Below are 91,360 nucleotides of genomic sequence, written 5' to 3' on the forward strand. Positions count from 1 at the left end.
GCGTGCTGAAGCGCGGCGTGCCGGAGGAGATCGCCCATCTTCTCACCGAGCGCCACCGCGCCGAAGGCGTCGAGATCCGCTGCGGCGTCTCGATCGAGGCGCTGACCGAGGAAAGTGGCAAGGCGCTGATCAGACTGTCGACCGGTGAGGCGATAACAGCCGATCTCGTCCTGGTCGGCATCGGCGCCCGGCCGAATGTCGAGATCGCCGAAAGGGCAGGGCTCACGATCGATAACGGCATTGCCGTCGATGCATATCTCCAGACCTCGGCACCGGATGTTTTTGCCGCCGGCGACTGCTGCTCCTTTCCGCTGTCGATCTATGGCGGCCGGCGGGTGCGGCTCGAATCCTGGCGCAATGCCCAGGAGCAGGGCACATTGGCCGCGGCCAACATGCTCGACCTCGAGGACGCCGTTTCATCCGTGCCGTGGTTCTGGTCTGACCAATACGACATGACGCTGCAGATATCAGGCCTTGCCGAAGGGGCCGTCACGCATCAGCGCCGCGATCTCGGCGCAGGCGCCTTCATTCTCTTCCATCTCGATGCCGGCGGACGATTGATCGCCGCAAGCGGCATCGGGCCGGGCAATGCGGTGGCACGCGACATCAGGCTCGCCGAAATGCTGATCGCAGCACGCGCCCATCCGAACCCGGCAGCGCTCGCAGCCAGCGACATCAAGCTGAAATCCCTGCTGGCCGCGTGAGCTGCCCGATATTTTCACCCGATTTTTTCAAAGGAATTTGACGATGAAGAAACATAGACGCGCAACCGTCGCCGATCTGCTTGCGGAAAAAGGCAAGCGTCAGCTCACCATGCTGCGCGTCACCACGCTGGAGGAGGCAGAAGCCGCCGAAAAGGCGGGGATCGACATCGTCTCCGTGCCGCCCTCGCTGCTCGGACCGGTTTTTCGTGAGGCCGCGCCCACTCCCTTTGCCATTCCAGGGCTCGAATATGGCGACCATGTCTCGGCCGAGGACTATTTGCGTGCGGCCTTCGTGGCGCTGAAGGCGGGCGGCGATGCGGTCTATTGCGCCGCAAGCCTGCAGACGATCCGGCGCCTGCGCGACGAGGGCATTCCCGTCTGCGGCCATCTCGGACTGATCCCCTCCAAGGCGACCTGGACCGGCGGCTTCCGCGCCGTCGGCAAGACGGCGGCGAGTGCGGCCGAGATCTGGCGGCAGACCAAGGCGCTGGAAGAGGCCGGCGCCTTCGCCGCCGAAATCGAAGTCGTGCCGGGGGATGTCGCTGCCGCCATCAGCAGCAACACTTCGATGCTGATGATCTCCATGGGCGCAGGCAGTGGCTGCGACGCCCAATATCTCTTCGCCGACGATGTGCTCGGCGCCAATCGCGACCACTATCCCCGCCATGCCAAGGTCTATCGCAATTTCGCCGCCGAACACGACCGGCTGCAGCGCGAGCGCATCGCCGCCTTCACCGAATTCGCCGAGGATGTCAGGACCGGCGCCTACCCAGAAAAGCGCCATCTCGTCGGTATCGACGAGGCGGAACTGGAGATGTTTCTGGACCGGCTGAGGAGTGAGACGAGCCATAGCTGAGGGCAAACGCGCTCTATTGCCTTCATCATGTGGGAAGCGCCGCAAAGGCGCCTCCTCTCCATTGGCTTCCGTCCCGGCCTGTGTCAGGAATTATCCGTTCGATTCATTCGGAACGGAGTATTCGGTCCCCTGTGACGATCGGCTTTGCGCATGCGGAATTGATTGCGGTGCTCGTCGCGGTGACGGGGGACGAACCGCGCGTGATGACCATCCGTTCTGGCAATGCGCTGCCGTCGGGGCCTTTCGAGATGGGGCATCGCACCCTGCAATCGGGGCTGCGCGAATGGGTGCAGGAGCAGACGGAACATCCCGTCGGCTATCTCGAACAGCTGTATACCTTCGCCGACCGCGACCGGAACAACGACATCCCGGGCGGGCGGACGATCTCGATCAGCTATCTCGGCCTGGTCAACGAGCAGTCGGGCGCCGGCCGGCCGGGATGGCACGGCTGGTACGAATATTTCCCCTGGGAAGACCACCGGCAGGGCCGGCCAGCCGTGCTTAACGAGATCATGGCGCGCCTGAGGAGCTGGGCCGATGCCGATCCGGCAAGGCGCGACCATCGCCATCGCCGGGCAGATTTCACTTTCGGCCTCGACGGCGGCGGCTGGAACGAGGATCTGGCGCTGCAGCGCTATGAACTGCTTTACGAAGCAAGGCTCGTCGCGGAAGCCGGATGCGACGCAGAGGCCAATCTCGGCCGCGCAATGTTTGCCGATCACCGCCGTATTCTCGCAACCGGTATCGCCCGGCTGCGTGCCAAGATCAAATACCGCCCCGTCGTCTTCGAGCTGATGCCGGAGAGTTTTACGCTGTTGAGGCTGCAGCGCACCATCGAGGCCTTGGCGGGACTGACGCTGCACAAGCAGAATTTCCGCCGCCTCATCGAACAGCAGGAACTGGTCGAGGAAACCGGCGGCACGGAAAGCGAAACCGGCGGCCGGCCGGCCAAGCTCTTCCGCTTTCGCCATACCGTTCTCGAAGAACGGGCGCTGGCCGGAACGAAATTACCGCTCTCCCGCAATTGACATATGCTCACTGTGAGAATATCTCTGCGCCTATGATATGCTCAAAGAGAGCATAATTAGGAGCCGGTCATGAATTATCCTGTTTCCGCATCCTCGCTCTACGAGCGCGTCAGCCGCGTCATTCCCAAAGCCGAATGGCTGACGTTCGAAAATGACGTCGACGCGATCCTCGAACTCAAGCGCCGCCGCAACGCCGTCATTCTCGCGCATAACTATCAGACACCGGAGATCTTCCACGGCGTCGCCGATATCGTCGGCGACAGTCTGGCGCTCGCCCGCAAGGCAATCGAGGTCGATGCCGATGTCATCGTACTTGCCGGCGTGCATTTCATGGCCGAGACCGCCAAGCTGCTGAACCCCGAGAAGACCGTGCTGATCCCGGATCTTGGCGCCGGCTGTTCGCTGGCGGATTCGATCACGCCCGAGGATATTGCGTTGCTGCGCCAGGCCCATCCCGGCGTGCCCATCGTCACCTATGTCAACACCTCTGCCGCAGTGAAGGCTGCCTCCGACATCTGCTGCACCTCGGGCAATGCCAAGCAGGTGGTGGAGTCGCTCGGCGTGCCGAAGGTGCTGATGATCCCGGACGAATATCTGGCGCGCAACGTCGCCCGCGAAACTGATGTCGAGATCATCGCCTGGCATGGCCATTGCGAGGTGCATGAACTCTTCACCGCCGAAGACGTGCGCCAGTTGCGCGAAAACCATCCGGGCGTCACGGTGCTCGCCCATCCCGAATGCCCGCCCGACGTCGTGGCCGAAGCCGATTTCGCCGGCTCCACCGCTGTCATGTCGGACTATGTCGGCAGGCAGAAGCCGGCGCGCGTCGTGCTGCTCACCGAATGCTCGATGAGCGACAATGTCGCCGTACACCATCCCGATGTCGAATTCATTCGCCCCTGCAATCTCTGCCCGCATATGAAGCGCATCACGCTGGGCAATATCCGCGCCGCCCTCGAGGAAAACCGCCATGAGGTGACTGTTGATCCGGCGATCGCGGTGGCCGCGCGCCGCGCCGTCGAGAGGATGTTGGCGATATGACCGAGATTCTCGAGGAGCTATCAGGACGCACGGTGATCGTCGGCAGCGGGCTTGCGGGGTTGATGACCGCGCTGACACTGGCGCCAGAACCTTCCGTGATCGTCACTCGCGCGGCCCTTGGCGCGGAGACGTCGAGCGCCTGGGCGCAGGGCGGCATCGCCGCCAGCGTCGGCGCCGACGACAGTGCGGCGCTACATCTTGCCGATACGCTTGCCGCCGGCGACGGGCTCTGCGATCCGGCCATTGCCGCCGGCATCATCGCCGAGGCGCCGGCGGCGATCGCCGCGCTGGAGCAGGCCGGCGTACGCTTCGACCGGAATGCCGCAGGAGACCTCTCGCTCGGGCTCGAGGCGGCCCATAATCGCCGCCGTATCGTCCATGCCGAAGGCGACGGCTCGGGTGCGGCGATCATCGCCGCGCTGATCAAGGCGGTGATGGAAGCGCCATCCATATCAGTGCTCGAAGGCTTCGAGGCGCGGCGGATTGTGATGGACGGCGAAAAGGTCGCCGGCCTGCTTTGCGCGACCGCGAAAGGCGCCGCCATCCTGCCGACATCGCGGCTGGTGCTCGCCGCCGGCGGCATCGGCGGGCTTTACGACGCGACCACCAATCCAATGGGCAATTTTGGCCAGGGGATCGCGCTTGCGGCAAGAGCCGGTGCAGCGCTCGCCGATATGGAATTCGTCCAGTTCCATCCGACCGCGCTCGATTCACGCCGCCGGCCGCTGGCGTTGGTCAGCGAGGCGGTGCGCGGGGAGGGGGCTTTGCTCCTCAACGAACGCGGCGAACGGTTCATGGCCCGCACTCCAGGCGCCGAACTTGCGCCGCGCGACGTGGTGGCCCGGGCGATCAGCGCCGAAATTGCCCGTGGCGGCAGGGTCTTCCTCGATGCCCGCGCTGCTCTCGGCAGCCGCTTTGCCGCCCGCTTTCCTGTCATCTCCGCCCTTTGCGGCGAGGCCGACATCGATCCGGCGAAAGACCTCATTCCGGTTCGCCCGGCCGTTCACTATCACATGGGCGGTGTGGCCACCGATGCAAATGGCCGCAGTTCGGTTCCCGGTCTCTGGGTTGCCGGTGAGGCGGCGTCAACCGGCCTGCACGGCGCGAACCGGCTTGCCAGCAATTCGCTGCTGGAAGCGGCTGTCATGGGCATGCGGGCGGCGCGTGACATTTCAGGCATGCCGGTGAGAGGTACCGGCACCATCTTCCCCGAGAGACTGCCGGCGCCGGCCGATGCATCGCTCGTCCGGCCGATCGTTTCGCGCCATCTCGGCGTGCTGCGCAATGCCGGCGCCATTCATGGCGCGATCGCCGCCCTGCTGCCGCTTGTCGAAAGCAACGGCCCAGCCGCCGATCCGGCCATCGTGGCGCTCTCGATCGCCGTCTTTGCCAGCCTGCGGATGGAATCGCGCGGCGCTCATGCCCGCACCGACTTTCCGCTGAAGCTCACCAATGTCAAACGGCGCCAGATGTGCCTTTCCGACGTTCTGGAAATCGCCCACGCGACACCGCCCTATGCCCTTGCAAGGAGTGCCTGAGATGAGCCTCGTTTCCCTTCCGCGCCTGAGCGTCGAACCTTTGGTGCGGGCCGCCCTGCTCGAAGATCTCGGCCTTGCCGGCGACATCACCTCGGCATCGGTCATCCCCCATGATCACCGCTCGACGGTGGCGATGGCGGCCCGCCAGCCGGGCGTGATCGCCGGTCTCGATGCCGCCGAACTCGCCTTTTCCCTCGTCGATCCGGAGATCGTCATGCGCCGCCGTCTTCAGGACGGCGACGCGGTAAAGCCCGGCGACGTGATCGCCACCATCGAAGGCCCGTCACGCGGCCTGCTGAGCGCCGAGCGTACCGCGCTGAATTTCCTCGGCCATCTCTCAGGCATCGCCACAGTGACGGCGGGGATCGCCGCCGCCATTCGCGGCACCAAGGCATCAGTTGCCTGCACGCGCAAGACGACGCCGGGGCTGAGGGCGCTGGAGAAATATGCGGTGCGGGCTGGGGGCGGCATGAACCACCGCTTCGCGCTTTACGACGCGGTGCTGATCAAGGACAATCACGTCGCCATCGCCGGTGGGGTCGCTGAAGCGATCCGTCGGGCGCGGGCCGGCGTCGGCCATATGGTGAAGATCGAGGTCGAAGTGGATACCCTCGATCAGCTGCGTGAAGCGATGGGGACCGGCGTCGACGCCGTTCTGCTCGACAATATGACACCGGATCAGCTGCGCGAAGCCGTCGCCATCGTCGCCGGCCGAGCCATCACCGAGGCGTCCGGCCGGGTCACGCCGATAACGGCTGCCGCAATCGCCGCCTCCGGCGTCGACCTCATTTCGGTCGGCTGGCTGACGCACAGCGCGCCGGTGCTGGACATCGGGCTCGATTTCCTCGAAGCCGCGATCGCAACGGACACAAGCTCGAAACGGTTCGCACAGATTCTGTGATCCCTAGGCCCGCTTCGGCTGGGCTTCCTTGTCGCTGTCGAATTCCAGCAGCTCGATTATGACGCCGAGATCGGCACCGTCGTCATAGGCATGACGTCCGTGGCCGCCATCGACCCGATTATTCAAGCCCTTGTGAGAGCGATGTTCAACACCGGGGATGATCTCACGCTTTGCAGCGCCGCAGGATCGAAGCTTGTCGGCGATCATCACTCGCGGCGCGTGCCATTGGAAACCGTCCAGATGTGGGTCGATCACAAGAAAAATTCGCCGGAAAATGCAGATGCAAGCTGAAAGTGCGACAAGAAAATTACGAGCTAAGCGCTCTAAATATTAGAACGCTTATTTCTTCAGCCGCCGCCCCACTCGACTGCAGAGGAGTTTCTCCTTTTATTTCAATCATCTTGCTGACGATCCTGCTCACTTCAACCTCAATTCCGTCAATTTCGCCTCTTTTTTCAGCACAAGAATTGAAGCGTTTAAAATCTTGCAGAACGCCGGATATTCATGAGACAAAAGACCTGCGAGTAGAAGCGGTCTGAGCTTCGGTTCTGGACATTGCTCGACGGATAAATCTGTCGAGGAGGTGTCCTAAATGCAGGGAAAAACCAGTCATTTCGCCCCGACATCCGCAGAGATCGACGCTGGAGCTGATCACCTTCGCGCGCAGCGTTGCTTTGCATGCCTGAGCAGCAAGCGTCCTGAAAAACGCGATTGCGCAATTGTCAGGCTCGTCGCGGATGGCTTCGACCCGGAGCGCGTCGCCAATCACTATCCGTCCTTAAAAACCGAACACCAATTGCGAAAGGTCGACCCATGTCCCGCACCAAGCTTGCCTTCTATGCACTTGCCGCAACCCTTTCTGCCGGCGCCGCCTCCGCCGCCGACAAGGTGATCTTTCAGCTCGATTGGCTGCCGGGTGGCGACAAGGCACCGATCTACGTCTGCATCCAGGAAGGTTTCTGTTCGGACGCCGGCCTTGAGGTGGAGATCGCCTCCGGTCGCGGCTCGACCGACGCTATCTCGCGCCTTGCCTCCGCGTCCTCCGACATCGGTATTTCCGATATCGGCGCCCTGATGGCCGCCCGCGCCAATGAAGGCGTGAAGGTGACCGCGGTCATGTCGCTGTTCAACAAGGGGCCGCATGCCTTCTACGTCGCCAAGGGCGGTTCGATCGCAAGCGTCGCTGACGTCAAGGGCAAGACGATCGCGACGTCGCCCTTCACGTCGTCGAATGTCTACCTGCCACTGGTGCTCAAGGATGCCGGCATCGACATGGCGGATATCAAGCTCATCAAGGCCGATCCCGGCGCACTCGGCCCGCTGCTGATGACCGGCAATGCCGACGGCATCATCGCCTGGATGACCGACCTGACGCGCTACAGCAACCAAGGCAAGGAAGCTGGCAAGGAGATCGTTGCCCTGCCATGGTCGGCAGCCGGGCTCGAGCTTTATTCCGCATCTCTCATTGCCAGCGACGATTTCCTCGCCAACCGTCCGCAGGTCGCCGCCCGCTTTATCGCCGCCTACAAGAAATCCGTCGAATTCGCCAAGGAGAATCCGGAGAAGGCTGCCGCTGCTGTCACCGCCATCGTACCGGAACTCGGCTCGGAAGATGTCCAGGGTTCGCTCAAGGACACGCTGCCGTTGATCTTCAACGAGGTGACGGAGAAGGACGGCCTCGGTGCCTTCGAAACCACCCGCCTCGCCGAAACCTGGCGCCGTGTCTCTGAAGCGCAGGACATCGATCCGGCCAAACTCGATCCGGAAACCATGGTCAACCGCACCTTCGCCGTAACCGAGTAACCGCCATGGCGATGCCCGCTATCCGTTTCGACAGGTTGGGACAGGTTTTCGAAACCCGGTCCGGGCGCACGGAAGCCCTGCGCGACGTCAGTTTCGATGTGGCCCGGCATGAGTTTGTCTCGATCCTTGGCCCTTCAGGCTGTGGGAAATCGACCCTGCTGCGCATGATCGCCGGCCTGTTGAAGCCGACGTCCGGCTCGGTAGACGTCTTCGGTCTGCCGGTGACGGCCCCGCGTGACGACATCGGGATCGTCTTCCAGAAACCAACGCTGCTTCCCTGGGCGACTGTCGAGGACAATGTCGTGTTTCCCGCCCGCCACAAGACCGGCCGGGTAACGGCAGAGGAGCGCGGGCGGGCGGGTGAATTGCTGAGCATGGTCGGGCTTGCCGGCTTCGAGAAACGCCTGCCGGACGAACTGTCTGGCGGCATGCAGCAGCGTGTCGGCATCGCCCGCGCGCTGCTCATGGACCCGGACATCCTGCTGATGGACGAACCCTTCTCGGCGCTGGATGCCCTGACGCGCGAGGTGATGGGCTTCGATCTGCTGCGCATCTTTTCCGAACGTGCGAAGACCGTGGTCTTCATCACCCACTCCGTCAGCGAGGCGGCGCTTCTGTCCGACCGCGTTTTGGTAATGACCGGACGGCCGGGCTCGATCCTGACCGAAGTCACCGTTCCCGTCGGCCGGCCACGCGGCCCCGAAACTGCAAAGGACAAGGCGATCCATGACCTCTCCGATTACCTCCGCGATCTCCTCCTCACCCGTCACGCGGCGTGAGGCCATGCAGAGCCGTACACCGGTCGCGCTCCTCAAGCGGGTGCTGGCGTTGCCGGGCATCACGACCGCCGCGGCCCTGATCGGCACGGTGCTGCTATGGGAAGCGGCGGCGCGGCTCCTGTCGATCCCGACCTATCTGCTGCCGCCGCCAAGCGCGATCCTCGGCTCGTTCTCCGCCATCGGCTTCGAGCGCTGGATCGGTCACATCGCCGCGACGTTGCGGGTGGCGCTGATTGGTTATGCGATGTCCATCGTTATCGCCATTCCGCTCGCGGTGGTCATGATGCGCTCGCCATTCCTGTCGCGAACGCTCTATCCGCTGCTCGTCGTCGTGCAGTCGACGCCGGTGGTGGCGATTGCGCCGATCATCATCGTCGTGCTCGGGGCCGGCGATGCGCCACGCATCGTTATCACTTGTCTCATCACCTTCTTTCCGCTCGTCGTCTCTACCGCAACGGGCCTTGCGGCAACCCCGCCGGAGCTGATCGAGCTGTCGCGAAGCCTGCGCGCCTCGGGCTTCCGCGAGATCACCCAGATACGCCTGCCGTTTGCGGTGCCCTACATCTTCTCGGCGTTGAAAATCTCGATCACGCTTGCCGTCATCGGCGCCGTGGTTGCGGAGTTCTGCGCATCCGAAGCCGGCGTCGGCTATTTCATCCAGCTGTCGACCTCCCTGTTCAAGCTGCCACAGGCCTGGGCCGGCTTGCTGCTGCTCGCCGCCATGTCGCTCTTGCTATTTCAGGCCGTGGTCCTGACGCAGAAGCTCCTCTTTCCCTGGAGCCTGCCGAAAAACGGCTGAACCCATCCGGAGTAGAAGCAGTCGGGCCCTGCCCGGACATTGCTCCTCAACCGCCGGTTCGCCGGCATTCACGTAAGGAGAATAGTATGAATATCCAGACAGACACCCTCGCGGAACTCGCCAAGGAAGCGACCATCGGCGGCATGGGCACGACCGTTGACCGGGAAATCCCCGTCATCGACCTTTCTGACTTCGACAACCGCAAGCACGAGATCGCCGATGCACTCTGGCAGGCCTCGGTCGATATCGGTTTCTTCCAGGTCTACAATCACGGCATCGCCCAGGACGATATTGACGCGGCCTTCGACACGGCCTGGACATTCTTCGAACTGCCGGTGGAGGTCAAGGCGAAAACCCCGATGCCGAAGGGCATCAATGCCGGCTGGGAATTCAGGGCACAGGTCCGCCCCTCCACCGGTACGCCGGATAACAAGGAGAGCTTCCAGCTCACCCGGCCGGACATGATCCGCCTCAACTTGTGGCCGAGCGAAGACGATCTTCCGGGCTTCCGGGAAAAGATGCTCCGCTTCGAGCGACAGAACTGGGAACTCGGCATGCGCATCCTCTCCTGCTTCGCGCTGAAGATGGGCTTTGCCGAGGATTTCTTCACCAAGGCGCATGACCCCTCTTCGGACCAGTATCAATCGACCCTGCGCCTCATCCATTACATGTCGATGGAAGGCGCCAAGCCGGAAGACTTCACGTCGTGGCGTGCCGGCGCGCATTCGGACTTCGATTGCTTGACCATCCTTCACCAGAAGGAAGGCGAAGGCGGGCTCCAGGTGTGCCCGGGCAAGGATGCAGCCTTGAAGGAATGGACGGATGTTCCGCCGCACAAGGGCTACATCACCTGCAACATCGGCGACATGCTGATGCGCTGGTCGGACGACCAGTTGCAGTCGACGCTGCACCGGGTGCGTATGCCGCGCGAGAATGAGTACATGGGCCGCCGACTGTCCCTGCCCTTCTTCTGCCAGGCAAACCGCGATGCCGTCATTGAGGGTCCGCTCGGCAAATACGAGGCGATCACCGCCGGCGAATACCTGACCCGGCGCATCAACGCCAATTTCGCCAAGAAGTGACGTTGTAGATGGTCCGTTGCGGTGACATCGTGGAACAGTCAATCCGACTCCCGTCAGGCAACGGACCCATCATGCTTCATGGACGCGCGCTGCGTTATATTGACGAGGTGGCCCGACAGGGCTCCATCCGCAAGGCGGCAAAGACATTGCATGTCGCCGCCTCTGCGGTGAACCGCTATATTCTGGAGCTTGAGGAAGAGTTGCAGGCACCCATTTTCGAGCGCCTGCCGCGCGGCCTGAAACTCACGAGTTCCGGCGAGATCCTCATCCAGCACATTCGCGAGACACTGCAGGCGCATCAGCGGATGCGGGCGCAGATCCAGTCCCTCAAGGGGCTCAATCGCGGCGAGGTAGTGCTGGCGACCATGGCAACGCTCGCGGCGGGCCGGATTGCCGAGATCGTTGCAGCTTACCGAGAAAAACATCCGCAGGTTAGTCTGCGGATCATGGTCGGCGACCGGACGACTGTTGCGGAAATGGTTGCGCTCGGCCAGGCCGATCTCGCCATTGCCTACAACCTGCCGGACGATAGCCGGCTGCAACGCGCCGCCGAATTCCGCCATGCGCTGGGAGCCGTCGTCGCGCCCGCCCATCCCCTCGCAAATCGCAAGACCGTGCGCATGTCCGATTGCCTGCTCTATCCGCTGGTTCTGGCGGATCGATCGCTGTCGCTGCGCGAGGTCGTCGAGGCGGCTGCCCCGGCGCGTGCCACCCTTGTTCCCGTCGTCGAGACCAATTCGATGGAACTAATGAAGCGCCTTGCCCGGACAACGCCTCACATCACCTTCCTCAACCGGCTCGACGTCGACCGCGAAATGGCGACCGGCGACCTGGTCTTCATTCCGCTGACGGGAACCGGCTCGCTGCAACGGCTCAATATCCTCCACCGCGCCCGCGGCTCGCTTTCGCCCGCCGGCAGCCATTTCATGCAATTCGCGCAGGAGCGTCTGCTCGCCTCGTTTGACGAGAGCTGACCGCTCGGCAACCCATCCAATCGAGACCCATCATGAACGATCTTTCCCTGTTTCCCAGCCTTGCCGCCCGTCTGGCGAGACCGGAGCGCATTCGTCTTGCGAAGGCGCGCGTTCCGGTCGCGCTGCTTGCAGATGACTCGCCTGGTGGTGCGGAGATGGATCGGGACGGTTCCGCCCTCGTCGATATTCTGGTCGAGAACGGCAGGATCGCTGCGATAACGCCGGCCCTTGCCGATGGTGGCGAAGATACAGTCGCGCTCGACGGCCGCCATGTCTGGCCGCTTCTGATCGACGCGCACGCCCATCTCGACAAGGGCCACACCATGGGACGTGCGCCCGATTCCGGCGGCACTCATCCCGGCGCGCGCGCTGCGACGACGGCCGACCGCCTTGCCCACTGGAATGCCGACGACCTCCTGCGACGGATGGAATTCGGTCTTGCAACGGCCGACGCCCATGGCGTGGCCGCCATCCGCACCCATCTCGACAGTCACGAGGGGCAGGCGGAAATCACCTGGAGCGCGTTTGCCGAAATGCGCGAACGTTGGAAAGGCTGCATCACCTTGCAGGCTGCCGGCCTCGTGCCGCTCGATGCCTATCGCGACGACTATGGCGCCCGCCTTGCCGATATCGTTGCCGTCCACGGCGGCTTGCTCGGCGGCGTCACCCGCGCCTCCGGGGGCACCCATGGGTCAGGCCTCGGCGATATCGACCTGCTGCTCGACCGGTTGTTTGCGCTGGCGAAGGAACGGGAACTGGATGTCGATCTACATGTCGACGAGGCGGCACAGGCCGATGCCCTGCCGCATGTGGCACGTGCCGCCATCCGCCACGGTTACGAGGGGCGCGTGACATGCGGCCACTGCTGCTCGCTTGCACTTCTGGGCGAGCAAGAATTGCGCAACACGATCGCGCTGATCGCCGATGCCGGCCTCTCGATCATCACGCTGCCAACCGTCAACATGTATCTCCAGGATCGCGAAGACGGCCGCACGCCACGCTGGCGCGGGGTCACGCCCGTGCAGGAATTGCAGGCGGCTGGCATTCCGGTCGCCGCGGCCGGCGACAATTGCCGCGATCCGTTCTTTGCCTATGGCGATCACGACATGCTGGACACCTGGCGTCAAGCGGTGCGCATCCTGCATCTCGACCACCCTTACGCGGATGCGCCCGCTCTTGCCGGCCCGGCACCCGCCTGCATCATGGGCATCGACGCCGGTACGATCGGCGTCGATCGTCCGGCAGACCTGATGATCCTGGAAGCCTGGAGCCTCGACCAGGTTATCGCCCGTCCGCACTCCGACCGCGTCCTCCTCCGCAAGGGGATTTTCGCCAACAGGACATTGCCCTCCTACAGTATGCTCACAGATTTCCAGACCGCTTGAGCCGCTCTCCAGGAAACAAAAAAGGGGACCGCCGAAGCCCACATCAAGGCGCTTGGCCTGTAGCGCAGCGGCGATTTTGGTCGGGGACAGCCTGTGATATGGGCCGTCGATAGCTTAATAACCTGCTGCCAGGGAACGCAAAAAAGCCTGCCATCCAAAATATCGGCAAAGCATCTTCTCGGCGAGCGACATGCGAAAATGCAAATAATCGCTGAAATTTCTTCTTTTTATAGCAAAGCCGCTATGCGCAGCGGCTTTATAGCTTTAACATGATCTCTTGACCGCCGGTGCGCTTGTGCGCCTTGGCTTTCAGAGGTGAGAACCGAGATGCGACGGACATCCGGCAGATGCTGACGAACAGGCTCTGCCTGCTCGGAAGACCGCGATTGATGGCGGCGGGGAAGGAACTCCCCTTGCCGGAGAAGTCTTATTTTCTCCTCGCCATGCTCGCCGCCGAACCCAATTTCGAACTCGACCGCGAAACCGTCAGGCGACAGCTCTGGCAATCGGAACTGCCGGAAAAACGGGCCGGCAGCCTGCGCCAGCTGCTGGCGCGCATCGAACAGAGCGTTCCCGCCGGCCTTCCACAGCTGCTTGCCCCGACCCGAACCCATATCGGCCTTGCCGATGGCTGGGAGGTCGACGTTCATATCCTGAAACAGAAAGGGCCGCTCGCTCCCGAAGACGGCGACCTCCTGAACGGCGAATTGCTCGAAGGCGTCAAATCGCCGACACAGGGCGCCGAGGACTGGCTGACCTTTGAGCGCCAGCGTGTCGACGAATTGCGCTCCGCCCATCTCACCCGGCTGGTCGAGACCTCAGACGACAGATCTGATGAAGAGCAGGTCAAGCTTGCCAGGCGCCTGCTGGAACTCGACCCTGCCAGCGAGACGGCCTATCGCGCCTTGATGCGCACCTATGTCAGGATGAACGATTCGGCAGCGGCGCGTCAGGCCTATTTGAAGTGCAAGAGCCAGCTGAAGGACGACTTCGACACCGAGCCGGAAGAAAGCACCACCGCTCTTGCCCGCGAACTAAACCTGGCGCCGGCAGCACAGGCGACGTCGGGACATCCTCAGTCGGCGCTTAACCTTTCCGTCAGCCCGCTTGGTCAGCCGCGTATCATCATCCTGCCGCCGGAAAGCATCTTCACAGATCCGCTGATGGAGCGCGTCGGCAGGGCCCTTCTGGAAGACGTCACCATCGGCCTCAGCCAGCAGCGCGGCTTCAAGGTGATCGCCGCGCATACCAGCCTGGAAATCCTCAGCCGTTCGATCGATCCGTCGCGTGCCGTGCCCGGTCCGCTCGACCTCAGCTTCGACTATGCGGTCTACGTCACCATCCAGGGCCGCGACGAGGATGTCTTTGCGACTTGCCGGCTGACGCGGACGACGACATCGGAGGTGATCTGGGCCATCGAACTTCCACTGGTCATGCAGAAGATCAGCGAATCCTTCGCGCATCTGACGCGCCGGATCGTTTCCTCGCTCGCCGACACGATCGAGCGTCACGAACTGGCGATGCCGATCGGCGACGCGCCGCCGTCCGCCTACCGCCTCTACCTGGAAGGCAAGCGGCTGATCGCCCAGACCGATCTGCAGCATCTGCGCCAGGCGCGCAAATGGTTCAAATCCTCACTCAATCGTTATGAACATTTCTCTGCCGCCCATGCCGGCATGTCGCGCGCGCTCGGCATGGAATGGCTGATCCGCGGCATGCGGGACAAGGAACTGCTCGACGAGGCGAACGGCGCTGCCCGGCAGGCGCAGCAGTCCGACCCGAACAGCGGCCGGGCCTATCGCGAGCTCGGCTTCGTTGCGCTTTATCGCCGCCGCTTCGACGAAAGCCTGGAATACTTCCAGCAGGCCCAGGATCTCAATCCCAATGATGCCGATATCCTGGCCGACTATGCCGATGCGCTGTGCCACTATGGCGACTTCGACAGAGCGCTGGAGCTGAATAAGGCCGCCTTCAGGCTCAATCCCCTGCCGCCTGACTATTACTACTGGAATCTCGGCGGCATTCACTTCGATCGCGAAGAATACGAAAAGACGATCGAGGCGCTTGAGCCAGTGAGATCCAAGCAGGCGACGGCCCGCTTGCTCGCCGCCGCCCATGCTATGGCAGGCGACATGAAGAAGGCCCATACATATGCCAAGGTCGTTTTGGAAAATTTCCCGGATTTCCGTAGCGAGGATATCCGCCATTTCGTTCCTGATCGCGACCCCCGCTATACGGAATCGCTGATTCATGGCCTGCATCTGGCCGGACTTCCCTGATCCATCGCTTTTTAAATAAGCCTGTAACGCTTAAATGACGCAGGCAATGTTCCTCTCCGGCGGTTAACGGCGGCCTCCCGCTGCCTTCCCTATCGGAGATGGAAAATGAAAACCAATGTTGAAACCAATGCCGCAATTCTCTCCCAGCCGCGTTTCTCGGCCGCAGCCAAGGCCGCGATGAAGCAGGACGAACTCAACATCGCTCCGAACGGTCTCGAAAACCTCACACATGCCCTGAAGTTCCGCTAAGGAACAGATCGGCATGTCCGTTTTCGCCGACCTTGAAACGCTTGCCGGTGACCTTAAACGATCATCGGCCAGTGTCAGCGATTATCATGACCGCGCCGTCACGCCGGCTCAGACGCTTGCAGCCATCCGGCCGCATCTGCGCGAATTCGGTATCACGCGCATCGGTCTGCTGACGGCACTCGACGTTCTGAACATCCCCGTCGCCTTTGCAACGAGGCCGAACAGCCATACGCTCTCGGTGTTTCAGGGCAAGGGGATCGACAATGATGCCGCCATGGCCTCAGCGGCCATGGAGGCGGTCGAGACACGAATCGCCGAAATTGCCCCCGCCGACCTGACGCAGGCGACGGTCGAGAGCATGCGGGCGGAGCGTGCCGCGATGATCGATCTCGACAATGTCGCACGCTGTGCCCCCGACGAAATCGGCAGCAGTCCTATTCCGTGGTGCTCAGGGCTCGACATTCTTTCCGGCAGCAGCGTCTTCGTGCCCTGGTGGCTCGTCGGTCTCGACCATCGCGGCGAGAGGCCTCCGGGCTTCGAGCAGTCGAGCGATGGGCTTGCCTCCGGCAACACGCCGTCCGAAGCGGTGCTGCATGGGCTTTGCGAACTGGTGGAGCGCGACGCCTGGGCCTTGACCCAGCTGAAATCGCCCGAGCGCCTGAAGGAGAGCCGCATCGACCCCGCCTCCTTCGGCGATGCGGTCATCGACGTCATGACCGACCGGATCACCCGCGCCGGCATGAAACTGCTGCTGCTCGACATGACGACGGATATCGGCGTTCCCGCTTTCCTGGCCGTCATCATGCCGGGTAATCTTTCCGACCGCGTCGACGCGCGCTGGTCTCATGTCTGCGGTGGCTGCGGCTGTCACCCCGATCCCGTGCGCGCCGCGCTGCGCGCCATCACCGAAGCGGCGCAGAGCCGGCTGACCGCGATTGCCGGCAGCCGCGACGATTTTTCGCCGCGCATCTATCAGCGGCTCGACAGGAGTGCGGCGATGCAGCAGGTGGTCGAACTCTGCGAGGGCGACGGCCGGATGCGGTCGTTCCAGGCCCGCGATCGCCGCCCGGCGACGATCCAGGACACCATCGGTCATATTGCCGGCCGGCTGGCGGCGACCGGCATCGAGCAGATCGTCGTCGTGCCGTTTCCGCACCCGGCCCGGCCGGCCTCCGTCGTCAGGGTGATTGTGCCGGGACTGGAGGTCGATATCTCAGGCCAATACGTCCAGCTCGGCCTGCGCGCGGTCAACACCATGAGAGGAGCCGAATCATGAAGGTGCTGTTCGTCGGCCCGAGCCTTGGCAGCGATCTTGCCGCGGCAAGAGCCATGTCCCCTCGCATCGATTTCCGGCCGCCGGCCGCCTGCGGCGACATCTTGAAGGCCGTTCAGGACGGCGCCACCGCGATCGGCCTCGTCGATGGCTATTTCGGCGATCTGCCCTCGGTCTGGCACAAGGAAATACTTTACGCACTCGAACACGATGTCGCCGTTGCCGGCGGCGCCAGCATGGGCGCGTTGCGGGCAGCCGAATGCGCCCCCTTCGGCATGGTCGGGCTCGGCTCCATCTTTGAAGATTACGAGTCCGGTCGGCTGCTCGACGACGAGGCCGTCGCGCTGGTGCATGCGCCGCAGGAACTTGGCTGGCTGCCGCTTTCCGTACCCTGGGTCGATTTCGAGCCGACGGTCGATGCGCTTTACGCCAAAGGCGAGATTTCGCCCGGCGAGCGCAAGAAACTGCTGCTTGCCGGCCGTTTCCTGCATTTCTCCGAGCGCACCTATGCCAAGGTGGCCGACGAGTGCCATTTCCGCAAGCCGCGCCGCGACCACATCCTCGCCGCCATTCGCAAGAACCGCGTCGAGCGCAAGCGCAACGACGCGCGACTGGTACTGGAATGGCTGCGCCGGGACAGATTCCTCCCCGTCAACCGTGACTGGCACTTTGCCGCAACCTCGCACTGGGAGCTCCTGCACGCTGAAGTCACGCGCAATGCGGTTGCTGTAACGCTTGAATAACGGTCGCGGCGGAAAGATGCGCTGGTGATGGAATCGTAGGGTTCCACGGCCAAAGAGGGCGGGAACGATGTTTGAACAACACAACGAAGGTACAGGCAGCGAATACGCAAGGATCTTCCGGCTGCTGTCGGCAGCCAAGGAGGAGGCTGAAAAGCTTCAGCTGCGCAATCTGATGCACCTGACGAACATGGCGCTGCTGCAGGTCGTCATCGATTGGGACGGCATAGATCCCGACAGGGAGCTTGACGTCAATCTCGAGAAGCTGCTCGGCAGCAAAGCCAAGATCGCAATGAAGGATGCCAGCGAGAATCTAATCCTGATCGATCGCCATTGAGCCCGATCGATTCTGATTAAACCTGATTGATCCTCATGCGGTCCGTTGGGATCGTGAAGGACAACCGGTCTATTCGGCCGCTTCAGTATCCAACTGTTCGGTGTTGGCAATCGCCTGGACGAGCTTCAGGATCTTTTTACGAAGCGCTTCGTTCTTGATCGAAAAGAACGCCGCATTGAGAAGGACGCCTTCGCGCGAAATAACGAATTCCTCGCTGGGAGCGGGGTTGTCGTTGGCATTATCAGGGGTCGACAGGTCGTCGAAAAATGTCCTGACATCGACCTTCAGCGCGCCGGCGATTTCGACCAGCATGCTGGCGGAAACGCGGTTGGAGCCCTTTTCGTATTTCTGGATCTGCTGGAACGTTACGCCCACACGATCGCCCAGTTCCGTCTGAGAAACTTTCCTCAACAAACGCTGGATACGGATCGTCTTTCCGACGTGAACATCGACGGAATGCGGTTCTTCTTTCATCTCATTTCCCTTCTGAAGGCAGCGGACAAGGGGTTATTCGCCATATCCGTGTCAACAACTTTTAGCCGAGATAAATAAGGCTAGCAATTGGTTGCATGTAGATAGAGTTAAGCCCGAAAATCGGGCCCTTTTTGTGCCGGAATGGCGCAAAAAACATCCCGAAATGGCACGTCGAGGAGACCGGTCGCTTTATTTTGTGACGTCAGAGCGACCAGAGGCGCTGTGCGTTAACGAAAAGCAACTTGGAACGCTCCTCCTCGCTCACGCCGGAAAGCATCGCATGGGTCGCCGCAACCCAGGTAGAGAGGCCGCCACCGAGCGTGCAGACCGGCCAGTCGCTGCCCCAGACGACGCGGTCCCAGCCGAAACTTGCGGTCACATGGTCGATATAGGGCTGCAGCGTTTGCGCCGTCCATGTCTTCGCATCAGTATAGGCGACGACGCCGGAGATCTTGCAGACAACGTTCGGCCGCCGGGCAATCTCCGATATGCCGGCCTTCCATGGCTCAAAGGCGTCCGAGCGGATATCCGGCACGCCGCAATGGTCGAGCACGAACTGCACGTCGGGCGCAAGATCGATGAGGGTGGTCACACGGCTCGCCTGATGCGGCAAGGTGCAAAGGTCGAAGGTCAGGCCGCTGCCGCCGATGCGCCTGATGTTTTCGCGGAACAGGGCGCCTTCGGAGATATCATCGGGCACGACATGCAGCACGCGGCGGAACCCCTTGACGAAGGGATCGGCCTTTTGCCGCTCGAGATAGGCGGCAAAGCCTTCCGCTTCCGGCCGGCAGGAGACGATGGCGCCGGCAATCAGACTGCCTTCCTTTTTGGCGATCGTGGCGACGTGATCGGTCTCGGCCTGCATAGCGGCAGGATCGACATCGACCTCCATATGCAGCACGGTGGTGATGCCGCAGCGCCGGGCCTCGGTCGCATAGGTCTCGTAGAGGAAATCATGATCGAGAGCGGGCGCGTCGGAAAGCCAGGGATAGGGCAGGGCCGATCGATCGATGATGTGCAGATGGGTGTCGATGAACACGCTCTTCTCCTCCCAGAGTGATTGCGGCAAACCTATTCCCGGTGAATGGATTGTTCAAATAGAAATTCTTAGGCCTCAGGCCGGGTTGACGACATCGGCGCCGGCAAGCAGCGAAAGCTGGGCGGCGGTCTTCTGCACCAGTGTGATCGCCTGCGTGATATCGGGAGCGGACGGCGCATTGACGAGCGCGATAAAGGGGCAGGTGAGGGCGGCGATGCAGCGGCGATCCGGGCCGAGAACGGGAGCGGAAAGATTGTAGACGCCTGATGTCTGGGCGCTCGCCATCATCTCGTAACCGCGCTCGCGGATCTGGTGGAGACGATCGTAGAATTCTGGCCCGAGTTCGACGTCCGCGCGGCTGCGCACGTGTTCCGAGATCATCATCTCCCGCTCCTCCTCGCTGCGGAAGGCGAGCAGCACATGCCCGGACCCGGTGTCGAAGAGGCTGATATGGGCGCCGATGCGGATCGAAAATCCCCAATAGTCCGGCGCCTCCTGCTGGGCGATGACGACGGCAGCTCCGCGATCGAAGACGGCAAGATGATTGGCCTGGCGCGTGCGCTGAGCAAGATCGCGCATCAGCGGCGTGGCGTAAGAGGCGAGCCGGCGCACCGGTGCGTGCAGCTGCGCAAGGCCGAAGAGCTTCAGTGTCAGCGAATAGCGGTCGCCATCCAGTCGGGTGACGTAACCGCGGCGCACTAAGCGATCGAGCATTCGGTAGAACTCGTTGGGGCTGCGGTCGAGCCGTTTGGCGATTTCGGCCTGGGTGAGACCGCTGTCGACGCCGGCGAGCAGCTCCAGGATATCGAGGCCCTTGTCGAGGGCAGGAGCGCGGTAGCGGTCGGACTCGTCGGTCTCCATTCTTTCCCCCTGTGAATATCATTCTGCATATACGCAGAACCGCAGCCGGAAAAGGAAAACTTCGCACTTGACCCTTGGCCAATCGTCTGTTTGTCTATAAACAGACAAATTACCACTGAAGAGCACGCCGGGAGACAGGGAGGAAGACCATGCAGCGCATGGGAATGGTCATCGGCCCTGGAGCCGGCGAAGGTCGCCGAAGTCAAGCGTCCGCATGCAGCCGATCGATAGGATCCGGCGCTGATCTGCCTTTGCAACAGTGGCAACTCCTCCATTTAAGACACAGGAGCCGCGCGCATCTTGCCAGAACCCGGTCGAAGCGCGCAAAGAGGGCGAATGGCGGACGATGATGGACGAGGCGTTCCATCACGACCGAGCTTCGCCAAGACATCAACCGCACTCCATCGTCCAGCGTAGACATCCCAGAAAAGGCCCGTGACATGACAAACAGACTTTCCGGCAAGACCGTTCTCATCACCGCCGCCGGCCAGGGCATCGGCAGGGCGACGGCGGCAGCCTTTGCCGCGATCGGCGCCAAGGTTCACGCGACCGACATCAACACCGAGGCCTTAGCGACACTTGCCGCCGAAACCGGCGTCTCCACCCATAAGCTGAACGTGCTCGAAGAGGATGCGGTCAAGGCTCTGGTCGCCGAGATCGGCGCCGTCGACGTGCTGTTCAACTGCGCCGGTTTCGTCCATGCCGGCTCGATCCTCGAGATGACGGATTCCGATCTCGAATTCGCCTTCGACCTCAACGTCAAGGCGATGATCCGTACCATCCGCGCCGTGCTGCCCGGCATGATCGAGCGCAAGGACGGGGCGATCATCAACATGGCCTCGGTCGCCTCCAGCATCAAGGGCGTGCCGAACCGCTTCGCCTATGGCGTCACCAAGGCGGCGGTAATCGGGCTCACCAAAGCCGTCGCCGCCGATTATGTCGGTCAGGGCATCCGCTGCAACGCCATCTGCCCCGGCACTGTGGAAAGCCCGTCGCTGCAGGACCGTATGCGGGCGCAGGGCGATTACGACGCGGCGCGCGCCGCCTTCATCGCCCGCCAGCCGATGGGCCGGCTGGGCTCACCGGAAGAGATCGCCGATCTCGCCGTCTATCTCGCCGGCGCGACCTACACGTCGGGCCAGGCGATCGCGATCGACGGCGGCTGGACGATCTGATTTCAGCGGATGCGGCCGGCCCGGCAGTCTTGCCGGCCGGCCCGGCCACCGCGATCGGCTCTCTATAATAGGCCCATTATAATCGGGAGAAACACCATGACCCGCATCACTGACCTTCGTGTCTTCGATCTCCGCTTTCCCACCTCGCAAAGCCTGGATGGATCCGATGCGATGAACCCCGATCCGGATTATTCGGCGGCCTATGTCATTCTCGATACGGATGCGCCTGATCTTGCCGGCCACGGCCTGACCTTCACCATCGGCCGCGGCAACGACATTTGCTGCATGGCGATCGAAGCGATGCGCCACCTCGTCGTCGGCGCCGACCTTACAGAAGTTCTCGCCCATCCCGGCGCCTTCTGGCGGCATCTGACCAGCGACAGCCAGCTGCGCTGGATCGGCCCGGAAAAGGGCGCCATCCACCTGGCGACGGGCGCCGTCGTCAATGCCGTCTGGGATCTGCTCGCCAAGCAGGCCGGTAAGCCCGTCTGGCGGCTCGTCGCCGAAATATCGCCGGAAGAGATCGCCGATATCGTCGACTACCGCTATCTCACCGACGTGCTGACGCGCGCCGAGGCGATCGAGATCCTGAAACGCGCCGAGGCGGGCAAGGCGGAACGCATCGCCATCCTCGAAAAGGAAGGCTACGCCTGCTACACGACCTCGGCCGGCTGGCTGGGCTATGGCGACGAGAAGCTGCGGCGCCTCTGCCAGGAGGCGATCGATGCCGGCTTCAACCATATCAAGATGAAGGTCGGCCGCGACCTGGAAGACGATATCCGCCGCCTCAGGATCGCCCGCGAGGTGATCGGCCCCGACCGTTACCTGATGATCGACGCCAACCAGGTCTGGGACGTCGGCCAGGCGATCGACTGGGTGAAGGCGCTTTCCTTCGCCAAGCCCTTCTTCATCGAGGAGCCAACCAGCCCCGACGATGTCGCCGGCCACCGCAAGATCCGCCAGGCGATCGGCCCGGTGAAGGTCGCAACCGGCGAGATGTGCCAGAACCGCATCATGTTCAAGCAGTTCATCGCCGAAGGCGCTATCGACATCGTGCAGATCGATTCCTGCCGCATGGGCGGGCTGAACGAGGTTCTCTCCGTGCTCTTGATCGCCGCCAAGTTCGACCTGCCGGTCTGGCCGCATGCGGGCGGCGTCGGCCTTTGCGAATATGTCCAGCATCTGTCGATGATCGATTACGTCGCAGTGTCGGGGACCAAGGAAGGTCGCGTCATCGAATATGTCGATCACCTGCACGAACACTTCCTCGACCCCTGCCTGATCGAGAACGCCGCCTACATGCCGCCCGCCCTGCCGGGCTTCTCCATCGAGATGAAACCAACCTCGATCAGCAACTATACGTTTCGAGGCTAAGGAAACTTCGCCGACCGCATGTTGAATTCCTGATTTTTACAGTCTTTCCTGCCGCCGATGGGCTTCCAATCTGACGGGACTGCTCCAATTCACTTGGAGGCGGCGAAGCTTGCTTTTTAGAGCGCCGAGGAATAGTTTTGAACAGTGAATGCGGAGGGGGCCCAGCACCAGCAGGCCAGCAAATTTTATTGAACTTAGACAATAGAATGTTTGCGATCGAGCCATGCCCAAGTTTCACTGCGTCAAGAGACTATGCGCTTTTCTGCTGATCGTCGCGGCAATGCTGCTATCGATCGGCACGGTACATGCAGCCGTCACCGAGGAGAGCGGACGCCGCGTCGCCCTCGTCATCGGCAACTCGGTCTACAAGACGCTGCCCTCGCTTCCCAATCCTGCCAATGATGTCGAAGAGGTCGCGACCACGTTGCGCGCGGCCGGTTTCGACGTGACGATCGGCGTCAATGTCGACCGCATCGGGCTCGAAGATACGGTGCGCCGCTTCCTGCGTTCGACCAGCAATGCCGAGGCCGGCCTGATCTACTATTCGGGCCACGGTATCCAGGTGGGCGGCCAGAATTTCATCGTGCCTGTCGATGCGACGCTGGAGACGCCCTATGACGTCGAAACGCAGACCATGCCGCTTGACCTTATCCTGAACCATCTCAAGCAGAATTCGCGGGTGCAGCTGATCTTCCTCGATGCCTGCCGCAACAATCCCTTCAATGCCCAGAAATTCTGGATGGCGGAAAAACTGGAACCGGTCGGCGCCACACGCGGGCTTGCGCGCATCGACAGCGATCTCGGCAGCCTGATTGCCTTTTCCACAGAACCCGGCCAGGTGGCGCTCGATGGCGAGGGCGCGCTCAGCCCCTATTCCGAATCCTTCATCAAGCGCGCCAGCGAACCCAACAAGGAGATCCGCCAGGTTCTGACGGATGTGCGCCGCGACGTGATCGCCATGACCGACGGCAAGCAGGTTCCCTGGGAAAACTCCTCGCTGATGGACAGCTTCTATTTCATCCCGGCGCCGCCGCCGCCAAGCGTCGAACCGATGCAGCAGGTGAGCGTGCCGGAGGGTGCGGCCACGACCAAATTGCCGATCGCCCCGCCGCATGACGAGACCGGCTCGGCGCTGCTCGTCACCCTCAACCAGCTTCCCAAGACCGGCAAACTCAGCTTCGACGGCAAGCCGGTCGAGCAGGGCGCGAAGATGCCAGCCGCGGCACTGACGGCGCTGACCTATGATTCATCGGGTGTTGCCGCCGGAACCGTCGGCCTGATCGGCTATACCGTGAGCGACCCTTACGGCCAGGCGACGCAGGGTGTCGTGGCGATCACCGTCTCGGCGGATGCCGGCGCCAAGCTCGCCCAGCTCGAACAGGAAAAGCAGGTACGGCTGGCCGATGCCGAAGCCTATCTGAAGACATTGCCACGCGACGTCGACATGACGATCGGCGTCGGCCCCGTCAAGGCCGGCCTGCCTGAAGTACCGGCATCGGCTGCGGAAATGACCTTCAAGGTCGCGGCCCTGCCCGACAAGGGCACGCTGCGCGCCGGAGACCGAGTGATCGGGCTCGGCCATGTGCTTGAAGCTGCCGATATCCCGGCGCTTGCCTACGAGCCGCAGATCGGCACCGAAAACCAGCCTTTCGCCCTGACGCTGCAGGCCGCCAACGACGACTTGCCCCCGGCGACCATCACGTTCAAGCCAACGCTCGACGCCTGTGACACATCAGCCGCAGCTCCGCTCGACCTGCAGGGCGTGACGACAGGCAAGCTTCCAAACGAGATCGTCGCTGATGAAGCACTGCCCGCCTGCATGGACTCAGTGAAGGCCTATCCCGAGGTGGCGCGCTTCATCTATCAGCTCGGCCGTGCCCAGCTTGCCAACCGCGATACCAAAACGGCGTTCGCCACGATCAAGAAGGCAATGGATGCCGGGCATGTCCGGGCGATCCAGGAACTATCAAGGCTTTACGAGTTCGGTGCCTCCGTCCCGCGCGACGCAGCCAAGGCAAGTGAGATCGCCAAGGATGGTGCGGCCAAGGGCGATCCTTTTGCCCTGCACAGCTACGGCAAAGCCCTCTATCACGGCCGCGGCACCAAGGCCGATCAGCAGCTCGGGTTGCGCCTGATGCTGCAGGCCGCCGATCTCGGCCATACCTATGCGATGAACGAGCTCGGCTATATCTTCCTGAACGGCATCAACGTTCCGGCCGACCCCGATCGCGGTATCCGCTTCTACGAAGCCGGCGTCCAGCGCAACGACATCTATTCGCTGAACAATCTTGCGCTCGTCTACCGTTTCGGAAAAGGCGCTCCGGAGGACCTCCCGAAAGCGCTCGATCTTTTCACGCGGGCGGCAGAAGGCGGCCAGCCCCATGCTCCGACAAATCTCGGACGCATGTACCGCGACGGTATCGGCGTTGCCGCGGACAAGGCGGAAGCGGTGAAGTGGCTGGAGATGGGCGCGGAACGCGGCGACTATTGGGGCGCACTCGACCGCGCGATACTGGCTAAGGAAGACGGTGGCGACGCCGACAGCCTTGCAATCGCGGCGCGTTATTTCGCGCTGGCGACCGCCATCAACATGCCGGGCAGCGGCGATCCCAAGAACCACGCGCTGGCGGAACTCAAGAGGATGCCTGGCGCTGCGAAGAAGAAAGCGGAGGCCGCCTTTGCCGCCGAGCTGACCGCTCAGGAAAAAAAGGCAATTCCGAAGACCAAGTCGCTCGATGAAAGGCTCGTCAAGCTCGCAAAGGCGACATGGGTCAAGCGAAATCCGAGGTACGATCTCTTCTGAAACGGCGGTCCGGGGGCGCCCTACATGAACAGCAAGCTAATCATCCGCATCCTATTGTGCTCGACATTCATCACAGGTTCCGGCGCAATCCTGCAGAGTTGCATCTTCGATCCTGGCGCCAGGACGCTGTTTGCCAGCGAAGAGCCAGCGGCCAGGAGCGCCACGCCCACCAGGAGAACCACGCCCACTATTAGAAGAGTGGCCGCACAGAACAATCAACCGGCTTTCGCCCGCTCAGAGAACAGTTCCGGTGGGAATTCCGGCGGCGGTGGTTCTGGCGGCGGCATGGGCGGTGGCTCTAGCTCTAGCGGGTCGTCGAGCTCCGGCAACTCTTCGAGCGGCGGTCCTTCCTGGTAAAGGTAGGGTCCTTCATGATCCAAGCTGCGACGTTCATCGGAGCAGCAACGGGCATTGCGCTCTCAACCTATCTGCAGCTTGAACCCGGCAAGGCAATGGCGCTTGCCGTGTTCTGCCTTCTCCTGGTGTGGATCGCCGTCGACGGCATATTCGCTGCTCGTTCGACCTGGATATCGCGAAAGAGACGAAACGAGGCTGCCGCCATCGTGTGGCGTCGCATCGGAACGAAGCTTGTCGGCCTCGCCGCGCTGCTTGGCGTGGTCGTCATCGCCTGTTCGGTCTTTCCGTTTTTCACTCAGTCGTCGGCGGTCCGGTGGATCATCGAGGCTGGGCACACCACTATTCCCATTTCCATCGCACTTGCCGGCGCCACCATTCTCTACGTCGCGGTCACCGATCTGGTCGCGGAGGAGCCCGACGATTATCTCAATCAGGTCGGGCGCGCGGTGTTGATGCAGGATTTTCGTGAGGAGGACGTGCTGTTCGCATTGCGCCTGCTCGCGATCAAATGCTTCTTTCTCGTCCTGATGTTCTCGGGCGGCATGGCGGCTCTTTCCGATATTGCCGAGAAGCCGGCCTGGGCGTTTCCGCCGCTCTCGGCCGCCTGGTTCGAAGGCCTATTGCAGCTTGCCTTTCTTCTCGACATCGTGCTTGCCGCCGGCGGCTATGTCGCGACTTTCAAGCTTTTCGGATGGCATGTCAGGGCAACGGAGACGACCGCACTCGGCTGGCTCGTCTGCCTCATCTGCTACGAGCCGTTCTTCCCTGCGATCTCGCATGCCTTCGTGCCCTATGGCGAGGGGCCGGGCTGGGAGACCGTGATCCAGGAAGGGTCGGCCGTCTTCATCCTCTGGAGCGTCGCGACGGTGTTCTGTACCGTCATCTATGTCTGGGCGACCGTCGCTTTCGGGCCGCGATTTTCAAACCTCACGCATCGCGGCATCATCACATCGGGCCCCTACCGCTTCATGAAACATCCGGCCTATGTCTCAAAGAACATCGCCTGGTGGCTGGTTGCGATCCCAGGCTTCCTTGCCAGCGGACTTGCGGAAGGGCTTGCCCGGGCCGGCATGCTGGCGATCGTCAGTCTTATCTACGTCATGCGCGCCCGCGCCGAAGAGCGCATGCTGAGCCGGGATCCCGCCTATCGGGCCTATGCCGAGAGCGTCGCGGCGCATGGGCTTCTGGCGATGGCGAAGCGGCGGCTGGCATCAAGACCGGCGGCGTAGGTTCCGACCATTCAGCCGTCGAGCCCCTTGAAACGCACCGGCTGGTAGCCGCGCATCAACAGGCTGCCGAGCGAATAGGTATTGCGGCAGACGCGGCCCTTGCAGGCATTCGGCGAGGCCTCCATCACCTCCACCTTCTTATCGGCCGTGAAGCGCATGAACAGCAGCACATGCGAGCCCGGCTTGTTCAGCGCATCGCCCGGCCGCATCGACCAGGGGTCGGAGAGGCGCTTGGTGATCCCGGGGATGGCGCGCGTCGAAACGTGCATCTTCAGGCCCCAGGCGTCGCTGACGAAACCGGAGCAGTCGACGCCGAGGATGTTGGATTGCGGCGCGCTCTTGGTGCAGACGTTGCCGGCGGTCTGGCCCTTTTCGACGCCGCCGATGAAATTTTCGAGCGGCGTCTTGCAGCCCCAGCAGTAGGGAACACCCTTGACCGTCTGACCGCGCTTGCCGATCAGGTAGATCGGTCGGCGCAGCCGGTTCATGTTGACGCAGCCCGGGCCGGGATCCTTGCCATAGGCGGTTGATGTCACCATCCAATTCAGCGTCTCGAAGCCGATTGCCCGCTCGATGACGTCGTTGCGCGATTTCGGCACGATCGCCACCTTCGGCATCTTGCCGGGCTTGCCGGCAGTCGGCTGCTTGGCCGGGCGGGCGACGGCAAGCTTGCGGCCGGGCTCCCGGCCGTCGAGCCGCAGCACCTGCGCCCGGCTTTCCAGCGATCTCAAATAGAGCACGTCGCCGCGCGGGCCGATCGCCATGAAGCGCCTGGAGAATACCGTGCCCGGTTCGATCGGCAGGTCGTAGACCCGGTCCATCACCCCGTTCGGCGTGAAGCGCACCACCAGCATGCCGGTGCGCTCGGGCCGGTCTGCGGGCACAAGCTCGACCAGCGCATAGGGCCTGCCTGTCGTGTCGATGTCGAGAAGTTCGACGGTGCCGATCCGCCCTTCCGAGGCGAGCTGCAGCGAGAGAAAATTCTCCTCCGAGCTGCTTCGCCGCAGCAGGATTTCCGCCTTGTCGTTTGCGGCCGCCCGGACCTCCGCAACGATATCGCCGAGCCCGCGGCTCGGCACATATTGAATGATCGGCGGGCGGGCCTCGGGCCGGCTGGTGCTGCGGCCGATCTCGTCGATGATGCTGTTCAGCGGCCCCGGCGATACCGAGCCCATCGAGGCGAAGACCGAGCGGGTGTAGTCGTCGGCATCACCGCCGCCGTCGACGGCGCGCAGCGTCTGCGATCGGCCGTCGGCATCGGTGGAGCGCTCGAGCGGCACGACGCCGTCCGACCAGAGGTAAAGTTCGTTGTGAACGACGGCGAGATCCTCCGGCGTGGCATTTTTCGGCAGCGGCAGGATCTCAGGCTCGGCTTGCGAACGTTCGGCGTCGACGGCGAGCACGCGGCCGTTGTTCTGGTCGAGGATGTAGATCGTGCCGTCGTCGCCGACGGTGATCGCCGCCGGCCCGGATGCCTCCGCTTCCTCGTTGGAAGAGATGATGCCGACCGAACGCGCGCCGTCGCCGCCGCGAAGCTCGATGATTGTCGTATCTTTGGCCAAAACCGGCGAGGCGACCGCAAGTGCCGCGGCAAACAAAATATGCGACCCAAAACCACGCATTGCCTCGACCCCCGGCATCATGCTCTGTGACCGTCAAGTCTTTAAAATGGTAGGCTAGATATGACCTCTCAGCAAGCCGTTGCTTTCCAAACGATTTGGAGATCTGCGCCCGCGATAGTACAAGAACATCGTCTCGAAGATTTGTCGGCAGGAAATGCTTATGCTGGAATGGAACGGTGACGAACTGGCGCTCGACATAAGCTTGCTGGAGCAGGTTCGCGCGGCAAGAATAAACTTCTCAGATCGCGTCTGCGCCGCCTCGGCCGGCAAGGACGACAAGCATCTGGCGCAGTTGCGCTCGGAGCCAACCTATCTGATGGCCGAGTTCCTCTATTCGATGAAGGTCTTCGGCATCAGCACCGCCGAAGATATCGAACGCTTCGCCGATCTGCACAATGATTACGTGGTTTCGCTGACCCGCGATCCGGCCAAGCTGCAGCGTCTGGGGCTCTCGCAGGATCGTGCGCTCGCATCGATGTTCACCGCCGACACCAAGCCGCGGCTGATCCAGAACTGGGCAGAAAAAGCCGGCGCGATCGACCAATCCAATCTTGCCCGTTTTCTTGTCGCGGTGATGTCGAGCGAGACCTGTCGCAAGACGTTGATCGATTTCGAGACGGCGGGCTTCATGCAGCGCAAGCGCTCGCCCTACGGCACCATGGTCGTCTGGTCGACCGGAATGATCGAGGAGATTTTCGGGGAGATGCTGCGTGATCTGCGCCTTAGCCTGCAGCAATTGAAGATCCTGTAATGCATGTCGCCCGGAAGTGTGCAAGCGGGGGCTCAGCGCAGTTGCCAGCCGATTTCAACCCTCCCAATCGATTGGCACTGAGCGCCGTTGCCTTCCTTCCGGCCTCTCCCTATTGTCGCTCTGCTTGCGCTCTTGCGGCGCGCATCAGGTTGATAACGGATTTGACGACGATGACGAAATCCTGGCTCATGACCTTGTCGATCAGCCTTCTGCTGGCGCTGCAGATACCGGAGCTCGCGCATTCCGGCCCGGCCGAAGACGCGCTTGCGGCGCGAAACCCCTCGCTGGCAGCGCTGCGTCAACATGACGAGAAGGCCTTTGCTGCAGCAACTGCGATCATCGCCGAACACGAACGCGCCAAGGGGTTGACGCCCGGCGAGGCGAAGCTGCCCGATGCGACCTCGCCCGGCCGCGACATGGGCTCAGGCCCCGGCAAGGAATTCACGGTCGACAATCCGGATATCCTCTGGCTCTACAATTCCTCGCCCGAGGGAATGAGCGACCTGATCTCGATTTTGAAATCAGCCGGGCAGAAACCTAAGAACTAACCGCCTCCTCGCAGTTGGAATTGACTATAACAGGCACCGGATATTCCAGAGCGTGAGTCTTGCTCACGTCTTGCCTTGGCGGATTCTTCCAGGCTCCAAATAATTTGTAACCCTCCCTCAAGCAAGACAGGCGAAGCCATCCCAATTTCGCCAGTCAGTGCTATTCTCATCTTCAACACAGTGTGAGATGTTCGAAGAGGAGGTTTTCCAATGCCGAACCGCAAAGCCATCCTGGCAGCAGCCACCTTCCTTTCGTTTTTTTCGGTGGTTCCCGCCGTCGAGGCGCAGAACGAACGCACATTGACCGAAGCGCCGGCGCAGACTGGGCCTGTCAGCATCACCTTCGACCGCGCGGAAGCCAAATACGCCATCGGCGAAGTTGTCGGCCTCTTCATCCAGTCGACCGAGAACGCTTATGTCACGGTGCTGAACGTCTCGCCGAACGGCGCGGTCGTGAAGCTTTTCCCGAACAAATACCAGACCGACGCCCTTGTCAGCGCCGGCAAGCGCGTGCAGGTGCCGGATCCGGCAAGCGGCGCCAGGCTGCAAGTTTCTGGCCCGGTGGGCCAGGAGCAGATCAAAGTCTTCTATTCCTCCAAGCCGCTCAACATCTTCGCCGATCTCGGCGGCAGCGGTGGCGGCATGTTCCGCTCGATCGACGGTGGCATGGATGCCGTTTCCCGCAGCCTTGAAGAAGCCCGCAGCCTCGGCACCAAGATCAGCAGCAAGACGCTGATGCTGACGACGGTCGATAGCCTGGCTGCCATCCCCCCCGTCGCAGCCGCCCCCGCAGCCAAACCGGTCGAGCAGGCTGCAAAGCCGCCCGTTGCGCCGAAACCTGCGGCCGCTCCGAAACCGAAGCCGGTAACGAAACAGGAAGTCGCCAAGAAGCCGGAAACGGTCGTGGAAAAGCCGAAGCCGGCAGCCCCGAAAAAGGTCGCGCCGAAGCCCGTCGAGCAGGCAACACAACAGCCGCCGAAGAAATACAAGATCGTCACCAATCTGGCGCCCGGCCAGGAGCTTGCCGCCGACGAACTGGAGCTGATCGGTCCGGCCGATACCACCTCATCCACCCGGCCGACCCAGTATAAACAGCCGACGCAGTACAAGCAGCCGAGCCAGTCTTCGCAGACGAAGATGCCGAAACTGCCGATGCCGCAGATCAAGATGCCGCAGTTCAAGCTTCCCGGCGGTTTCAGTATCAAGATGCCGCAGCTGAACCTCGGCCGTTCGGCCGAACCTGATCAAGCCGGCGAGGAGATCGAGGTAGCAAACGCCGATACACCTGTTTGCACCGCGCTTCTCGACAAGCTGAACACCGCCGTTGCCGCCAAGGATATCAGCGCTGCCGCAGCTGAAGCCGATGCGATCGCCGTCAGCGCCGATTGCGGCCAGTTCCAGATAAATGCCCAGCGCCGCGTCGCAGCCCTCAGGCTTTCCGCAGCCCAGGAGATGATGGCCGCCAACCAGCCGGTCGCCAATTATGAGCCGCTGCTTGTCGCCGCCGACAGCCCGCAGGTGCTCTGGCAGGCCTCCGCCACGCTCGGCGAGATCTATTTCTCCGCCCGCCGCTTCGCCGATGCCGCCGCCGATTACCAGCAGGCGATCGAGATCATCAAGAACGAGACCCGCACGCCGAAGGCACCGCCCGCCGAGACGATCTCCGATCTCATCCAGCGCGCCGCCCAGGCCCGCATCCTTGCCGCCAACCCGACGAGCGATAATCCGCAAGGCAGCTTCGTGCCGGCCGAGAAGGATCACCGCAGCGGCGTGCTCGGCGGCATCTATTCCGAGAATGTGCGCGGCATCGTGCCGGTCTCCATTCCGGTTCCGATCACCTTCGACTTCAACAAGTCGAGCTTCACCTCGATCGGCACCGAAGCCGCTGAGGAGCTGCTGGATGCGCTGAAGGAGCAGAAGCCGGGCCGCATCATCCTCGTCGGTCATACCGACCGGCGCGGCAGTGACGACTATAATCAGAAGCTGTCCGAGCGCCGTGCTCAGGCCGTTGCCGATTTCCTGAAGAGCCACGGCCTCGACGCGACAATCGACGCCGAAGGCCGCGGAGCATCCGAGCCGGTGGACGTCACGGCAACTGCAAACCTCACCGAAGACGATGTCGATGCGCTGAACCGCCGCGTCGAATGGCGCCGCGAATAGGCCGGGCGAGGAGGAGTTTGGCCATGACCGCATTCGTCTCCATGGCCGCAGCACTTGCCCTCCTCACCATGGCGGCCACCGACAGCCTGGCAAAGGTGATCGAGGCGCCAGCGCGTGGTGCGGTCAGGGCCGTGCTGATCGGCATCGACCTCTACCGCAACGTTCCGCCGCTGCACGGCGCCGTCGCCGATGCCGAGGACCTTTCGCTTTCGCTGCGCTCGGTCGGCGTCGAGGACATGACGCTGCTGAAGAATAGTACTGCCGACCGCGAGGGCATCTTCCATGCGATCGAGGCCGTGACGGAAAGGGCAGGGCCCGGCGACCTGATCGTGCTCGGCATCGCCGGCCACGGGTCGAGCGAGCCGGAGCGCGTCAAGGGCTCGAAACCGAGCGGCCGCGACGAGGTCTATATCCTTGCAGGCTTCGACACCCGGCTGCCGGGATCGCGCGAGCGCATCTTCGGCGACGAGTTCAAGGCGTTGATCCGCAATATCGAGGCCAAGGGCGCCGACGTCGTCTTCATCGCCGATACCTGCCATGCCGGCGGCATGACCCGCGACGTCGATCCGCGCGGCGCCGAGATCTCCTGGCGTCAGGCGCCGTCCTATACGATCGAGGAAGACGATCTCGCGCCGATTTCGACCACGGCGGATGCGCTGTCTACTGGCTTCGATTTCAAGCGGCTGACCTTTCTCGCCGCCGTCGACGAGAACACCAAGTCGCCCGAGATCACCATTCCCGGCATTCCGCAGAAACGCGGCGCGCTGAGCTATGCCACCGCCCGCGCCTTCGAAGGGGCAGCCGACCGCAACGGCGACGGCGCCGTCAGCCGCCGCGAACTGTTCGAATATGTGCGCCAGGCCGTCTACCAGTTCACCAACCAGCGGCAGAACATCTTTACCGAAAGCCCGCCCGGAACCGATCTCGATCGCGCCGTCGTCTATAATTTCGAAGGGGCGGGGGCACAGGCGGCGGCGGAGAAATCAAACACACCGCTGCCCGCCGAGTCCGCGCCGATCAGCGTTGCCGCCCTCGGCTCCGAGCCGGTGCTGCAGGGGATCGACCCCGCCGTCACGCCGTTCAAGCTGACGGAGGGTGCTGATGCTGAACTCGTCTTCGACCCCGAAAAGCACGAGGCGATTGCCGGCGGCGATGTCGTCGCCTCCGGCGTCGGCGCCGGCGACATGCCTTTCGTCGTCGACCGGATGGCCGCGCTCGATGCGCTGAAGCGGCTGTCGGAGACAAACCCGCAGACCGTGCGCGTGACGCCTTCCGATATCGTCCATCGCGAAGGTGAGCGCGTCGGCGTCACGGTGTCCGATATATCAGGCCGCAAGCTCGTGCTCTTCGACGTCACCGGCGATGGAACCGTGCAGTTCCTCTATCCCGGTGAGAAGGAGGTCGATGCCGAGATGTCTCAAACCTTCGATCTCGATCTTTCCGTCGTCGCACCTTTCGGCACGGACCTGCTCGTTGCCGTCACCTCTGAAACCCCGATGCCCGAACTGATTGAATTCCTGAAGCAGAACGACCGGCGCCGCACCGCCGGCAATATCGCCAAACGCCTCGGCGAATTCCTGCCCGAGGGCGCGCGCGTCGGATTTACGGTCCTCTATACCTCCGCCGGAGCCAAGCTATGAGCACGTCGATCAGCAGGGTCCTCAATATTGCGTCCGTCATGCTGCTTCTGGCGACTCCTACGCTGGCGCAGCAGGACACCGATTTTGCCGGCGAGGATGGCGGGCGTGTCATTGGCGGCCAGGCGGCTAAAAAGGGCGAATGGCCCTGGCAGGTGAAGATCCTGGCGCCCGACCCCGAACAGCGCGGCCGCTTTGGCGGCCATTGCGGCGGCTCGCTGATCGCACCGCGCTGGATATTGACGGCCGCCCATTGCGTCACCAGCGGCCGCTCCGGCAAGCAGGATCTCTTTGCCCGCGACCTGCTGATCGTCGAGGGCAAGTCGAAGATCGACAAGGTGATCGCGGTCGACGGGCCTGACAAGCCGGGGCTTGCCGTGGAAGAGGTGATCATTCACGAAGATTTCGACCGCAAGGTCTTTGCCAACGACATCGCCCTCATCAAGCTGAGCGAGCCCGCTAAATCGAAGCCGGCGATCCTTGCCTCAGCCTCGGATGACGAAGTGGAGGCCGCCGGCCACCCCGCCGTCGTCACCGGCTGGGGCTACACCAAGGCCGATCACGGCTGGGACGACAAATACCTGCCGACCGAGCTGCAGGAAGTGGAACTCCCGATCGTCCCGCGCGAGGACTGCCGCGCCGCCTATCGCGACAGTTCGATGCGCATGAACCCGATCGACGAGCGCAATGTCTGCGCCGGTTATGCCGAAGGCGGCAAGGACGCCTGCCAGGGCGACAGCGGCGGACCGCTCGTTGCCCAGCGTCCCGACAAGCGCTGGATCCAGCTCGGCATCGTCAGCTGGGGTGCGGGCTGCGCCGAAGCCGAGCATTACGGCGTCTATACCCGTGTTGCCGCCTTCCGCGACTGGATCGCCGCAAAGACCGACGGCGACGTGCCGAATGTTGAAGGGTCTGCTGCCGGCGATCAGGTCGCGTCCACTACCACCGGTGGCGGGACGAAGCAGCAGCAGTCCGGGCAGAAAACGGCCAACCTCGCCATCACCACCCCGCCCGCCGGCGATACTGCGCCGGCCGGCACGACCGAAACGCCTGCCGCCGACACGCCCGCCGGCGATACCTCACCGGCAAACCAGCCCGTCGCCGACGAACCCGCCGTGCAGCCCCCGGTCGTCCAGACGCCGGTGATCGAAAGCTCGCCCGGCGACCGCGCCCTGTTGATCGGCATCGACGATTACGAGATGCGCGAGGCGAAACTGACCGGCTCTGCCACCGATGTGAAAGCGATGCAGGTCTTCCTCGCCAAGACGCTCGCCTACCGCCCGGAACAGATCCATACGCTGACCAATCGCAAGGCGACCCGCGAGGCGATTCTTGCCGAAATCGACGACTGGCTGGTGCGCCAGTCGACCCCCGGAAGCCGCGTCTTCCTCTATTTCAGCGGCCAGGGTTCGGAAGAAATGGGCGCCGAGGCGACGACCAGCCCGACGCTGGTGGCAGCCGATGCCAAGCTGCTGCGCGAGGGCGGCAAGGTAACTGTCACCAACCAGATCCGCGAAACAGAGATCGCCGCAAGGCTGAACAGCCTCAAGGACCGCCGCGTCACCCTGCTGATCGATGCCTGCCATGTCGGGCCCGGCAGCCGTAGCGCGGTGGCAGCACCTTCCGGCACCGTGCGTTGCCTCGGCCCGGCGCTGGCAGCGCTCGAGCCCCCGAACAAGTCAGGCAAGGAAGCCAAATTCTCCTTCGGCGGCGAAAACGCCATGGTCTGGTCGGCCGTCAACGCGGGGCAGTGGGCCCTTGTCGACCGCGAGGCCAAGCCGGCGCTCGGCGTCTTTACCCGCCACTTCATCGAAGGTGTGCAGGATGGCGTGGCGCGCGCAGCCGACAAGCCGAATATCAGCAATGCCGCGCTTCTCGATTATGTCCGGCGCAAATCGGACGAATATTGCCGGACGCATGCAGAGGATTGCCGCTTCACGCCGGTCCCGCAATTTTATGGCCAGCCGGATGCGCTCGGCCGGGATGTCATCACCGGCGAGGAGGCAAAGACGCCGGTCGCTGCCGTCGAGAACACGCTGAAGAGCGACAATGAGGCGGGCGTCGCCGTCGACGTGCTGCCCGGCACCGCGGTCAGCATCGGCGACAAGGTGGCGATGCGTGTCTCCACCAAAAAGTCCGGCTACCTGATCCTGGTCGATATCGACGCCTCCGGCAAGCTGACGCAGCTTTACCCGAACAAGCGCTCGATGGGCTTGAAGCCGACCGCCAAAAGCGGCGACAACCGGCTCGATCCTGCCCGGCCGGTCGTCGTGCCCGATGCGCGCAATCCCTATACCGGCTTCGAATATGTGGTGGAGGGGCCGGCAGGGGTCGGCATGGTCGTTGCCATCCTCAGCGACAAGCCGATCGAAGTGCTCGACCTGCCCGATGTGCCGACGCCGCTCGCCGGCCAGCGCGCCGCCTTCAACTATGTCTACGATCTCGCCCGAAGCCTCAGGATCGTCGGCGACGACGAGAACGGCGCCCAGGGCAAATGGTCGTTCGATTCCAAATTTTATCGCATCCGCTGAAGGAGCGAACCATGCCGAAATCCACTCTGCTGGCGGGTCTTGCCGCTTCCCTGATGGCGCTTGCCCCGGCCGCCCATGCCGGCAACTCCGGCGACAGCAAGGCGATGCTTGCAGCACAAGCCGGGCTTGCCGCCGAACTGATCGACCGGACTCTGGCAAAGGAGGGTGCCGCCAATATCATGGTGTCGCCGGCAAGCCTTGCCGCAGCACTCGGTCTTGCGAGCCTCGGCGCCTCCGATGAGGGCAAAGCCTCGATCGCCAAGGGCCTTGGCTTCGGCGGCGAGGTGAAAGGACCGGAGATTGCGCTTGACGCAATGTATCAGGAGAAGCCCGCAGCGGCGGATGCGCCATTGGCGACGGCGGTCGCGATCGTCTTCGACGACAGACTGGTGCTCGTCCCCGACGCGCTCCCCATGCTCGCCGGCCACCGGATCAAGCCTTCGATCGAGGATCTCGACGGGCCGAAATCGGTCGAGCACATCAATAGCTGGGTCAAGGACGCCACAAGGGGCGCCATTCCTGTCATCCTGGACGCACCGCCCGGCGGCGGCTTCGTCAGCCTCGGCGCACTCTCGTTCAAGGCGCGTTGGAAAACCTCCTTCGAGAAGGAGAGCCCGGCAAGCCCCTTTCAGCGGCCGGATGGTTCGACGATTTCGGTGCCGATGATGCATCTTGCCGGCGATGGCCAGAAATTCCGCTTCGACGAGAATTTCACCGCCGTCGACCTTGCCTATGCCGGCGAGAGCTACAGCATGGTCGTGGTGGCGGCGCGTTCCGGCAAGGGTGTCGGCGGCTCGGACCTGAAGGCGCTCGCTTCCTGGCTGCAGGGGGAAAAATTCGAGGCCGCCAAGGGCGAAATCTTCCTGCCCCGCTTTTCCCTGAACGACGGGCGTGATTTGATGCCGATACTCAATGCGATGGGAGTGGCGCCCGGGAAGGCCAAGGATGCGGGTTTCCCGGGTTTCACCAAGGAAAACATCCGCTTGTCGCGCGTCCTTCAGAAGACGATGATCAGGGTTGACGAAAACGGCACGGAGGCGGCGGCAGCCACGGCTGTCATCACGGAACGCAGCATCGATCCGAAGCTTATTCGAGTCGTAGCCGATGCCCGTTTTGCCTTCGCGCTTCGCGACACAAGAACCGGCCTGCTGCTCGCCGCTGGCCTGATCGGCGATCCGTTACTGGCAGGCGAATAGAATTCGGTTTCATGAATGCAATGAATGCAGGGGGACAAGTGCATGAGAAGTGATCTGATCGCCCGCTACACGATCGGCGAGCCGGTCTATGAGAACGAGTTCATCGTCTATCCAGCCCAGGACAAGCGGATGGACCATGCGGTCTTCATCGTTGCGCCCGATATGGCGCTGAAACTGGACAAGGCTCGTTTCGAGCGGGTCTGGACCTCCATTAACGAGGCCAAATCGCTGACGGCGCGGCGTTTTGTCGAAATCGAGGACCTCATCCCACCGTCGCCGGAAGACGACAATTTCTATATCGTCGAGAAGCGGCCGTCGAAAACGCTGCACCAATATCTCGACGAAACGGAAATGGTGGCCTACGAACGCGCCGTCGAGATCGGCCGCCACATCCTCGAGGGGCTGGCGACGCTGCACGGCGCCGGTTACGCCCACAATGCCCTGACAGACCAGTGCATCTACGTGTCGGAGGATTATTCCGGCCTGTCGGTCCGGATCGGCAACCTGCACCTGATCTCGAAGATCGGCGAGCACATCATCCCGCCCTATGTGCCGGAATTCGGCGCACCCGAGATCTATGCCAGCGGCACCTTCTCCGCCTCACCAGCTCTTGATATCTACGCCATGGGCATGATCGCCTACAAGCTCTTCCTGCCGCGACAGACCTATGCCAGCGTCTTCGACAGCGTCATGGTCTGGGAAGATGAGCATCAGCGCGAGCAGAGCTGGAAGAACATCCATCTCGACCCTTCCAATATCTTTCCCCGCCTCGACGTGCTGATCCCCGGCTTTCCCGAAGGTCTTGCAAGCCTTGTGGAAAGGATGTTGAGCCGCGATCCCTCCGCGCGACCGCGCACGGGCGCTGATGCGCTGGGCGAATTCGCGCGCGTGACGACAGGCATCCAGCCGATGTCATGGGATCCGCGCGGCGGCATGCCGCAGCAACAGGACACCCCGAAACCGAAAAAATGGACGCCCGTCAAAATCTCCATGATCGCAGCACTGCTGCTGATCTGCATCGGCGTCGGTGCCATCACAATCCCGAAGCTGCTGGCCCCGGATCCGAAGCTCGTCGCCGACGTCGGAACCTGGAAGAAGGAGGCCGAAAGCCGCAAGCAGAAGGCGATCGCCGCCAAGGCGCCGGAGCGCCCGGCCAGCGACCAGGCGAAACTCTCCTATGACACGGGTGCTGCGGCGCTGACATCGGCCGATGCCCTGCTCAAGGACGAAGACTATGAAAAGGCGCTTCCAGGATTCCAGACGGCCGCCATCAACCTCGGCAATGCGCTGATCGGCATCTCGAAAGAGAATGCCGAGAAGGCGAAGGCTGCCGCTTCGGCCGCCGGCGGCGACAAGGCGCCGGGTTTTGCCGAGGCAGACGCCAAGATGAAGACTGCTGCCGATGCCGCCACCGCAAAGCAGATGCATGCTGCGGTCGGCGCCTACGACGAGTCGAAAACGACGTTTGACGATCTCGCCAAGGCGCTCACCGCGCTGACGGCCGCCGAAAAGGACGCGGCGGCCAAACGCGAAACCGTCAATCGCATCGGCGCTGGTGATAGCCCCGACGTCGCCAAGGCGAGTGGGCTGATGACCGAGGCCAAGGCCAAGGCCGAACAATGGCAGATGCCGGCCGCAACGTCAGGCTATGGGGACGCCGCCAAACTGTTCGACGCCGTCATCGCCGATGTCATGGCGGCGAAGGACGAGGCGACGGCGCTGAAGCAGAAAGTCACCGATCTCAGCGCCTGGATCGCGACGCGCGCCGGTGCTGCCGATCCGACGCTTGCGGCACTCGCCCCGAAGATCGGCGAAGCCGACGGTCGCTACACCGCCGAGGCCTATAAGCTGGCGATCATCGCCTATCAGCCGATCCTGGCCGATCTCGAGGCGCTGTCGGCGCGTGGATTCTGCCCGGTGTCGCAGACGCTTGCCTTCGAGACCGTGCCGGCCGGAAATTATTCGCTGGAGAATATCCGGCTGATGACCTCGTCCATGCAGGAGCTCGGCGGCATGCTCGGCGTTGCCAATGGCGCGGTGAAGATCGACAAGTCCTTCTGCATGCAGACCAAGGCCGTCACCCGTGCCGAGATGGCGGAATATTACACCGCCAATTCCGATCCCGCCGCAGCAAAGGCCTATGCCGACAATCCGCAGCAGCCGGCCGACGACGTGCCGCTTGCCGTGGCACAGAACTATACGGCTTGGCTGTCGAAAAAGCTGAACGCGCCCGTCCACCTGCCGTCGGCGACGGAATGGATGGCAAGTGCGGCGAAGATCACGCCGGAAAAACTGCCCGACAATGGCGATATCATCCTGCAATGGAGCGCCACCCCCTGCGAAGCGGGCGGGAATGTCGCCTTCATGGCGCAGGAGGGCTCGACCTTCGTCGTCTGCTCCGATGCGTCGGCCGGCGGCATCTTCCGCGTTACTGCCGAATTGCGGTGAGCGCGGCGAAATTTGGCATCGAATAGGGGAACGCGTGCGGCCTTTCTGACTTCATTCATCAGCTCGCGTTCAAGCCGCACCATTCAACAAATTTCAATTCCAAATTACAAAATACGCGCGTATATTGAACGTGGGGACTGCAGTATCCGTGCCTTGAGGGGTCGAGGACAATGTGCTGGAACACATCATCAGCATTCACGCCGGTTGGGTTTGCTTTGCGAGGCCCGGCATCTCGCAAGATCGTATGGACGCTGGGCGACGCGGCGCGTCTCCTGATCAACGACTGGCCCTGCGATGACGGCGAAGAATATGTGGCTGCCGTAAAAGCCTGCGTCGACGCATTGAGCGGGAAGATTGCCCCGGAACAATTCCGGGAAGCGCTTCTGCGTGCGGCCGATGAGGCGGGTATAGCTGCTCTATCGCTCGTCCGGCAGGGCGTTGGAGAGCGACGACCGGACCTTCCCTCAAGCGCGCAAAGATAGTCCGGATTCGGGGGCTACTCGCCTCTCGACGTCAGGTTTGCGCCCCAGCCGCGGACATTAGCCCCGAAGCTGGAAAAGCACAAAATGCAGGATGATGAGGCCGGTCCTAGTTTGTCCCTTGGTCTTTTCAGACTCAGTGGCCTCTTCGCCTGTGTCGTTATCGTCATATATATTTTCTGGGAAATGTTCAGCCAAAGCGCAGCCCTTATTCGGCTTTCGATGACAGCAAAAAAATTCCCTTATGCTGAGAGATGTGATGCTAGCGGCAATCCGATTACTACAGGAGAACCCAATTGCGTCGACCTTGGCCGCTATCAGGTCGTCTACGGCCCTGTCATCAAGGTCTTCCGCAGGGCCTGTTCCGGGAGTGACGGAGCCCCCGAGACGCTCATACTAGACAAGGCGTCGAGGATCGAAATCAGCTTAGTGGAAAAGTCGTTGAGTTTTCGAGCTCGCAATGGAGTGAGCGTACATTGTATTCCACCTAATCTCAGCCCCGAACGAAGTAACTAAACTCCTCACCAGCGACCGCTTCGGGCCGAACTCCGCCATGGCTCAGATGCACCAAAAGGCAAATCCCCCGGCGAAGTCGGCTGCCATAGGCTTGCGGGCGGTGGAGTTGCGGCAGCCAGCAGAGTCAACCAGTCGCCCGCCCCGGTCAAAGTGGGAGCCGCATCGCGGCCCCCGCGATACAGCAACGTTTCACGATCCGGGTGATGCGTATCGAGAGGCTGGTTCTCATTTTCGCCGGCTACCGACCAGAGTGCGTGGCCGGTAAAATTACCCCATTCGATCAAGCATTTCGCTTGATTGCCAAACGGCACACTCGGTGTCGCGGAACCAGGGCGCGGTGACGCAACTTCAAAAGGGTGAACATTATGGACAGACTTTTCTATATTGGCGTGTCGGCCGCTCTCTTTGCGGCCTTTGCCTTTTCGCTCAACTTCGTCGTGCCCTTCATCATCGGTGACTATTCCACCTTTGATTTTGCTCTCATCCGTCACGTCGTCTCGGCACTCGTCGGGCTTTGCATTCTGTTTTCCGAGAAGGGTGTCATGCGCCACCTCACGCTTCGAAACTGCCTGCAAGCCATCTGGCTCGCCTTCGTCGGCTATGTCGGCTACTTCCTGACAGTGACGGGAGCGGCCCTCTTTGCCGGGCCAGTGATCGCTCCGGCCTTTCTCGGGCTGGTACCAATCGTATTGATGGTCATTGGCAATCAGGGTCAGGCATCATTGCCATGGCGATCTCTCATGGTGCCTCTGGCACTGGTGCTGGTCGGCCTTGTTCTCGTCAATGGCACGGCATTCACGGCCGAAGGACTGGACTCTGTGCAATCATTGTGGATTGGCGTGCCGCTGGCGCTTGCTGCCGTGGGCCTTTGGGTCTGGTTCGCGCTTTCCAATCAGGCAGCGCTCGCCGCCCGGCCGGACATGCCCTCCGGTGTGTGGTCGGCGCTGATACTGGTCGGCGGCGGCGTCTTGATGCTGGCCTTCTATCCCATCGGTGCCACGATGGACCTCTTCCGCCTTCCGACATTGGGATTCGGCTGGAGCGCTGCCGGCAACCTCTATGTCTGGGGCACATCTCTCGCGCTGCTGGCCACCGTAGGCGGCGTCTGGGCCTGGAGTATTGCGTCAAGGACCCTGCCGGTTGCCCTGGCCGCGCAATTGATCGTCTCCGAGACTGTCTTCGGCGTGATCGGCGGACTTATCGTGCATGCGCGCTGGCCAACGCCGATCGAAGTCGCCGGGGTTGTTGTCCTGATCGCCGGCGTCGTTCTATCGGTTCGGGTTTTCTATGATCGCCAATTTGCATCGGGAAAGGCAGCGCTTGCAAACGAGTGACCGCTGGACACAGGGCCAAAAACAGGCGCAGGCATCGGAGATGCAATCACGTTCAACGTAAAATCCGTTTTTGACGCAAACATGCCGCCTCGCCAGTCCAATGCGTTGTCCGCTTTCAAGCCGCCGCTTGGCCGGGCTCTCGACCGATATGAGGGCGCAAGGCAGCCTTATCCTTCGTCAACGAAAAAGTTCGCTTAGGGCCGAACTCCGCCACGGCTCAGATGCACCAAAAGGCAAATTACCCGACGAAGTCGACTGCCCAAAAGCTTGCGGGCGGTGGAGTTGCAGCAGCCAGTAAAGTCAACCAGTCACCCGCCTCGGTCAGCACGGGAGCCGCGTGCCGGCTCCCTGTTCAATACCATGGCGGCGGCGTCCCGCAGCTCGAGCCCTCGACGCTGCGGATCGTCTCTCAGGCCTCGGATTTCAGCTTGCCGCCGACCGCCCAGGAATCCTTGGCGATCTCCGTTATCAGGATTTCCAGCGACTCGGGCGGGCACGCTAGGGTTTCGACGGCGGCCTTGGTCGCTTCGCGAGCGAAGGCGCGTTTCTGGTCGTCGGTGCGGCCGGGATGCATCTGCAGGTGAAGAATGGGCATGTTTTCTCCTTGGTCAGGTTGGTGGTGTCCGTCGTCTTGGCGCGGGCATGACGACCATGTTGTAAATTCCTTGGTTGATAAATAAGCTCCCGGTATCGTCATTCGAAACCAGCAGGTAGGCAATCGTGGACAAGCTGGCCGGCATGGCGATGTTCGTCAGGGTCATCGACAATGGCAGTTTCGCTGCGGCCGCGGAGATCGCGCAAGTGTCGCCTGCCATGGTTGCCAAGCACATCAAGACGATTGAGACCCGGCTCGGGGCGAAGCTGATCCATCGCACCACGCGACGCCATCAGCTGACAGAGGTCGGCCAGCTCTATTACGAGCGCTGCAAGCGCGCGCTTTCCGAAGTGGCGCTGGCCGAGGCTTCGGCGAGCGAGCTGCAATCGGCGCCGCGCGGCCGGCTTCGGTTGGTGGCACCCGTCAGCTTCGGGACGCAGGTCCTGGTGCCGGCGCTGATCGATTACCAGAACGCCTATCCCGACGTCAGCATCGAGCTATCGCTCGACAACAATGTCCATGACCTCGTCGGCGAGGGGTTCGAGCTCGGTATCCACATCGGTCCGCTCTCGGATAGCAGCGTGGTCGCCCGCCCGCTCACGCCCTACCGGCGGATTCTGGCTGCCTCGCCGGACTATCTTGCCCGCCATGGCCGGCCGGCCTCACCGGAGGCTCTGACGAACCATCTCTGCCTCGGCCACTCCTATTGGCGCATGCAGGATCGCTGGCACCTGGTCGGGCCGGGGGGCGAAATGCGTGATGTGTTGATTTCCGGAAAATTCTCAACCAACCAGGGGGCGGCGCTACGCATGGCAGCGCTCAGCGGCGCGGGAATTGCGCTTCAGCCGGAACTGCTCCTCGCCGCCGATATCGCCGAAGGACGGCTCGAGCAGGTACTGCCGGAATGGTCCTATAAGCCTGTACCGATGTACCTCATCTATGCGCCGAACCGTCGGCCGACGGCGATGTTGCGGACGGTGATCGATTTCCTGGTGGAACGGTTTGGCTGACGAGGCCAACGGCCGTTACACCGCAGAGGCCTGCTGACCTTTCATACCGCAACCTGCTCTCATTTTTGATCCTTTCACTTGGCAGCGCTTCGCGGTATAATTAGGGCGGGCTAAAATAGAAAATAGAACGGCCGTCAAAGCAGAAAACCTTCCGTCTTTGGGCCGGGGATCAACTGGGGGTCGAACATGCTTAGCGGCTTTAGCAGGGCCTGCGCGATGATCCTTTTGTCAGGGAACTTCGCTTTCGCCCAATCGGAGCAGATAGAGCCAAACGCTGGAACGTGGAAGACGTGGGTAATCACGTCGGGCAAAGACTTCCGAGTGGCGCCCCCACCGGATACTAGCGCAACCGAGTTGGAGCAGGTCCGCGAACTTGTCGCAAAGAACGATGCGAAGGTCGCCGCCAAGATCACATTCTGGGACGCTGGCTCGCCCGGCTATCGATGGATCGACTTGGTCAACAACCGTCTTCTCGCAAACCAGACGATCCCCAATGCGCATCGCGTCTACACCTATTTGACGATGGCGGTCTACGACGCCACCGTCGCGGCTTGGGAGTCGAAATACTTCTACAATCGCCCGCGCCCGAGCGAGGTGGATACGACACTGCCGACTGCGCTACCTACGCCTCGGAGTCCCGCTTATCCATCCGAACACGCGGCAGCCGCTGGAGCCGCCGCGACCGTTCTTGCCTATTTCTTTCCGGACGAGGCGTCGTCGTTCCAGGCGATGGCCGAAGAAGCCGCACAGTCGCGTGTCCTTGCCGGTGTCCAGTTCCCAAGCGATTCATCCGCCGGCCTGGAACTGGGGCGAAGCGTGGCAGAGCAAGTGATTGCGCGGGCAAAGGCCGACGGCTCCGATGCCGTCTGGACCGGCACCGTGCCCACCGGGCCGTGCATGTGGGTCGGAGACAAACCCGCCAATGCAACCATGCCAAACTGGAAGCCGATCCTGCTCCAGGCAGCCGATGAATTCAGGCCACCCACTCCGCCCGACTGCAAGTCTGCGGCCGTGAAGGCCGAGACGGATGCAGTCCGACAGTTTGAGCGAAAATTCCCCAACAGCTACAAGGCGTTCTATTGGCAAAGCCCATCCGGCCTGTTCACCGACTGGTATGACTATGCCAGCAAGTGGATGTTCGAGGACAAGACGGATTCGAACCCGCCGCGCGCCGCGCGGGCTTACGCGATGCTCGCAACGGTCTACTACGACGCCTACATTGCAAGCAACGACGGGAAATACGCTTATTGGTACCTGCGGCCCAACATGCTTGACCCGAGCATCACTCCCCTGTTCGCAGTGCCGGCCCATCCCAGTTATCCGTCGAACCACTCCACGTTGTCGACTGCCCGATGCGAGGTGCTTGCGTATCTGTTCCCCGACCAGGCGGAGTTCATCCGAACGGTCGGCAAGGAAGCGGGCGATTCCCGCATCTGGGCCGGCATCCACTATGAAATGGACAACCGGGCCGGTGCCGCACTTGGCAAAGCGGTCGCTGGGAAATTCATCGAGCGGGCAAAAAAAGACGGGGCAGACTAGCGGAAGGGCCGCCAGCGGATGACCGCCGGCGCCTTTCTCCTGAAATGTCGCAATCCCAAAGTGAGGGGTTCTCGGTGGAACGTTCCGTTCACTCAGCAGCCGACGTGCGTGCCTTATCCTAGATCACCATTTCGCGTAGATCGTGGATAAGTCCGCCGAGCCCGGCCTCGGCTCCGACACTTTCTTGTAAACCATGATCCTGACTTTCTTGCCTTTCCAGTCGTCCATTCCGTTTTTTCCTCCCGTGGGCAGCGAAGCTGATGGTCAGAGTGTGGAATTTTTCTGATCTGTGCCTTTACAGCGTGCTGTTTGATCAAAGCATCCAGGATCACCGTCTAGCGACCGGCTTCACCGCAGCCCGCCGCTGCAGCGCAAAACGCGCGGCTGAGCAGTTAACGTCGGGAACGAGATCGTAGGTTTGCTGGTAGAGGGTCTGCGCCAGCGTATTGTTGCCGCGGTTTTCCGAGGCAAGGGCGGCAAGCGCCGTGCGTTTGTAGGCCTCGACGATCGGTTCGGCGGCCTTTGCCAGCGCGGCATCGTCAGACGGTTCGGCGGCCAGGGAAAGGGCGGCATAGGTTGCGTCGCCATCCCTGCCGACACGACCGCCGACCGCCCCGTTGAAGCTGGCCTCCGAAACCTGGCGCATGCGCCGGGCGTTCTTGATGCATGTCGGAATGCGGGCGGCTTCCGCATTGATGCGTTCGGCCGTCGGGCCACTGTCTGCGCTGCCGCTATCGGACAGGATCACGTAGCCGATGATGCCGACGATGGCGAGATAGGCGACCCCCACGCCGGCCAGGAAGGCCGGCTGCTTGAGCAGCGACTTCTTTGGCTTGTCGTCACTTGCCTTGGATGCTTCCTTCTTAGGCGTTTCCTTGGCGGCGGCCTTGACGACGAACTGGAATTCGACGTCCTTGCCGAGACGGAAGCTGTCTCCGGCTTTCAGCGAGGCGGTCTGCAGCAGGGCTTCGCCGCGCAGCATGATCGGGTTCAGCCCCATGCGGCGGATGATGAAGCCGCCGTCGCTCTGCCGCTCGATGCGTGCATGGATCGGCGCCAGGAACGGATCGTCGACGACGATATCGGCATTGGAAGCCCGGCCGATCGACATTTCCGGCTTGTCGAGCACATGGCTGCGGCTCTGACCGCCGGGACCGGTCTGCAGAAGGCTTGGTTTGTTTCCGCGAAAGAAGGAAAAGACCATGATCAGAACATCCCACTCGACATCATCTCGACAATTGCAGGCGCCAGCACCAGAAGCAGGATCGACACGACGATCATCATCGCCGGCATGACGATCTTGGCCTTCAGCTTTTCACTGGCCCTGTCGGCCTTTTCCCAGCGGCGGAAGCGCAGGTCGCGCGCATGTTCGCGCAACAGCTCGACACGGTTGCTGCCCTCGACTTCGCCCTGGATGACGGCGCGGATGACACGGATGACCTCCTCGGCGGTCATGCGGCGCTCCAAGCGCTGCAGCGCCTCGATCATGCCCGTGCCGAGCGCCACGTCCTTCAACGTCTGTTCGATTTCCTCGCTCATGACGGTGCCGGGTGCCGCCTCGGCATAAAGCCTCAGGCTTTCCGGCAGCGTCGCCTGCGCCTGCTGCGTCATGACGACGAGGTCAAGGAAATAGGGAAATTCGCGCGAGATGCGTTCCTTGCGGTCCTGCGCCTTGTCGTCGGCGACGACCCAGAAATAGATGGCGGGGATCAGGCCGAGGATCAGGCCGGCGACGAGCCCGCCGATCACGCTGCCGCTGGCAATGCCGAACAGCAGGCCGAGCACGATGAAGCCGAAGAGGCTCAGAACGACGAGAAGGGCGATATATTCCCGTCCCGTGACGCCGCCGAACGGCCGGCCGGCATAGATCAGCTTCTGCTCGAGCTGGGCGCCATAATCGGCCAGCAGTGGCTCGAAATGCGTCAGCACGAATTCGACCGGCGTGCGCATGCCGATGCTGTCGACAATGTTCGGGGGCGGACCATCGCCGCTGGCGGACCGACGCACGACCTGAATGCTGCCGAGCAGATCGCCGATCCACCAGACGAACAGCGCAGCGGTGATCCCGGCAAAGACGACGGCGATCGGGGCCAGAGGTATCTGAGACATCATACCGACACCTTCATCATCGAGCGCATCCAGAAGAAGCCGGTCGCGTAGAGAATGGCGCCGACGATCGCGATGACGATGCCGATGGCGTTGCCGAACACCTTGTCGATCAATTCCGGCTGGCCGAAGAAGATCATCAAGATCATGAACAGCGCGCCGCCGTTGACGACGCGGAAGTTCATGCGCGCCTGCGACGAGGAGGTCGTGATCTTCTGATCGAGCTTCCAGATTTCCTTGAAGGATTTCGACATTTCGGTCAGCGGCTCGGAGATGTCGCCGCCCTGGCGGGCAAAAAGACCGAGTGCCGCATCGACCATCTTGAAATGCAGGCTCGGCACGTTGCGGCCGTGGCGGTCGAGCGCCTCGACCAGGCCGATGCCGAGCTTCTGTTCGCGGGCGATTCGCTCGAACTCGCGCGAGGCCGGCATCTGGCCGGTATCGGCCACGGCATTGACGGCGATGGCGAGCGGCTTGCCGGTGCGCACCGCCGAGACGATCTGGTCGACGGCATAGGGAAGCTGCGATTCGATCTGCAGCCAGCGGCGCTGCAGAAAATAACGGATCACGCCTTTGGGGAGGAAGAAGGCGACGGGGATTGCGATGACCAAGCCGAAGATCGGCCCGAAGATCAGCGAGATCACGATGAAGACGACGATCGCCGTGATGCCGTAGGCGAGGATCATCGTATAGGGCGGAACGGCATCGCGCCCGAAGACCTGCGCCGCCTCGCTGGCGAGCGCGATGTCACGCTCGGTGGCGCGCAGCAGCGGCGCCGGCCAGCGCACCGGCGCGCCCCAGACGAGCAGCCCCGCCGTTATAGCGCCGAGAGCGACCGTAAAAATCTGCAGAATGCTGATATCCATGGTTTCCCCCTCAGAGCAATTCCAGGAAAGTGCGAAGCGGTTTTCCGTCCGGAATTGCGTAAAAACAAAAGCTTAGAGCGGTTCTGGAACCGCTCTAGACGAACATGTCCAGTTTTTCGATTTCGCCGTCGTCGTTGAACTCGACGAGCTCGGCGACGAAGCTCGGCAGGTAGCCGGTGAAAGCATGCACTGCCTGGCCGCCGGCGCGACCGACGAGATTGAAGATCGGCTCGACGATGATCAGGCCGGTATCCGGATCGATACCGATCACCTCCGATATTTCGGTGACGGCGCGCCGCCCGTTCGCCAGGCGGTTCAGTTGCACGACGAGCTCCACGGCGGCAACGATCTGCTGGCGGATGGCCATGACGGGCAACGAGCTCTGGCCCTGCAGCACCATCACTTCCAGGCGGGTCATCATGTCCTGCGGCGTGTTGGCATGCGCCGTCGTCATCGAGCCGGCATGGCCAGTGTTCATCGCCTGCAGCATGTCGATCGCCTCGGCGCCGCGGCACTCGCCGACGATGATGCGGTCGGGGCGCATGCGCAGCGCATTGCGCACCAGGTCGCGAATGGTGACGCTGGTTTCGGACTCCGCCGTCTTCGGCCGCGATTGCAGATAGACGACATGGATGCCGTCGAGCTGCAGTTCGGACGTGTCCTCGACGGCAACGACGCGCTCGCCGACCGGGATGAATTGCGACAGACTGTTCAAGAGCGTCGTCTTGCCGGAGCCGGTGCCGCCTGAGACGACGATGTTCTTGCGGGCGCGCACGGCCGCCTCGAGGAAAGCGCGCATCGGCTCGCTGAGCGCGCCGGCGGTCACCAGTTTGCTGATGTCGAGCCGCGACTTGCCGCCGAACTTGCGGATGGTGAGGCAGGCGCCCTTGACCGCCAGCGGCGGAATGACGGCGTTGACGCGCGAGCCATCCGGCATGCGGAAGTCGGCCATCGCCTCGCTCTCGTTGATCGAGCGGTTGGAATCGACGGCGATGCGCTCGATCACCTTCATCAGCTGCCGTTCATTGGCGAAGGCGAAAGGGTACCGCTCCAGCAGGCCGAATTTTTCGACGTAGATCTCGTCATAGCGCGTCACCATGATTTCCGAGATGACGTCGAGATCCATCAGCTCGGAGATCGTCCCCCAGCGATACATCAGCTCCTCGATATTGGAGCGCAGGTGCATATGGGCGATCTCGTAACGGTCGCCGGCGTTGAAAAGAGCCTGCCTGGACTGGAAGGCGGCGCTGAAACGGGTATCGAGCTGGGCGAAGTCGGAGCGGGTGGATTCGAAGTTCAGCTTGAGCTGCAGGGCCGAGATCAGCGCCTTGCCGACATCGAACAGGCGGCGATTATCCTGCTCCTCGCGCGACAGGCTTGCGGCATTCGACGAAGCATCACGCCGCCCCGTACGGGCGATGCGTTTTGCCAGCCACCGATAGACGGCGTTCTTGATGACGAGGATGACGAGATCCTGAGGTGCTGCGTCCAGCGCCTCCTTGATGAACAAGTCGAGACGCTCGCGGATGCGGTTTCGCGTCTCCTCGCGGCCGAAATCGGAGGATTTCACCAACCGGTCATATTGCGTGTCCTTCAGCAGGCGCTCGTGAATTTCCATCTGCAGGGCGAGCACCCGTTCCTGATCGGGAAACTGCGTGACGGCTTCGGGGGCCGCGGCGGGCTCGACCAGTTCGATCGTGACGTTCGGCACCCAGATCGACATGCCGGCCGATACCGCAACCGGCATGCCGGCCCGAAGCGGCTGATCGTCGACCCGCGTCGGGTTGCGGCCGTGATGCTGCACCGACCATCCCTGGCCGGACTTGCGCAGCACGAATTGCGGCGAGGAGACGTGGCTGCCGCGCAGGCGAACGACGCCCGCGCCGGCGGGCAGCGTCAACGTGCTGCTTTCGCCGACGAAATAGGTCTCGTTCGCCGAGAGCGGGATCACCTCCCGACCGCTGCCGTCCTCATAGGAAATCTTCAACAGCATGGCTCATTCCCCCGCGGCGGTCACATGCGCGTCCAGTTGATGCTCGGCAGGTCCTCGACGGTATTGTCGGCCGGATTACGCAGCACCAGGTTCAGGCTGCCGTTCGACTGGCCCATGGCAAAAATCAGCATTTCAGCTTCCGACGGCGTCACTTCGACGGTCACATTGTTGTAGGTGCTGTTGGCCTTGGTGACCGCGCCCTCCGCCGTCGTCGCCGCCCCGACGGCCAGCACTTTGACATTCTGCAGGAAGGTGCGGGTGACGACGCGGGTGCGCGAGCTTATGCCGAGTTTATAATCCTGCGCCTGTTTGCGGTAGGCGTTGAGATCGTTCTCGTCGGCGCCTGGATACTGGGTGAGATAGTTCTTCAGCATCTGCTCGACCGGCGACTGCGGCTGGGCTGGAGCCTGCGGCTGTCCGGCCACGGCCGGTGCCTGGCCCGGGACGGCAGGCTGACCTGGCACGGCAGCGGGCTGGCCAGGCGCCCCCGGCTGGGTCGCGGCGGCCGGCGCCACGGGCTCGACCGGTTCGTCGACCGTGCCGATTATATCGACATAGCTACCCGGCTCGACGAAATGGCCGACGGCTGCGGCCGCGTTGACGGGAAGTGTCAGCGCTCGCTTGCCGGGCGCGATCATCGTCGTCAGGCGTCCACCATCGGTATCGTCGAAATACTGGAAGAGCAGCACCGAGCCGGCCGGAATGTCGCTCGCGGCCGTCCTATCCTTCAGCCATTCCTGGTAGGCGCTGGCGGCGGGAACCGCGAGCTTGGCGAGCGCCCCAAAACTTTCCGGCAGCATCACCGGTTCGGCGAGCATGTCGGGCGTGATCGCCTGTCCCCGTGTGACCTTCCTGTCGGGCTGGAGCCGCATGAAGGCATAGGCCGTCTGCTCGTTCTTGACGCTCTCGGTCCAGAAATAGAGCAGAACGCCGGTGATGAGCCCGACGATGACAGCCGCGATGAGCTTCCAGTTCATGGTGTTATTCCCCCTACGAAGGGTTGCCTGATTTGAATGACCTCGACGGTCCGGCCGTCGGTCTTGCTGCGGGTGTAAAGAACATTGGCCTCGACGCTGCCGCGCCGGCCATAAAGGGCAGTGACCCCGCCGCGCTCAGCCGGCGGCGTCTCGATGGTGAAACCGTCGCGGGCAAGCAGATCGGCGCGCTGATCGGACCAGCGCACGGCCGACAGCGTGCCTTTCGACACGACCGTGCGCGACGTGTGGCCCTTGTCGCGATCGCCGATATCGCTCAGCACCTCGACACCGGCCGGCGGACGCAGCGACATCGGCAGCTTGCTGATGTCGGCCGGAGCCGCGAAGGCTGGCAGCGTCGAGGCAACATCCTCGAAGCGGCTCATCAGCACTTCGGTCATCGGCGCATCGGCGGGACGACGGATCATGATCGAGACGCCTGGTATCGGCGCTCTTGCCGAAGGATTGGCCGGATCCTGCCGTCTGAGATAGTCGAGGGCCGCCTCGCCGTCGCCGTCGAAGAACCGCACCACCACGGCGAGATCGTCGCGAATGCGGCTCGTCTTCGGGACGATCAGCATGTTGGCGGCAATGACGGCGGTCAGCTCTTCCTTGTCGTTGCTTTTCGGCAGGGCAGGGCGGGTATTGACGGCCAGCACCCGCAGCCACTCGTCGGTGATATCGGAAATGCTGCGATCGCTCTGGTAGGGCGTGAATTCAAGCGGCTGGCCGTTGATGACGAGATCGCGCGGCGCGCGTTCCGGCGCCCCGACGATACCGGCCAGCATCGAATTCAGCGTCACCCTCAAATCCTTGTAGATCTCGGCGCGAACAGGCGTGGCCACGGCGGCGGCAAGCCCGATGACGAGCGCCAAACCAGTGAGATGGCCGGCGAAACGGAAAGCGATACGCGAGCCCTGTCTCATCTCATTTCGCTCCCGGAAAGACGCCGTCGAACAGATCGCCGGAATCGCTGGCCACATCGCGGATTTCCCGGCGCAGCGTCGGATCGTAGCCGCGGCTCGTGGTGTCGTTGTTGTGGGAGGCAAACAGCGTCGAATCGTCCACCGTGAACGCGTCCTTCCAGCGGATGCTCCTGATGGTATCGAGATCGTCGGAATCCCTGAACTTGTAGACGCGGTCGGCTGTCGCGGTGACGAGCTGCGGCTTTTCATTAGCGAGATCGCCGACGATAGTGCCGAACTTGCGCTTGTTGTTTTCGCCTTCGAGTGTTTTCTGAACGTCGTCCCAGACAAAGGTGCGCTGCGGGTCGCCGTCGCCTTCGTGCGATGGTGTACGCGAGCAGTTCATGGCATCCCGGCCGGGCAGGGCCGGCAAAGCCGGGATCGGGAAGACGTTCGAGAAATCCGACGTGCAGTCCAGCCCATTCGCCTCGGCGAAGGCGGCGTTGCGCATCGCAACCATGGTTCCGACCTTCTTGGTGGAAATCTTGTTCGCGTGGATGACGAAAATCACGATCAGCAAGATGACCGGCGCGGCGAGCACGAATTCAATCGAGGCAAGCCCGCGCCTGTCGCGGTGCAGCCGCATCAGCAGCCCGCGTCCCGGAGGACCGCCCATAGGCTCAGTGTGTGTTGACGGCAGCCCAGGCATTGGCTCCTCCCTGATCGAAGACGCGCGTCAAGCCGGTAAAACTGTCGGCCGCCGGGCTCTGCTTGATGGTGTTCGAAACCTCACCGATATCGTCGGCAAGCGTGGCGGGCGCAAGCGATGCGAGCCAATCCTGCGTGTAGAGGTCAAAGGCCGTGTAATTGTGGACCCAGCTCTGCGCCAAGGCGTAGGCGGACGGCGTCTTGTCCTTGAAGATGCGGATCTGCAGCCTGGCGCGCGGGGCGCGGGAAACGATCGCCAGCGTCTGGTAGTCGTCGAGCTGCTCGCCGCCGAAGGGCGTGAAGTTAAACGGTATGCGTCCTTTCAGCCAGTAAGGCTTCGGGAAGGAGATGACAGGCAAGGGAGCACCCGCCACGGAAATCGCGCCACCGGCTGGGCCGCAGACCTGGTTCCAGATCATGTCGAACTTGCGGGTGAAATCGTTCTCGTCCTTTGTCTGCTTGTCGGAATAGCGCGGTGGCTTGTCGATCGGCAGCTGAAAGGGGTTCACGATGCCGAATTCGATGCCGAAGAATTCCTCGGCGATAAAGAAGCTGCCATCGAGCAGCAGTTCCTGCCACCAGCTGAGATCGCCAAATTGCTCGATGATCGCCTTGAACGGGACCTTGCTCAGATAGGCCGGGCCGAAGGCTTCATAAAAGATGTAGAAGTCCACTAACGCATCGTCGATGCCGCTCTCGTGGTTGACCCAGTCACGGATATGGCTGCCGTCGACGCCGCCTGCGGTCAACGGACCCTTGCCGTTGGGGAAGCCGCGATTGGCAAATTCGCCGCGCATGAGGAGCGGGTCCTGCCCTTGCGTGCCCTTGCTCATCGCCAGGCACATTTCAGCATAGGCCGCAGCGGGATTGATGCCGTCGCGATCGACCGGCAGGTTACCCCCGGCGCCCTCTCCGGCCTCGTTGCAGGATTCGCACGGCGGATGGAAGACGACGTGATCCGACTTGTTCAGGCGCACCAGATGCAGGGCTTCGTTGCCGACGCGCTGCGGGAAGCTCTCGACGAGATAGTCGTTGAGGTCGTTCATGGCGTCGATGATGTCGCTGGACTTTTCGATAAGGCCCCAGGGATCATAATCGAGCTGTGCTTTCACCGTATACGCAAGCGCTTTGGTGGCTCCTATCGCCCGGACCCCCTGGAACGCCAGGCAAGCGCCGTAGATGATGCCACCGACGACGGGGACCTTCTGCCAGCCCGGGCAATGGGGCATCGGCGGCATCGGCGGCAGCAGCGACGCCGGGCCGAAGCCATCCGTGAAGGAATATTCGGCAAGTTTCGCCAGAATGGCGGTCGAACGCAGGGCCAGTTCCGCCGTCGTCAGCTGGAAGGCGACCGAGGTCGCCATGACGACGGTTGCCTGCGAGGAAGCGACGTTGTTCATCGCCATGATGTTGAGATAGCGGGCTTCCCAGTCGGCATGGACGAGTGCGGCGGCATCCGCCGTGTCCTGCGTGCGCTGCTTGTCGTAGATCATCTGTCCCGTATTCAGGATCCAGACAATCATCAAAGCGAGCGCGATCGTCATGTAGAGAATGATCGGTGACAGGAAGCCGCGTTCGTCGCGGTGCAGACGCTTGATGAGGGTCGGTGTCATAGAAGGTTCACCTCCGCCGTCGAAATCGTGTAGTAGCGGCCGTCTTTCCTCTGGCCGCGGGCAAAGACCCAGCCGGCATATTCGAGCAGCAAAAAGCGCGCTTCCACCTTGGCGGTAACCGGCACATGCGGCGAGCGGTTGATGGCGGCATAGAGCGCCATCGGCGCGCGGTCGACGGTCACCGTGACGTTCTGCGGATCGAACATGTAGCGAGCCTGGTTGCGCATCGCGCGCCAGTTCTTCGAAAGGCCCGAGGCATCGGCAAGGCTTTTCAGCGCATCTTCGGGCGGCTGGCAGGAGCCGACGCATTTCAGCTGGTCGTAGGGTGCGGCCGGGATCAGCGCCAGGCGGGCGGCAAGTTCGGCCTTGCCGGCGGCAGCATCGTCATCGCAGGTCTTGACGTCGATGATGCTTCTAAGCGTGATCGGAAAAGCCGGGCAGAAATAGACGCGGGCGCTGCGGGCCGCCGCATAGGCGGCATAATGGGTGAAGAGGTGGTTCTTGGCCAGGATCGTGAACTGGAAGACCACGAACATGAAGAAGACGAAGACCGGCGTGACAAGGACGAAATCCATCATCGTCGTGCTGCCGGAGATATCGCCGTGAAGCTCCGATATCCGGCGCCGGCGGGCGGAAAGCCGCGGCAGCAGCAGCATCGAGGCAAGCAGCATCATGGCGATCGCAAAGGTACCGAGAAGCGCGCCGTGATCCTGAGGGACCCAGAAGGTCCGCGAGTGCAGGATCGAACTCCAGAAGGCACCGTCGAAGATGGGGCGTTCGAGTTCCGCGCGCATTGCCGTTACCTCACGAGTGAAAGAGGGGTGAAATCGGGCATGAAAAGGCACCAGAGAAGTCCGAGAGCTGCGGCAACGCCGAAGCGGACGGTATGATGGGTTTCGCGCGGCTTCAGCACCGAAGCGGCATCGCGGAAACCGGCAGGCAGGAGAAGCGCAAACAGTCCGACCGTTCGGGCCAGCACGCTCCACTGAACACGCCGCGCCATGGAGAAAACGGCGATCACGCCGCCAGCCATCAGCGATGCAAGTGTGACGTCGATGGCGGGCCAGAGGCCAAGAATGGCGCCGAGCGCCGCCATCAGCTTGACGTCGCCGCCGCCGCAGCTTCCGGCTGCGAAGGCGATGATGAAGATCAGGCCGGCTGCGAGGAGGCCTGCGAAGGCAAGCCCTATCCCTGCGAGACCGCCGCTGACTGCCGCCAACATGAACCCGCCAAGCAGGCAAGGATAGGTGACGGCGTTCGGGATATGACCATGGCGATGGTCGAGCACCGCCGCGGTCATGGTGCAGGCGACGGCAAGAGCCGCCGCCGCAGGCATCAGGGTCAGATCATAGGTCGTATCCATGATCCCGACCCGCTTATTGACCCGGCTCAGGAATTCTCTCGGCATCCGAGAGCGCCGTGTTCTTTTCGTTGAACCATTCGCCGATCTGTTTGCCGAATGCGAGCAGGATCAGCATCAGCGGAATGACGATCAGGGCGACGGCCAGGACGATCTGGGCCATGTCGCCGCGTTCGTCCTTGTGAAGTGCAATTGCGAGAGTCTTGAGTTTACCAAACATGTGATTACTCCTCATTCCCAGGTTTGTTTCGGTTCGAAGCCGTGGTGAAGATGAACCAAGCATACGCCATCGATCCGAAAGAGCATGTTGCTCGATCCAATGATATTTTCTGCTTCAGCTTATCTTCCCCGGCGGCCAACGTTTGTTGAGCAACACCATTAAGACCCAAGAGTGCGCCCAAGGCCAGCCCTCCGTCAAGCAAACGAAACGAAGGGTTCCAATTGCCTTGGAGGCATCGGCTGCAAAATCGCAGTTGACGCCGGATTATTTTAACTAAGCTTTTGAAGCAGCTGCAATTTTACCTGCGGATATGAAGTTTTTGACGCCCCGGCGAGGCTTCGTCTACTGCTCCATAATTGGCCAATTCTTTCAAAGCGATAGAAGAAACCACGCGTGGCGGCCATAATGTCTGCCTTCGCAGGGCCCGGCCATGGCGTTGTTTGGCGATCTGGATTAAGCTTTCGTCAAATGGTGGGTATCGCCCGCCAGTCGATCCGGAGAGAGAACGATGGAAACGATGAGCAGCATCTTAATACTTGGATTGGTCCTCATTCCACTGATGATGTTCTTTCCGACCGCCGTTCAGATGATGGCGACACTGTTCGGCATGAGCACAGTTCTGGTCGGGATGCCGCTCTGATGAAAGCCGTTTCCGACGACGCCGCCGAACAGGCGACCTTCCAGGTCCTGACCCGGGCGCTGGACAAACTGCTCGGGCCGATCCGTTTTCTCCTCGATGATCCGAGCGTGTCCGAAATCCTGATCAACGGGACATCCGACATCTTCGTCGAAAGGCGAGGCAAGCTCGAACGCGCCGATACGCGTTTCGCCAGCCGCGAAGACCTGGAATCGGCCGCGCGCAGCATCGCGCAGTTCTCAGGCAAGCGGCTGACGCCGGAGGAACCGAGCATCGAGGCGCGTTTGCCGGATGGTTCGCGCGTGCAGATGATCCAGCCGCCTGCATCCCGCACTGGGCTCTGCATCTCCATTCGCCGCTTTTTGAAAGAACATCGCAGCATCCGCGATCTCGTCACCCAGGGCAGCCTGACCGACGAGTCGCTGACGCTGCTGCAGGCGGCCGTCGGGCTGCAGAAGAACGTCATCATCTCCGGCGGCACCGGCACCGGCAAGACGACGATGCTGAACGCACTGTCGGAAGCCTTTGCCGACCACGAGCGCATCATCGTCATCGAGGACACGTCCGAACTGCAGATCCGCAAGGAACACGTGGTCTATCTCGAAGTCACGAAGCCCGACCGTTTCGGCCGCGGCGGCGCCAGCATCCGCGACCTGTTCCGCTCGTCGCTGCGCATGCGGCCCGACCGGGTCATCGTCGGCGAGTGCCGCGGCGGCGAGGCGCTCGATATGATCCAGGCGATGACGTCAGGTCACAGCGGCAGCCTTTCGACGGTACACGCGAACACGCCCTATGACTCCCTGCACCGGCTGGAGACGCTGGCGCTGATGTCGGATATCGACATGCCGCTGCGGCCGCTGCGCGCCCAGATCGCCTCGGCAGTCGACGTCGTCGTGCAGATCGCCCGCTTCAAGCGCACTGGCCGGCGCCGGGTGATCGAGATTTCCGAGATCAAGGGCCTGAACAATGACGGCCAGTATATCGTCGAAAGCATCTACAAGCTCGAGGGCGACGGCCATTCCAATCCCGACGGCGCATTGCTGTGGACCGGTGTCGTGCCGAGCTTCGCCGCCGATGCGGTGGAAGAGCTGCAAGGCGCCGAGCGCCCCGAATGGGTCGGTGCCGCCGCTCTGCATACAGCTTAAAAACGATCGAAACCCGCCTCCGTCAGACGCCGTCCTTTTCGGCGCTCGCCGCCATATGAGTGAGATCGTCCCAGAGGTTTTCGGCAAAGCTGCGCAGGACCGTGAGTTCGAAGCTGTCATCGCCGGTGCGGACGATCTGTACCGTGAGATGACCGACCATCGTCATGGCCGAATGGCCTTCCGGAAAGACGGAAGGATCGAGATCGACGGCGGTCCCCCTTGAGAGAAGCGCCCGCGAAGAACGGCCGGAAACGCCGATGCGGACACGCCCGTGGCTCTGGTCCATGACGAAGGCCTTTCCCGCAAGCGCTGCCGCGAGAGCATCGAGGCTGGCGGGGACAAGCGGCTCATCGCCGGCAACGAACCATTGCCGGAAACCCGCCTTGCGGATCGAACTTTTCGCAAAGCCTGCTTTCACCAATTCCGTGGCGAGCGCGGTGGGCTCGATTGCGCCGAGCACATGCAGGAGATGGCCCTCCGGCAAGGCTTCCAGCCGGACGCCCGTCCCTGAGATGCCGTTATATGCCATGCCGGCCAGAACCGGTCTGTGTTGCGGAAGATCAGGCATGGAGCTTCTCGTTTTCGGGATCGATGAAGACGGGATGGCAGAGCACCGCATCGGTGAATTCGTTGCGCAGGCCGTTCCAGACCGTCACCTTTTCACCGATGCGCTCCGGCCCGCGTTTGACGAGCGCCAGGCCGATCGTATGGCCGAGCCCCGGCGAGAAGGCGCTTGATGTGACGTAGCCCTGATCGTTTTCGAGCGTCGCCGCAGCGCCGTTGGCAAGGATATGCGAGCCGGTGCGGAATCCGGTCGCCGGATTAAGCGGCTTGACACCGACAAGGCGCGGCCGCTCGGGGTCCTGCAGGCCTTCACGGGCAAGCATCGCCTTGCCGATGAAATCCGGCTTGGTTGATGAAACCATGCGGCCGAAACCGAGATCGCCGGGCGTCACCGTGCCGTTGATTTCGGCATGGGTGACATGACCCTTTTCGATGCGCATGACGCCGAGCGCTTCGGCGCCATAGGCGCAGATGCCATGTTTCTCGCCCGCCGCCATGACCGCATCGGCGACACCTTCGCCGTAGCCGGCCGGTACTGCGAGCTCGTAGGCGAGTTCACCGGAGAAGGAAATCCGGAAGAGCCGGCCTTCGAGGCGGCCACCGAAGAGGGAGACCTTGCGGGCGCTCATGAAGGGGAAGGCCGCATCCGACAGATCCCCGTCGACGATCTCGGAGAGGATGGCGCGCGACTTCGGCCCGGCAACGGCCATCTGCGCCCATTGATCGGTCGAGGAGGCGAAGCAGACATCGAGTTCCGGCCAGAGCGTCTGGGCGCAGAATTCGAGATGGGTCAGCACGCCGGCGGCTAGCGCCGTCGTCGTCGTCATGAAGAAATGCTCGTCACCGAACCGGCTGGTGGTGCCGTCATCATAGATGAAGCCATCCTCGCGCAGCATGATGCCGTAACGCGCCTTGCCGACGGCAAGTTTGGCGAAGCCGTTGCAATAGATGCGGTCGAGGAAGGTCGCGGCATCCTTCCCGAAAATCTCGATCTTGCCCAGGGTCGAGACGTCGCAAAGGCCGGCATTCTTCCGGATGTTCAGCACCTCGCGGTCGACGCTTTCGCGCCATGTCGTCTCGCCGGAGCGTGGGAACCAGGAGGAACGGTACCAGAGGCCGGTTTCGACGAAGACCGCGCCGTTCTTCTCAGCCCAGCCATGCAGCGGCGATTTGCGCGCCGGCTGGAAATGTTTGCCGCGCGATGCCCCGGTCAAAGCACCGAAGGAAACTGGCGTATAGAAGGGCCGGAAGGTCGTCGTTCCCACCTCGGCGGGCGACACGCCGCGCGCCTCGGCAAGAATGCCGATGGCGTTGATATTGGAAAGCTTGCCCTGATCGGTCGCCATACCTGATGTGGTGTAGCGCTTGGCGAGTTCGACATGACCGTAACCTTCGCGGACGGCGAGGCCGAGATCCTTCAAATGCACGTCGTTCTGATAGTCGACGAAAGCCTTGCCCTTCGAGCCCTTGACCGACCAGAGCGGTTTTGCCTGTGCGGCCGTCTCGGACGCCGCTGCAAAGGCCGGCTCCGCCGCTGCGAAACCGATCGCCTTCAATGCGGCAGCTGCCTTTACGGCGCCATCGCCGAGGCAGGTCGCGGTTTGCGCCATGCCGGCAGCTGAGCCGGCAACGGCAAGGCCTTCCTGCTGGGCGGGCGCCAGAAACGCCGATGCCTCGTGCGACCATTGCGGCTTCGCGCCGCGATGGCAAGCAAGATGAATGATCGGGCTCCAGCCGCCCGACATGGCAAGCGCATCGGTTTCGATCCGGCGGGTGCCTGTTGCGGTTTCGACGCTGACACCGCGCAAGCGCTTGCCGCCGAACGCGTCGATGATCCGGGCGGCCGTCAGCACTTCAGCGCGGCCCTGCCAGCTCCCGGCCGCATCCGCGCGGCTGTCGACGATCGCCGCGACGGCGAGGCCGGCGGCTTCAAGGTCGGCGGCGGTGCGGTAACCGGCATCGTTGGTGGTGAAGACCACGGTGCTTCTGCCAGGCGCCACCGCCTGCCGGTTGAGATAGCTGCGCATGGCGCCTGCCATCATCACACCGGGAATATCGTTGCCGCCGAAGACAAGCGGACGCTCCTCGACGCCGGTCGCAAGGATCGCCTGGCGGGCGACGATGCGCCACAAGCGTTCGACGGGACGATCCGGATCAGGCATCGCCACATGTTTCTGCACCCGCTCGACGGCGCCGAAGACATTGTCGTCGTACCAGCCGAACACCGTCATGCGCGGCAGGCGGCGCACGTTCGGAAGGCCCTCCAGCTCGGCAAGCAGCTCGTTGAGAACAGCGTTCGCCGGCTTGCCGTCGACAGTGCCGGCCTCGGAAAGCAGGCTGCCGCCGAGTTCGGCTCCCTCGTCGGCGAGGATGACGCGCGCGCCGGCGCGGCCGGCGGTCAGCGCTGCGGCAAGACCGGCAGGGCCGGCGCCGATCACCAGCAGATCACAATGCGCCCAGCATTTCTCGTAGGAATCGGGATCGGCTTCGTAGGAGGCTCTGCCGAGGCCCGCCGCCTTGCGGATCACCGGCTCGTAGAGCTTTTCCCAGAGGGCTGCCGGCCACATGAAGGTCTTGTAGTAGAAACCGGCGCTGAGGAAGGGCGAGAGGAGGCCGTTGACGGCGCCGACATCGAAGCCGAGCGACGGCCAGCGGTTCTGGCTCCTTGCCGTCAGCCCCTGGTAAAGCTCGATCATTGTCGCGCGCGTATTCGGTTCGGTGCGCCCGCCGCTGCCTGTCGTCACCAGTGCGTTCGGTTCGGCAGCTCCCGCCGTCAGAATGCCGCGCGGGCGGTGATATTTGAAGCTGCGGCCGACGAGCTGGACGCCGTTGGCAAGCAGCGCCGAGGCGAGCGTATCACCCCGATGGCCTTCAAGAGGCTTGCCGTCGAAGGTGAAGTGGAGCGAGGTGGCGCGGTCGATGCGGCCGCCGGAGGAAAGACGGAAGCTCGTCATGCCGGTTCTCCGCCGAGCTTGGAAAGGGCGGCGTCGCGGACGCTATGGACCGCATGGGTGACGGTATCGCGCTCGACGATCAGCCAGCGGCGGCATCCCGAGGAATGGTGCCAGAATTCGCTGTGCCGGCCCTTCGGATTGTCACGCAGGTAAACATAGTCGAACCAGGCATCCGCACCGGCATCCGGGGCCGGCCTTGCAAGGCTCGCATCGCCGCGGATCGAAAATTCTTCCTTCGGTCGCGCGCCGCAATGGGGACAGGAAATCAGGCTTGCCATCGTCGAATGTCCTCAGTGCAGATTGGGCTGGGCGCCGACGCCCTTTTCGTCGATCGGATAGCCGCGCGCGAAGCGATCGAGCCGGAACGCGCGGGCGGTCTGATGCGGCGCGTTGCGGGCGATCAGATGGGCATAGCAGAAGCCGGAGGCGGGTGTGGCCTTGAAGCCGCCATAGCACCAGCCGGTATTGAGATAGAGATTGTCGATATGGGTGCGGTCGATGATCGGCGAGCCGTCCATGCTCATATCCATGACGCCGCCCCATGAGCGCAGGTAGCGCACGCGCGACAGCGACGGGATCAGCGCCAATCCGGCTTCGGCGACGTGCTCGACCGCCGCGAGATTGCCGCGCTGGGCATAGGAATTGTAGCCGTCGATATCGCCGCCGAAAACCAGCCCGCCCTTGTCCGACTGGGACGCGTAGAAATGCCCGGCGCCGAAGGTGACGACCGTGTCGATGAAGGGCTTCAGCCCTTCGGAAACGAAGGCCTGCAGCACGTGGCTTTCGATCGGCAGGCGAAGGCCCGCCATATCGGCAACGACGGTGGAGTTGCCGGCGGCTGCGAGCGCCAGTTTGCCGCAACCGATGAAGCCCCTGCTGGTCTCAACGCCGCTAATCTCACCGTTTCCGGTGCGGATGCCGGTGACCTCGCACTGGGTGATGATATCGACCCCGCGGCTGTCTGCGCCACGCGCATAACCCCAGGCGACCGCATCATGGCGCACCGTGCCGCCGCGCGGCTGGAACAGGCCGCCCATGATCGGGAAACGACCATTATCGAAATCAAGGAAGGGCAGTTTTTTGCGCACCGCCTGCCGGTCAAGAAGCTCGGCGTCGACGCCGTGCAGCCGCATGGCGTTGCCGCGGCGCGTATAGGCGTCACGCTGCGCGTCGGAATGGAAGAGGTTGAGCACGCCGCGCTGCGAGACCATGGCGTTGAAGTTGAAGTCCTGCTCCAGCCCTTCCCAGAGCTTCATCGACAACTCGTAGAAGGGATTGTTGCCTGGCAGCAGGTAGTTCGACCGGATGATCGTCGTGTTCCTGCCGATATTGCCGGAGCCGAGATAGCCTTTTTCGAGGACGGCGACATTGGTGACGCCGAATTCCTTGGCAAGATAATAGGCGGTGGCAAGACCATGGCCGCCGCCGCCGACGATAATGACGTCGTAATGCGGCTTCGGCGCGGGATCGCGCCAGGCTGGCGCCCAGCCCTTGTTGCCGGAAAGGCCGTTCAGGAAGATCGAAAGAGCGGAATAGCGCATGGGTCACCCCGGAAAGAACAGGTGCATGATGCCAGAAAGGGGAGGGCGGACTTGCACAGAAGGGACATCAATCGCTAAGTGAGAGACATGTCCTCACTTGATAGCAGAAATGCCCAGACGATCGGCTTCATCCTTATCCCGGGATTTGCGTTGATGTCCTATGCCTCGGCGACCGAGCCACTGCGGGCGGCAAATCTCCTGGCCGGGCGCGAGATCTATCGGCTGCAGGTCTTCTCGCCGGACGGCGCGCCTGTTCCGTCCTCCTCGGGTGTCACGGTTGCCGCCGAACCGCTTCCGCTCAGAGCTTCGGGGCTTGGAACGGCCTTCGTCTGCGCCGGCGGCTCGCCCCGCGATTGGCGTTATCCCAATGTGCTGGCCTGTCTCAGGCAGCTGTCGCGCGAAGGTGTGAGGATCGGCGGCATCTCGGGCGGCCCCTATCTGATGGCCGCCGCGGGATTGCTTAGCGGCCGCGACTTCACCATCCATTGGGAGCATGCGGCAGCCCTCCTCGAAGCCTTTCCTGATCTTGCGCCGCGCCAGGCGCGCTTCATGATCGACGGCAACAGGATCACCTGCGGCGGCGGCATCGCCCCCCTCGACATGATGCATGTGCTGATCGCCGAGCGCATGGGGGCCGATTTCGCCCGCCGGGTCAGCGACTGGTATCTGCACACCGAGGTCAACGAGCCCGCGGCACCCCAGCGCGCCTCGCTGGCGCAACGTTACGGCGTCCATCATCCCGGTCTGCTTAATGTTCTCGAACGGATGGAAGAGACGATCGAGATGCCGCTGGAGCGCGCCGCAATGGCGCGCATCGCCGGCGTCACCACCCGCCATCTCGACCGGCTCTTTGCCGCCCATCTCGGCACCACCTTCCTCGATCAGTATCGCAGGATCAGGCTGCAGCATGCCCATCGCCTGCTGAAACAGAGCCCGCTTTCCGTCTCGGAAATCGCGGTGGCTACCGGTTTTTCCAGTCTGAGCCACTTTTCCCGCATGTTTCGTGCCCTCTACGGCATCGCTCCGCGCGCGGCGCGGCGGGAATAGGTTTTCTTCACGGTTGAGAAATTTTCACTATGACGATAGGGTTGCCTTGGACAAAAGAGAAGGCGGCGGTGGAAAACCCATGAAATCCAAGCGTGAAACGGCAGAGCAACTGGAACAGGCGCATAGTGGACGCGCTCCCTTTTCCCAGGACCCTCACGCCGTCCGCGAGCCGAAGGAAAACAACCTCGAAATGGCGATCGGCCACGAGGTGCGCGCCTACCGCAAGAAACTCGGCATTACGGTCACCGATCTGGCGGCCGCGACCGGCATTTCGCTCGGGATGCTGTCGAAGATCGAGAATGGCAACATCTCGCCGTCGCTGACGACGCTGCAATCGCTGTCGCGGGCGCTTGGCGTGCCGCTGACGGCCTTCTTCCGACGTTTCGAGGAACCGCGTAATGCCGTCTTCGTCAAGGCGGGGCAGGGCATCGAGCTTGAGCGGCGCGGCACGCGCGCCGGACACCAATATAATCTGCTCGGCCATATCGACAACAATACCAGCGGCGTCATCGTCGAGCCCTACCTCATCACGCTGACGACCGACTCCGACATCTTCCCGACCTTCCAGCACGAGGGCATGGAATTTCTCTATATGCTCGAGGGCGAGGTCGTTTACCGCCACGGCGACCAGCTTTTCCAGATGCAGCCGGGCGACAGCCTGTTCTTCGACGCCGATGCGCCGCATGGGCCGGCGGAACTGGTGAAACTGCCGAGCAAGTACCTCTCGATCATCAGCTATCCACAGCAGAGCTCGAAAAGCTGACTTGCCTTAAAAGAAAAAATCTTTCTTCCGAGTTGAAAAACGAAAACAGACCTGCTAGTCCTTTCTCAACACGAACGGAGGTCTGGTCATGTGCGGAATTGTGGGGCTCTTCCTCAAGGATAAAAGTCTCGAACCGGAGCTCGGGGCACTGCTGTCCTCGATGCTGGTGACGATGACGGATCGGGGGCCGGACAGCGCCGGTATCGCGATCTATGGTGACGCCAGCGGCAACAATGCCAAGATCACCATCCAGTCGGCCAATCCGAAGAAGGATTTCGCCGGCCTCGAGGCCGAGCTCGGCCAGACGGTTGGCGCACCGGTCGCCATCCAGGTCAAGAGCACGCACGCCGTCATCACGCTTGCGAAGGATCTGCTCGAAACGGGCAAGGCAGCCGTCGCGGAACTGCGTCCGAATGTTCGCATCATGAGCAGCGGCGATGCCATCGAGATCTATAAGGAAACTGGCCTGCCGAAGGATGTCGTCTCCCGCTTCGCGGTCAATTCAATGGCCGGCACCCACGGCATCGGCCATACCCGCATGGCGACGGAATCAGCAGTCACGACGCTCGGCGCCCATCCTTTCTCCACCGGCTCCGACCAATGCCTGGTGCATAATGGCTCGCTGTCGAACCACAACAATCTGCGCCGCGAGCTGAAGCGCGAAGGCATGACCTTCGAAACCGAAAACGACACGGAGGTCGCCGCCGCCTATCTGACGGCAGAGATGGCCAAGGGCAAGAATCTCGGCCAGGCGCTGGAAGGCGCGGTGAATGACCTCGACGGCTTCTTCACCTTCGTCGTCGGCACGAAGTCAGGCTTCGGCGTCGTGCGCGATGCGATCGCCTGCAAGCCCGCCGTCATGGCCGAAACCGACCAGTATGTCGCATTCGGTTCGGAATACCGGGCGCTCGTCAATCTGCCCGGCATCGAGAATGCCCGGGTCTGGGAGCCGGAGCCTGCAACCGTCTATTTCTGGGATCACCAGAAGGTCGCTTGACCGGCGCCTCATGCGTATTCTCCAAGGGTTATCGAAACATGCCTGTCATTGATCTTGCCACTACGCCGTTGCGTGAACTCAACAGCGCCCTGCACAACATCCAGAACGGTTCGAACGACCTTTCCTTCGAAGTCGTCAATCCGCGCGGCAGCCATTCGGTTGCCGTCGGCATCGATGCGCCGGTCACGGTCGATGTAAAGGGGTCGGTCGGCTATTACTGCGCCGGCATGAACGACGGCGGGACCGTCACCGTTCACGGTTCGGCAGGTCCGGGTGTTGCGGAAAACATGATGTCTGGAACCGTCGTCATCGAGGGCGATGCCAGCCAGTATGCCGGCGCAACCGGCCGCGGCGGCCTCCTTGTCATCAAGGGCAATGCGGCGTCACGCTGCGGCATCTCGATGAAGGGCATCGACATCGTCGTTCATGGTAATATCGGTCACATGTCCGCCTTCATGGGCCAGTCCGGCCACCTCGTGGTGCTCGGCGATGCCGGCGATGCGCTTGGGGATTCGCTCTATGAGGCGAAGCTCTTCATACGCGGTTCGGTCAAGAGCCTGGGTGCCGATTGCATCGAAAAGGAGCTGCGTCCCGAGCATCTGACGAAGCTGGCCGAACTTCTCGAAAAGGCGGGTGTGAGCGAAGTGAGGCCCGAGGAATTCAAGCGTTACGGCTCCGCCCGCAAGCTCTACAATTTCAATATCGACAACGCTGACGCATATTAAGGCGAGGGACCATCATGAGCTATCACAACCCCTATACCCCGCCGCGCAAGTCCGCGACCTTCGACGATTACACCCTGGCGGAAATCCGCCGTGCCGCGGCGACCGGCATTTACGACATCCGTGGCGCCGGCACCAAACGGAAGGTTCCGCATTTCGACGACCTGCTGTTTCTCGGCGCATCGATCTCGCGCTATCCGCTCGAGGGTTACCGCGAGAAGTGCGACACGTCGGTCGTCCTCGGCGCGCGTTTCGCCAAGAAGCCCATTCACCTGAAGACGCCGATCACCATTGCCGGCATGAGCTTCGGCGCGCTCTCCGGCAATGCCAAGGAGGCGCTCGGACGCGGCGCGACGATTGCCGGAACCTCCACCACGACAGGCGACGGCGGGATGACCGATGAAGAGCGCGGCCACTCACAAACGTTGGTCTACCAGTATCTGCCGTCGCGATACGGCATGAATCCCAAGGACCTGCGTCGCGCCGACGCGATCGAAGTGGTCGTCGGTCAAGGCGCCAAGCCCGGCGGCGGCGGCATGCTACTCGGCCAGAAGATCTCCGATCGCGTCGCCAACATGCGCAACCTGCCGAAGGGAATCGACCAGCGCTCGGCCTGCCGCCATCCGGATTGGACCGGCCCGGACGACCTTGAAATCAAGATCCTGGAACTGCGCGAGATCACCGACTGGGAAAAGCCGATCTATGTGAAGGTCGGCGGCGCGCGTCCCTATTACGATACGGCGCTTGCCGTGAAGGCTGGGGCCGACGTGGTGGTGCTCGATGGCATGCAGGGCGGAACCGCTGCAACGCAGGATGTCTTCATCGAGAATGTCGGCATGCCGACGCTCGCCTGCATCCGCCCCGCAGTGCAGGCGCTGCAGGATCTCGGCATGCATCGCAAGGTGCAACTGATCATCTCGGGCGGCATCCGTTCGGGCGCCGACGTGGCCAAGGCACTGGCGCTGGGTGCCGATGCCGTTGCCATCGGCACGGCAGCACTCGTTGCGATCGGCGACAACGATCCGCATTGGGAAGAAGAATACCAGAAGCTCGGCACGACGGCCGGCGCCTATGACGACTGGCACGAGGGCAAAGACCCGGCTGGTATCACGACGCAGGACCCGGAACTGATGAAGCGCCTTGATCCAATCGCCGCCGGCCGCCGTCTCGCCAACTATCTGAAGGTCATGACGCTGGAAGCCCAGACCATCGCGCGCGCCTGCGGCAAGAACCACCTGCACAACCTGGAACCGGAAGATCTTTGCGCGCTGACGATGGAAGCGGCTGCCATGGCCCAGATCCCGCTCGCCGGCACAAACTGGTATCCCGGCAAGGGAGGCTACTGATTTCTACCGGCCGGGCAAACGTCCCGGCCGTCTCGCATCCATAACCAAAGTGTCTCCAAGAAATCCAAAGGGGAACGAGAATGACACTGGACCTTGCTGCTTTTGCCAAAGACAAAGGCATCAAATATTTCATGATCAGCTATACCGACCTGTTCGGCGGCCAACGCGCCAAGCTGGTCCCGGCAGAAGCCATCGCCGATATGCAGAAAGATGGCGCCGGCTTTGCGGGCTTCGCAACCTGGCTCGATTTGACGCCAGCCCATCCCGACCTGTTCGCGGTTCCCGATGCTTCCACCGTCATCCAGCTCCCGTGGAAGAAAGACGTGGCATGGGTTGCAGCCGACTGCGTCATGGACGATCAGCCTGTCGAACAGGCACCGCGTGTGGTGCTGAAAAGACTGGTCGCTGAAGCTGCGAAAGAAGGGCTCCGGGTGAAAACCGGAGTGGAGCCCGAGTTCTTTCTCATCTCTGCGGACGGCTCGGTGATTTCAGACCAGTTCGATACAGCCGAAAAGCCCTGCTACGATCAGCAGGCGGTGATGCGTCGGTATGATGTCATTGCCGAGATTTGCGACTACATGCTCGAGCTCGGCTGGAAGCCTTATCAGAACGACCACGAGGACGCGAACGGCCAGTTCGAGATGAACTGGGAATATGACGACGCTCTTCAGACGGCAGACAAGCACTCCTTCTTCAAGTTCATGGTGAAGTCGGTTGCCGAAAAACACGGCCTTCGCGCCACGTTCATGCCGAAGCCCTTCAAGGGCCTGACCGGAAACGGGTGCCATGCCCACATCTCGGTCTGGGACATCGAGGGCAAGGTCAACGCCTTCGCGGACAAGGAAATGCCATTTGGGCTCTCCGCTCAGGGTAAGACCTTCCTGGGCGGCATCATGAAGCACGCCTCCGCACTGGCCGCGATCACCAATCCGACAGTCAATTCCTACAAGCGCATCAACGCGCCGCGCACCACATCCGGTGCCACTTGGTCGCCGAACACCGTCACCTGGACGGGCAACAACCGCACCCACATGGTGCGCGTGCCTGGGCCGGGACGCTTCGAGCTGCGCCTGCCTGATGGTGCGGTCAACCCGTACCTGCTGCAGGCGATCATCATCGCGGCCGGCCTCGACGGCATCCGCAGCCAGGCAGACCCCGGCCGGCACTACGATATCGACATGTATGCCGAGGGGCATCTGGTGAAGGACGCGCCGCGCCTGCCGCTCAACCTGCTTGACGCGCTGCGTGCCTATGATGCCGACGAGGGCTTGAAGGCAGCGATCGGAGCCGAGTTTTCCGCCGCCTATCTCAAGCTCAAACATCAGGAATGGAATGCCTATTGCTCGCATTTCACCCAGTGGGAGCGCGACAGCACACTCGACATCTGAGTGGCTGGATGCCCCCAATGACCTGACGCGCCGGGGCAAACAAGCTCCGGCGTGATCGGACCTTCTGCACTTGCTATGGCGAAGAAAGTGACAGCATGAAGAACTTCGTACTCACCGTATCCTGCAAGTCGACACGCGGCATTGTCGCGGCGATTTCGAGCTATCTGGCCGACAGAGGCTGCAACATCATCGACAGCTCGCAGTTCGACGATCTCGATACCGGCAAGTTCTTCATGCGCGTCAGCTTCATTTCGGAAGAGGGGCTATCGGGCGCCGATATCGACGCCGGTTTCGCGGCCGTCGCCGCGCCCTTCGCGATGGATTACGATTTTCACGACAGCGAGAAGCGCATGAAGGTGCTGCTGATGGTGTCGCGCTTCGGCCATTGTCTGAACGACCTGCTCTATCGCTGGAAGATCGGCGCCCTGCCGATCGATATCGTCGGTGTCGTCTCCAACCATTTCGACTACCAGAAGGTCGTGGTCAACCACGACATCCCCTTCCACCACATTCCGGTCACCAAGGCCAACAAGGCACAGGCCGAGGCCCATATCATGGAAGTGGTCGAGCAAACCGGCACGGAGCTGATCGTACTCGCCCGCTACATGCAGATCCTGTCGGACGAGATGTGCCAGAAAATGTCGGGGAAGATCATCAACATCCACCATTCCTTCCTGCCGAGCTTCAAGGGCGCCAATCCTTACAAGCAGGCCTACGGCCGCGGCGTGAAGCTGATCGGGGCAACCGCGCATTACGTCACCGCCGATCTCGACGAAGGCCCGATCATCGAGCAGGACACGGCGCGCATCACCCATGCGCAGTCGCCCGACGACTATGTCTCGATCGGCCGCGACGTCGAAAGCCAGGTGCTGGCGCGCGCCATCCACGCCCATATCCATCACCGCACCTTCATCAACGGCAACCGCACCGTGGTCTTCCCGGCAAGCCCCGGCAGCTACGCCTCCGAACGCATGGGTTAGAGAAGGGTTGAGGGACGGCAAAAGCGTAGCCGCATCCCTCATTCATTCGGTGAAGGATGCAGCAGGGGCGCCGAAAGTTTTGGGAAATGCATGTCGGGCGGGCTTGCCACGGCGCGAAAGACGAATATAGTCAGGAAATAAATATTCCGTAGAGGAAACATAAGGGAACGGACAATGGCTTTATCATGGCGTTTCTCCGTCTTGGCGGATCGGCATCGCGCTCTGGGATCGAAGCTCGAGGACTGGAGCGGCATGGGCACCGCCTGGACCTACGACAAGGACATGTCGGAAGAACATGTCGCCGTCCGCACCAAGGCCGGCATCATGGATGTCTCGGGCCTGAAGAAGGTGCACCTGGTCGGCCCGCACGCCATCGCCGTGCTTGACTCCATCACCACCCGTGACATGACGAAGATCTACCCCGGCCGCTCGGTCTATGCGACCATGCTGAACGACCGCGGCCACTTCACCGACGACTGCATCGTCTATCGCACCGGCCCGAATTCCTGGATGCTGGTGCATGGTTCGGGCTCCGGCCACGAGGAACTCGTCAAGCAGGCTGCGGGCCGCAATTGCGCCGTGCTCTTCGACGACGACCTGCACGACCTGTCGCTGCAGGGTCCGATCGCGGTCGACTATCTCGCCAAATATGTGCCCGGCATCCGCGACCTCAAATATTTCCACCATATGCAGACGACGCTGTTCGGCGCGCCGGTTATGATCTCGCGCACCGGTTATACCGGCGAACGCGGCTACGAGATCTTCGTGCGCGGCCAGGACGCCGTCATGGTCTGGGACCGAATCGTCGAGGAAGGCAAGGAGATGGGCATCATCCCCTGCTGCTTCTCCGTTCTCGACATGCTGCGGGTCGAAAGCTACCTGCTCTTCTATCCCTACGACAATTCGCAGATGTACCCCTTCGCCGATCAGCCGCCCGGCGACAGCCTCTGGGAACTCGGCCTCGACTTCACCGTCAGCCCCGGCAAGACGGGCTTCCGTGGCGCCGAGGAACATGCGCGCCTCAAGGGCAAGGAACGCTTCAAGATCTTCGGCATGCTGATCGATGCCGACGGACCGGCCGATCTCGGCGACGAAGTCTTTGCCGACGGCAAAAAGGTCGGCGTCATTACCTGCCCGAGCTATTCGTCGCTGACGAAGAAATCCATGGCGATTGCCCGTCTGGACGTTGACAAGGCGGTGCATGGGACGAAACTCGAAGTCCGCGGCAAGACCGTGAAGGCAGGCGCCACCGCCCATACGCTTCCCTTCGACGATCCGGAGAAGAAGAAGAGGACTGCCGTAGGTTAAGGAGCACGCGAATGCTCGTTGCAGGCATCAAGAGCCGACCAGTCTACACGGGCCTGACCATCCAGCCCAACGCCCGGCGGCACATTTTCGCGCTCGAAGGGGAGGGTGCCAGGGCTCTGCTCGATCAGCAGCCGGCGCTTGAAGAAACGGCTCTTTCCCGCAGCGAGATCCTCTATGTCGCCCGCGGCTCGCAAGGATCCGGCCTGGACGAGACGCTGCGCCGCCTCGGCGCCGACATGTTCTTCACGGCGCCGACAATCGCAACGCTGCTCTTCCGATTGAAGGGTTCGCTTGCCACTGCTCATATGGGCACGCGGCTTTATCTTTCGGGCACGGAAGGCTTTATCGGCCAGGCAATGCTCGTGGCGCTCGATTACGGTATGGACCATGCGTCCGTCATCACCGAGCATCGCGGCTCGCTGGCCCGGCGTGTGCAATGCGTCCATTGCAAGGGCATCACCGACGACGTCACCACCAGCCCGTTTGCCTGCAGCCATTGCCGGCTGCCGCTTCTGGTGCGCGACCATTATTCGCGTCGGCTCGCGGCCTTCCAGGGCGTCAATATCGATGCGGAAGAACCGGGCAGCGCGCCTGATCCGGAGGAGTTGTTCCTTTGAGCGGTGGTACTGAAATTCCTGTCCGCGTGGCGCGGATCACGCCGATCGCCGAGCGCGTCAAGCGCTTTCGCTTCGAGCGCTTGGATGGCAAACCGATGCCTTATTTCTCCGGCGGTGCCCATGTCATCGTCTCGATGAACGATGGCGGCCATATGCGCCGCAACGCCTATTCGCTGATGTCGCCGCCGCATGATTGCGCAGCCTATGAGATCAGCGTGCTGCATGTCGAGGATTCACGCGGCGGCTCCACCTTCATGCATGAGAAAGTCCGCCAAGGCGACGAGCTGAAGGTCAGCTATCCCGTCAACCTGTTCCAGCCGGACTGGCGCGGGCGCAAGCATCTTCTGATCGCCGGCGGCATCGGCATTACGCCCTTCATCGCGATGATGGAGCAGTTCTCCCGCGAAGGCGCCAATTTCGAGCTGCATTATGCCATCCGCACGCGCGACCGCGGCGCCTACTGGCGGGAACTCCAGGAGCGTTACGGCGGACATCGCATCAAGATCTATTGCGATGCCGAAGGCGGCGCCATCCCCCTGACGCGGCTGCTCGACAGCCAGCCGCTCGGCACACATCTCTATGTCTGCGGCCCGTCCGGCATGATCGACGGCGTGTTGAAAGCCGGCCTCAACGCCGGCTGGCCGGAACAGAACCTGCATTCGGAACGGTTCCTGTCGTCGCTGCCCGGCAAGCCCTTCGCGATCGAGCTCCTGCGGTCCGGCAAGACCGTGAAGGTCGGCCATCACGAAAGCATGCTGGAGGCGATCGAGGCGGCGGGCGTCGACGCGCCCTTCCTCTGTCGCGGCGGCGCCTGCGGTCAATGCGAGACCGGGGTCGTCACCTGCGACGGCAAGCTGCTGCACCATGACGTCTATCTGACGAGCGAAGAAAAAGCATCCGGCCGCAAGGTGATGATCTGCGTTTCCCGCTTCGAGGGAAACACGCTTCATCTTGATCTCTAGCGGCATCGGGAAAAGCGGAACAAGGAGACCGAACATGGCAATCGCCTTCAAGCAGGAAACCTTCCGGAACGACTTCAGCTACCGCAACAGCCCCGAAAACATCCGGCGTTTCCCGTTTCCCTTCGACCGCGACGAATACATGTATTCGGTCAATATGGAGCCGCATGTGCACGGCCGGCCGGGAACCGTCTACGAAAGCCTGATCGACGTCGACGAGCATTATGTCGCCGAGATGCACGACCGGGCGCTGGTGCTGAAGGAAGATCCGCTGCGCTACCAGGCGCTGCCGCACATGATGAGCGCGCAGTGGGACACGCTCGAACTATTGATGGAACAGCAGGCGGCAGGATACCCCGACCATTTCACGCTGATCCGCAACGGCGACCAGTGGCGCTGGATCAACCGCCCACTCGGCATCGACGACAGCTTCACCTTCGGCGATGCCTCGACGCTGCCCTATGAGCCCTTCGAATATATCACCCGCCAGGCCCAGGGCGATTTCTGCATCGTCGACCAGCGCGACAGCAATCTCTGGATGGATGCCGGCATGGTGACGACTCAGGCCGACTGGTCGCTCGATTTCGATATCGGCATGAACTTCATGGAATGGCACGGGCCGGTGCCGCTCGCCCACCAGATCGGCGTCTTCGACAGGGCGCTGAAATTCCTGCTGAACCTGCAGCAGGGCAAGCCGACGCGACGCTTCAACTGGACGATGACGATCAATCCGCGGCTCGACACCAGCCCGGAGAATTATCACAAATGGGGGCCCGACCGCACCACGGTGACGCCGGACAATGTCGGTGAGAAGGTGCATCTGCGTGTCGAATTGCAGAGCCTCTGGCGCCTGCCGCGCTCGAACGCCATCCTCTTCGTCATCCGCTGCTACCTGATGAACATGGAAGAGCTCGTCACCGTGCCGAAATGGGCGCGACGCTTTCCGCGCGTACTGAAGACGCTGCCGCCTGAGCTCATCGACTACAAGGGCCTCACCCGCTTCCGCGAGACGACGATCGACTGGCTTGCCAAATATGACGATGGGGCACCGACCAGCCCCGGCATCTATCCGGACTGACACGCAGGACAATACGATATAATCAAGAGGGGAATGCTTCATGACAAGAGTAGCCGTCATCGGTGCCGGTCCTTCCGGACTGGCGCAGCTGCGCGCCTTTCAATCGGCCGCCCAGAAGGGCGCCGAGATCCCGGAGATCGTCTGCTTCGAAAAGCAGTCGGACTGGGGCGGGCTCTGGAACTATACCTGGCGCACCGGGCTCGACGAATATGGCGAGCCGGTCCACGGCAGCATGTATCGTTACCTCTGGTCGAACGGCCCGAAGGAATGCCTCGAATTCGCCGATTATTCCTTCGAGGAGCATTTCGGCAAGCCGATCGCCTCCTATCCGCCGCGCGCCGTGCTCTGGGATTATATCAAGGGGCGCGTCGAGAAGGCGAACGTCCGCCACTGGGTGCGTTTCAGCACGCCGGTGCGCATGGTCCGCTTCGACGATCAGACGAAGAAGTTCACGGTGACGGCGCATAACCGCGTCGAGGACCGGATGTATGATGAGGAATTCGACTATGTGGTCGTGGCATCCGGTCACTTCTCGACGCCGAACGTGCCCTATTTCGAAGGCGTCAAAACCTTCAACGGCCGCGTGCTGCATGCCCACGACTTCCGCGACGCGCTTGAGTTCAAGGGCAAGGACATCCTGATCGTCGGCCGCAGCTATTCGGCCGAAGACATCGGCTCGCAATGCTGGAAATACGGCGCGAAATCGGTGACGACGAGCTACCGCTCGAAGCCGATGGGCTTCAAATGGCCGGAGAATTTCGAGGAGCGGCCGCTGCTGGTGAAGCTCGAAAACCGCACGGCGCATTTCCTCGACGGCTCGACGAAGGAGGTCGACGCCCTGATCCTCTGCACCGGATACCAGCACCACTTCCCCTTCCTGCCCGACGACCTCCGGCTGAAGACCGCCAATCGCCTCTGGGCCGACAGCCTCTACAAGGGGGTGATCTTCGACAAGAACCCACAGCTTTTCTATATCGGCATGCAGGATCAGTTCTACACCTTCAACATGTTCGACGTGCAGGCCTGGTGGGCGCGCGACGTGATGATGGGCCGCATCACGCTGCCGCCGGAAGAGGAGCTGAAGGCCAATTTCGACATGTGGCGCGCCCGCGAGGAGACGCTCGAAGATGCGGAGCAGATGATCTGGTATCAGGGCGACTATGTGAAGGAACTGCTTGCCGAAACCGATTATCCCAGCTTCGACATCGAGGGCACCAACCGGACCTTCATGGAGTGGGAACATCACAAGGCCCACAACATCATGGGCTTCCGTGACCATGCCTACCGGTCGCTGATGACCGGCAACATGTCGCCCACGCACCATACGCCCTGGATCGAGGCGCTCGACGATTCCATGGAAGAATATCTTCGCAACTGATGAGGCGGGCCTGCATTGCCGGAGGAAGGTGCTCGTGCACTCTCCCCCGGCATATTGTGAGCCGCGCCTTTGAGCGAGACGACTGCAACTCTTCTCTCCGGATGTCGCCTTCATGGATTTTCAAACGAGCATTCTCGGGCGCATGAGCGGTTTTCTCTACCGCTGCCGAGCCGATGAAAACTACACGATGCTTGAGATGACCGACGGCATCGAGCGCATCTTCGGTTATCCGGCCGACGAAATCATCGGCAACCGCACGCGGACCTTCACTTCGATCATGTACGAGGAAGACGTGCCGCTGATGGACGAGATCGTCGGGCGGGCGCTGGAGAAGCACACAGACTGGACGATGGAATACCGCATCCGCCACGCCATGGGCCATCTGATCTGGGTCACCGAGACCGGCGGCGGCATCTGGGACGGGAAGGGTGAACTTCTCTACCTCGAAGGCAGCATCATCAACATCGAATCGCTCTATCAGCGAATCGATGACCAGACCGCCGACATGCGCGTCACCGCCTCGAAGACCAATGAGATCCTGCAATCGCTGCGTTACCTCAAGCTGCTCGCAGTCAATGCCGGCATCGAGGCCGCCCGTGCCGGCACGGCCGGATCGGGCTTTGCCGTGCTGGCAGCGGAAATGCGCACGCTTGCCAACTCCTCGGAAGAGGCCGCACGCGCCATTTCCAACGCACAACGCAAGGCCGAAGGCTGAGCTTTACCCCACGCAGCGGCAGATTTGCGGCTCAGGTTGAAAGCGGCAATATTAACCGTGCAGCGCTTCCGGCGATTGCAACGCTTTTCCAATAGCTTGGGGTAATTATGCGCTTAAAAAATCTCAGGTGATTGTGGATGTTATTAAGGCCGCGTTAACTTTTTGTTAACCATAGCAGCGGTAGACATGGTCAACGATTTCTTCACATAGATGACCAAAGTGCTAACAGACGCTCGCTCTATCCGCATCAAGGGCCGCTCTTTCCTCGCGGTCATGCTGTCCCCGGATCTTCCGATCGATGATTGGTTGATCCGGCTGGACGATCTGGCCGCGCGTTCGGCCGGCTTCTTCCTCGGGCGGCCTGTCGTGCTCGACCTGACGGACCTGCAAATCGACCGGCCGCAGCTGAAGGACCTGATTGCCGAACTTGCCAAGCGCAATGTCAGCATCATGGGCATCGAGGGCGCGCGGCCTTCGATCCTCGGATCCGGCATGCCGCCGGCGCTCAAAGGCGGCCGGTCGGTTTCCGACATCGAGGTTCCAGCCAAAGCGAGCGTCGATACGCCGGTCAAACCGGCAGCGGCGGAGGCGCGTCCGGCCATGCAATCGATCGTCATCCGGGAGCCGGTGCGCTCCGGCCAATCGGTGATCTTTCCGGAAGGCGACGTCACCGTCATCGGATCGGTCGCCTCGGGTGCCGAGGTCATCGCCGGCGGGTCCGTCCATATCTATGGCGCCTTGCGTGGCCGAGCCATGGCGGGATCTATCGGCAACGCATCGGCGCGGATCTTTTGCCGCAAGCTCGAGGCCGAGCTGGTTGCAATCGACGGGATCTACAAAATGGCGGAAGACATGGCGCCCAATCTTCGCGGACAGGCCGTTCAGCTCTGGCTCGAAGACGACGCGATCATGGCGGAAAAACTGATCTGACGACAGCGCGCGCGTCTCTTCGAGAGCCGCAAAGGACGCTTTAACACTTTGAATTACTGGGGCCACGGCAAAGGAGAGACAATGATGGGGAAAGTGATCGTCGTCACGTCGGGCAAGGGCGGGGTTGGCAAGACGACCTCGACCGCCGCATTGGGAGCGGCGCTGGCGCAACGCAATGAAAAAGTCGTCGTCGTCGATTTCGACGTGGGCCTGCGCAATCTCGACCTCGTGATGGGTGCCGAACGCAGGGTCGTCTACGACCTGATCAATGTCATTCAGGGCGACGCCAAACTTACCCAGGCACTGATCCGCGACAAGCGGCTGGAAACGCTGTTCCTGCTGCCGGCCTCGCAGACGCGCGACAAGGACAATCTGACGGCCGAGGGTGTCGAGCGCGTCATCAACGACCTGAAGCGCTATTTCGACTGGATCATCTGCGACAGCCCCGCCGGGATCGAGCGCGGCGCAACGCTCGCCATGCGCCACGCCGATGTTGCCGTGGTCGTCACCAACCCCGAGGTCTCGTCGGTACGCGATTCGGATCGCATCATCGGCCTGCTGGATGCCAAGACCGCCAAGGCCGAGCGCGGCGAGCGGATGGAAAAGCACCTGCTGCTCACCCGCTACGACGCCAACCGCGCCGAACGCGGCGACATGCTCAAGGTCGACGATGTCCTGGAGATCCTGTCCATCCCGCTGCTCGGCATCATACCCGAAAGCATGGATGTTCTGCGGGCATCCAACATCGGTGCGCCGGTCACGCTGGCAGACAGTCGCAGCGCGGCTGCCATGGCCTATTTCGATGCCGCTCGCCGGCTCGCCGGCGAGACGGTGCCGATCGCGATCCCAGAGGAAAAGAGGAACATTTTCGGCAAGATCTTCGGACGGAGGGCGGCATGAATATTTTCCGTCTTTTCAATAAGCAGAGAACCGCACCGGCCGCCCGCGAACGGCTGCAGGTCCTTCTCGCCCATGAACGTTCCTCGGCGGGGTCGGACCTGGTCTCCCTGCTGCGCGAGGAAATCCTTGCGGTGATCGCAAAGCACGTGCAGCTCGACCACGACAAGGTGCAGGTGACGATCGATCGCAACGAATACGTCTCGACCCTCGAGATCGACGTCGAAATCCCGCTGAATGCAGCCGTGCAGGCCGCTTGAAAGAGAGCGCTGCCTGTCGTGACGACAGGCGGCGCTGACGATCAGGACTTTCTGGCTTTGCGATTGGCGTAACGCAGGTCGCGTTCGGCCTTTCGGGCGGCTTCGTCGGCAATCACACGAGCGATCCGGTCTTTGTCAGCAGCTTCGCGCGCGTCGATTTCAGCGCGCGCTGCAGCCTCGGCGGCAGCCTGACGTTCTGCTTCGGCGGCCTGAGCCCGCTCCAGCTCCTCGAGCTTGACACGTTCTCTCTGGGCGCGACGTTCTTCCCTGGCCGCGGCAATGGCTTGACGCTCCGCCTGCTTTGCCAGCCTTGTGGGCTCGGCTGTATCCTTGGCGTTGCGATACGCATTGAGGAGAGCGGCCTTGGCTTCGGCAGCTGCGCTGCGGCGATCGGAAAGCTCGTTGTTTCTGGCGTTTTTCAAATCTGTTTCCTGACTGTTGGATTTCGACCTTAGACCATGATGCCGAAAAGTATGCGCGGTTTTCGGACGACATCATGCTCTAACTCTTTAATCTAGAACAGGATTCAGAGTTTAGGCCGATCCGGCCTAAAATCATCCTGTTCTAGGGCGCCGCGCGTCTTCAGACGCGCAAAGGACGCTGCAATACGTTGAACTGCCGCATCATTTTATCCTGAAATCGAATCCGATTTAAGGAATTATGCGGCAAGGTCAGATTTTCTTTTTCCGCTTCGCGGCAGGCGCAGTCGTCGCTGTCAAGCGATCCTGCAATTCCTTGGCCTCACGGGCCTCGCGTAACCGCAAGGTTTTTTCCTCGCGAGCCCGCACTGTCGAGTCGATCTCTTCGACCGCGCGGCTTCGCTCCAAGAACTGCGATTGCACGTTTCCGAAGGCAATCTCCGCCTGCTTGCGTGATTTGCTGTGTGTCTCTGTCATATTCATCCCGGATTCTATTACAGCGCCACGCGTCTCTCAGAAGCGCAAAAGACGCTGTAACGCTTTGAATTCCTGCATAATTCCTTAAATCGATTCCGCGCTTAAGGAATTACGCAGCAGCCCGCTGGCCGACGCAGCAAAAAGGCCAGGCAACGTGCCTGACCTCAATAATATCATGCTTTCGACAGTGCCGGTACATCCGCGGTCAAAGGGAAGCAGATTTCAGTTTAAGCAGCTTGGAGATTGCAAGCGGACATTTTGCCCGACTTGTTATCGCGCTCAAGCTCGTAGCCGATCTTCTGGCCTTCGACGATTTCACGCATTCCAGCGCGTTCGACGGCAGAGATGTGGACGAAGGCGTCAGCGCCGCCATCGTCAGGCTGAATGAAGCCGAAGCCCTTGGTGGAATTGAACCATTTAACTGTGCCAGTGGTCATAACAAACCCTTTCATAGCAATTGAACGACCGCACGTGCGGAAGCACGACGGATGATGATCTCGATTTTGAAGAGGGAAGTTCGTCCAGGGCACGTTGCCAGCGTGCGATAACAAAAGTCAAACAAGCAATATCGACAATCGAGATATAGTCATTCAATCCAAATTTGTCAACTTTTAGTTTTTGAGGGTCGCACACTCAATATGAGGTTGCATCTCAGTCGGTTTGCATGCCGCCGCTAAAACGTGCGCTTCAGCAACAGCGCAAGAAGCCGATCAACGTCCTCGCCCTCAAAAGCAGGCATTACGAGCGCGGCCGCGTTTTCTGCGGATCGTAATGCGAAAGGGGCACGACCGTCGCCGGCAGGCGCTTCTGGTGGCCGTCGAGCTTGCCGATTTCGACCTCGGTGCCGGGGCTTGCATGCATCACGTCGATGCGGGCGAGCGCGATCGTCTTGCCGAGGATCGGCGAGCGCGTGGCGCTGGTGATAACGCCCACTTGGGCGCGGCCAATATGGATGCAATCGCCATGGCCGACGGCTTCGTTGGCCTTGATGTCGAGGCCAACGAGCATATGGCGCGGATGCTCCTTGCGCCGGATCAGCGCCTCGCGGCCGATGAAATCGTCCTGTTTGGATTTCAGCGGCACCGTGAAGCCGATCCCGGCCTCGAACGGGTCCGTCTGGTCGGTGAATTCGTGATGGGCGAAGATCAGGCCCGCCTCGATGCGGACCATGTCGAGCGCCTCCAGCCCCATCGGCTTCAACCCATGCGGCTGCCCGGCCTCCCAGACGGCGTCGAACACGGTCAGCGCATCCTTCGGATGGCAGAAGATCTCGTAGCCGAGCTCGCCGGTGTAACCGGTGCGCGAGACGACGATCGGGGTACCCTCGAAGCCGCCGATGCGGCCGACGGTGAAGCGGAACCATTCGAGCTCGCCGATCGTCGGCTGGCGCGGCGCCGTCCAGATGATTTCCTTGAGGATATCGCGGCTCTTCGGACCCTGCAGGGCGATATTGTGCATCTGATCGGTCGAGGAGCGCACCCAGGCCTTGAAGCCCTTTTTCTCGGCCTGCTGGCGCAGCCATATGCCGCTGAAATCATCGCCGCCGATCCAGCGGAAGTTTTTGTCGCCAAGCCGGAAGAGGGTGCCGTCATCGATCATGCCGCCGTTTTCATAGCACATGGCGGAATAGACGACCTGGCCGGTCGAGAGTTTGCGCACGTCGCGCGTCAGGCAATATTGCAGCAGTTCCTCGGCATCCGGCCCCGTCACCTCGAATTTCCGCAACGGCGATAGGTCGATGACGGCGGCGCGCTCGCGGCAGGCCCAGTATTCCTCCACCGGCCCTTCGCTGGAAAAGCGGTTCGGCAGCCAGTAGCCGCGATATTCGGTGTAATCCCGCGTCGAGGCGGAGAGGCGGGGATGGAAGGCGGTTTCGCGCGTCAGTTCGGCGTCTGCATCTGGGGTCATGCGATAGGCTACCGCTCGTGAGAATTTCTCTTTTCCGGAAAAGGTGCGGACGTGGATATCCGTCGGATCCCAGCCGTTCGCGGCGTCGATATCGTCAGGGCAGGACGAGGAGACGCAGACGAGATCGGTCAGCGCCCGCATCAGCACGTAATCGCCGGGACGCGACCAGGGCTCGTCGAGATAGAGCTGGTTGTTGTGGTCGATATTGGTGTTGTAGAAATAGTTCAGCGCTTCCCAGCCCTTGCGGCTGGCAATGCCGTAGGGCGCCAGCGCAGCGTTGAAATTATCCGTGCAGTTGACGTGGCCGGGATAACCCATGTCGTCGTAATAGCGTGAATTGCAGGCGGTCGCGAAAGCATCGTGGCGCCCGACCGTATCCTGGACGATTTCGACCAGCGGCTCGAAGTCGCGGTCGAAGGCCTTGGAGGGCAGACCCGGCATCGGATAGCTGCGGCCGAGCAGCGTGCGGGTGACGGTGGAATCCAGCGCGAGGTCGAGACCCTTGTCGACCTTGCGGGCGGCAAAAGCCTGGAAATCAGTGCACTGGCGTCCATAGACGTCGATGATCTGGATGAATTCGCCGGCCCGCACGAAATAGGCCGCGGCGGTCGCCGCCCGGATGCGGATATCCTCGACCGGATCGGCCGCCGGCTCCGGCAGGGCGGCGGCATAGTCGCGGATCAGCTGGCTGCGCCTGATCCTGACCTCGATCGGCGTCGCTGTATCCTGCGCCTCCGGCGACATGGCGGCGGCGGGTGCGGCGACAATCAGCAGACCCTTCATGGCAATCGTGAAATCCGCCTGGCTGCCTGAGGTCGATCCTGCCCCGAAAATGCGGAGCGCTGCGGCCGAAGCCAGATCGGCGCCACGCCGCTGAAGTGCTGCACGCATGCGGGCAGCACTCTCATCCTCTGCCTGAAGAATCGCCTTCAAACCTTCGGCTGAATTGCTGAATGCCGCTCCAAGACCGGCCGCCCGGAAGCGTCCCTTTTCGTCGAGGAAAGAGATCTCGCAGACCTGCCCGCCCTCGCTGTCAATGACGCTGACGCGGTCGCCCGGCTCGACGCGCATGACGACAGATCCGCCGCCCTTTGCCCGGTAGCGCTCGGTTCCTTCCGGCAGGGCGGGAATGCCGGGATAATGCACGAGGCTCGCAGTCGCCGGGCGCAGGCCGCTCATAGCAGGATGAAGTTCTCGCATGCTGCCCTCATGGGTATCGGGCGTGCCCTCGGGCACGCCAACACAGGTTACAAAATGGGTGGAGAAAGTAAAGCGATGTTGACTAAAAAGAAAATATCTTCACTATGCATAAAGAGTTCAGACTCGGGAATCCGTCGGGAACACGGATCGCCAAAATCATCCGGGCGGACTTGAGACAATGAGGGAGACACGTTCAGGGAGACGTACAAAAGATACGTCCGGAACAGATATAATGGGGAATTTCAACGATGACAGACGCTGTGGAGGCCGGGATTTCGTCCGGCACCGAAGGTAAGCTTATACGCGCCCTCGATTGGAAGGGCGCATTCTGGGTGGCTGCGGGCGTGCCGCCGCTCGTCCTATTCTCTATCGGCGGCATCGCAGGCACGACGGGCAAGCTCGCCTTCGTCGTCTGGATCATCTCGATGGTGATGGGTTTCCTGCAATCCTTCACCTATGCCGAAATCGCCGGCATGTTCGCCAACAAATCCGGCGGCGCCTCGGTCTACGGCGCCACGGCCTGGCTTCGTTATTCGAAATTCATCGCGCCGCTCTCCGTCTGGTGCAACTGGTTTGCCTGGTCGCCGGTGCTATCGCTCGGCTGCGCCATCGCCGCCGGTTACATCCTCAACGCATTCTACCCGATTCCGGCAGCGGATTCGCAGATGGTCCTCGACTGGATCTCAACGCATGCCGCTTCCGTCACGGCCGACAGCCCCCGCGTCGCCGAATATATCGCGGCCCATGCCGGCACCACGCCGGATGACGCCGTCAAGGCATTGCTCGGCACCGACGGCGTCGCCGCCCTGACGCCGGCGATCCGCAGCTGGTCGCTGTTGAGCTTCAATATTCCCTTCCTTGCCACCGCCAATATCAACGCCACCTTCTTCATCGGCGGCATCCTGATGCTGATCATCTTCGCCATCCAGCATCGCGGCATTTCGGAAACGGCAAGCGTGCAGAAGTGGCTGGCAATCATCGTGCTGGTGCCGCTGCTGATCATCGGCCTTTACCCGATCGTCAGCGGCCAGATCCTTGCCACCAACGTCACCGGTCTCGTGCCGCCGACAGCCGCCTATGCCGCTACCGACGGCACCTGGAGCAATGGCGGCTGGACGCTCTTCCTCGGCGGTCTCTATATCGCCGCCTGGTCGACCTACGGCTTCGAGACGGCGGTCTGCTACACCCGCGAACTCAAGAACCCGAAGACCGACACCTTCAAGGCGATCTTTTATTCCGGCCTTGCCTGCTGCCTGTTCTTCTTCCTCGTGCCCTTCGCCTTCCAGGGCGTTCTCGGCCATGCAGGCATGCTGGCCCCCGGCATCGTCGACGGCACCGGCGTTGCCGAAGCGCTCGGCGGCCTGATCGGCGCCGGCAGGGTCATCACCCAGTTGCTCGTCGTACTGATGATCATGGCGCTCTTCCTCGCCATCATGACGGCGATGGCAGGCTCCTCGCGCACGCTCTACCAGGGCTCGAAAGATGGCTGGCTGCCGAAATATCTCGACCACGTCAACGAACACGGCGCGCCGACCAGGGCGATGTGGACCGATTTCGCCTTCAATCTCTTCCTGCTGGCGATCGCCTCGGATGTCGGCGGCTATTTCTTCGTGCTCGCCGTCTCGAATGTCGGCTACATCATCTTCAACTTCCTGAACCTCAATTCCGGCTGGATCCACCGGATGGATTCCGGCCATATCGAACGCCCCTGGAAGGCGCCGACCTGGCTGATCGGCCTCAATACCGTGCTGGCCTTCGTCAATGCGCTGTTCCTCGGTGCGGGTGCCAAGGTCTGGGGTTATTCCAATGCGCTCTGGGTCGGCTTCATCTTCGCCGCCCTGATCCTGCCGGTCTTCGCCTATCGCCATTATGTGCGCGACGGCGGCAAGTTCCCGGCCGGTGCGATGGAGGATCTCGGCCTGGTCGGCCAGGACCTCGGCGTCAAGAAAGCCGGCATGCTGCCCTATCTCGCACTCGCCGGCGGCCTGGCGATCGTCCTGATCGCCAACGTCATCTTCCAGCTTCCGGCCTAAAATCGCCTCCCAAGCAGACAGGCCGCCAAGCCGCCATGGAAACATGGCGGCTTTTTCGCGCTCAGATTTCTTTGATTTAGATCCGGATGACTATAAGCCGAACCGACCTAAAATCACCCGGATGCAATGGTGCAAACCCGTTTCACCACGGTCATACGATGGTCTCGCCGCCGTCGACGACGAGGATCTGCCCGGTCACGTAGGACGAGCGGTCCGAGACGAGGAAGAGAATGGGCTCCGCAATCTCCGAGACATTAGCCCAGCGTCCGAGCGGCACCTTCTCGGCGATATAGGCCTCGATCGCGTCGCGCCCGCCCATCTGGGCGATGAACGGTTCGTTGAAGGGCGTATCCACCCAGCCTGGGCAGAGCGCGTTGACGCGGATGCCGAACCTGGCGTAGTCGCCCGCCATCTGCCGTGTCATAGCGATGACGGCATGTTTCGTCGTCGTATAGGCGATCATCTCGCGATCGTAGAGCACGCCAGACGAGGAGGAGGTGTTGAGGATGACGCCGCGGCCGGCCTTCTTCATCAGCGGCATGACGAAGCGAGCCGCCATGAAATGCGCTCGGACATTCAGGCTCCACGACCTGTCGAACCCCTCGACGGCCACCTGTTCCAGATCGCCCGCCACCTGTGCGCCGGCATGATTGTGGAGGATGTCGATCCGGCCGTGACGTTCGGCGACCGCGGCGATGCCGGCTTCGAGTGCCACGTCGTCGGTGACGTCGAGAATAAGGCTCTCGGCCCTGCCGCCGGCGGCCTCGATCCGACCGACGGTCTCCGCGGCATTGGCGGCATTCAGGTCGGCCACCACAACGAACGCGCCTTCCCCTGCCATGATCAAGGCACCCGCCTGGCCGATGCCCGACCCCGCTCCGGTGACGATCGCGATGCGATTTTCAAGAATCATCGGTGTTTCCCGTTCAGTTTGTTGTTTTCTCGCGCATCAGAAAGCGCGCGATGAGGATCAGTCCCAGCGATGCGACGAGCACCATGGTGGCAATGGCGTTGATCTCCGGCGTCACGCCACGTCGGATCGAGGCGAAGACATAGATCGGCAGTGTCGTGTTCGAGCCCGCAACAAAGAAGGCAATGATGAAATCGTCGAAGGAGAAGGTGAAGGCGAGCAGGAAACCGGCAAGGATCGACGGCAGGATCTGCGGCAGCACGATCTGGCGGAAGGTGGTGAAGGGCGTGGCGTAAAGATCGCTCGACGCCTCGACGATGTCGCGACCGAGGCCGGCGATTCGCGCTTTGACGATCATCGTCACCAGCGCCATGGTGAAGAGGCCGTGGGCGGCGATGATCGAGCCGTAGCCGAGCGAAAGCTTCGGCGCCTGTTCGCCTTGCCAGACGGCGGCGATCAGTGGATTGACGAAGCCGAAGACTTCGACCAGCGCCACCAGCGTCGCAATGCCGATGACGACGCCGGGAACAACGATCGCCGCAGCGAACAGCCCGTCGAAGACCGCTCGCGTGCGGGCGCCGAGCCGCTCCATGCCGATCGCCGCCATCGTGCCGAAAATGGCCGCCAGCCCGGCGCTGGTAGAGGCGATGATCAGGCTGTTCTGCAGCGCTTCCATCAGGAAGGTGTTGGCGAGCGCCTTGCCATACCATTGTGTCGAGAAGCCGGTGAACTCGCTGGCATTGCGGCCGGCATTGAAAGAGAACAGCACGACAAGCGCGATCGGCGTGTAGAGGAACAGGTAGACTGCGGTGACCAGCGCGCGCATCAGACGAGATCCACCTGGCGGGTACCGGCAACGCGCCAGGCAATGCGCATGGCGATCAAAAGCACGATGACGACAACGACGACGAGGGTGACGGCGATTGCAGAGCCGAACGGCCAGTTGCGCGATTGCAGGAAGAGGTCGACCAACGCATTGCCGATGAAGAAGACCTTGCCGCCACCAAGCAGCTGCGGGATCAGATATTCGCCGAGCAGCAGGATGGTGACAAGGGCGATGCCGGTCATCACGCCTGGAAGCGACAGCGGCAGCGTGATGCCGAAGAAGGTCGAAAGCGGCCGCGCGCCGAGATCGGCAGAAGCCTCCAGCAGGCGGCGGTCGAGCTTTTCGAGGCTGACATAGATCGGCATGATCATTAGCGGCAGGTAGCCGTAGACGATGCCGAGCAGCACGGCGCCCGGCGTGTTCAGCAGCCTGACATTTTCGATGCCGACCATCTCCAAGAGATGCGGAATGCCGCGGGCACCGAGAATGTACATCCAGGCATAGGTGCGCACCAGAAGGCTGGTCCAGAAGGGCACGACGACGAGGGAGACCAGCAGCAGCCGGTATTTGGCGCTTGCCTTGACGGCCAGGTAATAGGCAACCGGATAGGCGACCAGCAGGCAGGCGAAGGCGCCGATCGGCGCAAGGATCAGCGTGTTCTTGAAGGCTGCGGCGCGCGAACCGAGATTGGCGAACTGCGCAAAGGTGAAGGCCGCCTGATAACCACCCTCGGGCGCCCGCTCGCCGAAGGCAAAGACGATGATGGCGATGAAGGGCAGCACCAGGAACACGAACAGCCAGATGCTGGCCGGCGCGACGAGCGCGACCGTGACGAGGCGTTTTTTCGTGTTCGGTGCAAAGGGCATTTCAGTCCACGCGACTTTTTGAAAGAGCAACTGTCGGCGCCCCACTCTCCCTCTTCTCCCCAGCGGGGAGAAGTGCCGAGCAAAGCGAGGCGATGAGGGGATGAGGAGCGAAGCGACGAATGCCTTGAGCTCAAGCGAAAGGCAGCATCTGTCGCCCCCTCATCCGACCCTTCGGGCCACCTTCTCCCCGCTGCGGAGAAGGCGAGATCGGATCAAGCCGACTTGAAGCGCGCCATTAGCTCCGCGCGGCCGGGATCGGTCAGCGTTACCGCCGCGCCGAATTCCAGCGGCGTCAGCTGCGCCTCGTCGGGATAGACGATCTTGTTGGTGGTGATCTCCTTCGGCAGCAGCGCGATGACGCGGCTGTCTGTCGTCGGCGCACCGTTGGCGATGTGCTCCTTGACGGCATTGGCCGGGTCCATCAGGTAGTTGAGCAGCGCATAACCCGCCGCCTTGTTCGGTGCATCCTTCGGGATGGCGTAATAATCGGTCCAGATCTCGCCGCCATCGGTGCCGAGCACGTAGGCGATCTCGGGAACGTCGCGGTTCAGCTGCGCGCCGTCATTGGTCCAGCACATGGTGAGCCAGGCGTCGGTGGCGCGCATGGCCGGCTGGTAGTCGCTGTTGATGGCGAAAAGGTGCGGCTTGACCTTGATCAGCAGTTCCTCCGCCTTGGCGAGTTCGTCCGCCTTGATCGAGTTGAAACCGTAGCCGAGCGAGACCAGCGCGCTGCCGATCGTCGTCAGCTGATAGTCGTGCACCATGGCGCGGCCGTCGGCCTCGGTCTGGACGATCTCGAAGAAGTCCTTCCAGCTCGACAGCTTGGTCTTGATCTTCGAGGTATTGACCGAGAACCCTGTCGTGCCCCAGTTCTTCGGCACGGCATAGGTCTTGCCGTCGATCATGCCTTCCTTGGTGAAGCGCGGATTCTCCGTCGCCTGGCTGAAATTCGGGATCTTCGACAGGTCGAGTTCGTCGATCAGGCCGAGCTTGTGGTGAGTGGAGATCGTGTAATTGGTCGGCACGAAGAGCGACCACCCGGAGGCACCCGCCTGGAGCTTGGCCAGCATTTCCTCGTTGGAGCCGAAAACGTTGACCTCGACGGCGACGCCGGTCGCCGCCTTGAAGTTCTCGAAGGTCGCCGGGTCGTGGTAGTTCGGCCATGTGGCGATCGACATCTGGGTGCCGAGATCCTCGGCATAGGCGGGTGTCGACAGCGCGCCGGGGAAACGCGAAAGCACGGCGGCCGCAAGCCCGAGGCCGGTGATGCCGAGGAAGTGGCGGCGACTGACGGAGCCGCGCTTCAGGCGCATGAACTCGTCCATGAAGCCTTCAGGGGTAATGGGTAGATTATCCTTGTAGTCCTTGCACATGATCTGTTCCCTTGTTCTGGTTTATGCACTGGATTCCGGAGAAACTTGGGCTGAAAAGACGTGGGCTGGAAAGACGTGGGCCATACCGGGATCGAAGCCGAGGAAGACCGCTTCGCCCGGCTCGACCAGATCGCTCTCCTTCATGCTGCGCCGGTCGGCGGTGACGAGGAAATCGCCCAGCCCCGGAACAGTGACAGCATATTCGGCCGAAGAGCCGAGGAAGATGCGGTGCGTGACCGTGCCGGCAAAGGACGTGCTGCCGACGGCAGCCCGCGTCAGCCGGATCGCTTCCGGGCGGATCGCAACGATGACCTCGCCTGGGACAAGGCCGGACCGGGCGCCCGCCGCGAGCGCCGAGCCGTCGGCCAGGCGCAGCGTTTTGCCGTCGGCTTCCATCGTCGCACCGATCCTGTTGGTCTTGCCGACGAAATCGGCGACGAAGAGATCGGCCGGGCGGTCGTAGACCTCCTGCGGCGTGCCGAGCTGGCGAATCCGCCCGGCGCTCATGACGCAGACGACATCGGCCATCGACAGCGCTTCTTCCTGATCATGAGTGACGAGCACGAAGGTGATGCCGAGCTCGCGCTGCAGCGTCTGCAATTCGATCTGCATGGCCGAGCGCAGCTTCTTGTCGAGTGCTGCCAGCGGCTCGTCGAGCAGCAGCACCGATGGCCGGTTGACGATCGCCCGCGCCAAGGCCACGCGCTGCTGCTGGCCGCCGGACATTTCATGGATGCGCCGTTTGGCAAACCCGCCGAGCCGCACCATCTCGAGCGCTTCGGCCGCGCGACGGTTGATCTCGGCGGCCGCGATCCTCGGCCGCATCTGTCTCAGGCCATAGGCGACGTTTTGTTCGACATTGAAATGCGGAAACAGCGCGTAATGCTGGAAGACCATGTTGACGGGGCGGCGATAGGCCGGAACGCCGTTCATCTCCCGCCCGTCGATCAGCACGGCGCCCTCGCTCGGCTGCTCGAAGCCGCCGATCATGCGAAGGCATGTCGTCTTGCCGCAGCCGGAGGGGCCGAGCAAAGCTAGGAAAGCACCCTTCGGTACATTCAGGTTTATGTCCGTCACGGCGGTCACCGCGCCATAATTCTTGGTGACCGAACGGAATTCGATATCGTTCGTCGAAGCGGATGCCACGTCTGTTCCCTGCGGTTGGTTGGTACGGGCAGTCTACCGCTGCCTTTTTGCCACCGTCGTTAAGGAAAGACTAAGCCCGGGTCTCCCACGCGGTATATACCCCGAAAGAGGTATTCTGCCTCACATCTCTTCGTGGAAGGTGTATATGAAATTGCAGGCATTCCTGATGAGACGGTTGAGGGAGGCTATCGATGAGCATTGATCTCGAGGCGCTGTTTCAGGCTTTCGACGCCACTGTCGGAAAGCCCGCCATGGCGGATGCAGAGTTTGGAGAGACGTTCCGCCGGATGATGGTGGCGCTGGTACGCTTCGACTATGTCGTGGTTTTTGCCTATCGCGGCAAGGAGCGGCCGATCGATCTCTACAGCACTTTCGACCCGCAAGAGAACGTCGTTTTCGTTACCCTCTACCAGGTCGGTCCCTATCTGCTCGACCCGTTCTACCACACCGCCCGCGCGCGTCGCCCTGGCGTCTTCCGCATGCGCGAGCTGGCGCCCGACCGCTTCTTCTCCAGCGAATATTATAGAAGCTACTATGTACAGACCGGGCTTGCCGAGGAGATCGGCTTCTTCGTGACGCTCGACGACGACATCACCGTCGTGTTGTCGCTGATGCGCCGGGAAAAGACCGGCCCGTTTCCGCCGGCTGAATTCGCGCTTCTGAAAAAGGCGGAGCCACTGGTCACGAGCCTGGTCCGTCATTTCTGGCCGGGACTCGGCGCCCGCTTCGACGCGCAACGCGATGCCGGCATGAGGACGGGGAGGAAACGCGGTGCGGCGGCGCAGGCGCTGCAGCCGGCCGACACTGTCTGGCACGACCTCAAGCTGACGAGCCGCGAGACCGCCATCGTCGATCTGGTATTGCAGGGACATTCCTCGGAATCGATCGGCCTCAGGCTCAACATCTCGACGGGCACGGTGAAGGTCCACCGCCGCAACGTCTACCGCAAGCTCGGCATCTCCTCGCAGACGCAGCTTCTGTCGATCTACCTGAAGACATTCGGCAGCGCGGGCGACCGACCGGCGCCCCAAAGCGCCGGCCGATCATCCTAGACCTGGATATCCCTGTCCGCCTCGGCGAGAAGCGGACAGGCTTCGTTTGCTTGCAGCCGAAAGGCTCAGCGGCCGCCCTCGATCTTGCGATGGCGTTGGTTGATACCGCCCTTGCCGTAGGGGTAGTCGAAAGGCTGGGGTGCACTCACTTCGTTGAGCCGGGCCATGTCGTCGTCGGAGAGTTTGAGCTTCATGGCGCCCAAATTGTCGGCGAGTTGCTCCGGCGTGCGGGCGCCGAGGATAACGGAGGTGATTGCCGGCTGCGCCGCCGTCCAGGCGAGCGCCACCTGCGCCATGCTGACGCCATGCGCCTTGGCGATCTCCTCGACGACAGCGATGATTGCCCAGGTTCTCTCCAGCGCATTGCGTGGCGCATAGGATTCGCCGCCGCGATTGGGGTTTTCGCCGAGGCGGGTGGCGCCCGTCGGCATCTCGTCGCGCTTGTACTTGCCGGTCAGCCAGCCGCCGCCGAGCGGTGACCACGGCAACAGACCCATGCCGGCATCCTGGCAGGCCGCAACAATCTCAAGCTCGATGTCGCGCACCAGCAGGTTATATTGCGGCTGCAGCGTCACCGGGCGGGTATAGCCGCGCGCCTTGGCGATCTCCGAGGCCTTGGCGATGTGCCAGCCGACATAATTGGAGAAGCCGTAATAGCCGATCTTGCCGGAGGAAACCGCATCGTCGAGGAAACGCAGCGTCTCCTCGATCGGCGTCAGCGCGTCCCAGGCAT

Annotated in this window: 82 protein-coding genes and 1 pseudogene (1 of these 83 running past the window's edge); 52 read left to right on the forward strand and 31 right to left on the reverse strand. The window is 62.1% G+C overall.

Translation table 11 applies throughout. The annotated features are described in order from the left end of the window. The 6 genes from G9X64_RS29895 to nadC all read left to right on the forward strand — a co-directional run. A protein-coding gene (locus tag G9X64_RS29895) for an NAD(P)/FAD-dependent oxidoreductase (RefSeq protein ID WP_171377993.1) crosses the window boundary here: on the forward strand, positions 1–704 show its 3' portion. It extends 523 nt beyond the left edge of the window; 704 of the gene's 1,227 nt are visible here — the last part of the coding sequence; its start codon lies off the left edge, out of view; it ends in the stop codon at positions 702–704. A gap of 43 nt (positions 705–747) precedes the next feature. Next, positions 748–1,560, forward strand: a complete 813-nt coding sequence (locus G9X64_RS29900) for a 3-methyl-2-oxobutanoate hydroxymethyltransferase (RefSeq protein WP_171377994.1) — start codon at positions 748–750, stop codon at positions 1,558–1,560. A gap of 29 nt (positions 1,561–1,589) precedes the next feature. Further along, on the forward strand, positions 1,590–2,588 hold the full coding sequence (locus G9X64_RS29905) for an NUDIX hydrolase (RefSeq protein ID WP_171377995.1): 999 nt from the start codon (positions 1,590–1,592) through the stop codon (positions 2,586–2,588). A 69-nt stretch (positions 2,589–2,657) separates the two neighbouring features. Next, positions 2,658–3,629, forward strand: coding sequence for a quinolinate synthase NadA (gene nadA, locus G9X64_RS29910; RefSeq protein WP_168310429.1), 972 nt, complete (start codon positions 2,658–2,660; stop codon positions 3,627–3,629). Further along, the gene (locus G9X64_RS29915; protein WP_171377996.1) at positions 3,626–5,167 is read left to right on the forward strand and encodes an L-aspartate oxidase; all 1,542 of its coding nucleotides are present in this window, start codon (positions 3,626–3,628) and stop codon (positions 5,165–5,167) included. The genes nadA and G9X64_RS29915 overlap by 4 nt, the downstream gene beginning before the upstream one ends. Next, positions 5,145–6,068 (forward strand): carboxylating nicotinate-nucleotide diphosphorylase, encoded by a 924-nt coding sequence (nadC, locus tag G9X64_RS29920; protein WP_171377997.1) that lies wholly within the window; start codon positions 5,145–5,147, stop codon positions 6,066–6,068. The genes G9X64_RS29915 and nadC overlap by 23 nt, the downstream gene beginning before the upstream one ends. 99 nt (positions 6,069–6,167) lie before the next feature. Here the strand turns inward: nadC and G9X64_RS29930 are convergent. Beyond that, positions 6,168–6,284: pseudogene (locus tag G9X64_RS29930) on the reverse strand (IS6 family transposase); the annotation flags it as partial. Positions 6,285–6,881: 597 nt separating this feature from the next. Between G9X64_RS29930 and G9X64_RS29935 the strand changes: the two are divergent. From G9X64_RS29935 to G9X64_RS29985, 11 genes are all read left to right on the forward strand, one after another. After that, positions 6,882–7,871 carry an ABC transporter substrate-binding protein gene (locus G9X64_RS29935; RefSeq protein ID WP_171377998.1) on the forward strand — a complete coding sequence of 330 codons (990 nt, stop codon included), beginning with the start codon at positions 6,882–6,884 and terminating at the stop codon, positions 7,869–7,871. Between the two features lie 5 nt (positions 7,872–7,876). Further along, positions 7,877–8,650, forward strand: coding sequence for an ABC transporter ATP-binding protein (locus G9X64_RS29940; protein ID WP_168310433.1), 774 nt, complete (start codon positions 7,877–7,879; stop codon positions 8,648–8,650). A 4-nt stretch (positions 8,651–8,654) separates the two neighbouring features. After that, positions 8,655–9,449, forward strand: coding sequence for an ABC transporter permease (locus G9X64_RS29945; protein ID WP_171378029.1), 795 nt, complete (start codon positions 8,655–8,657; stop codon positions 9,447–9,449). Positions 9,450–9,535: 86 nt separating this feature from the next. Further along, positions 9,536–10,531 (forward strand): isopenicillin N synthase family dioxygenase, encoded by a 996-nt coding sequence (locus G9X64_RS29950; RefSeq protein ID WP_171377999.1) that lies wholly within the window; start codon positions 9,536–9,538, stop codon positions 10,529–10,531. Between the two features lie 71 nt (positions 10,532–10,602). Further along, the gene (locus G9X64_RS29955) at positions 10,603–11,505 is read left to right on the forward strand and encodes a LysR family transcriptional regulator (RefSeq protein WP_171378000.1); all 903 of its coding nucleotides are present in this window, start codon (positions 10,603–10,605) and stop codon (positions 11,503–11,505) included. Between the two features lie 32 nt (positions 11,506–11,537). Further along, entirely contained in the window at positions 11,538–12,890 is a 1,353-nt protein-coding gene (locus tag G9X64_RS29960; RefSeq protein ID WP_171378001.1) for a cytosine deaminase, read from the forward strand. A 287-nt stretch (positions 12,891–13,177) separates the two neighbouring features. Beyond that, complete coding sequence (locus G9X64_RS29965; RefSeq protein ID WP_171378002.1) at positions 13,178–15,169, forward strand: AfsR/SARP family transcriptional regulator; 1,992 nt, start codon at positions 13,178–13,180, stop codon at positions 15,167–15,169. A 105-nt stretch (positions 15,170–15,274) separates the two neighbouring features. Continuing rightward, positions 15,275–15,418 (forward strand): hypothetical protein, encoded by a 144-nt coding sequence (locus G9X64_RS29970; RefSeq protein ID WP_003548235.1) that lies wholly within the window; start codon positions 15,275–15,277, stop codon positions 15,416–15,418. Positions 15,419–15,431: 13 nt separating this feature from the next. Beyond that, a complete protein-coding gene (locus G9X64_RS29975) occupies positions 15,432–16,694 on the forward strand; it encodes a YcaO-like family protein (protein WP_171378003.1) in 1,263 nt (420 codons plus the stop codon). Further along, positions 16,691–17,434 (forward strand): TfuA-like protein, encoded by a 744-nt coding sequence (locus tag G9X64_RS29980; protein ID WP_171378004.1) that lies wholly within the window; start codon positions 16,691–16,693, stop codon positions 17,432–17,434. The genes G9X64_RS29975 and G9X64_RS29980 overlap by 4 nt, the downstream gene beginning before the upstream one ends. Before the next feature lie 67 nt (positions 17,435–17,501). Next, a complete protein-coding gene (locus tag G9X64_RS29985; protein WP_004668299.1) occupies positions 17,502–17,768 on the forward strand; it encodes a hypothetical protein in 267 nt (88 codons plus the stop codon). A 69-nt stretch (positions 17,769–17,837) separates the two neighbouring features. On the opposite strand, the gene G9X64_RS29990 is transcribed toward G9X64_RS29985, so the two are convergent. The 3 genes from G9X64_RS29990 to G9X64_RS30000 form a co-directional block, all read right to left on the reverse strand. Beyond that, positions 17,838–18,242, reverse strand: coding sequence for a helix-turn-helix domain-containing protein (locus G9X64_RS29990; RefSeq protein ID WP_012763606.1), 405 nt, complete (start codon positions 18,240–18,242; stop codon positions 17,838–17,840). A 202-nt stretch (positions 18,243–18,444) separates the two neighbouring features. Next, positions 18,445–19,281, reverse strand: a complete 837-nt coding sequence (locus tag G9X64_RS29995) for an amidohydrolase family protein (protein WP_168315171.1) — start codon at positions 19,279–19,281, stop codon at positions 18,445–18,447. A 75-nt stretch (positions 19,282–19,356) separates the two neighbouring features. Beyond that, positions 19,357–20,142, reverse strand: coding sequence for an IclR family transcriptional regulator (locus G9X64_RS30000; protein ID WP_171378005.1), 786 nt, complete (start codon positions 20,140–20,142; stop codon positions 19,357–19,359). Positions 20,143–20,582: 440 nt separating this feature from the next. On the opposite strand from G9X64_RS30000, the gene G9X64_RS30005 reads away from it, so the two are divergent. From G9X64_RS30005 to G9X64_RS30020, 4 genes are all read left to right on the forward strand, one after another. Then, positions 20,583–21,317, forward strand: a complete 735-nt coding sequence (locus G9X64_RS30005) for an SDR family oxidoreductase (RefSeq protein ID WP_062944546.1) — start codon at positions 20,583–20,585, stop codon at positions 21,315–21,317. Positions 21,318–21,413: 96 nt separating this feature from the next. Continuing rightward, complete coding sequence (locus G9X64_RS30010; protein ID WP_171378006.1) at positions 21,414–22,691, forward strand: L-fuconate dehydratase; 1,278 nt, start codon at positions 21,414–21,416, stop codon at positions 22,689–22,691. Between the two features lie 223 nt (positions 22,692–22,914). Beyond that, positions 22,915–25,494: a caspase family protein gene (locus tag G9X64_RS30015; RefSeq protein WP_171378007.1), complete on the forward strand. Its 2,580-nt coding sequence runs from the start codon at positions 22,915–22,917 to the stop codon at positions 25,492–25,494. Positions 25,495–25,865: 371 nt separating this feature from the next. Beyond that, positions 25,866–27,080, forward strand: a complete 1,215-nt coding sequence (locus tag G9X64_RS30020; RefSeq protein ID WP_171378008.1) for a methyltransferase family protein — start codon at positions 25,866–25,868, stop codon at positions 27,078–27,080. An 11-nt stretch (positions 27,081–27,091) separates the two neighbouring features. Here the strand turns inward: G9X64_RS30020 and G9X64_RS30025 are convergent, their stop codons facing one another. After that, complete coding sequence (locus G9X64_RS30025; protein WP_171378009.1) at positions 27,092–28,702, reverse strand: NHL repeat-containing protein; 1,611 nt, start codon at positions 28,700–28,702, stop codon at positions 27,092–27,094. A gap of 160 nt (positions 28,703–28,862) precedes the next feature. Here G9X64_RS30025 and G9X64_RS30030 point away from each other — a divergent pair, with 160 nt between their 5' ends. The 9 genes from G9X64_RS30030 (at position 28,863) to G9X64_RS30070 (ending at position 42,302) form a co-directional block, all read left to right on the forward strand. Further along, positions 28,863–29,453 (forward strand): hypothetical protein, encoded by a 591-nt coding sequence (locus G9X64_RS30030; protein WP_168310443.1) that lies wholly within the window; start codon positions 28,863–28,865, stop codon positions 29,451–29,453. A gap of 170 nt (positions 29,454–29,623) precedes the next feature. Next, positions 29,624–30,001 carry a hypothetical protein gene (locus tag G9X64_RS30035; protein ID WP_171378010.1) on the forward strand — a complete coding sequence of 126 codons (378 nt, stop codon included), beginning with the start codon at positions 29,624–29,626 and terminating at the stop codon, positions 29,999–30,001. A 210-nt stretch (positions 30,002–30,211) separates the two neighbouring features. After that, entirely contained in the window at positions 30,212–32,161 is a 1,950-nt protein-coding gene (locus tag G9X64_RS30040) for a DUF4384 domain-containing protein (RefSeq protein ID WP_171378011.1), read from the forward strand. Between the two features lie 23 nt (positions 32,162–32,184). Then, the gene (locus G9X64_RS30045; RefSeq protein ID WP_171378012.1) at positions 32,185–33,801 is read left to right on the forward strand and encodes a caspase family protein; all 1,617 of its coding nucleotides are present in this window, start codon (positions 32,185–32,187) and stop codon (positions 33,799–33,801) included. Beyond that, positions 33,798–36,329, forward strand: a complete 2,532-nt coding sequence (locus tag G9X64_RS30050; protein WP_168310447.1) for a trypsin-like serine protease — start codon at positions 33,798–33,800, stop codon at positions 36,327–36,329. The genes G9X64_RS30045 and G9X64_RS30050 overlap by 4 nt, the downstream gene beginning before the upstream one ends. Before the next feature lie 11 nt (positions 36,330–36,340). Continuing rightward, the gene (locus G9X64_RS30055) at positions 36,341–37,525 is read left to right on the forward strand and encodes a serpin family protein (protein ID WP_171378013.1); all 1,185 of its coding nucleotides are present in this window, start codon (positions 36,341–36,343) and stop codon (positions 37,523–37,525) included. A 42-nt stretch (positions 37,526–37,567) separates the two neighbouring features. Then, positions 37,568–39,973: a protein kinase domain-containing protein gene (locus G9X64_RS30060; RefSeq protein ID WP_171378014.1), complete on the forward strand. Its 2,406-nt coding sequence runs from the start codon at positions 37,568–37,570 to the stop codon at positions 39,971–39,973. A 170-nt stretch (positions 39,974–40,143) separates the two neighbouring features. After that, positions 40,144–40,455 carry a DUF982 domain-containing protein gene (locus G9X64_RS30065; RefSeq protein WP_011655309.1) on the forward strand — a complete coding sequence of 104 codons (312 nt, stop codon included), beginning with the start codon at positions 40,144–40,146 and terminating at the stop codon, positions 40,453–40,455. Between the two features lie 878 nt (positions 40,456–41,333). After that, the gene (locus tag G9X64_RS30070; RefSeq protein WP_168310450.1) at positions 41,334–42,302 is read left to right on the forward strand and encodes a DMT family transporter; all 969 of its coding nucleotides are present in this window, start codon (positions 41,334–41,336) and stop codon (positions 42,300–42,302) included. A gap of 409 nt (positions 42,303–42,711) precedes the next feature. Here the strand turns inward: G9X64_RS30070 and G9X64_RS37400 are convergent, their stop codons facing one another. Further along, positions 42,712–42,999 (reverse strand): 4-oxalocrotonate tautomerase, encoded by a 288-nt coding sequence (locus tag G9X64_RS37400; protein ID WP_512700267.1) that lies wholly within the window; start codon positions 42,997–42,999, stop codon positions 42,712–42,714. A gap of 23 nt (positions 43,000–43,022) precedes the next feature. On the opposite strand from G9X64_RS37400, the gene G9X64_RS30080 reads away from it, so the two are divergent. Continuing rightward, on the forward strand, positions 43,023–43,907 hold the full coding sequence (locus G9X64_RS30080; RefSeq protein ID WP_168312500.1) for a LysR family transcriptional regulator: 885 nt from the start codon (positions 43,023–43,025) through the stop codon (positions 43,905–43,907). 354 nt (positions 43,908–44,261) lie between these two features. Further along, a complete protein-coding gene (locus G9X64_RS30085; RefSeq protein ID WP_171378015.1) occupies positions 44,262–45,446 on the forward strand; it encodes a phosphatase PAP2 family protein in 1,185 nt (394 codons plus the stop codon). A 328-nt stretch (positions 45,447–45,774) separates the two neighbouring features. Here G9X64_RS30085 and G9X64_RS30090 read toward each other — a convergent pair whose 3' ends face one another. From G9X64_RS30090 to G9X64_RS30140, 11 genes are all read right to left on the reverse strand, one after another. After that, the gene (locus G9X64_RS30090) at positions 45,775–46,650 is read right to left on the reverse strand and encodes an FHA domain-containing protein (RefSeq protein WP_168312501.1); all 876 of its coding nucleotides are present in this window, start codon (positions 46,648–46,650) and stop codon (positions 45,775–45,777) included. Positions 46,651–46,652: 2 nt separating this feature from the next. Then, a complete protein-coding gene (locus G9X64_RS30095; protein ID WP_168312502.1) occupies positions 46,653–47,558 on the reverse strand; it encodes a type II secretion system F family protein in 906 nt (301 codons plus the stop codon). Then, complete coding sequence (locus G9X64_RS30100) at positions 47,555–48,418, reverse strand: type II secretion system F family protein (protein WP_168312503.1); 864 nt, start codon at positions 48,416–48,418, stop codon at positions 47,555–47,557. The genes G9X64_RS30095 and G9X64_RS30100 overlap by 4 nt, the downstream gene beginning before the upstream one ends. 94 nt (positions 48,419–48,512) lie before the next feature. Continuing rightward, positions 48,513–50,411, reverse strand: coding sequence for a TadA family conjugal transfer-associated ATPase (locus tag G9X64_RS30105; protein ID WP_171378016.1), 1,899 nt, complete (start codon positions 50,409–50,411; stop codon positions 48,513–48,515). Positions 50,412–50,431: 20 nt separating this feature from the next. After that, entirely contained in the window at positions 50,432–51,388 is a 957-nt protein-coding gene (gene cpaB / locus G9X64_RS30110) for a Flp pilus assembly protein CpaB (RefSeq protein WP_168312505.1), read from the reverse strand. Continuing rightward, on the reverse strand, positions 51,385–52,311 hold the full coding sequence (locus tag G9X64_RS30115) for a hypothetical protein (protein WP_168312506.1): 927 nt from the start codon (positions 52,309–52,311) through the stop codon (positions 51,385–51,387). The genes cpaB and G9X64_RS30115 overlap by 4 nt, the downstream gene beginning before the upstream one ends. A 1-nt stretch (position 52,312) precedes the next feature. After that, positions 52,313–52,999 carry a TadE/TadG family type IV pilus assembly protein gene (locus G9X64_RS30120; protein ID WP_168315156.1) on the reverse strand — a complete coding sequence of 229 codons (687 nt, stop codon included), beginning with the start codon at positions 52,997–52,999 and terminating at the stop codon, positions 52,313–52,315. Next, positions 52,971–54,611, reverse strand: a complete 1,641-nt coding sequence (locus G9X64_RS30125; RefSeq protein ID WP_168312508.1) for a TadE/TadG family type IV pilus assembly protein — start codon at positions 54,609–54,611, stop codon at positions 52,971–52,973. Before G9X64_RS30125 ends, G9X64_RS30120 begins: the two co-directional genes overlap by 29 nt. Beyond that, the gene (locus G9X64_RS30130) at positions 54,608–55,405 is read right to left on the reverse strand and encodes a TadE/TadG family type IV pilus assembly protein (RefSeq protein WP_171378017.1); all 798 of its coding nucleotides are present in this window, start codon (positions 55,403–55,405) and stop codon (positions 54,608–54,610) included. Before G9X64_RS30130 ends, G9X64_RS30125 begins: the two co-directional genes overlap by 4 nt. Before the next feature lie 5 nt (positions 55,406–55,410). Then, on the reverse strand, positions 55,411–55,974 hold the full coding sequence (locus tag G9X64_RS30135; protein WP_168263328.1) for an A24 family peptidase: 564 nt from the start codon (positions 55,972–55,974) through the stop codon (positions 55,411–55,413). Between the two features lie 13 nt (positions 55,975–55,987). Beyond that, positions 55,988–56,191: a hypothetical protein gene (locus G9X64_RS30140; protein ID WP_003548168.1), complete on the reverse strand. Its 204-nt coding sequence runs from the start codon at positions 56,189–56,191 to the stop codon at positions 55,988–55,990. 517 nt (positions 56,192–56,708) lie between these two features. On the opposite strand from G9X64_RS30140, the gene G9X64_RS37035 reads away from it, so the two are divergent. Continuing rightward, on the forward strand, positions 56,709–56,831 hold the full coding sequence (locus G9X64_RS37035) for a hypothetical protein (protein WP_260060310.1): 123 nt from the start codon (positions 56,709–56,711) through the stop codon (positions 56,829–56,831). Further along, positions 56,831–57,973, forward strand: a complete 1,143-nt coding sequence (locus tag G9X64_RS30145; protein WP_246271069.1) for a TadA family conjugal transfer-associated ATPase — start codon at positions 56,831–56,833, stop codon at positions 57,971–57,973. Before G9X64_RS37035 ends, G9X64_RS30145 begins: the two co-directional genes overlap by 1 nt. A gap of 22 nt (positions 57,974–57,995) precedes the next feature. Here the strand turns inward: G9X64_RS30145 and G9X64_RS30150 are convergent, their stop codons facing one another. The 4 genes from G9X64_RS30150 to G9X64_RS30165 are packed head-to-tail and all read right to left on the reverse strand — an operon-like array spanning position 57,996 to position 63,032. Further along, a complete protein-coding gene (locus tag G9X64_RS30150; protein WP_168312511.1) occupies positions 57,996–58,541 on the reverse strand; it encodes a sarcosine oxidase subunit gamma family protein in 546 nt (181 codons plus the stop codon). Next, positions 58,534–61,491: a sarcosine oxidase subunit alpha family protein gene (locus tag G9X64_RS30155; protein ID WP_171378018.1), complete on the reverse strand. Its 2,958-nt coding sequence runs from the start codon at positions 61,489–61,491 to the stop codon at positions 58,534–58,536. Before G9X64_RS30155 ends, G9X64_RS30150 begins: the two co-directional genes overlap by 8 nt. Then, the gene (locus G9X64_RS30160; RefSeq protein WP_168312513.1) at positions 61,488–61,769 is read right to left on the reverse strand and encodes a sarcosine oxidase subunit delta; all 282 of its coding nucleotides are present in this window, start codon (positions 61,767–61,769) and stop codon (positions 61,488–61,490) included. Before G9X64_RS30160 ends, G9X64_RS30155 begins: the two co-directional genes overlap by 4 nt. Positions 61,770–61,781: 12 nt before the next feature. Then, a complete protein-coding gene (locus G9X64_RS30165; protein WP_168315151.1) occupies positions 61,782–63,032 on the reverse strand; it encodes a sarcosine oxidase subunit beta family protein in 1,251 nt (416 codons plus the stop codon). Between the two features lie 87 nt (positions 63,033–63,119). Between G9X64_RS30165 and G9X64_RS30170 the strand changes: the two genes are divergently transcribed. From G9X64_RS30170 to minE, 16 genes are all read left to right on the forward strand, one after another. After that, positions 63,120–64,079 (forward strand): GlxA family transcriptional regulator, encoded by a 960-nt coding sequence (locus tag G9X64_RS30170; RefSeq protein WP_171378019.1) that lies wholly within the window; start codon positions 63,120–63,122, stop codon positions 64,077–64,079. Positions 64,080–64,158: 79 nt separating this feature from the next. Beyond that, positions 64,159–64,842, forward strand: coding sequence for a helix-turn-helix domain-containing protein (locus G9X64_RS30175; RefSeq protein ID WP_171378020.1), 684 nt, complete (start codon positions 64,159–64,161; stop codon positions 64,840–64,842). An 88-nt stretch (positions 64,843–64,930) separates the two neighbouring features. After that, positions 64,931–65,839, forward strand: a complete 909-nt coding sequence (locus tag G9X64_RS30180) for a class II glutamine amidotransferase (RefSeq protein WP_168315149.1) — start codon at positions 64,931–64,933, stop codon at positions 65,837–65,839. A 38-nt stretch (positions 65,840–65,877) separates the two neighbouring features. Continuing rightward, positions 65,878–66,564 carry a GltB/FmdC/FwdC-like GXGXG domain-containing protein gene (locus G9X64_RS30185; RefSeq protein WP_171378021.1) on the forward strand — a complete coding sequence of 229 codons (687 nt, stop codon included), beginning with the start codon at positions 65,878–65,880 and terminating at the stop codon, positions 66,562–66,564. 14 nt (positions 66,565–66,578) lie between these two features. Continuing rightward, entirely contained in the window at positions 66,579–67,907 is a 1,329-nt protein-coding gene (locus G9X64_RS30190; RefSeq protein WP_003548137.1) for an FMN-binding glutamate synthase family protein, read from the forward strand. 80 nt (positions 67,908–67,987) lie between these two features. Beyond that, positions 67,988–69,295 (forward strand): type III glutamate--ammonia ligase, encoded by a 1,308-nt coding sequence (gene glnT / locus G9X64_RS30195; protein WP_168312518.1) that lies wholly within the window; start codon positions 67,988–67,990, stop codon positions 69,293–69,295. Positions 69,296–69,390: 95 nt separating this feature from the next. Beyond that, complete coding sequence (gene purU, locus G9X64_RS30200; protein ID WP_168312519.1) at positions 69,391–70,275, forward strand: formyltetrahydrofolate deformylase; 885 nt, start codon at positions 69,391–69,393, stop codon at positions 70,273–70,275. 174 nt (positions 70,276–70,449) lie between these two features. Further along, a complete protein-coding gene (locus G9X64_RS30205) occupies positions 70,450–71,583 on the forward strand; it encodes an aminomethyl transferase family protein (RefSeq protein WP_168312520.1) in 1,134 nt (377 codons plus the stop codon). Between the two features lie 11 nt (positions 71,584–71,594). After that, the gene (locus G9X64_RS30210; protein WP_171378022.1) at positions 71,595–72,200 is read left to right on the forward strand and encodes a dimethylamine monooxygenase subunit DmmA family protein; all 606 of its coding nucleotides are present in this window, start codon (positions 71,595–71,597) and stop codon (positions 72,198–72,200) included. Further along, positions 72,197–73,162 carry a PDR/VanB family oxidoreductase gene (locus G9X64_RS30215; RefSeq protein WP_168312522.1) on the forward strand — a complete coding sequence of 322 codons (966 nt, stop codon included), beginning with the start codon at positions 72,197–72,199 and terminating at the stop codon, positions 73,160–73,162. The genes G9X64_RS30210 and G9X64_RS30215 overlap by 4 nt, the downstream gene beginning before the upstream one ends. A 34-nt stretch (positions 73,163–73,196) precedes the next feature. Then, positions 73,197–74,237 (forward strand): heme-dependent oxidative N-demethylase family protein, encoded by a 1,041-nt coding sequence (locus G9X64_RS30220; protein ID WP_168312523.1) that lies wholly within the window; start codon positions 73,197–73,199, stop codon positions 74,235–74,237. A gap of 40 nt (positions 74,238–74,277) precedes the next feature. After that, positions 74,278–75,615 carry a trimethylamine monooxygenase gene (locus G9X64_RS30225; protein ID WP_168312524.1) on the forward strand — a complete coding sequence of 446 codons (1,338 nt, stop codon included), beginning with the start codon at positions 74,278–74,280 and terminating at the stop codon, positions 75,613–75,615. A gap of 112 nt (positions 75,616–75,727) precedes the next feature. Beyond that, a complete protein-coding gene (locus G9X64_RS30230) occupies positions 75,728–76,330 on the forward strand; it encodes a methyl-accepting chemotaxis protein (RefSeq protein ID WP_171378023.1) in 603 nt (200 codons plus the stop codon). A 210-nt stretch (positions 76,331–76,540) separates the two neighbouring features. Continuing rightward, complete coding sequence (minC, locus tag G9X64_RS30235; protein WP_171378024.1) at positions 76,541–77,260, forward strand: septum site-determining protein MinC; 720 nt, start codon at positions 76,541–76,543, stop codon at positions 77,258–77,260. An 84-nt stretch (positions 77,261–77,344) separates the two neighbouring features. After that, complete coding sequence (minD, locus tag G9X64_RS30240) at positions 77,345–78,160, forward strand: septum site-determining protein MinD (protein WP_018448670.1); 816 nt, start codon at positions 77,345–77,347, stop codon at positions 78,158–78,160. Beyond that, complete coding sequence (gene minE, locus G9X64_RS30245; RefSeq protein ID WP_003574994.1) at positions 78,157–78,417, forward strand: cell division topological specificity factor MinE; 261 nt, start codon at positions 78,157–78,159, stop codon at positions 78,415–78,417. Before minD ends, minE begins: the two co-directional genes overlap by 4 nt. 41 nt (positions 78,418–78,458) lie before the next feature. Here the strand turns inward: minE and G9X64_RS30250 are convergent, their stop codons facing one another. The 4 genes from G9X64_RS30250 to G9X64_RS30265 all read right to left on the reverse strand — a co-directional run bounded on the left by G9X64_RS30250 (position 78,459) and on the right by G9X64_RS30265 (position 82,421). Further along, positions 78,459–78,839 carry a DUF6481 family protein gene (locus G9X64_RS30250; protein ID WP_168312554.1) on the reverse strand — a complete coding sequence of 127 codons (381 nt, stop codon included), beginning with the start codon at positions 78,837–78,839 and terminating at the stop codon, positions 78,459–78,461. Between the two features lie 249 nt (positions 78,840–79,088). Continuing rightward, positions 79,089–79,313, reverse strand: a complete 225-nt coding sequence (locus G9X64_RS30255) for a hypothetical protein (RefSeq protein ID WP_027687567.1) — start codon at positions 79,311–79,313, stop codon at positions 79,089–79,091. 227 nt (positions 79,314–79,540) lie between these two features. Continuing rightward, the gene (locus tag G9X64_RS30260) at positions 79,541–79,750 is read right to left on the reverse strand and encodes a cold-shock protein (RefSeq protein ID WP_003548109.1); all 210 of its coding nucleotides are present in this window, start codon (positions 79,748–79,750) and stop codon (positions 79,541–79,543) included. A 301-nt stretch (positions 79,751–80,051) separates the two neighbouring features. Further along, positions 80,052–82,421: a trimethylamine N-oxide demethylase gene (locus tag G9X64_RS30265; RefSeq protein WP_171378025.1), complete on the reverse strand. Its 2,370-nt coding sequence runs from the start codon at positions 82,419–82,421 to the stop codon at positions 80,052–80,054. 248 nt (positions 82,422–82,669) lie between these two features. Between G9X64_RS30265 and G9X64_RS30270 the strand changes: the two genes are divergently transcribed. Further along, complete coding sequence (locus G9X64_RS30270; protein WP_168312528.1) at positions 82,670–84,454, forward strand: trimethylamine N-oxide permease; 1,785 nt, start codon at positions 82,670–82,672, stop codon at positions 84,452–84,454. A 151-nt stretch (positions 84,455–84,605) separates the two neighbouring features. Here G9X64_RS30270 and G9X64_RS30275 read toward each other — a convergent pair whose 3' ends face one another. The 5 genes from G9X64_RS30275 to G9X64_RS30295 all read right to left on the reverse strand — a co-directional run bounded on the left by G9X64_RS30275 (position 84,606) and on the right by G9X64_RS30295 (position 89,575). Continuing rightward, a complete protein-coding gene (locus G9X64_RS30275; RefSeq protein ID WP_168312529.1) occupies positions 84,606–85,367 on the reverse strand; it encodes an SDR family NAD(P)-dependent oxidoreductase in 762 nt (253 codons plus the stop codon). Between the two features lie 13 nt (positions 85,368–85,380). Next, complete coding sequence (locus tag G9X64_RS30280; protein WP_168312530.1) at positions 85,381–86,190, reverse strand: ABC transporter permease; 810 nt, start codon at positions 86,188–86,190, stop codon at positions 85,381–85,383. After that, positions 86,190–87,056 carry an ABC transporter permease gene (locus G9X64_RS30285; RefSeq protein ID WP_168312531.1) on the reverse strand — a complete coding sequence of 289 codons (867 nt, stop codon included), beginning with the start codon at positions 87,054–87,056 and terminating at the stop codon, positions 86,190–86,192. Before G9X64_RS30285 ends, G9X64_RS30280 begins: the two co-directional genes overlap by 1 nt. A 212-nt stretch (positions 87,057–87,268) precedes the next feature. Further along, entirely contained in the window at positions 87,269–88,429 is a 1,161-nt protein-coding gene (locus G9X64_RS30290) for an ABC transporter substrate-binding protein (RefSeq protein ID WP_168312532.1), read from the reverse strand. Positions 88,430–88,450: 21 nt separating this feature from the next. Next, positions 88,451–89,575, reverse strand: coding sequence for an ABC transporter ATP-binding protein (locus tag G9X64_RS30295; protein ID WP_171378026.1), 1,125 nt, complete (start codon positions 89,573–89,575; stop codon positions 88,451–88,453). A 191-nt stretch (positions 89,576–89,766) separates the two neighbouring features. Between G9X64_RS30295 and G9X64_RS30300 the strand changes: the two genes are divergently transcribed. Beyond that, positions 89,767–90,627 carry a helix-turn-helix transcriptional regulator gene (locus G9X64_RS30300; protein ID WP_168312534.1) on the forward strand — a complete coding sequence of 287 codons (861 nt, stop codon included), beginning with the start codon at positions 89,767–89,769 and terminating at the stop codon, positions 90,625–90,627. 65 nt (positions 90,628–90,692) lie between these two features. Here the strand turns inward: G9X64_RS30300 and G9X64_RS30305 are convergent. Beyond that, positions 90,693–91,360: aldo/keto reductase (locus tag G9X64_RS30305; protein WP_171378027.1), on the reverse strand; the 668-nt coding region annotated here is incomplete at its 5' end.

Source organism: Rhizobium sophorae (genome assembly GCF_013087515.1).
GTDB classification, from domain to species: domain Bacteria; phylum Pseudomonadota; class Alphaproteobacteria; order Rhizobiales; family Rhizobiaceae; genus Rhizobium; species Rhizobium sophorae.

What these genes read in the sequence shown, in the direction of transcription:
- G9X64_RS29900 (WP_171377994.1), top strand. Translation starts at nt 748, where the DNA reads ATGAAGAAACATAGACGCGCAACCGTCGCCGATCTGCTTGCGGAAAAA.
- nadA (WP_168310429.1), top strand. Translation starts at nt 2,658, where the DNA reads ATGAATTATCCTGTTTCCGCATCCTCGCTCTACGAGCGCGTCAGCCGC.
- G9X64_RS29915 (WP_171377996.1), top strand. Translation starts at nt 3,626, where the DNA reads ATGACCGAGATTCTCGAGGAGCTATCAGGACGCACGGTGATCGTCGGC.
- nadC (WP_171377997.1), top strand. Translation starts at nt 5,145, where the DNA reads ATGCCCTTGCAAGGAGTGCCTGAGATGAGCCTCGTTTCCCTTCCGCGC.
- G9X64_RS29935 (WP_171377998.1), top strand. Translation starts at nt 6,882, where the DNA reads ATGTCCCGCACCAAGCTTGCCTTCTATGCACTTGCCGCAACCCTTTCT.
- G9X64_RS29940 (WP_168310433.1), top strand. Translation starts at nt 7,877, where the DNA reads ATGGCGATGCCCGCTATCCGTTTCGACAGGTTGGGACAGGTTTTCGAA.
- G9X64_RS29945 (WP_171378029.1), top strand. Translation starts at nt 8,655, where the DNA reads ATGCAGAGCCGTACACCGGTCGCGCTCCTCAAGCGGGTGCTGGCGTTG.
- G9X64_RS29950 (WP_171377999.1), top strand. Translation starts at nt 9,536, where the DNA reads ATGAATATCCAGACAGACACCCTCGCGGAACTCGCCAAGGAAGCGACC.
- G9X64_RS29955 (WP_171378000.1), top strand. Translation starts at nt 10,603, where the DNA reads ATGCTTCATGGACGCGCGCTGCGTTATATTGACGAGGTGGCCCGACAG.
- G9X64_RS29960 (WP_171378001.1), top strand. Translation starts at nt 11,538, where the DNA reads ATGAACGATCTTTCCCTGTTTCCCAGCCTTGCCGCCCGTCTGGCGAGA.
- G9X64_RS29970 (WP_003548235.1), top strand. Translation starts at nt 15,275, where the DNA reads ATGAAAACCAATGTTGAAACCAATGCCGCAATTCTCTCCCAGCCGCGT.
- G9X64_RS29975 (WP_171378003.1), top strand. Translation starts at nt 15,432, where the DNA reads ATGTCCGTTTTCGCCGACCTTGAAACGCTTGCCGGTGACCTTAAACGA.
- G9X64_RS29980 (WP_171378004.1), top strand. Translation starts at nt 16,691, where the DNA reads ATGAAGGTGCTGTTCGTCGGCCCGAGCCTTGGCAGCGATCTTGCCGCG.
- G9X64_RS29985 (WP_004668299.1), top strand. Translation starts at nt 17,502, where the DNA reads ATGTTTGAACAACACAACGAAGGTACAGGCAGCGAATACGCAAGGATC.
- G9X64_RS29990 (WP_012763606.1), bottom strand. Translation starts at nt 18,242, where the DNA reads ATGAAAGAAGAACCGCATTCCGTCGATGTTCACGTCGGAAAGACGATC.
- G9X64_RS30000 (WP_171378005.1), bottom strand. Translation starts at nt 20,142, where the DNA reads ATGGAGACCGACGAGTCCGACCGCTACCGCGCTCCTGCCCTCGACAAG.
- G9X64_RS30005 (WP_062944546.1), top strand. Translation starts at nt 20,583, where the DNA reads ATGACAAACAGACTTTCCGGCAAGACCGTTCTCATCACCGCCGCCGGC.
- G9X64_RS30010 (WP_171378006.1), top strand. Translation starts at nt 21,414, where the DNA reads ATGACCCGCATCACTGACCTTCGTGTCTTCGATCTCCGCTTTCCCACC.
- G9X64_RS30015 (WP_171378007.1), top strand. Translation starts at nt 22,915, where the DNA reads ATGCCCAAGTTTCACTGCGTCAAGAGACTATGCGCTTTTCTGCTGATC.
- G9X64_RS30020 (WP_171378008.1), top strand. Translation starts at nt 25,866, where the DNA reads ATGATCCAAGCTGCGACGTTCATCGGAGCAGCAACGGGCATTGCGCTC.
- G9X64_RS30025 (WP_171378009.1), bottom strand. Translation starts at nt 28,702, where the DNA reads ATGCGTGGTTTTGGGTCGCATATTTTGTTTGCCGCGGCACTTGCGGTC.
- G9X64_RS30030 (WP_168310443.1), top strand. Translation starts at nt 28,863, where the DNA reads ATGCTGGAATGGAACGGTGACGAACTGGCGCTCGACATAAGCTTGCTG.
- G9X64_RS30035 (WP_171378010.1), top strand. Translation starts at nt 29,624, where the DNA reads ATGACGAAATCCTGGCTCATGACCTTGTCGATCAGCCTTCTGCTGGCG.
- G9X64_RS30040 (WP_171378011.1), top strand. Translation starts at nt 30,212, where the DNA reads ATGCCGAACCGCAAAGCCATCCTGGCAGCAGCCACCTTCCTTTCGTTT.
- G9X64_RS30045 (WP_171378012.1), top strand. Translation starts at nt 32,185, where the DNA reads ATGACCGCATTCGTCTCCATGGCCGCAGCACTTGCCCTCCTCACCATG.
- G9X64_RS30050 (WP_168310447.1), top strand. Translation starts at nt 33,798, where the DNA reads ATGAGCACGTCGATCAGCAGGGTCCTCAATATTGCGTCCGTCATGCTG.
- G9X64_RS30055 (WP_171378013.1), top strand. Translation starts at nt 36,341, where the DNA reads ATGCCGAAATCCACTCTGCTGGCGGGTCTTGCCGCTTCCCTGATGGCG.
- G9X64_RS30060 (WP_171378014.1), top strand. Translation starts at nt 37,568, where the DNA reads ATGAGAAGTGATCTGATCGCCCGCTACACGATCGGCGAGCCGGTCTAT.
- G9X64_RS30065 (WP_011655309.1), top strand. Translation starts at nt 40,144, where the DNA reads ATGTGCTGGAACACATCATCAGCATTCACGCCGGTTGGGTTTGCTTTG.
- G9X64_RS30070 (WP_168310450.1), top strand. Translation starts at nt 41,334, where the DNA reads ATGGACAGACTTTTCTATATTGGCGTGTCGGCCGCTCTCTTTGCGGCC.
- G9X64_RS37400 (WP_512700267.1), bottom strand. Translation starts at nt 42,999, where the DNA reads ATGACGATACCGGGAGCTTATTTATCAACCAAGGAATTTACAACATGG.
- G9X64_RS30090 (WP_168312501.1), bottom strand. Translation starts at nt 46,650, where the DNA reads ATGGTCTTTTCCTTCTTTCGCGGAAACAAACCAAGCCTTCTGCAGACC.
- G9X64_RS30095 (WP_168312502.1), bottom strand. Translation starts at nt 47,558, where the DNA reads ATGATGTCTCAGATACCTCTGGCCCCGATCGCCGTCGTCTTTGCCGGG.
- G9X64_RS30100 (WP_168312503.1), bottom strand. Translation starts at nt 48,418, where the DNA reads ATGGATATCAGCATTCTGCAGATTTTTACGGTCGCTCTCGGCGCTATA.
- G9X64_RS30105 (WP_171378016.1), bottom strand. Translation starts at nt 50,411, where the DNA reads ATGCTGTTGAAGATTTCCTATGAGGACGGCAGCGGTCGGGAGGTGATC.
- cpaB (WP_168312505.1), bottom strand. Translation starts at nt 51,388, where the DNA reads ATGAACTGGAAGCTCATCGCGGCTGTCATCGTCGGGCTCATCACCGGC.
- G9X64_RS30115 (WP_168312506.1), bottom strand. Translation starts at nt 52,311, where the DNA reads ATGAGACAGGGCTCGCGTATCGCTTTCCGTTTCGCCGGCCATCTCACT.
- G9X64_RS30120 (WP_168315156.1), bottom strand. Translation starts at nt 52,999, where the DNA reads ATGCCTGGGCTGCCGTCAACACACACTGAGCCTATGGGCGGTCCTCCG.
- G9X64_RS30125 (WP_168312508.1), bottom strand. Translation starts at nt 54,611, where the DNA reads ATGACACCGACCCTCATCAAGCGTCTGCACCGCGACGAACGCGGCTTC.
- G9X64_RS30130 (WP_171378017.1), bottom strand. Translation starts at nt 55,405, where the DNA reads ATGCGCGCGGAACTCGAACGCCCCATCTTCGACGGTGCCTTCTGGAGT.
- G9X64_RS30135 (WP_168263328.1), bottom strand. Translation starts at nt 55,974, where the DNA reads ATGGATACGACCTATGATCTGACCCTGATGCCTGCGGCGGCGGCTCTT.
- G9X64_RS30140 (WP_003548168.1), bottom strand. Translation starts at nt 56,191, where the DNA reads ATGTTTGGTAAACTCAAGACTCTCGCAATTGCACTTCACAAGGACGAA.
- G9X64_RS37035 (WP_260060310.1), top strand. Translation starts at nt 56,709, where the DNA reads ATGAGCAGCATCTTAATACTTGGATTGGTCCTCATTCCACTGATGATG.
- G9X64_RS30145 (WP_246271069.1), top strand. Translation starts at nt 56,831, where the DNA reads ATGAAAGCCGTTTCCGACGACGCCGCCGAACAGGCGACCTTCCAGGTC.
- G9X64_RS30150 (WP_168312511.1), bottom strand. Translation starts at nt 58,541, where the DNA reads ATGCCTGATCTTCCGCAACACAGACCGGTTCTGGCCGGCATGGCATAT.
- G9X64_RS30155 (WP_171378018.1), bottom strand. Translation starts at nt 61,491, where the DNA reads ATGACGAGCTTCCGTCTTTCCTCCGGCGGCCGCATCGACCGCGCCACC.
- G9X64_RS30160 (WP_168312513.1), bottom strand. Translation starts at nt 61,769, where the DNA reads ATGGCAAGCCTGATTTCCTGTCCCCATTGCGGCGCGCGACCGAAGGAA.
- G9X64_RS30165 (WP_168315151.1), bottom strand. Translation starts at nt 63,032, where the DNA reads ATGCGCTATTCCGCTCTTTCGATCTTCCTGAACGGCCTTTCCGGCAAC.
- G9X64_RS30170 (WP_171378019.1), top strand. Translation starts at nt 63,120, where the DNA reads ATGTCCTCACTTGATAGCAGAAATGCCCAGACGATCGGCTTCATCCTT.
- G9X64_RS30175 (WP_171378020.1), top strand. Translation starts at nt 64,159, where the DNA reads ATGAAATCCAAGCGTGAAACGGCAGAGCAACTGGAACAGGCGCATAGT.
- G9X64_RS30180 (WP_168315149.1), top strand. Translation starts at nt 64,931, where the DNA reads ATGTGCGGAATTGTGGGGCTCTTCCTCAAGGATAAAAGTCTCGAACCG.
- G9X64_RS30185 (WP_171378021.1), top strand. Translation starts at nt 65,878, where the DNA reads ATGCCTGTCATTGATCTTGCCACTACGCCGTTGCGTGAACTCAACAGC.
- G9X64_RS30190 (WP_003548137.1), top strand. Translation starts at nt 66,579, where the DNA reads ATGAGCTATCACAACCCCTATACCCCGCCGCGCAAGTCCGCGACCTTC.
- glnT (WP_168312518.1), top strand. Translation starts at nt 67,988, where the DNA reads ATGACACTGGACCTTGCTGCTTTTGCCAAAGACAAAGGCATCAAATAT.
- purU (WP_168312519.1), top strand. Translation starts at nt 69,391, where the DNA reads ATGAAGAACTTCGTACTCACCGTATCCTGCAAGTCGACACGCGGCATT.
- G9X64_RS30205 (WP_168312520.1), top strand. Translation starts at nt 70,450, where the DNA reads ATGGCTTTATCATGGCGTTTCTCCGTCTTGGCGGATCGGCATCGCGCT.
- G9X64_RS30210 (WP_171378022.1), top strand. Translation starts at nt 71,595, where the DNA reads ATGCTCGTTGCAGGCATCAAGAGCCGACCAGTCTACACGGGCCTGACC.
- G9X64_RS30220 (WP_168312523.1), top strand. Translation starts at nt 73,197, where the DNA reads ATGGCAATCGCCTTCAAGCAGGAAACCTTCCGGAACGACTTCAGCTAC.
- G9X64_RS30225 (WP_168312524.1), top strand. Translation starts at nt 74,278, where the DNA reads ATGACAAGAGTAGCCGTCATCGGTGCCGGTCCTTCCGGACTGGCGCAG.
- G9X64_RS30230 (WP_171378023.1), top strand. Translation starts at nt 75,728, where the DNA reads ATGGATTTTCAAACGAGCATTCTCGGGCGCATGAGCGGTTTTCTCTAC.
- minC (WP_171378024.1), top strand. Translation starts at nt 76,541, where the DNA reads ATGACCAAAGTGCTAACAGACGCTCGCTCTATCCGCATCAAGGGCCGC.
- minD (WP_018448670.1), top strand. Translation starts at nt 77,345, where the DNA reads ATGGGGAAAGTGATCGTCGTCACGTCGGGCAAGGGCGGGGTTGGCAAG.
- minE (WP_003574994.1), top strand. Translation starts at nt 78,157, where the DNA reads ATGAATATTTTCCGTCTTTTCAATAAGCAGAGAACCGCACCGGCCGCC.
- G9X64_RS30255 (WP_027687567.1), bottom strand. Translation starts at nt 79,313, where the DNA reads ATGACAGAGACACACAGCAAATCACGCAAGCAGGCGGAGATTGCCTTC.
- G9X64_RS30260 (WP_003548109.1), bottom strand. Translation starts at nt 79,750, where the DNA reads ATGACCACTGGCACAGTTAAATGGTTCAATTCCACCAAGGGCTTCGGC.
- G9X64_RS30265 (WP_171378025.1), bottom strand. Translation starts at nt 82,421, where the DNA reads ATGCGAGAACTTCATCCTGCTATGAGCGGCCTGCGCCCGGCGACTGCG.
- G9X64_RS30270 (WP_168312528.1), top strand. Translation starts at nt 82,670, where the DNA reads ATGACAGACGCTGTGGAGGCCGGGATTTCGTCCGGCACCGAAGGTAAG.
- G9X64_RS30275 (WP_168312529.1), bottom strand. Translation starts at nt 85,367, where the DNA reads ATGATTCTTGAAAATCGCATCGCGATCGTCACCGGAGCGGGGTCGGGC.
- G9X64_RS30280 (WP_168312530.1), bottom strand. Translation starts at nt 86,190, where the DNA reads ATGCGCGCGCTGGTCACCGCAGTCTACCTGTTCCTCTACACGCCGATC.
- G9X64_RS30285 (WP_168312531.1), bottom strand. Translation starts at nt 87,056, where the DNA reads ATGCCCTTTGCACCGAACACGAAAAAACGCCTCGTCACGGTCGCGCTC.
- G9X64_RS30290 (WP_168312532.1), bottom strand. Translation starts at nt 88,429, where the DNA reads ATGTGCAAGGACTACAAGGATAATCTACCCATTACCCCTGAAGGCTTC.
- G9X64_RS30300 (WP_168312534.1), top strand. Translation starts at nt 89,767, where the DNA reads ATGAGCATTGATCTCGAGGCGCTGTTTCAGGCTTTCGACGCCACTGTC.